We start from the raw sequence: 115,343 nt of genomic DNA, 5'->3' as shown, positions 1-115,343 counted from the left end.
CGTCAGCGACACGTCGTCGACGGCGGTGGTGGAGGTGCGGCGATCGGTGCGGAAGCTTTTGGTGACCCCCCGCAGCTCGATGACCGCGGTCATCCGTTCTGCGCCTTGACGGCATCCTCGAGGCTGGTGAGCTCCTCGGTCAGCTGCGCGCCGGTCCACTCGGTCTTGAACTGCAGGTTGCCCTGGTTGAGCTCGGTGACCGCGGCCTCGACCTCGGGCGAGTGATACGCCTCGACGAGCTTCGCCCAGCGGGGGTCGTCCTTCTTGTCGCCGCGCGTGACGAAGGCGTTGATGTACGGCGCGAGCTGCGGGTTGTCGAGGTCTTCCTTGAAGATGATGAGCTCGTCGCCGAGCCCGCCCTTCTGGGCCTGCGTGTTGTTGACGATCGCGGCCTGCGCACTGCCGTCTTTGAGGGCGGTCACCGTCTGGTTGGTGTCGACGGGCAGCAGCTTCACCTTCGTCGACTCGATGTCGGCCGGGGTCGAGAGGGCGTTGCCGCCGTCCTTGAGGGTGAGCAGCCCCGCGGTCTGCAGGTTGAGCAGGCCGCGCGCGAGGTTGGTGGCGTTGTTGGGGATCGCGACGGTCGCACCCTCGGGCAGGTCCTTCACATCGGTGTACTGCTCCGAGTACAGCGCGAGGGGGTACACCGCGGTCGCGCCGACCGGCACGAGCGTGCCGTTGTTCTCGACGTTGAACTGCGACAGGTAGATGAGGTGCTGGAACAGGTTCACGTCGAGCTCGCCGTCTTGCACGCCCTGGTTGAGCTGCACGCCGTCGTTGATGGTGCGCACCTCGAGGTCGATGCCCTCGTCGGCGAGCTTCTGCTTCAGCACCGTCCAGTGCGCCTCGTTGCCGTCATCGGCTCCGAGCACGATGCGCGAGGAGTCGTCTCCGGATGCCGCTCCCCCGGCGCAACCGGTCAGGGTCAGCATGAGGGCGGCGGCGGAAGCACTGAGGATCGTGGCCAGGCGTGCGGTGCGTCGTGAAGTCATGCGTCCACGTCAGCACACGGCATCCGGGATGCGAACTCGAGGTGTTACGGCCGGTAACGGGCTGTCACGCGGGGTAATCGATTGGGCGGATGCCGGTGCATCGGGGATGATCGCCGGTCGCGCTCCCGTGCGGAGGACCGCTCCGGGAGCGGGACTCGCCCCGCGCGCGGGAAGCCGGGGCCCCGGGGCGGCGACGCACAATGGACCTCATGATCGATCCCCGGCGCCTCGAAATTCTCCGCGCTTTCGCCACCGGTGGGACGATGGCCGCCGCGGCGGACACGCTCTTCCTGTCGACGTCGGCGGTGAGCCAGCAGTTGCGGATCCTCGAGGACGAAGCCGGCATCGCTCTGCTCGACCGGCGCGGTCGACGCGCGACCCTGACCGAAGCCGGAGCCGTCCTCGTGCGCTTCGCCGAGCAGATGGCGGCCCTCGCCGAAGATGCGCAGACGACGATGAAGAGGCTGGCGGGGACGGTCGAGGGCGAGGTCCGGCTGAGCGCACCACCGAGCTTCGCGAGCACCGTGCTGCCGTATGCCGTGCGGGACATGCAGCGGGACTACCCCGCCCTTCGCGTCGGCATCCGCGATCTCGAGCCCTTCGAGGGGCTCCGCGGGTTGCGCGACGGCTCCATCGATCTCGCCGTGATCGACGACATGCACCCGTACGACCTGACGGAGATCGACACGGTCGTCGTCGGGGTCGATCAGATCGTGCTGTGCACCCCCGTCGACAGCGTCGTCCCGCCCGGACCGGTCGATGCCGGCATGCTCGCGGACGCGCGCTGGATCCTGGACGGCAGCCACGAGGTGTTCGACGACTTCGCGGTCGGCCTCTGCCGCGACGCGGGGTTCGAGCCGAACATCGTCGCGCGCTGTCGGAACGTCGCGGTGACCCTGTCTCTCGTCGAGGCCGGCGTCGGTGTCGCCGTGCTCAGCGAGATGCACACGCGCGATCGGGTGAGCCCGCACCGGGTCAGACGGTTCGAGCCCCCTCAGACCCGCACCATCCTTCTCGCTCGGCGCCGGTCCAGTCGGGCGTCGCATCTGATCGACGTCGTTCAGGCCCTCGTCGGCGACCGGGGGACGGCGTTTCTGGCCCCGTCATCGTGAAGCAGCGCTTCACAGCCTGGGTGCGATCCGCCCCTTCTTCGGTGCTTCGTGCCGACGTAGCGTGAATGCGGTTCGACGGAAGGTCGAACCCCACAGAAGGACGAACCCATGACGCGCGCCGCAGCTCCCCTCCTCGATGATCCGGATGCCATGATCTCGCGTCTCGCGAGCCTCGAGCCGGTCACGTGGATGAATCCGCGGACGGCGCCGGCACGCGAGGCGCTCGCCGACGTGGGGCTGGGCGTCGGCGACATCGACGAGGCCGCGGACCGGTTGCACCGGTTCAGCCCGTACCTGGCGGAGACCTTCGCCGACACCGCGGCGTCGGCAGGCGTCATCGAGTCGCCGCTCACGGAAGCGCCCCGACTCGCGCGCGCTCTGGGCGAGCGGGCCGGTCGCCCGTTTCCCGGTCGGCTCTTGCTGAAGCGCGATTCCCACCTGCCGATCAGCGGGTCGGTGAAGGCGCGGGGCGGCATCTACGAAGTGCTCGCGCACGCCGAGGACCTCGCGCGGGCCGCGGGTCTTCTCTCGCTCGACGACGACTACCGGCGCATGGGCTCCCCCGAGGTGCGCACCCTCCTGAGCACGCACACCGTGGTCGTCGGTTCCACGGGGAATCTCGGCCTGTCCATCGGCATCATGAGTGCCGCCCTCGGATTCCGCGTGACGGTGCACATGTCGTCCGACGCACGGCAGTGGAAGAAGGACCGCCTGCGCGGACACGGCGTCGAGGTCGTCGAACACGACGGCGATTACTCCCGCGCGGTGGCGGCGGGCCGCCGTCAGGCGGAGGGGAACCCCACGACCTACTTCGTCGACGACGAGAACTCCCGGCGCCTGTTCCTGGGCTACGCCGTCGCCGGCAGGCGCCTCGCCGCGCAGCTGCGCGCCATGGACGTCCGCCCGGGAGCGACCGAGCCGCTGGTGGTGTACCTCCCGTGCGGGGTCGGCGGCGCGCCGGGCGGATCGCCTTCGGACTCAAGACCGTCTACGGCGATGACGTGCACGCCGTCTTCGCCGAACCGACCCACTCGCCGGCCATGCTCTTGGGCATGGCGACCGGCCGACATGACGAGATCAGCGTGCGCGAACTCGGGATCGACAACGTCACCGCGGCGGACGGCCTCGCGGTGGGGCGTCCTTCCGGCTTCGTCGGCCGGAGGATGGCTCGACTGGTCACGGGGCTGTACACACTGACGGATGCCGACATGCTGCGCGGCGTCGCTCAGTTGCGCGACACGGAGGATCTCGCCGTCGAACCGTCGGCCGCGGCGGGGCTCGACGGGGCGCTGCGGCTCTCGGCTACGCCTGAGGCGACGCGGCCGCACCTGTCCGATGCGCAGCTGCACAACGCCACCCACGTCGCCTGGCTCACCGGGGGGAGCATGGTTCCCCGCGATGAACTCGACGGATACGCCGCGGCGGGCCGCGGCCTGCTCTGACGACCGGGGACTCACAGCGAAGGCGTAGCCTGGACAGCGATGTCACGGGATGAGAACGCGCGTAAGAAACTGTCCCGGAACAGCCCTCAGGGTCTGGTCGTCGCCGTCCTGGCCCTCGCGGGCCTGTGTTCGTCGTTCATGTTCACCCTCGTGGTGCCCATCCAGTCGCAGCTGCCGCAGCTGCTGAACGCCTCGCGTGATGACACCGCCTGGGTCGTGACCTCGACGCTGCTCGCCGCCGCCGTCATCACCCCCATCGCGGGCCGCCTCGGCGACATGTACGGCAAGCGCCGCATCGTGCTGGTGCTGCTGATCGTGATGATGCTCGGCTCGGTCGTGGCGGCACTGTCGACGGGGATCATCGGCATGATCATCGGCCGCGCGCTGCAGGGCGCCGTGGTCGGAGTCGTCCCACTGGGCATCTCGATCATGCGCGACGTGCTGCACGAGAACCGCGTCGACAGCGCGATCGCCCTGATGAGCGCGACACTCGGTGTCGGTGGCGCTCTGGGCCTGCCGATCAGCGCACTCGTGGCCGAGAACACCGACTGGCACTGGCTGTTCTGGATCGCGGGCGCCCTCGGCGCGATCGTGTTCGTGCTGATCCTCTGGATCGTCCCCGTCAGCGTGCTGCGCACCGCCGGACGCTTCGACTACCTCGGCGCCACAGGACTCGCGATCGGCCTGATCGGCGTGCTCCTCGCCGTCTCGCGCGGCAACTCGTGGGGCTGGACCTCGCCGTTGACGCTCGGCCTCGCCATCGGCGGCATCCTCGTCCTGCTCGTGTGGGGCTGGTACGAGCTGCGCGTCGAGAATCCGCTGCTCGACCTTCGCGTCGCAGCCCGCCGCCCCGTGCTGCTCACCAACCTGGCATCCGTCGCCATGGGTTTCGCCCTCTTCACCTCGAACGTCGCGTATCCGCAGATGCTCGAGCTGCCCGTCGCCACCGGCGTCGGCCTCGGCCTGTCGCTGCTGGCAGCGAGCCTCGTGGTCATGCCCTCGGGCCTGGTGATGATGGTGCTCTCGCCGATCTCGGGCACCCTGGCCCGCACGATCGGACCCCGCGTGCTGCTCATCGCGGGCTCGATCTCGCTGATCCTCGCCTACGGCTTCAGCCTGATCTTCTCGACCGAGGTCTGGCACTTCGTCGTGGCGAACATCCTCATCGGTTTCGGTATCGGGTTCGGCTACGCCGCCATGCCCATGCTCATCATGCGCGCCGTTCCGCCGAGCGAGACCGGCGCCTCGAACGGCCTCAACGCCCTGGCGCGCTCCCTCGGTACGAGCACGGCCGCGGCGATCGTCGGCGTCGTGCTGGCGACCCTCTCGACCGGGTCGGGCGAGACGCGCGTGCCGACCGCGCAGGCGTTCCAGGTGTCGTTCCTGATGGGCATCGGCGCGGCGGCGGTCGCGCTCGTGCTGGCCCTGCTCATCCCCGCGCGGTCGACGCCGGTCGAGAAGCGGCCGTCGCTGCCCTGAGGCGCAGCCGGGTCGGGCGTCACGCCGAGGGAGAGAGAGCCCGTGAGGTCGACCCGCGCGCGATGAGCTCGGGCTCGACGACGATGCGCTGATGGAGGTGATGCTCGCCTCCGCCGGAGATCTCGTCGAGCAGGAGCGTCATCGCCTCCTCGCCCAGGCGTTGCCCGCGCATCGCGATCGTCGTGAGCGTGACGGGTGTCGATGCGGCCGCCGTGTTGTGGTCGCATCCCATCACGGCGATGTCGTTCGGAACGTCGATACCGCTGCCGACCATCCCCTCGATGAACCCGGCCGCGAGCGTGTCCGTCACACCGATGACTCCGTCAGGGCGGGTGCCCGGGCCGCGCGCGGCGACCCGTCGACCGACCTCGGCACCGCTGCGCTCCGTGAGGTCGGGCATGCGGACCTCCTCGAAGCGCACGTCGGTACCGCGCTCGCGCAGGGCGCGGCGAACGCCCGCTCGGCGGTGCTGCACCGGCTGCAACGAGTCGTCATCGCCGCTGACGAACATGATGCGACGGCACCCTTGCTCCATCAGGTGGTTCGCGGCGAGGTAACCGGCCTGCTCGTTGTCCACGATGACGCTGCAGACGTCCGCGGAGTCGGCGTCGTAGTTGATCAGCACGACAGGGCAGCCTCGCGAGCGCACCTTGCGAATCTGCGCCGCTGAATCCTGCAGCGGCGCGAGAAGGAGTCCGGCCACCCGCGCCTCGTCGAAGAAGTCGACGTTCTCGCCTTGCAGCGTGAAATCGTCTTGACTGCCGGCCAGCAGCAGGTTGCGCCGCGCGTTGCGGGCCACGTTCTGCGCTCCGAGAGCCACGTCGACGAACATCGAGTTGGCGAGGTCGATCACGACGAGACCGATGCTGCGCGAGCGCCCCGCGGCCAGAGAGCTGGCGTTCGCGTCACGGACGAAACCGAGCTCGCTGATGGAGGCCAGCACGCGTTCTCGCGTGCGCTCACTCACCTTGTCGGGGTGGTTGAGCACGTGCGAGACGGTCCCCATCGACACCCCGGCGTGGTGGGCGACATCGCGCAGCTTCGCCGGTGCGCCGACCTCACGCGGCATGGTGACGCCCACGCTCGTGCGTGCGGATCAGCGCGGCTGAGGTCATCCCTTGATGGCTCCCGAGGTCATGCCCGCCACGATCTGCCGGTTGAAGAAGATGAACATCACGAGCGGCGGGATCGTGATGAGGAGTACGTCCATGAATAGCAGATTCCATTGGTTCAGACCCTGCGACTGGTAGTTGTACAGCGTCAGCTGCACGGTGGCGTTCGCATCGCCCGGCAGGAAGTACAGAGCGTAGGTGAAGTCGTTGAACACCGTGACGGCCTGCACGACGATCACGGTGACGATCACCGAACGCAGCAACGGGAAGATCACACGGAAGAACAACCGCACGGGGCCGGCGCCGTCGAGAAGAGCCGCCTCGTCGAGCTCACGGGGAATGGTCGCGACGAAGGCGCGGAAGAGCAGGATGCAGAACGACAGGCCGAACGCCACGTGAACGGCGATCAGTCCGCCCAGGGTCCGGTACAGGCCGGTTCCCTGCAGCACCCAGATCGTGGGAACGACGGCCGGCGGGATGATGAGTCCGGCCAGGACGAGCCCGTTGATGAGCCCGTTCCAGCGCGACGCCCGCCGCTGCAGCACGTAGCCCACCATCGCGGCGAGCACGACCATGATCGCCACGGCCGCGACGGTCAGGATGGTGCTGTTGATGAAGGCGCGCCACAGCACGCCGTTGTTCGTCTGGATGACCGTGAGGAAGTTCTCGACGAACGCGATCTGCGTCGGCCAGGTGAACTCGAGCCGCGACGCCTCCTGCTGCGTCTTGCCCGCGGTCACGAAGATGAAGGCGAAGGGGACGAGGAAGACGATGGCGGCCAGGACGATCGAGATCGTGCCGAGCCAGACGCCCTTCGTCCGGCGGGTTCGGGTGCTCACGCCTGGTTGTCCTTTCGGTTGAGCCACCACGACAGCGGGAAGACGATCGCCGCGACCACGATGAACAGCACGACGTTCCCGGCGGTGGAGAGCCCGAAGAAGCCGGCTTGATATTGCTTGTAGATGACCGAGGCGATGACGTCGCTGGTGAAGCCCGGGCCGCCCCGCGTCATGGCCCAGATCAGGTCGAACGAGCGCAGACCGCCGATGAGCGACAGGATCACGACCGTGACGGTGGCCGGGCGGGCCAGCGGCAGGATGACATTCCAGAAGTTCTGCCACGCCGAGGCCCCATCGACCTTCGCCGCCTCGAAGTACTCCTGGGGAATGGCCACGATGCCGGCGATGTAGATGAGGGTCGCGAGCCCCACGCCCTTCCACACGTCGACGAGGGCGACGGAGATCAGGGCGAGGTTCGGGTCGGTGAGCCAGCCGGGTCCGGCGATGCCGAACACCCCGAGCACCCCGTTGATGAGTCCGTCGAAGGGGTCCATCAGGACCTTGAAGGTGACGCCGATACCGATGGTGCTGACGAGCACGGGGAAGAAGACGACGGAGCGGAGGAAGCCGCGGGCGATGATCTGCGAGGTCAGCAGCACGGCGAGCAGCAGGCCGAGGACGACCTTCAGGCCCGAGGTCACGAAGGCGTAGATGAAGGTGTTGACGAAGCCGCGAACGAGCGCGGGCTCGCGGAAGAACTGGACGAAGTTGTCGAAGCCGATGAACTCGACATCGAACAGCGTCCATCGCGTGAGGGAGAAGTACAGCGACGCGCCCGTCGGCACGAGGAAGAGGACCAGGAAGAACACACCCGCGGGCAGATGGAACCACAGGGGGTAGGACTTGTCGGTGCCCCGGCGGGGGCGGGATCTTCCCCTCCGGCCCTCGCGGGCGGCGGGTGGGGTCTTGTGCGCGATGGCCATGTTGCTCCTCATGTCAGCGGGGCCGGTACCGATCGCACCGGCCCCGCTGCGATGTCGAGTTATTTCCAGTCGAGCCCGAGCTGCTGGGCCTGCTTCTTGACGTCCTCGTCGTACAGCGCGGCGCCATCCTGCGCCGGACGGATGCCGGAGCCGACCTCGACGGTGATCTGCTCGAGGGACGGTCCCTTGATGGGCGAGAGGAACTCCAGGGCGAGGGCGGTGTCGCCGTCGTCGAAGTAGGGCTGCATGTCCTTCACGAGCGAAGCCGCGTTCGCGGGGAGGTCGCAGCCATCGACCACGAACGGTCCGCCGAGCGTGATCGACGAGGCCTGAACCTGGCAGGCCTCGGGGGTGGCGAGCCACGAGAGGAACTTCTTCGTGCTGTCGAGCTGCGCACCCTCGGTCGTCTTGGGCACGTACACGCCGTTGGGCATCCAGACCGTCAGACCATTCGCATCTGCGCTGGTGCCCGGGATCGGGAACACACCGATCGAGGCGTCGGCGTCGGGGAAGTTCGCACCGACCGCCTGCGCGACGTTGCTGGTCAGCATCGGGTACTGGGCGGCGGTGCCCTCGGCGAGCATGCGGACGCCGTCGTCGTAGGTCGCCGAGGCGAAGTCCTGGTTGAGGTAGCCGGCGTCGTGGACGTCCTGCAGGTGCTGGAAGCCCTCCACGGCGGGCTCGTCGGCGAACTTGGCCTCACCGGCGGTGTACTGGTCGGCCCACTGGGGGTCGGCGGTCGACACGTTGTAGAAGTCGCCCAGCACGAAGAGCTGCGAGGTCCAGGTGTCACCGTAGGTCTGGACGACCGGAGTGATACCGGCGGCCTTGATGACCGCGTTGTTCGCCATGAACTCGTCCCACGTCTTGGGAACCGTCAGTCCGAGCTTGGCGTAGACGTCCTTGTTGTAGACCATGGCGCCCGCGAAGGAGGCTCCGACCGGAACGCCGTAGAGGCCGTTGTCGGTCGACGCCGCCTCGACGAAGTTGGCGTTCAGAGACGATGCCCACGGCTGGTCGCTGAGCGAGGTGAGGGTCTGATCCGGGGTCAGCGCCTTGAGCAGCGACCCGGAGTTGTACCAGAACATGTCGTTCATGTCGCCCGTCGACAGGCGCGTCTTGATCAGGTTGTCGCCCTCGCTGCCCGAGGGGTGCGTCTCGACGTTGATCGTGACATCCGGTTCCGCCTGCTTGTAGGCCGCGACGAGACCGTCCCACAGGGCGACCGACGAAGGGTCGCTGTCGATGTAGATGGACAGCTCCTTGCCGTCGCCCGAGCCACTGCTTCCCGGCGTGCTGCATCCGGCGAGCGTGACAGCCGCGACGGCGGCGATGCCGACCAAGGCCCATCGGCTGCGCGTGGTGTTGTTCACGATTTACCTCCTTGTAAATGCCCGTTCGTCGTCGATGACCGCGAGAAGCCGGGTTGAAGCGGTTCACTTCGTCACACACCGTAGACACATCCGGGACGGGTGTCAACGACGAGGAACGTCACGGATGGATAACGACGCAACGCCGCGGCGATCGAACCCAGGTGGCGACGGCGCAGGCACAGTCGCGCCGCCGGCGGCATGCTTGACGCTCCGAGCGACACTCCGTAAAGTCGAGCGCGCATCTGAAGCGGTTCAGATTGCAAATACGCGTGCCCGGGCCCGGGCGCGGCGCGGCGAAGCTGCCGTGACCGAAGGGAACCCCATTGACCAGCTCGACTCCCGCCCTCGATCGGCTGTCGCCCTCGCTCGGCGATGCCCTGATCGCCGCATCCCTCGCCGCGGGCCCCGACCCGTTCTCCGTCGGCGAACCGCGCGCGGGAGCCGTCGCGTGGATCTACGCCCCCGGCGAATACGAAGCGGGCGCCCTGGCGCGCGTCGTGAGTGAGGGCCACGCCGTGAACAGGCACGTCGACTACGCCCTGAATTTCGCCGCCCCGCGGGGGGCGGGCCGCTTCCACGGGGTCGTCCGCGCGCACGTCGACACTCTCGAGCTCGGATCGACCGGCGAGGTCTCCGTCGTCGTCGATGGCGCGACCATCGAGGCAGGAGCGACGACCACCGTCCGCGAGCTCGCGGTCGGTTCGGTGATCGGCATCCGGGTCTCCGCCCCCGCGGGTACACCCGCCGCGATCTTCGCCGACGCGACCACGCTCGCATCGATCGAGTGGCACGCAGCCCTGGGAGACGAGCAGTCGTCGCCTGCGAGGGCACGGGCGGGGGGTGCCACGCCGCCGCATCTGGACGGCGAGCCGGAGCAGACGATCCACCTGTCGGATGCGGGTGGCGGGGTGTTCGTCGCCCCCGCTCCCGTCCTCGGTGTCGTCCAGCTCCGCGGCGTCGAGGGCAGCCCCGTTCTCTCGGTCGGAGAGTCTCTCGACGAAGCCCTCGCCGACCCGGCTTTCGGCGAGAGCGACACGAGCCTCGTCGCGGACGGGGAGGGCGCCTTCGAAAGCCGTCACAAGCTCGGCCTCCGCTACGTCCGGGTCGCGGGAGCCACGGTCGACTCCGTCTCGGTGCGCGCCTCCGTCCGGCCCGCGTCGCGACGGGGCGCCTTCGTGACGAGCGATCCCGAGCTGACACGCATCTGGTCCTCGAGCGCGTACACGCTCCGGTTGTGCCTGCAGACGTTCCTCGTGGACGGCATCAAGCGAGACCGGATGCCGTGGATCGGAGACCACGCACTCGGCATCCTCACGAACGCCTTCGCCTTCGCCGACGCCGACATCATCCGCGACACGCTGACCGCTCTCGGACGCCCCCGTCACGGATACATCAACGGGATCGCCGACTACTCCCTGTGGTGGGTGATCTCCCAGGGCCTGTATCAGCGCTATTTCGACGACCTCGAGTATCTCGTTCGCGAGGCCGACGGCATCCATTCCTTCCTCGACGACCTCGCGCGTCACGCCACGGACGGCGGCGTCTTCCGGCCGGCCGATCTTCCCGACGCGTTCGAGCAGTCGGGCCCCGGCGGGCTCTTCCTGGATTGGGGCGTGCAACTGCATCGCGACCGCGACGCGACCGCCATTCAGATGCTCTGGTATTGGGCACTGCGAAGCGGGGCGGCCGTCCTGACGAAGGCCGCTCACGCCGGCGCCGATCACTGGCGACGGAAAGCGGACGAACTCGCCGACACTCTTCGCGACCGAGCATGGAGTGCGAGTGGGGGGCACTGGCGCGAGTACCTCGACTCCGACGGCGCCCCGACCGCCTACCCGAACTTCCTCGCGACCCTCGCCGGTCTCACTGCTCCCGTCGACTCCCCGCAGCACGCACCGGCCACGACGATGGTCGATGCCATCGCTTCGGCAGCCACGGGAACGCCGTTCATGCGGGCGTTCGCCCTTCTCAGCCTCGGAGCGCTCGGCGACGGCGACCACGCCGTGTCGGAGATCCGCCGGCTCTGGGGGCGCATGCTCGACGCGGGGGCGACGACCTTCTGGGAGGAGTTCGGCGAGACGGGCGCGTCACCCTATGAAATGTACCGGCGGCCGTTCGGCAAGAGCCTGTGTCACGCGTGGTCTGCGGGCCCGCTCGCCGTGCTGCCCGAGTTGGTGCTGGGCATCGCGCCGCAAACCGACGGGTGGAGCGAATTCCACGTCTCCCCTCGACTGGGCGAGCTCGAGTGGGCCGGGTGCGTGGTACCCACTCCCCACGGCGACATCGTCGTCCTCGCCGACCGCGATGAGACGACGGTCGACGTGCCCGCCGGCACGACGGCTCTCATCGCGGGGACGGCCTACGAAGGGCCGCGCACGGTCACCGTCCGTCTGTGAGACGGTGACCGCTCCCGCCGTCTCAGACCGACAGCGGGACGACCTCAACGAACGAGCCGCCCGACTGGATCGGTCGAGACGAACCATCCGGCAGGGTGACGACGCCGTCGACTCCGGTCGGCACGGCGAGGCGGTATTCGACCCCCTCGTCCGTGTGACGCCATGTGCCCTCGATACGCCCGTACGGCGAGTCGAAGGCGACCGAGGCGTGAGTGAGGGCTCCGCCGGGCCGCGGGGCCCATTCGATGCGGCGGTACCCGGGCGCGGTGGCGGTCAATCCACCGATGACCCGATGCATCCAGTCCGCGACCGATCCCAGGGCGAAGTGGTTGAAGCTCGTCATCTCGCCGGGATTGATCGAGCCGTCGGGCAGCATCGAGTCCCACCGCTCCCAGATGGTCGTTCCCCCCATCCGGACCGTGTAGAGCCACGAGGGGCACTCCGTCTCCAGCAGCAACGCGTAGGCGACGTCGAGGTGGCCCGTGTCGGTCAAGGCGTCCGAGATGAGAGGGGTGCCGACGAAGCCGGTCGCGATGGTGTTGCCGGCCTCGCGCACGAGGTGGGCGAGCCGCTCTCCGGCCGATGTGCGCTCGCCCGGCTCGAGCAGGTCGAAGCGGATGGCGAGCGCGTAGGCGGTCTGCGCGTCGGAGGTCAGCCGACCGTCCGGCTGGACGTACTCGCCCCGGAACGCGGCTCGCGCCTCGGCGGCGATGCGGGCGTAGCGCGTCGCGTCGTCGACGCGGCCCACGACCTGCGCCGTCTCCGCCAGACGTCGAGTCGACCATGCGAAGTACGCCGACGCGACGAGGTAACGGTCGGTCCGGGCGTCCGCGGGGTCGTCCGGCGGCGCGGCCGGATCGAGCCAGTCACCGAGCTGCTGCGCGTCGTGCCACAGCCGACTCTCACCGGCCTGGTCGATCATGCGCTCGACCCAACGGCGCGCACTGTCGTACTGCCGCTCGAGCACACCGCGATCCGCGAAGCGTTCGTAGAGGGTCCACGGCGTCAGAACGGCGACGTCACCCCAGACGGCACCCGTCTTCGCCGGCGTCCACATGGGCCCGCCGGGGATCTCCGGCACGAACCACGGCACGGTCCCATCCGGGTGCTGCTCGACGGCGACATCGGTGAGCCAATTCGAGAGGAACCCCGCCGAATCGAAGAGGAACGACGCGGTCGGGGCGAAGACCTGCACGTCGCCGGTCCAGCCGAGCCGCTCGTCGCGCTGCGGACAGTCGGTCGGGATGCTGACGAAGTTGCCCTTCATGCCCCAGACGACGTTCTCGTGCAGCCGGTTCACGTCGACGTTCGACGTCTCGAGGTGCCCGGTGCGGCGCATGTCGCTGTGGATCACCCGCGCCACGACCTCGCGCTCGTCGAGGTCCGTCAGTCCCGACACTGTCGCGTAGCGGAATCCGTGCACGGTGAAGCGGGGTTCCCACACCGTCTCGGTGCCATCCAGGATCACCGTGTCGTGCGCGGCCGCCAGGCGGAGGGGGCGGATGCCGAGTGCTCCGTGTTCCAAGACCTCCGCGTGACGGAGTTCGATGGCACTGCCTGCGGCTCCGCGCACACGCAGGCGCAGGCGACCGACGAGGTTCTGTCCGAAGTCGATGAGGTGAACCGATTCGCTGAGGCGTGTCACCGCGCGGGGGGCCACCTCTTCGACGCAGCGGACGGGCGGGTGCGCCGCCGCGACGAGCGTGGCCGGGTCTCGACGGTGGACCGCCACCGGCGACCATCCGTCCTCGGACCCCCCGGGGGTCGACCATCCAGCCTGTTCGTCTCGCAGGTAGTGCGTTTCGCCGTCGTACAGACCGGAGGCGTGGATGGGGCTGAGCCGCGCATCCCAGCTCTCGTCTGTGGCGATGATCGCCGAGGTGCCGTCGGCGAAGTGCACCTCGAGCTGCGCGATCAGGGACTGGTCTGTGCCGTACAGGTCACGGTAGCCCCCGCCGAAGCCCAGTCGCCCGCGGTACCAGCCGTCGGCGAGCCACGACCCGATGACGTTGCCACCCTCGCGCACGAGGTCGGTCACGTCGAAGGTCCAGTACACGAGACGCTCGTCGTACGACGTCCACCCGGGGGAGAGCTCGTGATCGCCCACGCGCCGCCCGTTGATCTCCACTTCGTAGAGACCGTGAGCGGTGACGTAGAGACGTGCCCGCACGGGAGCCTGAGGCAGATCGAACGCCCGGCGCACCTGCGCCGGTCGACGCTCGGTGCCCGGCTCCTCGGGCCATCCCGCGCCCACGGGGTGCGCCGCCCAGTCTTCGGGTGCGAGCAGACCGGCCTCGACCTCGGCCGGGTCGCTCCACGGCGACCACGTGCCGTCCGCACCGCCGACGCGGACACTCACCGACGCCCGCTCGCGGGAGGAGAGGGGCTCGAAGGGCCAGTCGACGAGCACCTGTGCGTCGCCGCGGCCCGTCGCGACCGTCGTCTCGGTCCCGCGCTCGACCTTCAGCTCCCACCCGGTCTGGACCCACCCCGCGGGGGCGTCGGTTCGCCACGAGAGCCGGGGCGCGGGCGTCCCGACGCCGAGGGCGGAATCGAGATGTTCGAATCGGGGAGGAGATACCTGCACGTCGCGCCTGTCCGTCGTTGGTTGAAGCGCTTCAGACACTACGGGCAACGCCTGTCGAGCGCAACCACCCCCGCGCCCCGGCTCTCCCGGCTCCACACCGATCGGCCCCGCGGTCCGACGACACGGCTGAGCGGTCGCGCGGGAACGTCACCGCACGCCCCCGCTGCCGGCCTCAGAGCTCGACGGTGGTGAACATGCGCAGCTGCCCCCTGATGATCTCGACCAGATCGATCTCGTCGGGGGTGCGCAGCCACTCGGCAATGGCGCCGTTGCGCAGCGACGCGGCGTGAACCGCGGCGATCGACGGCGTCAGCGGATCCGCGCGGTAGAGCCCTCGCTCCTGCAGGTCGGTGAAGGCGGCGGTCAGCGTCTCACGCACGCGTTGCTGCATGAGACGCATGAACCCGTGCGCCGGGTGCGAGGGGACGAGCGACTCGGCGGTGACCACGGCGAGGAATCGCAGTGACGTCGGCTCGCGAACGTCGCGCTCCGCCGCCGCGATCAGAGCGCGCATGACGATCACCCCGTCATTCGACGCGAAATCGAATTCGAGCGCCGTCGAGTCGAAGAGGCGGTCGAGTGCCGCCTCGAGCAGTCCCGGCTTGTCGGGGAAGTGGTGCAACAGGCCCGTGTGCGACAGACCCGCCCGGGCGGCGACATCGCGCAGCGAGGTTCCGTTGTACCCGACCTCCGAGAACGCCTGGACGGCCGCGTCCAGGATCGCGCGTCGCCGCTGCTCGGTGGCTGCGGCCTGCAGACCCACTCTGCGACGCACCCTCACATCGTCCGTCAACGGCATCCGGACCCCCTCTTTGCCTCCACGCTACCAGCAGGTCGCGGAACACAAACCATGTGTACGCCACGCGTTTAACACGTGGTCGGTGATTGAGTTACAGTTGGTCGAGTTTTTCACCCCCACCCGATCCTGGAGTCACCCGCCATGTTTGCCGTCAGAAGAAAGAAGCGGTTGGTCGCACTGGCGACCGCCGTGACCATCGGAGCCTCGGCTCTGCTCGCCGCGCCCGCTCATGCGGCCCAGAGCACGACACCGTGGACGGACACCTCCCTGTCCGCCCAGGAGCGAGCTCAAGCGCTCGTGGCGGTGCTGACTCTCGACGAGAAGATCGAGCTGCTCGTGCAGACCGGTGGTAATGGCATCCCGAAGTACGGCATTCCGGCCATCAAGGGCAAGGACGCCTCGAACGGCCTCTCCAACCCCGGCGGCAGCACCGCCCTTCCGGTGGGGCTCGCCCTGGCCTCGACTTTCGACACTCCGCTCGCGCAGCAGTACGGAGCGGTCACCGGTCGAGAGACCCGCGAGGCGGGATTCAACTCGGCCGCCACTCCGACCGTCGACCTCGCTCGCACCCCGTGGGGCGGGCGCAACTGGGAGGGCTTCGGCGAAGACCCGCTCCTGACCGGCACCATCGGCGCGGCAGCGACCGCCGGCATCCAGTCCCAGGGCATTCCCGCCGAGGTCAAGCACTACAACGTCTACAACGAGGAAAGCCGTCGCGCGCACGTCAACGCGGTCATCGACGAGCGCACCCTGCAGGAGATCCACACCCGCCCGTGGGAGTCGGTGATCCGCGACTCGAACGCCGCATCGGTGATGTGCTCGTTCAACAAGATCAACGGCGAGTACGCGTGCGGCAACAACACGCTCCTGAACACCGTCCTCAAGAATCAGCTGGGGTTCCAGGGCTTCGTGCAGACCGACTTCAACGCCGCGCACAGCGTCCTCGACTACAACGCCGGAATGGACACCTCCGGCGAGACCCTGGATTTCTCGCGCGGAAACCTCAAGCAAGCCGTGATCGACGGGCGCGTTCCCGAGGCTCGTGTGACGGATGCCGCTCGGCGCGTGCTCTGGACGATGTTCCAGTACGGCATCTACGACAATCCTCCCCCCGCCGCCGGTCCGATCTCGTCGGCGACGCTCAGCCAGGGCGACAAGGTCGCCACGGTCGCCGGCCAGGAGGGCACCGTTCTGCTGAAGAACGACTCCGCTCTGCCGTTGAACTCGTCCAAGCTCTCATCGATCGCCGTCATCGGTGCCGGCGCCGACGAGTACATCGACGGCGGTGGCTCGGCCTCGGTCACCACCCCGACCGGCCTGACGACCATGCTCGAAGGCATCACCGCCCGCGCGGGCTCCAAGGTCGCGGTGAGGTACGCGGCAGGAACCGATGAGGTGGGCCTGGCCGACACGCTCCCCGGACCCGCCCCCGTGCCGTCGTCCGTTCTGTCCGCGGTCACCGCGACCTATCGCTCCGGCATCGATGCCCCCGCCGGCGGCGTGCTCCTCAGCCGCACCGAGAAGCAGATCAACCTGCGCACCGGTCTGTCCGCGGACACCGGCAACAACACCTCCCAGGTGCCTGGCGTCGGCTTCCCGACGGCGCTGATGCCCATCACGGCCGACTGGACCACGACTCTCACCCCTCCGGCCACGGGCACGTACAAGCTCGCGCTGACCAACCTCGGAACGGCGAAGCTCTTCATCGACGGCCAGCTCGTGCTCACCAACCCGGGCGCAGAGGTCTCGACGCAGACGGTCGACGTGCCCCTCGTGCTCGGCAAGCCGGTCGATGTGCGCGTGACGTACACGACCGACGCGGTCAACCAGTTCGACGGTTCGCTCAACGACCAGCCGGGCGCCATGCTCCGGCTCGGGTGGGTACCGCCGCAGGGTGCGGTCGCCCCGGCGATGCGCGAAGCGGCGGACCTCGCCAAGTCGTCGGACGTCGCCATCGTGGTCGTGCGCGACTACACCGGCGAGGCCGGCGACCGCGGCAACCTCACGCTGCCGCAGAACCAGGACGAGCTCATCCGCCAGGTCGCCGCGGCCAACAAGCGCACGATCGTGGTGCTGGCCACCAGCGGCGCCGTCACGATGCCGTGGATCGACTCCGTTCCCGGCGTGGTCGAGGCCTGGTACGGCGGACAGACGCAGGGTGACTCGATCGCATCGATCCTCTTCGGTGATGTGAACCCGTCAGGCAAACTGCCGGTGACCTTCCCGACCACCGACGAGCAGGCGCTGGCGTCGGGCATCAGCAACCCGTTCGACATCGTCGACCAGCTGAACCCGTCCGTCGAGTACAGCAACGGCATCGACGTCGGCTACCGCGGCTTCTTCGCCAAGGGCCTCGACCCGCAGTTCGGCTTCGGCCACGGGTTGTCGTACACGAGCTTCGAGTACTCGAAGCTCAAGCTGAAAGACGTCAAGCCCGCGGGCGTGGCCGCCGTCGCCACCACCGCCACGGTTCGCGTCAAGAACACCGGATCCGTCGCCGGCACCGAGGTCGTGCAGCTGTACGTCGGCAGCCTGCCGACGCAGGTCCACACGGCCAAGCGGACCCTCGCCGGGTTCGCGCGCGTGACCCTCGCGCCGGGCGAGTCGAAGAACGTCGACGTACCGGTGAGCCTGCGCTCGCTGCAGTACTGGGATGTCGACGGCGACCGTTGGGTGCTCCCCTCCGGGAACATCTCGACGTACGTCGGCAGCTCGTCCGACGACATCCGCGCCGAAGGCACGCTCACCGTCCGCGAGGACAAGAAGGCGCCCTCCGTGTCCGTCACGGTGGACCCGAAGCAGGCGGGTGGCAAGAACAGCTGGGGGACGACCCCGACGACCCTCACCTTCGCCGCGTCGGACGACGTCGACACCGCACCGGTGGTCGAAGCCAGCGTCGACGGAGGCCCCTTCCAGAAGGTGACCGCACCGCTGCTCATCGACACCGACGGCGCCCATCGCATCGAGGCTCGTGCTCGGGATGCCGCGGGCAACCTGTCGAAGACGATCACGCAGACGGTCAACCTCGACCGCGCCGCTCCGACGGTGAGCGCGCGACTCAACGGCCGCCAGGTGACCGTCGCGGCGGAGGACGCGGCATCCGGAGTCGCCCGTGTGGAGTACCGCATCGTCTCGGCCGGCGCGCCCGCGTCGACGTCGGGATGGAAGAACGCCAACGCCTCCATCCAGCTGAACCCCAAAGAGCAGGACGGCATCCGCTCGGGTGCGCTGAAGCTCGAATACCGCGCGACCGACAAAGCCGGCAACGTCAGCGCCGTCGGCACGCTCACCACGTGACCCGATCCGGGTGGCCCGTCCGCAGCATCACCGCGGGCGGGCCACCCGGTGCACGGTTCGGGCAACGAGAGGACATCATGCATCGAACGCTCAGATCATCGCTGTGCGCGATCGCGGTCGCCACGCTCATCCCCCTGAGCGCGTGCACCTCCGACGCCGCCCCGGCGGGGACGCACTCCGCTTCGCCCTCCGCCACCACGGTGAATGCGCCGGCCGTCACCCCGCCCAACGGGACGGCGTTCACCGACATCTACGGCTCGACGATCCACGCCCACGGCGGCGGAGTCCTGCTGCACAACGGGGTCTACTACTGGGCCGGGGAGAATCGCGGGGTCGACGACAAGTTCCGGGCAGTGTCGCTGTACCGCTCCGATGACCTCGTGCACTGGACCTTCGTCTCCGACATCCTCACCCAGCACTCCGACCCCGAACTCGCTGTCGCGACGATCGAGCGCCCGAAGCTCATGTACAACGCCGCGACCGACACGTTCGTCCTCTGGATGCACTGGGAGAACGGCACGGACTATTCGCAGGCCCGCGTGGCCGTCGCGACGTCGCCGCGCATCGACGAGCCCTTCACCTACCAGCGGAGCTTCCGCCCACTCGATTTCGAGAGCCGTGATCTCTCCGTCTTCACCGACGCCGACGGAACGGGCTACCTCGTCTCCGCCACAGCGGCCAACGCCGACCTGCAGATCTACCGGATGGATGCCACGTACACGGGAGTCGATTCCGTCGTCGCTCGACTGTGGCCCGGCGCTTTCCGCGAGGCGCCCGCGATGTTCGTGAGAGACGGGACCTACTTCCTCCTCACCAGCGGCGCCACCGGCTGGACGCCCAATCAGGCGAAGTACGCCACCGCCACGAGCCCCGACGGTCCGTGGAGCGATCTTCGCGACGTCGGCAACGACACGGCCTTCGGGTCGCAGGCCGCCTTCGTCCTCCCGGTGCAGGGGTCATCGGGCACCGACTACCTCTACCTCGGCGACCGCTGGGCGGGCGCGTGGGGTGGACTCGTGAACCAGTCGACCTACGTGTGGCTCGACATCGAGTTCCCGCGCAGCGATGAGATGACTCTCGTGCTGTCGGAGGCGCTGCGGATAGACGCTCGACGGGGGACCATCATCCCGACCGATGCGGGTGGGCGACGATGACCGACGCGCTCGCCCCACTCTCGCCCGCGCTCGAGAGACGACGGCGGCACCGTACGTGCGACCGTCACTTCGGAGCGGTCCCACCCCGCTCCGCGAACGACCTCGCGGCCTCAGAGCGAGCCTCGACGTACCGCTCTGAACGACGTCGGAAGCTGCGGACCTTCCCCCTCCTCACCGTCGCAGACGCGACGGATGTGGTCGGCGAAGGCGTCGACGAACGAGCTGAGGTCGGGTTCCACGGTCGTCAATGCGGGGGTGGTGAACGCGCCGAACGGGAGGTCGTCGACGCCGATCACGCCGACTCGGGAGGGCACCTCGATTCCCAGGTCGCGAGCGGCGGCGAGGATGCGGAAGGCGACCTCGTCGTTGAAGGCGCAGATGACGTCGACGTCCGGGTGCTGGTCGAGGAAGGCCCCCAGGCTCGCCCGCGCCTCGTCACGCGTGGACCCGAGCAGAAGGGTCTGCACCGCGGGAAGACGGCCGGCGGCGGCCACGCCGCTCACCTTCTCTCGTCGGAGAGCGACGCTTCGCTCCAGAGCCGGTTCGTCGAGCGCCGCATAAGCGAGACGCGTGCGCCCGGCCCCGACGGCCAATTCCGCCTGGGCCGCGGCTGCCGCCGCGGTGAAGCGGTCGAGATCGGGGAACGCGGGCAGGACCGGAACCGGATAATCGGCCGTCGCACGCGCAAAATCCGGCTCGCCCGGTGCGGCCGACGAGAGAACCACGACCGGCGCCAGATCGATCGACGGATCCCGTCCCACCTCGCCGTCGATCTGCCACACCAAGTGCAGGCCGCGGCTCTCGAGGGCCGCCCCCAGGGCCGTGACGAGATCCGTCGCCACCCGGTCGGTCGCGTGCTCGAGCCCGTGGGTCAGCAGGAGCACGACGGAACTCTGGCCGCGTCGCAGCATGCGCGCCGGACCGAAGGGCACGTAACGGAGCTTGTCGACGGCGTCGAGCACGCGCTGTCGCGTGGGGTCGGGGATGCGGTGGTTCGCGTCTTCGTTCAGCACGTAATAGACGGTGGCCCGCGACACACCCGCCTCGACGGCGACATCGCGGTCGGTCACACGGCGACGCTCGCCGCTCTCGCCCGGTGCGCTCGACATCACCGCCCCACCGTACTCCGATCGCACCCCGCCGGGGGACGAATCGGAAGAGGATCGACATGGTTGTTGACACGAGCCACAAGATGCTCGTAGCCTCACCTCGACCGGAACAGTGGTGTTCCGGCGCAACCAGGAGGACACATGCGTAAGAAGGTCGCCGCCGCAGCAGTCGTTGCGACGCTCGCGCTCATCGCAACAGGCTGCAGCGGCACCGCGGGCCAGGCGGAGAGCGATGGTCCAGCGCAGATCTCGTTCCTGACCGGGTCGGGTCCGGATCAGGGCAGCAACTACACGATGCAGAAGCTCGTCGATGACTACGGTCAGGGAGCCACGCTCGAGATGGAGCAACTCGACGCGAGCATGGATCAGCGCATCCAGCTGTTGGCCTCGCAGGACAAGCTGCCCACGTTCTTCCAGGTCGGCACGCCGTCCCAGATCGAAGATCTCTACAACAACGGGTACATCGCAGACCTGGAGCCGGTGCTCAAAGAGCTGGGCGTCTACGACGACCTGAGCCCCTTCTCGGTGAGCATCATCAAGGGCCTGTACGGAGGCCACCTCGTCGGCCTCCCCCTCGAGGTCGCCGTCGAAGGCTTCTGGTACAACAAGGCGCTCTTCGCCGAGGAGGGCATCGAAGCCCCCCAGACCTGGGATGACCTGACGGCCGCCGCCGAGAAGCTCAACGCCGCAGGCGTGCAGCCGTTCGCCACCGCCGGGGCGGCCGGCTGGCCGGTGACGCGCCTCGTCGCCGGATACATCGAGCGCTCCGTCGGGCCCGACGCCCTCTCCGCGGTCGCGGACGGAAGCGCGAAGTTCACCGACCCCGCCTACGTCAAGGGCGCCGACGTCATCTCGCAGTGGGCGTCCAAGGGGTACTTCGGCGAGGCGCCGGGGGCCCTCGACATCCAGACGGCGGAAGACCTGTTCCTCCAGGGGAAGGCCGGTATCTACTACCAGGGCTCCTGGGCCACCTCCAGCTTCGACGACGCTGAGAAGAACAAGATCGGAGCGGACAACATCGGCTGGTTCCCCATCCCCGCGGTCTCGGGAGGAAAGGGCGACGTGGGACAGACCCCCGCGAACGTCGGACTGCCGATGGCCGTCAACGCCAAGACCCTGACCCCGCAGGTCAAGGACTTCCTGAAGTACCTCGTCGAGAACTACGGAACCGTCGCGCTGAAGGACAAGGGCATCATCAGCGGGTTCGCCACCGACGCGAAGGCATCGTCGCCGCTGGTCGCCGAGACGGCTGATCGCATCGCAGGCCTCGACCAGTTCATCCCGTGGTTCGAAGCGCTCCAGTCGCCGGAAGGAACCTCGGCCTCGCAGTCGGGTGCCACGGCGCTGATCTCCGGAAGCCTCACCCCCGAGGCCTTCATGCAGCAGGTCCAGGCGGCTCAGTAACCGCATCGCACGCACCGAGGGCCCGGGGCGGATTCGCCCCGGGCCCTCGCCGACTCCTCAGGAGATCGACATGAACAGAGTGCTCAGTGATCGCCGCGCGATCCTCATCTTCATCGCCCCCGCGCTCGCGCTGTACACGCTCGTGATGGTCGTCCCCATCGTCTGGTCGACCGGGTACACGTTGGTCGACGGCAACCCGATCTCGGGATTCGAGTGGGTCGGCTTCGACAACTACGCAACGATCCTGCAAGACCCGGCCTTCTGGCAGGCGACGGGATTCAGCCTGCGCTACGCCGCGCTCGCGACCGTCCTCCAGGTCGGGGCGGGGTTCGGCCTGTCGTTGCTCTACGTGTTCGTACTCCGCCGGGCCTCGGCCCTCGTCCGAACACTGGTGTTCTTCCCGATCGTGCTCCCGACCGCGGCCGTCGCGCAGCTCTTCGTCAAGCTGTTCGAGATCGTGCCGCAGCGCGGGCCGGTGAACTCGTTCGCCGAGGCCTTCGGCTTCGGCGCGGTCGACTGGCTGGGCCAGCCCGACACGGCGTTCCTCATCATCGTCGCGATGGACGTCTGGCGTTCCATGGGTTTCTACGCCGTCCTCCTGTACGCGGGCCTCGTGGCCATTCCCGACGACGTCATCGAGGCGGCCCGCCTCGATGGGGCCAAACGCTGGTCACTCGTCCGCTACATCGTGCTTCCGTCGATCCTTCCGGTCCTGCTGTCGACCGTGATCTTCAGCATCAACGGGACCATCAAGGTCTTCGACTCGGTCTTCGCCCTGACCGGCGGCGGCCCCAACGGCGCCACGACGCCACTGACGCTCCTCATGTTCAAGACCTCGTTCGCCTTCGGCAAGTACGGAGAAGGAAGCACCATCGCCATGCTGCTCACCATCATGTGTCTGATCGTCACGGTGGCGATCTTCCGCGGAGCCCGACGGGACGTGACGGCATGACCGCGCTCACAGCCGCCGGCCCGGGTGTCCGCCGACCTGTCACCGTCGGCCGCGTCCTCGGCGTGATCGGCATCGTCCTTCTCATCCTGATCGAGGTGGTGCCGCTGATCTGGCTGTTCCTCTCGTCGCTGAAGGCGCCTGTCGAGTTCTCGTCGAAGCCGATGTGGGCTCTGCCCGACGGCCTGTTCCTGCAGAACTACGTCGAGGCGTGGACGCGCGGCAACATGGCGCGGTACATCCTCAACAGCGCGCTCGCGACCTTCCCCGCCATCGTCATCCTCATCGTCACCGGACTGGCGGCGGGCTTCGCGCTCGAGGTGCTCAAGTGGCGCGGGCGAGGCGGGGTGCTGCTGCTGTTCCTCGCCGGACTCATGGTCCCCCTCCAGATGATCCTCCTGCCGCTGTTCGCGATCTACGTGAAGGTGGGCCTGCTCAACAGTCCGCTCGCCCTCGTGCTCACCTACGCTGCCACCGGGTTGCCGCTGACGGTCTTCATGATGGCCGGCTACTACCGGTCACTCCCCCGGGAGATCATCGAGTCGGCCATCATCGACGGGGCGAGCATCTACCGGGTGTTCTTCAGCATCTCCCTGCCGATGCTGCGCAACGCGATCCTCACGATCGCCGTCGTGCAGTTCTTCTTCTTCTGGAACGACCTGCTCTTCGCCCTCACCTTCACCACCGACAACGACTCCCGCACGATCCAAGCCGGGCTGTTGAACTTCGTCGGCACCTTCGGGCAGACCGAATGGGGGCCGACCTTCGCGTCGATCTGCATCTCGATCGTGCCCACGCTGGCCATCTATCTGCTGCTCAATCAGCGCGTGATGAGCGGACTGGCCGACGGTGCGGTGAAGGGATGACGCGGGGGTGACGTCGCCCTCTACCGAGCGGGCTCGGCCCGTGCGGTGAAGGGATGACGCGGGGGTGACAGCCTGCTACCGAGCGGGCCCGACCGTGGAGCTCCGCTCGACGACGCGGGCCTGCTCCGGCAGCCGGGCTTCGACCGTGGTCGTCTCGCCGCGAGCCAGAGCCACCACCTGAGAGGTCAGGTCGGACACGAACGCAGCCGTGTCCGACCTGACGCTGGTGAGGGTGGGCGTCGTCCACTCCCCGAGCGGATCGCCATCGACTCCGATGACGGACATCTCCGCGGGCACGGCGAGGCCGAGGTCGTCGGCGGCAGCCAGCAACGCGAAGGCCACCTGGTCGTTGTAGGCGCACACAGCCGTCACGGGAGACGTCACGGGATCCGTCCGAGTCCTGAGCGAGCGAAGGACGGCGACCGCGCTCTCGCGGGAGTCGTCGACGCGCAGGATGACGGGGGCCGGAAGACCGAGTTCGCTCGCGCGTCGCTCGACCGCCTGCTGGCGGAACTCGGCTGTCAGATCGAACGCCGGCGCAGCGGGGCGCACGAAGGCCAGCCGCTGGTGACCCAGGCCGGCCAGGTGATCGACCTGGGCGCGCGCGGATGCGGCGAGAAAGCCCCCCAGCCCGGGGAAGGCGGGGAGTACCGGAACGGCGAACCGGCGACGCAGGTCTGCGAACGCCGCCTCCTCTTCGGTGGGCGCGACGAGGACCACCGCGGGGGCGAGATCCGTCGCGGCACGTCCGACGCTCGGCAGGCCGAGCTGCCAGACGAGATGGAGATCCGCCTCGGCCAGAAGCTGCCCGAGGCGTGTGACGATGTCGCCGCCGATGGTGTCGCGGGCCGACTCCAGGCCGGGCGACACCATCAGCACGAGACGACTGCGCGCGCCGCGGAGCAGACGCGCCGCCGCCGAGGGCTTGTACCCGAGGGAGTCGGCGGCGGCGAGCACGCGCTGGCGCGTATGTTCGGGGATCCGGCGGAAGTCTCCGTTCAGCACGTAACTGACGGTGGTGCGGGACAAACCAGCGGCGCGCGCCACATCGCTCGATGTGACGCGTCGCCCGTCTGTTTCCACGGTGCCATCCTGCCGTGGATCACTCGAATTCGTCGAGGCTCCACTCCTCGCGCCAGTCGATGTACGCCATCTCTCCCTCGAAGCGGATGGGCAGCCACACGTAGTCCGCCTGCGAGGTGTCGATCGTGGCGAACTCCTCGATGGGGGTCACGTGACCCTCGTTCTCGGGGGCGAAATGCGCTTCGAACGCCGCGAGGGCCCGCGAGCTGTCATCGGTGTAGTGCGGCACCCACCGATCGCCGAGCGTGATGTAGAGGTCTTTCTTGCCCGGGACCTTGAAGATCGACGAGATCTGCGTGTGGAACGACGTGCGGCTCTCGTCGGTGGGGTGCGGGTCGCCGAGCACGCGGAACGGCCCGTGGTAGGTGTCTGCGACGGCGACCTCGGACGGGTTGGGGTAGTACCCCGTCGTGCCGGAGGTGATGAGGTAGTGACGGCCGTCGCGCCGGAAATACGACGGCGCTTCACGGACGAACGGCGGCTGGCGACGCGGGAAATGGGTGGAGTAGTACCCCGTGACGTCGGTGTAGTCGTCGGTCAGATCGGCGCAGATCATCTCGAAGTGCACGCGCCCGAAGTAGTAGTAGCCCTTGCCGTCTTCGGGGTCCTGCACCAGATCGAAGTCGCCCGCGTGCATTCCGAGGGGCCGCAACCAGCTGTTGACGATGGTGTACGGCCCGAGGATCGAGTCGGCCTCGAGCACGGTGGAGCGCTGCTCCGACTGGTGCTTGGTCATGACCTTGATCCAGCACACGAACTTGCCCGTGCGGCTGTTGTACATGATGTGCGGTCGGTCGAGGAACTGCTCGGGGTGGAGCGGGGACGTCGGATCGTTCTCGTCCGGAGGGATGATCAGCCCCCGGTCCTCCCAGTTGTAGAGATCGGTCGACGAATAGCAGCGCACGCCCCAGTGCCAGATTCCGCTACCGGGCGTGGAGTGCTCTTTGTTCTCGCCGTACCAGTAGTAGACGCCGTCCACGTGGATGATCGAGCCGCCGTGGGCCTGGATGCGATTACCGTTCGTGTCCGTCCACGTCTCGCCCGGGCGGAAGGACGTGCGGAGGGAGAGAGTCGATGCGTCGGGCATTGTGCTCATTTCAGGTCGATGAAGACAGCGTCGCTGCTGTCGGTGACACGAGCCACCATAGCGACTCGAGAGGACGGCGACAAGAACGACATCAGACTGTCCGCGGCACGCGGAAGCGGTCGGGGCCGACGATCTCGCGACCGAGGATGCGGGCGGTCATTCCCGCGGGGATGGAGCCGCTCACTTCGGATCGATCGGCGAAGACCTCGAGCTCTCCGAGAGGTGTCGGCACCCGCGCAGCGGCCCAGTCGAGACCGGCGAGATCGGGATCGATCGTGACGGATCTCCATCCGGGCGCGCTCGGACGCAGGCCGACCAGGATCTCCGGAAGCAACGCGGCAGGCCCCGATGCCCACGCGTGGCACAGGCTCTTCGCGAACGGCCGACCGTACATGGCCCACGGCTCGGGTCCGTCGAATTCCTCCCACATGGTGCCGGGCCCTCGGTCGAGCATCCGCGACCATCGCTCCCCCACCTCCACGACGGCCTCCCGAGCGAGACCGCTGCGTGCCAGTGCCAGAAGCGCGAACGCGCGCATGAAAGGGGTGCCCACCTCGCCGTCGAGGACCGCCGCGCGCACGGCATCCGTCGGATGCTCGTCGAGGCCCGAGAGCACGGCGAAGAGGTTCGGATGCGCGGTCGCGAGGCCATCCGCTTCGCCGACGACGGTGCGCCAGCGCTGAGCGGCGGCATCCCACGCGCGCTCACGAAGAGTGCGCTCCAGGTTGTCCTTCAGGCCTCGCCACGATGGCGCGGAGGGGTGATGCGCCGACTCCAGCAGCGACACCGCGGATGCCAGCGCCCAGAACCACAAGATCTGCAGGGCCCCGCTCGGACCGGAATCGGGAACGGCGAAGCCCCAGTCGATGAAGACGGACCCCTCGCCGGATCCGACGAAGCCGTCCGCCTGCGGGGGCGGAGCAAAGAGCCCATCGCCATCGGCGGCGGCCGCGAGTCGCGCGACGAACCCGTCGATGTGATCCGCATACTCGCTCGCAAAGCCGTCGTCGCCGAAATACAGGACGTACTGCCACGCGTTGACGAGCCACCAGAGCGAGTAATCGCTGATCCCGTTGACGTATCCGTGCGTCGGTCGACCGAGCGCGACGAGCCCGTCGCGAACGATGGCGCCGTCACCGAACGCGAAGGCGTTGGACGTCGTGTTCAGCGCCTGGTCGCCGGACCACGGCATCCGGTCTCTCTTCAATCCGTCGACGACGAGGCCCTGCATGCACAGGTGCAGGGTGAGCGCGCTGGCGTGCCAGATGTCGGTGAGTGCGGGGTCGGAACACGCGAAGCTTCCGGCGCCGGGGTGCGGCCGGGACCGCGCCCGAATGCGCACGGCACGCGCCTCCGATCCGGAGACGCGCACGTGGCGCCCACTCACCTCGTGGACCGTCTGCCAGCGGCCCTCTCCCGTCGCCTCGAGCTCGAAGCGCAGCTCCTGAGGTGCCGGGCTGTCGAGCTCCTCCAGCGACTCGCCCAGGACGAGAGTCGGCCGGGATGCGGCCTCGATCTCGACGACGCCGAGCACCATCGAGGGAAAGCGCCACAGATCCTCCGCCACGTGCGCCGCCTCGACGGGCACGGTCGGCTCACCAGCCATGTCGGCGGGGGTGAGACCGCCGGGCCGGCCGTCGGGCGCCACCCATCGATTCCCGTCGACGGACACCTCCCACGACGCCCCGTGCCGAGCGTCGACGCCGACCGTCGCCGCGCCGCCGCCCTGAGGGGCGACCTCGATGCCCACGGTCACGGCGCCGGCCGCGGAAACCTCCACCCATCCTGACCCGAGATCGACGATGCGGGTGCCGGGCCGCGCGGAAACCCCACCTGAGGGGGCGAACACGCGCTGCGGGCCCGCGGATGTGCACCGCAGATGGATCACGGGGCGTGGCGTGGCGTAGTTCTCGACGAACTCGACGAACCGGCTCGCCGCCCTCCCCTCGCGGACGAGTCGCCCGATCACGGACGCCGGGTAGTCCCCGGGGGCGTAGAGCCACGTCAGCTCGTCGGCGGCTCGCGGGGTGGTCAACCACGGCCAGGCCGCCAGCGCGGGGTCGAGGGGTCGTTCAGGAGAGAGAGTGTTCACGGTGGTCACGAGCCCTTCATACTGCAAATTGGTGACACGAGCCATCATTTCTGTTAGCTTCCTGAATCACATCCCCCGTCGACGCAAAGGAGCGTTCTCCATGGGTCATCTTCGGCGCGCAGCTGCCGCCCTCACCGCGACTGCGGTCATCGTCGGTGCACTCTGCGCCACCACCCCTGTCACCCCGGCCGACGCCGTCACCGGCGCCGGCGGCAAGGTGTCGGTCACCTACACGGCGTACAACGAGAACGAGGGCTCGTACCGTCTCGACGCCCAGCCGGACCGCACGCTCCTGCCTCTGGCGAACGACTCCACACCCACCGTGATCGTCGACCCCTCCGTCCGCTATCAGACGTACGAGGGCTTCGGCGGGACGCTCGAAGACACCACCGTCTATCACCTCATGCGCCTCAGCCCCGCGAACAGAGAGGCGGCACTCCAGGCGATCTTCAGCGAAGCGAACGGCGACAACTTCTCGCTGATGCGCACGACCATCGGCTGCGCCGACTTCTGCCGAACGGCCAAGACCACGGGCTTCTGGACGTACGACGACAACGGCGGCGTCGCCGACCCCACCCTCGCCAACTTCTCGATCCAGCACGACATCGACGACGGCAAGATCACGGTCATGCGCGACATCCTGCGCATCAATCCCGAAGCGCGCTTCTTCGCGTCGATGTGGTCGCCGCCGGCGTGGATGAAAACGAGCAACAGTCTGCTCGCGCCCGACAACAAGAACTGCACGGAGTTGCCGGCGAACTCTCACACCGTGAAGCACGGAGCGGCAACCGGCTCCTCGGTGGACTACTACCCGGTGCTCGCGCAGTACTACGTGAAGTACATCCAGGCCTACGCGGCGCAGGGCATTCCGATCTCGGTCGTCTCGCTGCAGAACGAGCCCGACATCGCACGCACCTACCCGACCAACTGCTTCACCCCTGCGCAGGAGGCGGAGTTCGCCGTCACCCTGCGAGCCGCCTTCGACGCCGCGGGCCTGACCACCCGCATCTGGGGCCTCGACGACAACCAGCACGTGGCGTTCGGCGTCGTCGACGGCATCACCACCAACTCGGCCGCTCGCGCCGCGGTCGATGGGTTCGGTTTCCACAACTACGACGGCTGGCCCATGTGGACTCCACAGGCCGTGCAGGCGCAGAACCCCGACAAGACCGTGCACCTCACCGAGATCACGCAGGGCGCCAACAAGCTCATCGAATACTTCCGCGCGGGACTCAGCTCGTACAACGCGTGGGGAACGATGTTCGCCTTCACCACCGTCAACGGGACCCTGTACAACGCCGCGCCGTCATGGTGGTCCGACATCGCCGTCAACATGTCGGACCCCGACGCGGACACGCCCCCGATGATCACGCCGAAGGCCGGCGACCCGACCTCCTACGACCTGAACATGTACTACTACATCTTCGGCTCGTTCTCGCGGTACCTCCACCAGGGCGCCCAGCGCGTCGATTCGCCCGGGCGGATCGGCAACCTCTACAACGTGGCGTTCCGCAACCCCGACGGAACACTCGTGGTGGTCGTCGTGAACCGTCCCGACACCCGCTACATCACGATGCAGGAGAACACTCCGGCTCAGGCCGTGCGCATCGCGACCCCGGACGGCGGATTCACCGACACGATTCCGGGAGACACGATCGCCACCTACGTGATCACCCCGACCACGGGCGACAGCATCGGTCGCGCCGGATGGAGCGCCTCCGCCACCCAGACCGACGGGTCGTACTCCGCCTCGCAGGCCGTCGATGGTCAGACGACGACGCGCTGGTCGTCGGGCACCAACCAGGCGGCGGGACAGTCGTTCACCCTCGATCTGGGCGCGTCGCGAACCTTCGACCAGCTCTCGCTGAACCAGATCGAGAAGTCCGGCGACTACCCCGCGGCGTACGCGGTGCAGACCTCGACCGACGGAACGACGTGGTCCGGCACCGTGGCGAGCGGTACGGGAACGCCGTCGATGACGAACATCGCCTTCTCGTCGCAGACGGCGCGCTACGTGCGCGTCTCCCTCACGGCGGCGGCCGCGCGACCGTGGTCGATCGGTGAGATCGGCGTCTACAACAGCCGCGTCGGCCTCGTTCCGCTCGCAGGTGCGACCGCGGCGGCATCCTCGACCGGATCGGGTTCGCCGTCGAACGTGCTCGACGGGTCTTCGAGCACGGGCTGGCGCTCGAGCGGCTCGCAGACCGCCGGTCAGACCTTCACGGTCGATCTCGGTTCCGCGCGCAGCTTCAACGCCCTCGAGGTGGATGCCGGTGCCGACAGCGGCGATTACCCGAGGGTGTACTCCGTCCAGACCTCGTCCGACGGGTCGACGTGGAGCGCGCCGGTCGCGAAGGGCAACGGACAATCCCGCGAGGGATTCATCTCGCTCGGCGCTCAGACCGCCCGCTACGTGCGGATCTCGCTGACCGCCTCGTGGAGCGCGAACCCCTGGTCGATCCGCGAGTTGCGGCTGTGGAACCTCGACGCCTACCGACTCGACCGCTCCGGGTGGAGCGCGAGCGCCAGCGCGACGCAGTCCGGCAACCCGGCCTCGAACGTCCTCGACGGCAACGCCACCACCCGATGGAGCTCGGGAGTGGCACAGGCCGACGGACAGTCGTTCACGATCGACATGCATCGCAACGCGTGGATCAACGGACTCCGCCTGAACAGTGCGGGCTTCACCGGCGATTACGGTCGCGCGACGAGGATCGAGACGAGCCTCGACGGGACGAACTGGCGCGTCGTCGCCGACGTGGAAGGGCTGGGGCAGGATGCCACCGTCCTGTGGCCGACCGCCGAAGCCCGCTACGTACGCGCGATTCAGACCCTGAGCGCCCCGTCGAACTACTGGTCGATCGCCGAGGTGGACGTGCTGGGCCCGCGCCCGAATGCGCCCGCGCTGACGGCGATGCCGCGGACGGGCTGGACGGCGACGACCGTACCCGCCGGAGCGGGTGCCGCATCGAACGGGATCGACGGCCTCCTTTCCACGAGGTGGACGAACGCCGCCGCCCCGAACGGCACGGAGCAGTACCAGGTCGACATGGGGGCGACCTCGACCATCCGCGGCGTACAGGTCACGGCGGGAGGGCCCCTCGAGGCGGCCGCCGACTACCCGCGCGGCTATGAGGTCTGGGTTTCGACGGGCGGCGCCTGGACCCGCGTCGCCCAGGGCAGCGGCTACGGCCCCGTCGTGCGCGCGACATTCCCGGCCGTCGCGGCGCGGTACGTGCTGTTCAAGCAGACCGGCACCAGCAGCACCTCGTGGTGGTCGGTCGGGGAGTTCTCCGTGCTCCAGTGAGGTCTCATCGGCGGCGACTCCGCCGATGAGGGCGATCCGCGAAGGTGACCTGCCGCACGACACCCGTGCGGCAGGTCACCTTCGGCGTGTGCCCCCGCGCCTGCACGCGTCAGCTCGAGCGCGTCTGATCGAAACGTGAAGAGGGGGAGGTGCCGCGTCGGCGCCTCCCCCTCTTCACGTTTCCGTCGTCAGTCGAGCAGCAGCGCCGGCTCCTCGAGCACGGATGCCACGTCCGCGATGAACCGCGAGATGCCGTCGCCGTCGACCACCCGGTGATCGAACGAGCCCGAGACCGTGGTCACCCAGCGGGGGCGCACCTCGCCGTCGACGACCCACGGCTTCTGGCGGATCGCGCCGAGCGCGATGATCCCGGCCTCACCCGGGTTGATGATCGGGGTGCCGGCATCCACTCCGAACACGCCGATGTTCGTGATGGTGAACGTGCCGCCGGTCTGGTCGGCGGGGCTGGTCTTGCCCTCGCGCGCGGTGAGGGTGAGGTGCTCGAGCGCCTTGGCCAATTCGCGCGTGTTCACCGACTGCGCGTCCTTGATGTTCGGCACGAGCAGGCCGCGGGGCGTCGCCGCGGCGATGCCGAGGTTGACGTAGTGGCGCACCGAGATCTGCGCGCCGTCTTCGGTGTCGACCCACGCGGCGTTGATCATCGGGGTGCGGCGCAGGGCCCAGATCACGGCGCGCGCCATGATCAGCAGCGGCGAGATCTTCACGTCGGCGAAGTCGGGCGAGGCCTTGAGCCGCTTGACGAGCTCCATCGTGCGCGACGCGTCGACGTCGACCCACACCGACACGTGCGGCGCCGAGTACGCGCTCGAGGTCATCGCGTTGGCGGTCGCCTTGCGCACGCCGCGGACGGGGATCGACTCCTCGCGGGCGTCGGAGACGGGGGCGGATGCCGCGGCGGCGGGCGCCGCAGGAGCCGAGACCGGAATCGTCTCCTCGCGCACGGCACCCCACGCGGGGGTCTCGATGTTGCGGAAGACGCTGGCCTGCTCGGCGTGCTTCACGACGTCGTCGCGGGTCACCTCGCCGGCGGGTCCGCTGGGCGTCACGGCGGAGAGGTCGACGCCGAGGTCGCGCGCGAGCTTGCGGATCGGGGGCTTGGCGACCACGCCGACGGATGCCTTCACGGGGCGCTCCGCGGACGGTCCCTGAGCCTGTCGAAGGGTCCGACGCCGCGACGACACCGCGCCGCCCGTTCCGTAGCCGACGAGCACGGCGCCGCCGGGGTCGCTGGGCTCGGGGACGCTCACCGGCTCTGCGGGGGCCGGGGTGCCGGCATCCGCCGAACCGATCGTGATGATGGGGGCGCCGACCTCGACGGTGGAACCCTCGGATGCCAGCAGCTCGCCGACCGTGCCCGAGTAGGGCGACGGCAGCTCGACGAGCGACTTGGCCGTCTCGATCTCGACGATCACGTCGTTGACGGCGACCGTGTCACCCGGCGCGACGCGCCACTGCACGATCTCGGCCTCGGTGAGGCCTTCTCCGACGTCGGGGAGAACGAAGGTCTGCTCGGTCACGGTGGTGTCCTTTGCTCGCGAGACGTCATTTCGCTGACGAAACGGTGACAGCCTGTCGCGGATTCGTCAGCGAGTTGCAGTCTCGCGGTTCATGGCGGGGAGAGGAAGAGCGGGTCAGTAGGCCAGAGACCGGTCGACGGCCTCGAGGATGCGGTCGGCGTCGGGCAGGTAGGTGCCCTCGAGCTTCGCGGGAGGGAAGGGCACGTCGAATCCCGACACCCGCAGCACGGGCGCCTCGAGCGCGAAGAAGGCCTTCTCCATGACGGTCGCGGCGATCTCAGAGCCGAGCGAGGTGAAGCCCGGCGCCTCCTGCGCGTGGACCATGCGACCGGTGCGGCGCACCGAGTCGAGCAGCGGGCCGTAGTCGACGGGCGAGAGCGAACGCAAGTCGATGACCTCGCAGCTTGTCCCCTCGCTCTCGGCGAGAGCGGCGGCCTGCAGCAGCGTTGTCACCATCGCCCCGTGGCCGACGAGCGTGACGTCGGTGCCGCGGCGGACGATGCGGCTCGCGTGCAGCGGCAGCGCGGGGGCCTCGAGGTCGACCTCGCCCTTCTGCCAGTACTTGGCCTTGGGCTCGAGGAAGACGATCGGGTCGGGCGATTCGATCGCCTGCTGGATCATCCAGTAGGCGTCGTTCGCGTTCGAGGGGCTGACCACCCGGAGCCCGGCCGTGTGCGTGAAGTACGCCTCGGGGCTCTCCTGGTGATGCTCGACCGCGCCGATGTGTCCGCCGTAGGGGATGCGGATGACGACGGGCATGCGCACCGCGCCCTCGTGGCGGTTCGTGATCTTCGCGAGCTGCGAGGTGATCTGGTCGAAGGCGGGGAAGACGAAACCGTCGAACTGGATCTCGAGCACCGGCTTGAAGCCGCCCATCGCGAGACCGATCGCCGTGCCGACGATCCCCGATTCCGCGAGCGGGGAGTCGATGACCCGGCGCGGACCGAAGTCCTTCTGCAGGCCCTCGGTCACGCGGAAGACGCCGCCGAGCGGGCCGATGTCCTCACCCATGAGCAGCACGCGGTCGTCGGTCTCGAGTGCGCGACGGAGTCCGGCGTTCAGCGCGCGGCTGATCGGCAGATTGTCGGTCACTGCGCGCCCCCTTCCATCGAGGCTTCGTAGTCGTCGAGCCAGCGCTGCTCCTCGGCGATCAGAGCGTGAGCCTCGGAGTAGACGCTCTCGAACATGTGCACGCGCGGGATGCCGCCGAGCTCGTTCGTGCGCACGCGCACGTCGTCGGCGAGGGCCGCGCCCTCGGCATCCGCGTCGTCGAAGAACTGCTGCGGGGCGCCGCGTCCTTCGAGGTAGGCGCGCATGCGGGCGATCGGGTCGCGCTGCGCCCACGCCTTCTCTTCGTCAGAGGTGCGGTACTTGGTGGGGTCGTCGCTCGTGGTGTGCGCGCCCATGCGGTAGGTCATCGCCTCGATCGAGCGGGGACCGCCACCGGCGCGCGCCTCGTCGAGGGCGAGCTTCGACACGGCGTAGCTCGCGAGCACGTCGTTGCCGTCGACCTGCAGGCTCGGGATGCCGTAGCCCTCACCGCGCTTGTACAGCGGCGAGCGCGACTGCGTCGCGACCGGCACCGAGATGGCCCACTGGTTGTTCTGCAGGAAGAACACCTCAGGGGTCTGGAAGCTCGCGGCGAAGACCATGGCCTCGTGCACGTCGCCCTGGCTCGAGGCGCCGTCGCCGTAATAGACGATCACGGCCTCGTCGCGCTCGGGGTCTCCGCTGCCGCTCTTGCCGTCGAACACCAGGCCCATGGCCAGGCCCGTGGCGTGCAGCGTCTGCGCACCGAGCACGAGCGTGTAGATGTGCGTGTTGCCGTTCTTGGGGTCTGTCGGGTCCCACCCGCCGTGGGTGAGTCCGCGCATGAGGCGGATGATGTCGAGCGGGTCGACGCCGCGGATGCGGGTGACGACGTGCTCGCGGTACGAGGGGAAGACGTGGTCCTGCGCGCGGGCCGCACGAGCGGAGCCGACCTGCGCTGCCTCTTGCCCGAAGGACGGCGGCCACAGGGCGAGCTGCCCCTGGCGCTGCAGGTTGGTGGCCTGCACGTCGAACGCGCGGATCGAGACCATGTCGCGGTAGAAGGTCTCGAGTTCGGCGTCGGTCAGGGCGTCGATGAGCGGCAGGTAGCGCTCGGCGGCGGGCGTGGGCGCCAGCGTGCCGTCGGCTGCCAGAACGCGCACGAGAGCGGGGTCGTCGAGCGGGGTCATGAACCCACGCTAACGCGCGACCTATGCGCGAGACCGCATGAGGTGCACAACGGATGCCGTGATTCGGCGTGGAGGTCGGACAAACAGGTGCCCCGCTCGGCCGCGCGAGGTGGCTTCGCCGCACGAGGCGGCTGAGCCCGTCGAAGCCACCGGGGCCTGCGACGGGCTCACGGCGAAGGTGGCTGAGCCCGTCGAAGCCACCGGGCCACCGCGGGTCCCGGACCCTTCGACACGCTCAGGGACCTGGGCTGCAAGGTGGCTGAGCCCGTCGAAGCCACCGGGGCCTGCGACGGGCTCACGGCAGAGGTGGCTGAGCCCGTCGAAGCCACCGGGCCACCGCGGGTCCCGGACCCTTCGACACGCTCAGGGACCTCGGCCGCGAGGTCAGCGCGGAGCTGTCGCGGCGGCGACCTCGACCACGCGGTCGAGCGACTCCTCTTCGCCGATGGAGATGCGGATGCCGTCTCCCGCGAACGGACGCACGATCAGGCCCGCCTCTTCGAACGCCGCGGCGACCTCGAGCGTGCGCTCACCCGCGGCGAGCCAGACGAAGTTGCCCTGCGCGTCGGGCACGTCCCACCCGGTCTCGCGCAGGCGGTCGACGAGACGGTCGCGACGCTCGGCGATGACCGAGACGCGGTGCAGCAGCTCGCTCTCGGCGTCGAGGCTCGCGAGCGCCGCCGCTTCGCCCGCCGCGGTGACCGACAGCGGAATGGCAGTGCTGCGGGCCGCGTCGAGCACGCGCGTGTGACCGATCGCGTAGCCGACGCGCAGGCCCGCCAGCCCGTAGGCCTTCGAGAACGTGCGGAGCACCACGATGTTGGGCCGGGCGAGCACCGCGCGCACGCGGCCGCCCTCGACCGAGGCCGCGTCGGTGACGAACTCGGCGTACGCCTCGTCGAGCACGATCAGCACGTCGCGCGGCACCTCGTCGACGAACGCGGCGAACTCGTCGTAGCCGACGGACGGGCCCGTGGGGTTGTTGGGGCTGCACACGATCACCAGGCGCGTGCGGTCGGTGATCGCGGCGGCCATCGCGGGCAGATCGTGGCGTGCGTCGGCGGTCAGCGGCACCTGCACGCTCGTCGCGCCCGAGACCGCGACGAGCGAGGGGTAGGCCTCGAACGAGCGCCAGGCGTAGACGACCTCGTCGCCGGGGCCCGAGGTGGCCAGCAGCAGCTGGGCGAGGATCGAGACGCTGCCGGCGGCGACGTGCACCTCGTCGGGCGAGACGCCGTACCGCGCGGCGAGACGCTCGCGCAGGCGCGAGGCCGTGGCATCCGGATACCGGTTGAAGGCCCCCGTGGCCCGCACCGCGTCGAGCACGCCGGGGAGCGGCTCGAAGGGGTTCTCGTTGCTCGACAGCTTGAACGCGTCGGGGCTCGCCTGGCGGCCCTGCCGGTACGCGGGCAGCGCGGCGATCTCGGGACGGATGCGGGGCAGAACCGACTCTTCACTCACACCCGCGAGCCTAACCGCGAGGGGGCCGCCGATGTCAGGGGTGCGTGCCACGATGGGGCCATGCGCTTCGTCGTCCGCGTCGCCGTCAACGCCTTCGCCATCTGGATCGTCACGCTGCTGCCCGCCCTGCAGGTGCGCCTCATCCCGTTCGCCCCGGGCGAATGGCTGCAGGTGCTGCTCACCCTGCTGCTGGTCGGGCTCATCTTCGCCCTCGTCAACACCATCGTCGGCACCGTGGTGAAGATCGTCGCGTTCCCGCTCTACATCCTCACGCTCGGGCTGATCTCGCTCGTCATCAACGGCTTCCTGCTGTGGCTGACGGCGATCATCACCGAGAACTGGGACTGGGGGCTGCGCACCGGCGAGTTCTGGCTCACGGTCGTGGCGGCGCTTCTGATCGGCATCATCAACGCGCTGCTCGGCGGCCTGTTGCGGCCGCGGAGCGAAGAGCGCGACCGCCGCTGATGCGGTCGGTTCCGCGTCAGCCAGGTTCCTGAGCCTGTCGAAGGGACCGGAACCCGCTCGTGGCCGGAGGCTTCGACGGGCTCAGCCTCCTCCGCCCCAATCGACGCGTGCGGTCGCGCCGCATCCCCGCCATGATGGAGCGATGACTGCGAATCCCGACGCGCCCTTCCGCGTCGTGTTCGTCTGCAGCGGCAACATCTGCCGCTCCCCCATGGCAGAGGTCGTCTTCCGTCGGATCGCGAATGCCACGGGCCTCGGCTCCCACGTGGTCTCCAGCTCCGCGGGCACCGGCGACTGGCACGTGGGCGAGCGCGCCGACCATCGCACGCTCGCCGCCCTCGACCGCCTCGGATATGACGGATCCGCGCACCGCGCGCGCCAGTTCCAGTACTCCGACTTCGAGCGCAACGACCTCGTCGTCGCTCTCGACCGCAGTCACGAGCGCGTGCTGCGCGGGTGGGCGCGCGACGACGACGACGCCGACAAGATCGCTCTGCTGCAGTCGTTCCTGCCCGACGCCGAAACACTCGACGTGCCCGATCCCTACTACGCCGGGCCGCCGATGTTCGACGAGGTGCTCGGTATGATCGAACGCGCCAGCAGGGCCCTGTTCCGGCAGCTCGAGCCCGCCATCCGTTCCGCGAGCTGACCGCTCGCGCGACCACCGGGAGACCCGTGTCCTCTCTGCCCCCGCAGCCCCTCAGCCCGCTCGACGGCCGGTACTTCGCCACCGTCGCAGAACTCGGCGACTACCTGTCGGAGGCCGGACTCAACCGCGCCCGCGTCGAGGTCGAGGTCGAGTGGCTGCTCGCCCTGACCGACCGCTCGCTGTTCGGCACCTCGCCCGTCTCCGATGCCGACCGCGCGCGCCTGCGTGCCCTCTACGAGGAGTTCGGCGCCGACGAGATCGCGTGGCTGAAAGAGAAAGAGGCCGTCACCCGCCACGACGTCAAGGCCGTCGAGTACCTCGTGCGCGACCGCCTCGACACGCTGGGCCTCACCGCCCTCGCCGAGCTGACCCACTTCGCGTGCACGAGCGAAGACATCAACTCCACCGCCTACGCCCTCACCGTGCAGCGCGCGGTCGAGCGCGTGTGGCTGCCGAAGCTTCGATCGGTCACCGCCGCCCTCGCCGAGCTCGCGAAGCAGCACCGCGACGCCGCGATGCTCTCGCGCACGCACGGGCAGCCCGCCACGCCCACGACCATGGGCAAAGAGATCGGCGTGTTCGCGTGGCGCCTCGAGCGCGTCATCCGCCAGCTCGACGCCGGGGAGTACCTCGCCAAGTTCTCGGGTGCCACCGGCACCTGGTCGGCGCACGTCGCGGCCGAGCCCGATGTCGACTGGCCCGAGCTGACGCGCGAGTTCATCGAGTCGCTGGGCCTGGGCTTCAACCCGGTCACCACGCAGATCGAGTCGCACGACTGGCAGGTCGAGCTCTACGACCGCGCGCGTCACGCGGGCGGCATCCTGCACAACCTCGCCACCGACATCTGGACCTACATCTCGCTCGGCTACTTCACCCAGATCCCCGTCGCGGGAGCCACCGGTTCGTCGACGATGCCGCACAAGATCAACCCGATCCGCTTCGAGAACGCCGAGGCGAACCTCGAGATCGCCGGCGGGTTGTTCGGCACCCTGGCATCCACCCTCGTCACCAGCCGCATGCAGCGCGACCTCACCGACTCGACGACCCAGCGCAACATCGGCGTCGCCTTCGGACACTCGCTGCTCGCGCTCGACAACCTGCAGCGGGGCCTGACCGAGATCTCGCTCGCCGAAGACGTGCTGCTGGCCGACCTCGACGTGAACTGGGAAGTGCTCGCCGAGGCGATCCAGACCGTCGTGCGCGCCGAGATCGCCGCGGGTCGCTCGCAGATCACCGACCCCTACGCCCTGCTGAAGGACCTCACGCGCGGACGCCGCGTGGGCGGCCCCGAGCTCGCGGAGTTCGTGCGCGGCCTCGACATCGGCGACGCCGCGAAGGAGCGCCTGCTCGCGCTGACCCCCGCCGCCTACGCGGGCCTTGCGTCGCAGGTGGTCGACGCGCTGTAAGCGGCCCCCTCCCTGCCGGGCGCCATGCCCTGTTGAGTGTCCAAGACACGCCGCACGCTCGGGCCCCGACGCGGCGTGTCGTGGACGCTCAACCGGTGACGGCGACCCGGCGCCCTCCCTCCCACTGAGTGTCCGAAACACCCGGACGATTTCGCCGGGCGTCCGGGTGTTTCGGACGCTCAACGGGTATGGGCGCGAGAGCCTGTCGAGTGTCCAAGACACGCCGCACGCTCGCGCCCGCCGCGGCGTGTCGTGGACACTCAACGGGGGTCGGTGCCCGCGGATGCCACGGGCACGACGCGGCAGAATGGATGCCGTGCGCGCGATGATCATGGACGCCCTGGCCGAACCCCTCGAGGTGCGGGAGGTCGAGGCCCCCACGGCGCCCGACGGCGGCGTCGTGGTCGAGGTGTACGCGACGGGTCTGTGCAAGAGCGACTGGCACGCCTGGGTCGGGCACGACGACGTCTCGCTCCCCCACGTTCCGGGACACGAGCTGGCCGGGCTGATCGTCGAGGTCGGTCCGGGCGTCCAGCGCTGGAGCGTCGGCGACCGCGTGACCGTGCCGTTCGTGATGGGCTGCGGGGCGTGCGAGTGGTGTCTGAGCGGCAACGCGCAGGTGTGCCCCGACCAGCAGCAGCCCGGCTTCACGCAGTGGGGCAGCTTCGCCGAGCGCGTCGTGCTGCGCGCGGCCGACACCAACGTGGTGCGCATCCCGGACGACGTCTCGTTCGAGGCCGCCGCGGCTCTCGGCTGCCGCTTCGCCACGGCGTACCGCGCCCTCACCGGCCGCGCACGCGTTCAGGCCGGCGAATGGATCACGGTGGTCGGTGCCGGCGGCGTCGGCCTCTGCGCCGTGATGATCGGCGTCGCACTCGGCGCGCGCGTCATCGCGGTCGACCGCACATCCGCGGCCCTCGAGGCCGCCACGCGCCTGGGCGCCGAGCACGTGCTGGTGGCAGACGGCGCCGACATCCCCGCCGCCGTGCACGAGATCACGGGCGGCGGGAGCCACGTTTCGGTCGACGCGGTCGGCAGCGCCCAGACCGCGCGCGACGCCGTGCTGAGCCTGCGCCGCCGCGGCCGTCACGTGCAGATCGGCCTGCTGCCCACCGACGACGGAATGACCCGGATGCCGATGGCCCGCGTCATCGCCTGGGAGCTCGACCTGCTCGGCAGCCATGGCATGGCCGCCGCGGACTATCCCGAGATGCTGTCGCTCATCGAGAGCGGCGCCCTGCGCCCGCAGGAGCTCATCGAACGCGTCGTCGGACTCGGCGAAGCGGCCGACCTGCTGCCCACGATGGACTCGGCGTCGCCCGCGGGCATGACGATGATCGACCCGCGCCGCGCGTAGCGGCGGTCGGGGTCAGGCCTTCGGCGCCTCGGGGGTGCCGTCGGTCGTCGCGGTGGGCTTCGCCGGGGCCTCGGGCGTGGTGGAGGCGCCGGGTGCCGCGGCATCCGGAGCGTCCTTCGGAAGCAGCAGCGGACGATCGACCGTCGCGGTCACCTTCGAGGGGTCGACGGCGAGCAGCAGCAGCGCGAGCGAGACGAGCGTGATGATGAACGTCGCGCCGGCGGCGACGAGGCCGACGACGAGGGCGCGCTGGATCTCGTCGGCGGGACGCGTCTGGAAGAAGCCCATCGACATCAGCGTGACGAAACCCGCGAACAGCGCCGCGATGAAGGCGAGGCCGAGAAGCTGAACGGGCTTCATCAGGTCGCGACGGGTGGTGGGCTTGTCGGCGGGCTTGTCGGTCACGACGCTGCCTCCTCGGGGGATGCGGCCGGAACGGGTTCGGGGCGACGCGGCGAGAAGCCGGCGATCGCGAGGAACACGGCGACGACCGCCGCGTACCCGCCGAAGAGTCCTACGGCGATGGTGATGCCGGTCAGGGTGAACGACCCCGCGCCGGCGATGCTGTAGTCGAGTGCGTACTGCTGGAACGGCAGCAGAAGCGCCGCCCCCAGCACGAGGGTCACGATGCCGATGAGCACGCCGTCGCGCACGCCCGCGGTGCGGCCCGCCTTGCGGTCGCGGATCGCACCGATCAGTTCGATCAGCCCGGACAGCAGCGCCCAGGCGACCACGACACCGAAGAACAGGCCCGTCGACCGCCACGTGGTGACGCTGGCCACGAGGCCCGCGAGCACCGACACGACAGCGAGGAGCACGGGGGTGACGCGTTGCCCGGCCGGCGAGACGAGCCAGGCCGAAAGCCCGAAGACCAGGCCGGTCGCGAGCGCGAAGCCCGAGAAGACGCTCAGGCCGAGCGGCGCGGAGTGGTCTCCCGAGAACGTGATCATCGCCGCCGCGAGCGCCGCGAAAAGGGCGCGCGCCAATTGCACGTGTCGCGCGTCGAACGCGCGAGCGGAAGAAGGAGTGGTCACGGAGGGCCCCGAAGAGACGGTGTCGATGCCGCCCAGTCTATTCCTCGGCACCTGTGGCGATTGTGTGGACGCTCGACGTCGAGATGCCTCGCCCCGGTCCTGCTAGCGTGCGGGGGTGAATCCGGATGCCACCGCCCCTCGCCGCATCAGAGTCTCGGCCGCGGTGATCACCGACGCCGACGGCCGTCTTCTGGTCGTGCGCAAGGCCGGCACCACGGCGTTCATGCAGCCCGGAGGCAAGCCCGAAGCGGGCGAAACGCCGGCCGAGACCCTCGCGCGCGAACTCGCCGAAGAGGTGGGACTGCGGGTGAGCCCCGACGCCCTCGAGGCGCTCGGAGAGTTCTCCGCCAGCGCCGCGAACGAGCCGGGCTTCGAGGTGGTCGCCGACGTGTTCCGGGTGGACATCGGCGATCAGGAGCCGGTTCCGGATGCCGAGATCGCCGAGCTCCGCTGGGTCACCGCCGCCACGGCATCCGGGATAGAGATCGCCCCGCTCGCCCGCGAGTTCTTCCTGCCGGCGTGATGCGTGGCGGAGCCGGGAGCAGTTGAGCCCATCGCGGCTCCCGGACCCTTCGACGAGCTCAGGGACCTCGCGCTCACACGGAGCTTCGGGGCCTGAGCCTCGCGCTCACCAGGAGCTCTTGCTGTAGTCCTTCAGGAAGATGCCGAACAAATCTTCGCCGGCCTCGCCGCGCACGATCGGGTCGTACACGCGGGCCGCACCGTCGACGAGGTCGAGCGGAGCGTGGAAGCCCTCCTCGGCCAGGCGCACCTTGGTGAAGTGCGGGCGCTCGTCGGTGATCCAGCCGGTGTCGACGGCGGTCATCAGGATGCCGTCGGTCTCGAACATCTCGCGGGCGCTCGTGCGCGTCAGCATGTTCAGCGCGGCCTTGGCCATGTTGGTGTGGGGGTGGCCGGGGCCCTTGTATCCGCGGCCGAACACGCCCTCCATCGCCGAGACGTTGACGATGTACTTCCGCTTCGCCGCGGATGCCGCCATCGCCGGCCGCAGGCGGCTGACGAGCAGGAACGGCGCGGTCATGTTGGCCAACTGCACCTCGAGCATCTCGAGGGGCTCGACCTGGTCGACGTGCTGCGTCCAGCTGTTGATGCGGTCTTCATCGGGGATGAGGCCGCCCGCGTCGATCGCGGTTCCGGTGAGCAGGCGCTCGAGCGAGGAGGATCCCGCGGCCATGGCCTCGGCGGTCAGTTCGTCGGCGGTGCGCGCGGCCGAGGCGAGGATCGGGTGCGCCGACACCGACTGCGCCAGCGCCAACGGGTGCGCATCGTTGGTGTGGCCGAAGGTGAGCAGCTCGGGCAGGGGGCCGTCGGGCAGCGGCGCGAGCTCGGCGTCGACGAGCGGCTTGTAGGCGCCGGGCGAGCGGCGCACGGTCTGCGCCGCGTTGTTGATGAGGATGTCGAGGGGACCGTCGGCCTCCACCGACTCGGCGAGTCCGATCACCTGGGCGGGGTCGCGCAGGTCGATGCCGACGACCTTGAGGCGGTGCAGCCAGTCGGCGCTGTCGGGCAGCGACGAGAAGCGGCGCACCGCGTCGCGCGGGAAGCGCGTGGTGATCGTGGTGTGGGCGCCGTCGCGCAGCAGCCGCAGCGCGATGTACATGCCGATCTTGGCGCGGCCGCCGGTGAGCAGAGCGCGCTTACCGGTGAGGTCGGTACGCGCGTCGCGCTTCTCGTGGCTCATCGCCGCGCAGTCGGGGCAGAGCTGGTGGTAGAACGCGTCGACGAGCGTGTAGTCCTGCTTGCAGATGTAGCAGGCGCGGGCCTTGATCAGCTCGCCCGCGAACGGCATCTCTGTGCGGGCCTGCAGCGGGATGCCGCGGGTCTCGTCGTCGATGCGGTCGGCGGCGCCGGTCGCGGTGGCGGCGACGACGGCACGGTCGGCATCCGCGATGCGCTGGCGCTTCTCTTTGCGTGACTGGCGCTTCACGTCTTTGTAGAGCTTGCCGGTCTGGCGGCGCAGCGCGATGTAGGCGGGGTCTTCGGGGTCGAGCGACGAGGCGGCGTCGATGACGCGCAGGGCGATCTCGAGCTCGTCGGGGTCGATCGCGGTCGACTGCGACGTCGCGGGCGACGTGTCGCGGTCGGGGTTCAGCGGTGTTTCGGGCACAGGGAAGTGTACCGAGGCCTTGCTGAACGGGCCATGGACCCGGGTGCGACCAGGTCGCCCGGCCGCCCGCCCGTCACCAGAACAGGAGAAGTCACGAGAACAGGGCGATCCGTCGCGGATCGGCCTGTTCTCGTCGCGCGTCCTGTTCTCGTGACCGCCGCCGCCGTGGCGTCAGCGCTGCCCGCCCTCGACCCAGCGCGTGTGCGCCTTCAGCGCGTGCAGCACCGCGAGGCGCACCACGACGTACAGGGCAGCGCCGATCACGACGAGGCCGAGGCCCCACCAGAGCAGAAGGACGAGTGCGTGGGCGCCGTACATGCCGCGAGCCTAACGAACGGCCTCCGCCGCTCCAACCGAGGGGGCGTTCGCCCGCCGCGCCGGGTCGTACCGCAGCAGCCAGCGCTGCGCGGGGATCTCGACCCACTTGTGCATCGCGAACGCGAGCCCCAGCGCGATGCCGAACGCGGCGAGCGCGAGCGTCACGGCCTGGCGCCAGGGCAGTTCGGGGTGCCCGTCGGGCCACGCCGACGACACCGACGCGATCACCAGCAGGTGCACGAGGTAGAAGGCGAACGACACGCGGCCGAGCTCCTGCCACAGCGGGCGGGCGAGGAAGGTCGAGCGTCCCCGGGCGTCCGCGACGGCGAGCGAGGCGACCAGCAGGGCGTAGAAGCCGACGGTCGCGGCGAGCCCCGGGTGAACGTCGGTGCCGGGCACGGCGGGGGCCTCCGACAGGGCGTAGCCGACGACGGCCAGCGGCACGGTGTAGCGCAGCCGCAGCGGCATCCAGGCCCCGCTCTTCACGAGCAGCGCGAGGGTGACGCCGAGCACGAACTCGGGCAGGCGGAGCAGGGGGGTGGATGCCGACGACATCGGTACCGGCGACAGGGCCGCGATCTGCGGCGCCAGGGCGACGAGCGCGAGGGCCACGCCGACCGTGACGGCCTTGGCGCGGTTCGTCAGGCGCACGAGGGGGCGGATGAGGAACGGGAAGCTGAGGTAGAAGAACGCCTCGCACACCAGCGACCAGCTCGCGGGGTTGCCGGCCTGCCACCAGTCGGGCACCCAGCCGTTGACCAGCAGCAGGTTGGACGCGAGCGGGGCGGCGCCGTCGGTGCGGATCTCGGGCACGAGGGTCGCCGCGGCGATCAGCGCGAGCACGACGCCGACGACGTGCAGGGGGTAGATGCGGGCGAAGCGGTGCCACCAGAACGATCCGGCGCTCTGCTGCGGCTTGAACCCCCACGCCAGCACGAAGCCCGAGAGGATGAAGAAGAGCGTCACCCCGGTCTTGCCGGCCTCGAACACGAAGGCCCACACCGTTCCCGCGGGTCCGCCGAAGTACTCGACCGCCATGAGGTGGTGCCCGAAGATGAGCATCGCCGTCGCCCAGCGGAGCCCCGTCAGCGACGGGAGGTTCCGCACGTGGGCGAAGGGGGCGGATGCCGCGACCCGAGCGGTCGACACGGGAGCCGTCATGGTGCTGATGGTCGTCGCCTCCGTGTCGTCTCTCGCGCCGACGATCGACGACCCGTGCGGGGCGCACGAGTCCACGCCGACCCGGGAGAAGTTACTCGTCGAGTGTCAAGAAATGCCTGAAAGGTCCGGGGCTTGACGTCGTCGACTTCCCTTCTCGTGGACGGGGATCGGGCTCCATCGGTAGCCTGACGATTCCGCGCCGATCCGCGCGGCACCGGGGGGGAAAAGGACATGGCCACGCGTTCGACCTCCCCGATTCCGGCCGTGAAGCTCGCCCGCCGCGCGCGGGTCTTCGCGTTCGTGCTGGCGCCGATCTTCGCCGTCGTCGCCGTCATGTACCTGTGGATCGGTCAGGACCAGCGCCCCGCACTGACGACGCGTTCGACCACCCCGGAGCGGCGCTGACGGGGATCGCTCCCCGCCACCGCCGCATCCGCTCTACTCGGTGACCTCCGCGCGATCCACGTGGAACGTCTCGGCGCGCCCGTCGGGGGCGGTCACCGTGACCTCGGCCTGCCCGGAGCCGCCGGGGAACACCCGCAGCGTCAGCCCGTCGAGGTAGTCGTAGTCGGGGCGGTCCTCCCGCGCACCCCAGGGGATCACCGCTCCGGGCCGCACGTACAGCGGCAGCGAGTCGAATCCGTGCCGCTCGGTGCGCCACCCGCCGCCGACCACCCGCTCACCGGTCAGCAGGTGGGTCCACTCCCCCGCCGGCAGGTAGAACGAGACGTCTCCGGATGCGGAGAACACCGGCGCCACGAGTAGGTCGGGCCCGAGCATGTACTGGCGGTCGAGGTGCGCGGTGCCGGGATCGTCGGGGAACTCCATCAGCATCGGACGCATCAGCGGCGTCCCGCTGACCGTGGCTTCGCGCGCGGCGGCATAGAGGTACGGCATGAGCCGCAGCTTCAGCCGCGAGAACTGCCGCGTGACCTCGACCGCCTCGTCGTCGAACGCCCACGGCACGCGGTACGAGTCGGAGCCGTGGAAGCGGCTGTGCGACGACAGCATGCCGTAGGCGATCCACCGCTTGAACACCGCCGCGTCGGGCGTGCCCTCGAAGCCGCCGATGTCGTGGCTCCAGAACGCGAACCCGCTCCACGCGAGCGAGAGCCCTCCGCGCAGCGTCTCGGCCATCGACGCGAAGGTCGAGGAGTTGTCACCGCCCCAGTGCACGGGCATGGTCTGCCCGCCCGCGGTCGCCGAGCGGGCGAATAGCACGGCCTCACCCACGCCGCGCTCGGCGACGAGCACCTCGTGCACGGCCTGGTTGTACAGCTGCGCGTAGAGGTTGTGCATGCGCTCGGGGTCGGTGCCGTCGTGCCAGACGACGTTGGTGGGGATGCGCTCGCCGAAGTCGGTCTTGAAGCAGTCGACGCCCTGAGCGATCAGGCGGCGCAGGTACGACTGGTACCAGCGCACGGCCTCGGGGTTGGTGAAGTCGACGAGCGCCATGCCCGGCACCCACAGGTCCCACTGCCACGGCGACCCGTCGGGCCGGCGCACGAAGTAGCCGCCCGCGACGCCCTCGTCGAACAGCGGCGAGCGCTGGGCGATGTAGGGGTTGATCCACACCGACACGTGCAGGTCGCGCTCGTGCAGGCGCTGGAGCATGGCATCCGGATCGGGGAACACCCGCTCGTCCCACGTGAAGTCGCACCAGGTGAACTCGCGCATCCAGAAGCAGTCGAAGTGGAACACCGACAGCGGCAGGTCGCGCTCGGCCATTCCCTCGATGAACGACGTGACGGTCTGCTCGTCGTAGTCGGTGGTGAACGAGGTGGTCAGCCACGTGCCGAACGACCACGCGGGCACCACCGGCGGGCGGCCGGTGAGCGCGGTGTAACGCGAGACGACGTCTTTCGGGGTGGGGCCGGCGATGACGAAGTACTCCAGCACCTCGCCCGAGACCGAGAACTGCACGCGCTCGACGTTCTCGGATGCGACCTCGAACGATACGTGGCCGGGGTCGTTCACGAGCACGCCGTAGCCGCCGGATGAGACGTAGAACGGCACGCTCTTGTAGGCCTGCTCGCTCGAGGTACCGCCGTCGGCGTTCCAGATGTCGACGGTCTGCCCGTTCTTCACCACCGGACCGAAGCGCTCGCCCAGGCCGTAGACGGTCTCGCCCACGCCGAGTTCGAGCTGCTCGTGCAGGTAGTGACGGGCCGCGGGCACGCCCGTGTCGGCGCCGGCGTTGCCGATCACGCCGGTCTCGACGTCGGCTCCCTCGGCGAGGCTCACGCGTCCGAGCGAACGGATGCCGCTTCCCGTGACGCGCTGGCCGTCGACCTCGAACGACAGGTCCCACGGTGCTCCGGTGCTGACGCGGGCGACCAGGCCACCGGTGGTGAGCGTGGCCCCGGAGTCGTCGATCGCGAGGACGCCGGCATCCGCCACCGCCCCCGGCAGGGCGAATCCGCGGGGGCTGCCGGCTCCGTCGTGATGGGCGACGCGCACCCGCACGACCCCCTCGAGCGGAGACGACAGCGTCACCGTGAGCACCGCGCGGTTGAGCACGTCTCCGCGCTTGGCGATCACCCGCGTCGGCGCGAGCACGGTGAGGCCCGGGCCGTCGGGGGTGTCGGTCCGCTCGATGTCGTAGGCCTCGGCCGCGTAGTCGACGGAGACGCCCGGCCGCATGAGCCAGAAACCATCGGTGAACTTCATTACTTGACTGCTCCTGCCGTGATGCCGCGTGTCAGCGTGCGCTGGAAGATGAGGAAGAAGATGAGCGTGGGGATGATGCCCAGGAGGGCCGACGCGCTGATCGTGGTGACGTCCATGAGCCGGTCGCCCTGCAGCACGCTGATCGCCACGGGAACCGTCTGGTTGTCGTTCGAGGCGAGGAAGGTCAGCGGGATGAGGAACTCGTTCCACGTCCAGATGAAGAAGAAGATCACCAGCACCGACAGGGTCGGTCGGCTGATTGGGAAGACCACGCGCCACAGGATCTGCCAGCGGCTCGCGCCGTCGATCGCCGCGGCCTCGAGGATCTCGCGGGGGAACGTGCCGTACACCGACGACAGCAGGTAGGTGCCGAACGCGGCCTGGATCACCGTGAACACGATGATCACCGACAGCAGGTTGTCGTAGAGGCCGATCGATTTGAACATGTAGTACAGCGGGTACAGCAGGGCCTCCTGCGGCAGCAGGTTGGCCATGAGGAACAGCAGCACGATGCCCGTGCGCCCGCGGACGCGGCCGATGCCGATCGCGAAGGCGTTGAGCATCGAGATGCCCACGGCCAGCACCGCCACGACGCCCGAGATGAGCACCGAGTTGAGCACCTTGCGGGGGAAGTCGACGCGGTTCCAGAAGTCGACGATGCCGCCGAAGTCGAGAGCGCTCGGCAGGGCCAGCGGACCCGAGGTGGCGTAGTCGACCGGCGACTTGAACGAGTTGACGAGCACGAGGTAGAACGGCGCGAGCACGAGCAGCGCGCCGACCACGACGAGCGCGAGCAGCAGCCAGTCGACGCCGCGACGACGGGTCATGCCCCCGCGGGCTCCGCGCCGGCGGGGCGGGCGACCGCCGGTGGTGATGACGGCGGTGGTGGTGAGGGTGGATGCCGCGGTCACAGTCCGGCCCTTTCCTTGCGTTCGAGCGAGTTCTGCACGCGCACGAAGACGATCGAGACGATGACGACGAGGATCGTCAGCACCGTCGCGATGGTCGCGCCGTAGCCGACGTTGCGCTTGGTGAAGAACTCCAGATAGGCGTAATAGGCCGGCACGATCGTGGAACCGGCGGGGCCGCCCTGCGTGATGACGTAGACCGGGCCGAAGACCTTCAGGGCGGCGATCGTGCACGTGAGGGTGACCACGAAGATCTCGGGGCGGATGATGCTGACCGTGATCGCGGTGAAGCGCTGGAACCAGTTGGCGCCGTCGAGCTCGGCGGCCTCGTACAGCTCGGGGTCGACGCGCTGCAGGGCGGCCATGAACACCACGACCGGGTAGCCGATCTGCACCCACACCAGCACGACCATCAGCACGATGAGCGCCGAGGGCATCTGGCCGAGCCAGTCGTACGAGGGCAGTCCGAGACCGGCGAGGATCTGGTTGAGCGCCCCCGTCTCTCCCGGGCGGACGATCCAGCCGATCACGATGCCGGCCACCGCGATCGGCAGGATCTGCGGCAGGTAGTAGGTGGCGCGCAGGAAGCTGCCGACCTTGCCGCCGAACTTGCGGCCGACGACGTCGAACAGCAGGGCGGCCACGGCCAGGCCGACCACGGTGGGCACGACCACCATGGCCACGACCATCCACACCGAGTTGACGAACGAGGTCCAGAAGTCCTCGTCGGCGAGCAGCTTGGTCCAGTTGTCGAGGCCGATGAACTCGGGGGCGCCGACACCGCGCCACTTGGTGAAGGTGAGCAGCACGTTCCACACCAGCGGCACGATCACGATGACCAGCAGCAGCACGAAGCCGGGCAGCAGGTAGAGCCAGTAGCCGCCGGTGCCCCCGCGGCGCTGCGGGATGGCCGGCTGGTCAGGTGGAAGGGCCACCCGCTCCGGACGGGTCAGAAGAGCCATGTGCGATCTCCAGATCGGATGGACGGGGCGGCCCCGGGGCCGCCCCGTCGCGGGGTCAGCGGAAGTCCGCCGTGCCCTCGTCGTACTTCTTGCCGAGGTTGGCGTCGGTGGTCGCGGCATCCTGGCTGCCGGTCACGAGTCCCTGCAGCTCCTGCACGAGCACGTCGTAGAAGCCGGGCGCGGGCCAGTCGGGGTAGAACGACAGCCCGTCGTCGGCGAGCACGCCGTTGAAGGTGTCGATGAGCTGCTTGCTCTTGGCATCCGTGATGTCGGCGGTGTCGGCCGCGACCGGCACTCCGCCGGAGTTGCCGATGATGGCCTGGATCTCGGGGCTCATCGTGACGTCGATGAACTCGTACGCGAGGTCTTTGTTCTTCGAGCGCTCGGGCACGACCCACAGGTTGCCCGACGAGCCGGGCGACAGCTTCGATCCGGGGAACGCCGCGAGCGACCAGTCGAAACCGGCTTCCTCGGCGAAGCGGCCGTACCACCACGAGCCCGAAACGAAGATGGGCGAGGTGCCGTTGATGAATGACACACCCGCGTCTTCGGCCTTGACCGACGAGACGTCCTTGGCGATGTAGCCCTTGGACACGTAGTCGGAGAGCGTCTTCGAGGCGTAGTCGACCTCGGAGCCGTTCCAGTCGACGGGGTTCTTGTACAGCTGGTAGTCGTCGACCCACGAGCGGTCGGCCTTGCTCAGCGCGAGCTGGTACCAGAGCTGGCCGAGCGGGTACTCGGCGCCGGCCTCGGCGAGCGGGGTGACGCCCTTCGCGACGAACGCGTCGAGCACCTTCACGAACTCGTCGTAGGTGGTCGGCACCTCCAAGCCCGCGGCCTTGAAGGCGTCGAGGTTGTAGTAGACGCCGACGAACTCGCCGTAGTTCGGCACGCCGTACCAGGTGTCGCCGCCCATGACGCCGTCGGAGGAGTACTTCGCCGTGGTCTGGAGCGAGGGGGCGAGCTTCGCGTCCCACCCGTACTGCGTGACGGCGTCGCTGATGTCGGCGATCAGGCCGGTGCTGGCGAGGAAGCCGGCCGTCGCGTTGCCCTTGTTGAACTCCATGAGGTCGGGGGCGGCGTCGGTGTCGAGCACCTGGCTGGCGGTCTTCTGGATCTGCTCGAAGGACTTCTCCTCGATCTTCACCGTCGCCCCGGTCTTCTCTTCGAAGATCGGCACGGCGGCGTTCCAGGCCTTCGCCATGGCGCTGTCGTCTCCCTCGTAGTGCCAGAGGGTGAGGGTCTTGCCTTCTCCGTCGGTGGAGCCGGCGTCGCCTCCTCCGCCGCCGCTGCACGCGGCGAGGGTGAGGGCGGCGACGGCGATCGAGCCGACGGCCGCGAGGGCTCGGGTCGCGCGTCGGCGGGAGGGGGTGCGTGCCATCGTCGGCACTCCTTTCACTGTGTCCGCTGGGTCATCGGTGTCCGCTAGCGGTGGCGGTGTCGCGCCCGGGTCGGAGCGCGGTCGAAACAGGGTCGAAGCGCTTCGATTATGGGCGGCGAAAGAGCGATATGCGGTTGTGGGTGTGGGTTACGGAAGCGGACGAACGGCCACGGAGCCGCGGTCCAGATAGGTCGGAGAGATGAGGTGCAGGCCGGATGCCACGGGGCGACCGGCGACCAGCTCGATCGCCAGGTCGACGGCGCGCTCGCACGAGCTCTGCGGCACGAGCGGGATCGAGTCGATGGGCGTGGGAAGGGAGTCGGTGTCGAAGCTGCTGCCGACCGACACGATCGAGACGTCGTCGGGCATGCGCCGGCCGAGGGCCTCGAGCTCGACGAGCACGACCTGCGCCACCTCTTCGGGGGCGTGCAGCACGATGCCGGTGACCCCGTCGTCGACGAACCGGCGCACCGCCTGCCGGACGAGGGCGCGGTCCGTCACGATCTCGCCGGATGCCACGGCGGTGGCCGTCGCTCCCCGCTCGGCCGCCCGTGTCACGACGGTATCGCGCACGCGGGGCGGGAAGTTCGACTTCTCGTACGCCCGCCGCGAGCCGCCGATCAGGCCGATGCGCTCGTGGCCGGCGTCGACCAGACGGTCGACCGCCTGGGTCGCCGCGCTCTCGAAGTCGAGGTCGACGCACACGAGGTCGCCGTGGTCGTCGGGGATGCCGACGAACACCGTCGGCGTCGCGCTCGCGCGGGCGATGGCCACACGCGGGTCGTCGGGGGCCACGTCGAGCACCAGCACCGCGTCGACCAGGCCGCTCGCGGCGACGCGCTTCATGCCGGCCGAGGCGTCTTCGTCGGTGAGCAGCAGCATGTCGTACTCGCGGCGGCGCGCGGCCACGGTCATCGCGTGCATGAACGCCATGTGGCTGGGCGCGTGGCTGTCGGCGCGCAGCGGCTCCGACAGGGCGAAGATGTTCGTCTGGCTGCCCGCGAGCATGCGGGCGCCGGCGTTGGGGCTGTAGCCCAGTTCGCGCACCGCGAGCTCGATGCGCTGACGCGTCGCCGCCGACACCGGACGCTTGCCGCTCAGGGCGTACGAGACGGTGCTGATCGATACGCCCGCGACGCGGGCGACCTCATCGATCTTGGCCATGGCGACTCCTTCGTCGTTGTCGAAGCGCATCCGGGAAGCGCTTCGACGATCACGGTAAGCCACGGCGCGTCGAGAGCGCAAGAGGTAAGTTGGCCGCGGCAACAATTCGTCGACGGGGCACCGATGCCGCTGGTGGGGGCGTTGACCGGGGCCGGCTGGCGTCCCGCCTGGCGCCTACTCCGCGACCGGCAGCGCGCGCTGCGCCACGAGACGCCGGGCCTCGACGGCAGCCTCGGCGAAGTCGGCATCCGGATCATCCATCACGATCTTGGTCGCCCGGGCGTGTGCACTGACCACGTCGTACGGCGACGCCGCGGCGCGCTCGACGACCGGCTCGGCCCGGAAACCGATCGCCGCGAACGCGCGGCTCAGGCTGCGCTGGGTGTCGTGGTCGCCGCGGCCGAACTGGGTCGAGAGCTCGTCGGCGAGGGCCTCGTGCGCGTCGTCGGGAACGAGTCCGGATGCCGTGCGCCAGGCCGCCCGCGCCACCTCGGGGTGCCGATCGCGCAGCACGGCGGGGGTGATGGCCGCATAGGCCGCGGGGTCGCCGATCTTCGACAGCGTATGCAGCGACTGGCTCCGCGCCTGCGGGGTCTCGGAGGTCACCTCGGGGAGCAGAGCCTCCACGACCCGCGCAGGGTCATGGCGGGTGAGCGCCCACGTGAGCATGTCGCGCACGAAGAAGTCCGACTCCACGGCGCAGCGGGCGACGAGCACGGCGATGTAGCTGTCGTCGGGCCGGGTGCCGGCGGCGAGCGCGGTCTGCAGCCGGGCCGACGGGTCGGACAGTGCGAGGGCGGCGCGCAGGCGGTCGGCAGGCGTGGAGTCGGTCATTGTGGGCCCCCTTCGCATCCAGCGTTTCACGAGCGGGGACGATCGGGGCCGCCTGCCAGGGGTTGATCCGCCTCCGGTCGGGCCTTTAAGGTCGGGGGCGCGGTACTCGCCCCACTCTTTTCCCCCGGAAGAAGCGCAATGACGGACGACACGGAACGCCTGTACGAACTCCGCGACGGCATCGACGCCGACGCCCAACGCTTCGAAGCCGGAGCCGCCGCGGCGACCGCGCAGTCGGCCGGCGATGATTCGGGGAGCATCGAGGTCGAGGTCGTCGCCGACACGCCGACGATCACCGTGACCGACGGCTGGCGACGCTCCTACGAGCCGAACGCGCTCGGCCCCGCGATCATGCAGGTGCTGACCACTCTCGCGACCCGCCGGCTCGAGCAGTTCGCCGACGCCGCCGAGCAGGCCACTCCGCGCAACCGCCCCACCCCGCCGCTGGGGGACACCCCGGTCGGCCAGGCGCAGATCGAGCTCGAGCGCGCGGGCGACGACCTCGACGGCACAGCGATGCTCAACCGCTTGACGGCGATGCTCGACACGATGGTCGGCGGAATCGACGAGACCGTGCAGACCATCGCCGCGCGCAGCTCGGCCCCGCACTCCGGCACCAGCGTCCCCGAGCACGTGCGCGCGACCATGCGCGGGCGCACGCTGGTGGACCTCACGCTCGACGAGCGGTGGCTCGAGTACGCCGGGCCGAGCGAGATCTCGCGCGAGGTCAACGAGGCCATCTCCGCCGCCTCCGCGCAGGCCACCTCACTGCTGCCGACCAACCCCTTCCAGGGCACGCCGCTGGCGGGCATCGGACGCATGCTCGACGACCCGTCGGCGCTCGGCCGTTACCTGGCGGGCCACGACGACCCCTTCATCACCGATCCGCGAGGAGCGTGACCGTCTTGAATGACCAGATCAACGTCGCCTACGAGGCGCTCGGGTCGGATGCGACCCGGTGGGACTCCATCGCCACGAGCATCAACGGCGCTCACACCAAGGTGGCCGGCATCGACATCTACCGCGGCGCGTTCTCGTTCGCGGGCCTCGACGCGGGTGACGTGTACCTCGAAGCGCACGCGAAGGTGCTGACGCTGCTGGCGGATGCCGAGACGCAGGCCACCGGTACGGCGAACGCGCTGCGCGCCATCAAGAACGACTTCGAGACGAACGAGACCCAGACCCAGAGCGATCTCGCGGGCATCTGGGAAGAGAAGTAAGGGGAGAACGATGGATGCCGCTGCCGACATCAGCCAGCAGATCAACGACCTGCTCCGTCGCATGGAAGACGGAGTGCAGCGCCTCACCGACGCGGTGAACCGCGTGCTCTCGCACGTACCCGAGGTGTTCTCGTGGGTGGTGGACCGCGTGCAGACGCTGTGGAACCAATTCCTGGAGAAGATGCAGGAGTTCTGGAACTGGTTCACCGACAAGCTCTCGTACGTCGGCAACCCGTTCATGCTCGACGGGGCCGCGGGTGGCTGGCGCGAAGTGGGCGGCGTGATGATGAACCAGACGCGCGAGATCGACGACAGCGACCTGCGGGTCGACGACACCTGGGCGGGCTCGGGTGCCGACCAGTATCGACAGTCGATGCCGTCGCAGCGCGACGCCATGAAGTCGATCGACACCGACTACGCGAGCAACATCGCCGCGGCGTTGGTGACGATGCGCAACGCCATCGCGATCTTCTGGGGAGCCGTGGGCTTCGCGATCATCGCCGCCATCGCCGGTGTCGCTCTCGCCACCGGCGAGGCCATCTCGATCCTGGGTCTGCCGGCCGTTCCCCCCACCGCGATCGGTGCGATCGTGACGGGACTCGTCGCCATCGGGGCGGCCACCGTGAACCTGTACGCCCAGACGGCGAGCGCGCGCGACACCATGCAGAAGTCGTTCTCGGGAGTGCAGACGTGGCCCGAGATCGTCACGGGCTGAGCGTGTCGGCAGCCGGGGCCGCGCCCGTCGACCGCTCCGGCCGGGCGCGCGTGTTCGCGTACATCGTCATGCCAATCGTGGCGCTCCTGGGTATCGGTTTCCTGGTGCTCGGGGCCTCGACGGCGGTGTTCCTCGTCGCGGGCGCGACGCTCGTCGTCCTCGCGATCCTGGGGCTCATCGCGGCCCGGGGCGCGCGAGCGGGGCGGCTCGGGGCCCTCGTCGTCGCGGCCGTCGGAATCGTGGTCACGCTGATCGTGGGGGCGTCGACCACGTCGGCGACCGGTGACACCGAGCTGATGAGCGCGGCGGCTCTCGCCTTCTCGATCGCCGCTGCCGCCCTTGCGGTGTTCTTGATCGGTCAGGCCGCGGCAACCCGTCGAGGCTGAGGGGGCGGATGCCGCCGGCGCGGCGATCGCGCGCGTGCGGGGGCGGCTGAGCTCGTCGAAGCCACCGGACCCTGCGAGGGTCCCGGTCCCTTCGACAGGCTCAGGGACCTGGGGCAGGCTCAGGGACCTGGGGCAGGCTCAGGGACCTGGGGCAGGCTCAGGGACCTGGAGCAGGCTCAGGGACCTGGAGCAGGCTCAGGGACCGGGGGCAGGCTCAGGGACCTGGGGCAGGCTCAGGGACCGGGGAACGGCCCCGTCGGTCAGTGCGACGCGAGCCGCAGCGCCGTACGCGCCGACTCCGCGCCGAACGCGGCGTCGAGAAACAGGCGCGAGGCGCCGAGGATGCCGCCGACCCGCGGGTGGCGTGGAACGGCGACCTCGAGGTTCTCGGTGGCCATCGGCAGGCAGTCGGCCCACAGCTTCGACTTGATCGCGGCGATGAACACGTCGGACGCACTGAGCGAGCCGCCGACCACGAGCCGGTCGGGGGTGAAGAAGTTGACGATCGTGGCGAGCACGCCGCCGGTCATGCTCCCGGCCTCGCGCAGCAGGCCCGTGGCGAGCGCGTCGCCGGTGCGGGCGAGGTCGATCACGGTCTCGACGTCCGACACGTCGCGCCCCGCGTCCTGCGCGGCGCGGGTGAGGGCCGAGCCGCTGGCGACGGCGTCGAGGCAGCCGACGCGACCGCACGAGCACGGCACGGGGGCGGCCCCCGGCACGGTGACGTGGCTGATGTCGCCGGCGGCGCCGCTGCGGCCGGTGTAGAGCTGTCCGTCGGCGATCACGCCCGAACCGATGCCCGTGCCCGCCTTGATGAAGACCTGGTTGCGGGCGTCGGGGTCTCCCCCGACGAGCTCGCCGACGGCCATGCAGTTGGCGTCGTTGCCGGCGATCGCGGGAACACCGAGGGTGGCGGCGAGAAGCGCCGCGACGTCGGCGTCGTGCCACCCGGGCATGCGCGAGGGGGCGACGAGTCGGCCGGTCTCGGCCGACACCGGGCCGGGCAGGGCGATCGCGGCGCCCGTCAGCGGGGGCGTGCCCTTCGCCTGCACCAGCGCGGCGAGTTCGTCGGCGACGCGGCGGAGCACGGCATCCGGACCCTCCGCCAGATCCAGGACGAGGTGGCGGTGCGCGAGGGCGGTGCCGGCGTAGTCGACGAGGCCGATCGTGCTGCGCTCGACGCCGAGGTCGATGCTGCCGACCGTGCCGAGTCCGCCGCGAACGGCCAGGCGGCGGGGGCGACGGCCGCCCCTCGAGTCGTCGGAGCCGTCTTCGACGACGACGCCCGCGGCGATGAGCGGGTCGATGCGCGCGGTCACGGTCGAGGGCGAGAGGCCGGTGTGCGCGGCGAGCTCGGCGCGCGAGCGGGCCGCTCCCGTGCGCAGGGGGGTCAGCACCGCGAGGGTCTGCGGGCTGAACGACGGCAGGGCGACGGGATGAGGCTGCACACCCCCACCTTAGTCCAAAGTTGGAGTATCTGTGTCGAATTATCTCTGTAACATGGCCTCGTTAGTTTGATTTCACCAACGACGCGGAAATCACCTCCCCGCGTCGGCTGTACCGACATCGCGGCGAGTCCGCGGGAAGGATCCACGCCCGTGTCGACGCCCGCGTCCCCCGCAGCCCCCGTCTCCGCACCCCTCGTCGCGGTCCGCGAGGTGCAGAAGCACTTCGGCGACCACCACGTGCTCAAAGACATCGACCTCGACATCGCCCGCGGCGAGGTCGTCGTCATCGTCGGCCCCTCGGGCTCGGGCAAGTCCACGCTGTGCCGCTGCCTCAACCGCCTCGAGACCATCACCTCGGGCACCATCACCATCGACGGCGTCCCGCTGCCGAGCGAGGGTCGGGCCCTCGCGAACCTCCGCGCCGAGGTGGGAATGGTGTTCCAGTCGTTCAACCTCTTCGCGCACCGCACCGTGCTCGACAACGTCGCACTCGCCCCGCGCATCGTGTCGAAGGTGTCGCAGAAGAAGGCCCGCGACGAGGGTCTCGCCCTGCTCGAGCGCGTCGGCATCGCCGACAAGGCCGACCGGTTCCCCGGCGAGCTCAGCGGCGGTCAGCAGCAGCGCGCCGCGATCGCCCGCGCGCTGGCGATGAAGCCCAAGCTCATGCTGTTCGATGAGCCGACCTCGGCCCTCGACCCCGAGATGGTCAGCGAGGTGCTCGACGTGATCACCTCGCTCGCCGAAGAGGGCATGACGATGGTCGTCGTCACGCACGAGATGGGCTTCGCCCGCCGCGCCGCCGACCGCGTCATCTTCATGGACGAGGGCCGCATCGTCGAAGACACCACCCCCGAGCGCTTCTTCACCCACGCCGAGAGCGATCGCGCTCGGGCGTTCCTGTCGAAGATCCTCGCCCACTGACATCCTCCCCACCCCCGACGCGGCTCGTTCCGCACGCACCAGCAAACGAAAGGCAGTACCCGTGATCTCCTCTCGCTCGATCCTTCGCCGAGGCCTCGTCCTCTTGGCGTCCGCGGCCACGGTCGCATCCCTTGCCGCGTGCTCGTCCGGCACCGCAGCCGTCCCCGGTTCCGACCCGAGCGCCTCGGCCAACGCCAGCAGCCTCGACGAGGTCTACGCCAACGCGCCCGTCGCCGACGCCGCCGCCCTCATCCCCGACTCGACCATGGCGAAGATCAAGGAGCGCGGAAAGCTCATCGTCGCCGAGGCTCTCGACGCTCCGCTGCTCTCGCAGCAGGACCCGACCAACCCCGACGACGTCGAGGGCTTCGACGCCGACCTGGCCAAGATGCTCGCGATCTACATCCTCGGAAAGCCCAGCGTCGAGATCGTGCCGCCGGCCTCCGAGACCCGCGAGGCCCTCCTCGCCAACGGCACCGTCGACGTCGTGTTCAACACCTACACGATCACCGAGCAGCGCGCCGAGCAGGTCGACTTCGCCGGCCCCTACCTCGAGTCGGGTCTGGCCGTCGCCGTGCGCAGCGACAACACCGACATCAACGGCATCGACGACCTCGGCGGCAAGACCGTCATCGTCGGCGCGAACACCCCCGCGGTCACGGCCGTGCCCGAGAAGCAGCCGACCGCGAACATCGTGAGCTTCGCCACCGACCCGCAGGCCCTGCAGGCCCTCACCCAGGGCCGCGGCGACGCGTACGTGCAGGACTTCACGCTGCTGGCCAGCCACGCGATCGACGACAAGAGCATCAAGGTCGTCGGCCAGCCCTTCACCACCGAGGCCTACGGCATCGGCCTGAAGAAGGACGACGCGCAGTTCAAGTCGTTCATCAACGACTGGCTGACCAAGATCCAGGACGACGGCTCGTGGGCCAAGATCTGGGAGGCCACGCTCGGCGAGGCCGTCGAGTCGAACGCTCCGACTCCCCCCGCGATCGGCAGCGTCCCCGGCTCCTGAGCCGTTGACCGACCGGCGCTCGTCCCGCACATGGCGGGCGCCGGTCTCCTTCTCGTTCATCCGCTGACCCGAGGACCCCATGGACTTCTTCGCCTCCAGCGCCGGGCCGATCGCGCAAGCGCTCGGAACGACGATCCTGCTCGCCGTGTCGGCGGGTGTCGGGTCGATCGTGCTCGGCACGCTCGTCACCGCGGCGCGCATCAGCCCCGTGCCGGTGCTGCGCTGGGCGGCGTTCGCCTACGTGCAGTTCTTCGTCAACGTCCCGCTGCTGGTGCTGCTCGTGCTCGCCGTGTTCGCGTTGCCGGATGCCGGGTTCTTGCTGCCCCTGACGCCGACGGCGATCATCGTGCTCACGCTGTACGAAGCGGCGTACGTCGCCGAGGCCGTGCGCAGCGGCGTGAACACCGTGAGCCGGGGCGAGATCGAGGCCAGCCGGGCGCTGGGCTTCTCGCTCGGTCAGACCCTGCGCGTGCTGGTGATCCCCCAGTCGCTCCGCGCGGCGATCCAGCCGATCGGCAACGTCATGATCGCCCTCACCATGAACACCGCCCTCGCCGCGGCCGTCGGCGTGGTCGAGCTGACGAGCGCCGCGAACAAGCTCAATCTCGTGCAGGCCCAACCCATCCTGATCTTCACCGCGGCGGGTCTGATCTACATGGTGCTCGCCCTCGCGATCGGGCTCTCCGCCGGCCGTCTCGAGAAGAAGTTGAGGATCCGCCGATGACCGCCACCCTCTCGCTCTACGACGAGCCCGGGCCCCGCGCCCGGCGCCGCATCCTGCTCTGGTCGATCGTCAGCGCCGTCGTCATCGTGGGCCTGATCGTGCTCGCGCTGATGCAGTTCGCCTCGAAGGGCCAGCTCGACGGCGACCGCTGGGCGCCCTTCCTCGACATCGCGATCTGGGAGTACCTCGGCGTCGGCCTGCTCGGCACGCTGCAGGCCGCGGCCCTGACGGCGGTGCTCGGCTTCGTGCTGGGTCTGCTGCTCGCGCTCGGCCGCCTCAGTCGCGTCGGCTGGGTCAGCTGGTTCTGCACCGCCTATATCGAGATCGCCCGCACGGTCCCCGTGCTGCTGCTGATCTACCTCATGCTCTTCGGCCTGCCTCAGCTCGGGCTCAACTTCCCGGTGCTGTGGAAGCTCGTCATCCCGCTGACCCTGGCCAACTCGGCCGCGTTCGCCGAGATCATCCGCGCCGGGGTGCTCGCCCTCCCCCGCGGCCAGGCCGAGGCCGGTCTCAGCCTCGGCATGACCCGCTGGCAGGTCGACCGCAAGGTCGTGCTGCCGCAGGCGCTGCGTTTCGTCGCCCCCTCGCTGGTCGTGCAGCTGGTGAGCCTGTTGAAGGACACTTCGCTCGGCTACATCGTCGCCTTCACCGAGCTGCTCTACCGCGGCCAGGTGCTGTCGACCTTCAACGGCCTGCTCATCCAGACGTTCGTGGTCGTCACCGCGATCTTCCTGGCCCTCAACGGCAGCCTGTCGGGTCTCGCGGCCCGCCTGCAGAAGCGCCCCGGTCGCCGCAGTCTCGCGGCTCCCGCCAAGGTCGCCCCCGCGGGGCTCACCACGCCGAACGCTCCCGTCGACCGCTGATCCGCCCGTTTCCACCCCGGCACCGAAAGAACTCCCCGTGACTTCCCTTCCCCCCGTTCCCGCTCCGTTGGCCGACCTGGCCGTCGTCATCCGCTCGGGTGTCGTCGAGAGCCGTCACCTCGGCTCGATCGCGGCCCTGGCCGCCGACGGCTCCGTCGCCTGGCAGACCGGCAGCGGCGAGCAGATCCTGCCCCGCTCCACGGTCAAGCCGGTTCAGGCGCTCGCGTGCCTGATCGCCGGGGCCGACATCGACGGCGCCGAGCTCGCGATCGCCGCGGGCAGCCACACCGGCGAAGACGTGCACGTCGAGGTGGTGCGCGAGATGCTCACGCGCGCGGGTCTCGACGACGCAGCGCTCGGCTGCCCGGTCGACTGGCCCGAAGACGAGCCGACGCGCGAGCGTCTGATCCGCGACGGCGAGCAGCGCTCCCGCGTGCGCATGAACTGCTCGGGCAAGCACGCCGCGATGCTGCTGGCCTGCGCGGTCAACGGGTGGGACACCGCGACCTACCTCGACCCCGCCCACCCCCTGCAGCAGCTGGTGCGCGCGACGCTCGAGCGCCTGTCGGGCGAGCCGGTCGCGCACGACGCGGTCGACGGCTGCGGCGCTCCCCTGTTCAGCGTCTCGCCGCTCGGGATCGCCCGCATCTTCCGCGCCCTGGTCACGGCCGAGCCCGGCACGCCGGAGCGGAAGGTGGCGGATGCCATGCGCGCCCACCCCCGCTTCGTCGGTGGCGATCATCACGCCAACACCGACGCGATGCTGCGGGTTCCGGGTCTGCTGTCGAAGGGCGGCGCCGAGGGCGTCATCGGCATGGCGACCGCCGACGGGGCGGCCGTGTCGATGAAGATCCTCGACGGAAACCCGCGTGCCACCACCCTCGTCGCCCTCACGGTGCTCGAGGCGCTCGGCGCCGACATCTCGAACGCGGGCGACCTGGTCGACCTGCCGATCCTCGGCGGCGGTGTCCCGGTCGGCTCGATCCAGGTGGGCGGCGACGTGCGCGCGTGGCTCGACGCCCCCGCCGCGAGCGCCGCACCGTGATCATGGCCGCCGAGTCGGCATCCGTCATCGAGAACACCCCGGCCGGGGCCCGCGCCCTCGTCGAGATCTGCGTCGACGACCTCGCCGGAGTCCTCGCCGCCGAGCGGGCGGGGGCCGATCGCGTCGAACTCTGCGCCGATCTGCTCGAGGGCGGAACGACGCCCAGCCTGGGAATGATCCAGGCGGTGCTCGCCTCGGTGCAGCGCGTGGGCGTGCAGATCATGGTGCGCTCGCGCGGCGGCGACTTCGTCTACTCGGCCGACGAGCTGCGCGTGATGGCTGCCGATGCCGCCGCCATCGCGGCTCTCGCCCGCGAGAGCAGCGTGCCGGTGGGCATCGTGTTCGGCGCCCTCACCGCCGACCGTCGCATCGACGAGCAGGCGCTCGATGCGATCCGCGCGGCCGCCGGCGACGTGCCGATCACCTTCCACAAGGCCTTCGACGACACCGCCGACCTGTTCGAGGCGTACGAGACGCTCGCCCACCACGGCGTCGTGCGCGTGCTGACCTCGGGTGGGGCGGCGACCGCGCGCGAGGGCGCCGACGTGCTGACGGCCCTGCGCGCCCGGTCGGAGGGGTCGCGGATGCCGACGGTGCTCGCCGGCGGCTCGGTCCGGGCCCACAACGTCGCGGCGCTGCTCGACAGCACGGGCGCCCGCGAGGTGCACCTGCGCGCGCAGGTCGCGACCGACCGCGGATTCCTCGAGACCGACGAGTCGCTGATCCGCGACACCGTCCGCGCCGTGGCCGACCGCTCGCGCGCGACGCTCCCCGCCGCGATCGCCGTCGACATCGGCGGCACCTCGGCCAAGGGCGCGCTGGTCGACGCCGACGGGCGGGTGCTGCACAGCTCGTCCGTCGCGACCGGCTCGGGCGCCGAGACCGTCTCGCGCATCGCCGACCTGCTGCGCGATCTCGTCGCCGCTGCTTCGGCCGAGGGCCGCGCGGTCGTGGGGGCGGGCGTCGTGAGCCCCGGCCTGATCGACAGCGCCACCGGCACGGTGCACTACGCCTCGAGCCTCGGCTGGAAAGACGTTCCCCTCGCGCAGATCCTGTCCGACGCGGTCGGCATCCCCGTCGCCGTCGACCACGACGTGCGCGCGGCGGGAGCGGCCGAGTCGGCGTTCGGCGCCGCCGCCGGCTCGCGCGACGTCGTGTTCGCCGCGATCGGCACGGGGGTCGCTACCGCGATCACCTCCGACGGCCGCGCCCTCGAGGGAGCCATCGCGGGGGCGGGCGAACTGGGCCACATCCCGGTCGTCCCCGGCGGCGAGCTCTGCACGTGCGGCCAGCGCGGATGCCTCGAGGTCTACTTCTCGGGAGCCGGCCTCGCCCGGCGCTACGCCGCGGCGAGCGCCGAGGTCGGCGACGAGATGCTCGTCGAGACTCCGGATGCCGCGGCCATCATCGCCCGCATCGACACCGACCCGATCGCCGCGCGCGTGTGGGCCGAGGGCCTGGACGCCCTCGCGACGGGCTTGGCGACCCTCACGCTGCTCGTCGATCCCGAGGTGATCGTGCTCGGTGGGGGCGTCGCGCAGGCCGGGGCCGCGTTCGTCGAGCCCCTGCGCGAGCGCCTCGCGGCCGCCCTCGTGTGGCGTCCGGTCCCGCGTCTCGAGACCGCCGCCCTCGGCACCCACGCCGGTCGCATCGGGGCCGCCATGCTCGCGTTCGATGCCGCGCAGCGCGCCGAGGTCACCCGTTCGTGGGTCGCGCCTGTCATCCTGGCTGAGCCCGCGGCATCCGGAACCGCCCCGACCGCAGAGGAGGCACGCGCGTGACCGAGATCGCGATCGTGAAGACGCAAGCCGAGGCCGGCCGAATCGCCGCCGACCTCATCGTCGCCGCGCTGGCGAAGCGCGACGAGCCGACGCTGGGCCTCGCGACCGGCTCGACCCCGCTGCCGGTCTGGTCGGCGCTGGCCGAGCGCTCGCTCGATCTGTCGGCGGTGCGCGGCTTCGCCCTCGACGAGTACGTGGGCCTGCCCGCCGGACACCCCGAGATCTATCGCGCCGTGGTCGATCGCGACATCGTCGCGCCCCTCGGCCTCGACCCTCAGCGCGTGCGCGTGCCCGGCGATGACGAAGGTCCGCTGGCCGAAGCCGGCGAGCGCTACGAGGCCGCGATCGCCGACGCCGGCGGGATCGACCTGCAGATCCTCGGCATCGGCCGCACCGGGCACATCGGCTTCAACGAGCCGGGCTCCTCGCTCGCCTCGCGCACGCGTCTCAAGGCGCTCACACCCGCGACCCGGGCCGACAACGCGCGGTTCTTCCCGGGCATCGGCGACGTTCCCACGCACTGCCTCACGCAGGGGATCGGCACGATCCTCGACGCGCGGGTGCTCGTGCTGCTCGCCTTCGGCGAGACGAAGGCCCCCGCCGTCGCCGCGGCGGTCGAGGGTCCGCTGACCTCGTCGTGCCCGGCATCCGCCATCCAGCTGCACCGCCGGGCCGTGGTCATCGTCGACGAGGCCGCAGCCGCCCGGCTCGAACACCGCGACTACTACCGCTTCGCCTGGGATCACCGCGAGATCGCGACGGCATGACCGCCGACCTGCTGCTCACCGGTGCCCGGGTGGTCGACGCCCGGCGCGACCTGCCGGGTGCGTGGGTGCAGGTGCGCGACGGGCTGATCGCCGCGGTGGGCTCGGGGCCGGCCCCGCACGCCGACGAACACATCGACCTCGACGGGACGACGCTCACCCCCGGCCTGATCGACCTGCACGTGCACGGCGGCGGCGGGCACGCCTTCGACGACGGGGCGGATGCCATCGCGGCCGGCGTCGCCGCTCACCGTGGCCACGGCACCACGGCCACGCTCGTGAGCCTCGTGTCCTCCCCCCTCGACGTCCTGCGCCGTCAGCTCGACGGGGTCGAGGTCGCGCGCCGGTCCGATCCCGGTATCCTCGGCGCCCACCTCGAGGGCCCCTGCCTCTCGCCCGCGCGGCGCGGAGCGCACGATCCCGCGGCCCTCGCGCTGCCCGGCGAGCGCTTCGTCGACCTCGTGCTCTCCGCCGAGCCCGGCCTGATCCGCCAGGTCACGCTCGCACCCGAACTGCCCGGGGCGCTCGACGCGATCCCGCTCTTCGCGGAGCGCGGCATCCGCGTCGCCCTCGGGCACACCGAGGCCGACTACGCCCTCACGCGCGACGCGATCGCCCGCGGGGCGACCCTGCTCACGCACGCCCTCAACGCCATGCCCGCGATCGGACACCGCCTGCCCGGGCCCGTGCCCGCGGCGCTTGCCGACGAGCGCGTCACGCTCGAGCTGATCCTCGACGGGGTGCACGTGCATCCCGCCGTCGCCCGCATGCTGCTGACCGCGGCGCCGCAGCGGGTGGCGTTGATCACGGATGCCATGGCCGCCGCCGCCCACGTCGACGGCGACTACCGCCTGGGAGACCTCGACGTCCGGGTGGCCGAGGGCCGCGCGCTGCTCGACGACGGCGTCACGATCGCCGGCTCCACCCTCACCCTCGATCGCGCGGTCCGCACGGCCATCGTCGACCTGGGACTCAGCGCCTCGGATGCCGTGGGCGCGGCGACGGCGGTTCCGGCCGCGGCGTTGGGCGAGGTGACCCGCGGACTTCTCGAGCCCGGCATGCGCGCCGACCTCGTCGCGTGGACCGCCGACTGGACGCCGCAGCGGGTGTGGCTCAGCGCTTCGTGACGCGCCGCTCGAGCAGCTTCTTGGCGACGTCCATGAAGTTGGGGGCGTACTTGGCCCACTCCTGGTCAAGCTTGCGCACGTCGATCTTGCCGGTGTGCAGCAGTTCGCAGATCTTGAGCCAGCTCTCGCCCGTCGCCGCCGTCAGGGCACCGGCGACCGCGGCGTTCACGACGATTCCCGCGCCGGGGATGAGCTTGAGGAAGCTCGTCGCCAGCGCACGGCCCGCCACCTGCACGCCGAACTGCGCGAGCGCTCCGGCCGACAGCATCGTCTTGATCTCGAGGTCGTAGATCGCGGCGATGCGGCCCATCATCGTGAGCTGAATCGGCGCCAGAGTGATCGCATCAGAGACGGGAAGCGGAACCGTCGCCGCTCCCGCGGCCGCTGCGGACGCCGCGGCGATGATCGGCCGCGCCATCTCCCTCTTCCACGGGAGGTTGAGGCGCTGTGCGATGCGAAAGGCGTCCTTGTCGCGTTCGGGCGCGAGTTCGAGCGTCTCCGCGACAAGGTCACCGAGGCCGTGCCCCTTTCCCTTCCCGTTCTTGTCGCGGGTGGAGGTGAGGATGACCTGCCGGTAGGGGATGCGCAGCCGCTCGCCGGTGTTCGGATCGACCGGGTCGTTGAGCCAGTCGACGAACGCCTCGAGGTCCTTCGCGACGCCCTGATGACCGGTGATCGGGTTCTTGATCCAGTCGACCTTCGTCAGCACCAGAATGACCGGAAGGCCCCGCGCATCGAGCTCGCGGATCATCGCGATGTCGGCCGGGGTCAGCCTGTCGTCGGCGGCCCGCACGCAGTACCAGACGACCGAGATCTGGTGGTCGCCGGGGTGAGCGGCGATGGCGTCGAGGTGATTGCGCAGCTGCTGGTCGGGCGGGACCGGCGAGCCGATCTCGAACCCCTCGACGTCCCAGATGCCGAGCGAGTCGTCGCTGTAGAAGTGCACGCCGCGGGTGACCGGCAGGCCGCGCCCGACCTTCGCCCAGTCGCGCCCGAACACGGCGTTGACCAGCGACGACTTGCCCACGCCCGACGCTCCGACGATCGCGAGGTTGAACCGCCCGTACCGCGACTTGGCCGCGGAGCTCGCCTCGATGAACGCCTTGTCGTCGAGGTCGGGTGTGTCGGCCTTCTTCTTCGCCATGGTCTGGCCCTACCCCCGATGACTCGCGTCGCGACCCGCGATTGCGGATGGGTCGAATCTACGGCGCGGGGCGGCGCGAGGGACTTTCGGGGGTGCCCCTTGTGCGGGGAGCGGATGCCGTGGGAGGAGGTTCGGGGAAGGGAGGACGGTTGCCGGGATTGCGGTCGTCCGCTGCCCGAAGTCCCTCCGCTCGCTCGGCGGATCAGTCCCCTCCCCCGCGCGGCGGGGAGCTGCCGCTCCCAGTCCGCGGGCAGGTGCTCCGCCGGGCCGGGGCTGCCGGGACCCGAGGCCCTTCGAAGACTCCGAAGCGCGTTCGTGTTGGGCTCACGCAGATTCAGCCGAGACGGGCAACTCGTAGATCGTCTCGCGCCCGTCCTCTTCATCCCATTGCTCCCCGACGGGGGTGAATCCGTACATGGTCACAAGCGCGATCGATGGGGTGTTGTCGGGCCGGACGCTAGCGCGGACGGTCTCTACGTCTGGGTGGCTTCGCGCTGCCGCCAGAAGAATCTCTATGGAGCGTTTGGCGTAGCCGCGTCGCCGCCAGGCGGGGTCTACACGGTAGCCGATCTCGACCGTGCCAGCCGTGTCGGGCGCACCGTGGAATCCCGCCACACCAACGGGCATCGTGATCTCGGGGTCGCGGATGAGGCGCGTCACCCACGGGATGTCGAGCGGATTGCCGATTGTCTGCGCGCTCCGAAAGCGCCAAAGGCTCATGCAATCGGGACCCATGAGATAGGGGGACACGAATTGGGCCGAAATGGAGTGCGCCTCGCCGCGCGCGAGTGCGTGCAGGACGCCGCTGGGCACGACGTCGAGCTGGATCTGCGACTCCCTCGGATTCGGGTGGAACCAAGGGAGCACGGTCATCGTCATGTTCCCAACCTGGCACGAGCGGCCGTGAAATCGTCCTGCGCGTCGAATGATCCCTCGGCCGCGCTCACATCAGTCGGGTGTCCTCGCGGCTGTTGCGGCCCACGAGGACCCGCGCTTCACCCCGCCGCCACGGTCTCCCGCGAGTACGTCGCCGCCCGCGCGACCTGCTCGGCCGTCGGCACGACCCCCGTGTACGCGACGAACTGTCGCGCCGCCTGCAGCGCGATGACGGCGTCGCCACCGATCACCTCGGCCCCGGCTTCGCGAGCCGCCGCCAGCAGCGGGGTCTCGGTCGGGAAGGCAACGACATCCATCACCACAGGAGCCGCGCGGATGTGCTCGAGCGGGAAGGCGAGGGCGTCGGCGTGCGGCCCGTTCATGCCGAGGGGCGTCGCGTTGATGAGCGTCGCCTCTGCGGGAGCCGGCAGGTCGGATGCCGCGGCGAACCCGTACTGACGGGCGAGAGCGGCCCCGGTGTCGGCGTTGCGCGAGAGAACCGTGACCTGGTCGGCACCGCGAGCGTGCAGCACCGCGGCGATGGCCTTCGCCATGCCGCCCGAGCCGTGCAGGATCACGGGCCGGGTGAGGTCGACGTTGTGGTCGGCGATGAGCTCGTCGATTGCGAGGTAGTCGGTGTTCGACGCGGTCAGCACCCCGTCGTCGTTCACGATCGTGTTGACGCTGCCGATCGCCGCGGCCGACGGCTCGAGGGTGTCGACGAGCGGAATGACGGTCTCTTTGTGGGGCATCGAGACGGAGCATCCCCGGATGCCGAGTGCCCGCACCCCCGCGATGGTGCCGGCGATGTCGGTCGTGCGGAACGCCTTGTAGACGAAGTTCAGCCCGAGCTCGGCGTAGAGGTAGTTGTGGAAGCGCGTGCCGATGCTGGTGGGGCGGGCCGACACGGAGATGCAGACGGTCGTCTGCGCGTCGATGCGGTGCGGTGCGAGGTTCGTCTCGGTCATCGGCTTCTGCCTTCCAGTGCTCGGGCTCGTGCGTCCATCTTCTTAGGGGCGTGAGTCACGGCTGCCGCCGCATCCCCGCCCACCCGTCCCCATCCCGCGTGAACACGATCCGGTCGTGCAGCCGCGACGGCCGCCCCTGCCAGAACTCGATCTCGCGCGGCTCGACCCGATACCCGCCCCAGTGCGGCGGTCGCGGCACGACCGCGTCGTCGCCGAAGCGCGCCGACACCTCTGCCATCTGCTCCTCGAGAGCGGCACGGGATGCCACCGGCTGCGACTGGTGGCTCGCCCACGCCGACAGCTGCGATCCGCGCGGCCGCGAGGCGAAGTACGCGTCGTCGCGCTCGGGCGGCAGCGGCGTCGCGGTGCCGAGCACGATCACCTGACGCTGCAGCGCGTACCAGGGGAACACGATCGACACCGCCGGATTCCCCGCCAGCGCCTGCCCCTTCCGCGAGTCCCGGTTGGTGAAGAACCACAGCGCGCCGTCGTCGTCGACCCCGCGCAGCAGCACGGTGCGCGAGGTGGGACGCCCTTCGCCGTCGACGGTCGACACGACCATCGCGTTCGGTTCCGGCAGGTCCGCGGCATCCGTCAACCACTGCTGCAGCAGCGCGAGGGGCGACGCCGACAGGGCATCGTCGTCGAGCTCGGCGAGCGCGTAGTCGAGGCGGTGGGCGAGCGGGTTCTCGGTCATCGCGGTCCTCCGGTGGGTGGTTGGGCCACCAGCGTATGGTGGTGCGCGGGCCCGAGGGGCGTCGAACCGCGAAGATATATCGCCCGCGATAACCCCCCGGTAGACTGTGCCCGTGGACATCCGGGCGGGGCGCCAGTCGGCGGGTATGAGCCAGGCCGAGCTCGCCCGCGCTTCGCGGGTGCCGCAGCCGAACATCTCCGCCTACGAGAACGGCCGCCGACAGCCCAGTCCCGAGGTCGTCGAGCGCATCCACAAGGCCCTCGCCGGCACCCTCAACGAGCGGCTCTTCCGGCACCGCGACGAGATCCACCGCCTCGTCGACGAGTTCCACGCCGCGTCTCCGCGCGTCTTCGGCTCCATCGCTCGGGGCGAGGCGACCACGTCGTCCGACGTCGATGTGCTCGTCGATTTCACGCCCGAAGCCGGTCTTCTCGACGAGATCGGCCTGCGTCTCGCCCTCACCGACCTTCTGCACGTCGAGGTCGACGTCGTGGCATCCGACACGCTGCGAGGAGAGTTCGGCGAGAGAGTCCTGCGCGAGGCGATCCCGCTGTGACAGCAGACGATCGAAAAGCGCGCGACGCCGCCACGCGAGTCATCGCAGTGTGCGAGGTGATCGCGCAGATCGTCGCCCGGGGCGAGCAGCACTTCCTCGACGACATCCAGACGCAGTGGGCCGCCGAGATGGGTTTGATCCGCATCGGTGAGGCCGTCGCGAAGATCCCCGCCTCCGTGCGCGAACGCTTCGACGGGCAGCCGTGGCGGCAGATCATCGACATGCGCACCTTCGTCGGCCGGCGGGACGACGACCTCGACCCGCGTCGCGTGTGGCGCACCCTCACGCGCGATGTCCCACGCCTGCGCGACTATCTGTCCGACGTGATGCTGCCCGCCCTCTAGAGACCGTTCGCGCACACCCCACGACCGCTCGCGCCGTCCTGCCCGCGCTGTTTCTGATCCCGGATGCCGCTGTGCGAGCCTGATCGCATGAAGCGCGCCGCGAAGATCACCCTCGCCGTCTCGGCGGTCGCTGTTGCGGGCATCTGCGCGCTCGCGATCTGGAGCTTCCCCCGATCCGATGCGCCGCCCCTCATCGATCAGGCGGCAGCCCCGCCCTCCGCAGCGCCGACCCCCACGGCGACCCCGCCGGTCACCGAGCTCCCCGCCTGGGCACAGGAGTCCCGCCCGTGGATCATCTACCCCGAGGGCTTCCGCTGCCAGGGCACCGAGGGGTGTCCCAACGACTTCCGCGCACTGATCGGCGAGCCCGGCGACGTTTTGCCGGACGGCGTGGAGTACTACGACCCCGCGAAACACGACTACAACCCCGACGATCCGACCCGGTTCGTCGTGATGCCGAGGCCGGCCGACGGCGTCGACCTCGGCCGTCGCTCCGGAGCCCAGGGCTTCGCGGTGGTCTCCGGCGCCGACACCACCCGCGTGTCGGCGTACATGGTGTGGTCCGGCGACTCGCTCGGCGCCATCGGCGAGCGCTTCGCAGTCGACCCCGCACGGCTGACGAAGAACGGCGAGCCGGTCATCCCCGGCGAGACGCAGATCGACCCGGGCGATCTTCTGGTCTTCCCGTGAACCGGCGGATCCCGGAATAGACCCGCACCCACGACCGTTGCGAACTCTCGGCCTATAAACGAACGAGAGGACCCCCTTCGTGAGCCTTTTCAGCCCCACCACCGTCGGCAGTGTCGGCGTGCGCAACCGTGTGTCGCTCGCCCCGATGACCCGCCTGCGCTCCGGCGCCGATGGCGTTCCCGGACCCATCGTGGCGAAGTACTACGCGCAGCGCGCCGGCATCGGTCTGCTCGTGACCGAGGGTGTGTTCCCCAGCGCTGAGTCGCGGGCGTACCCGGGTCAGCCGGGCATCGTGACCGAGGAGCAGGCTGCGGGCTGGGCGAAGGTGGCCGACGCCGTGCACGCCGAGGGCGGCGTCGTCTTCATGCAGCTGATGAACGGTGGACGCGTCACCCACACCGACATCACCGGAACCGACCGCATCGTCGCTCCCTCCGCCATCGCGATCGAGGGCGACACGCGCCTGGGCGTCGGCACGAAGGTCGCCTACCCCGTGCCGCACGCGCTCGAGACCGAAGAGCTCGCCACCGTCCGCGACGAGTTCGTGAAGGCTGCCCGTCGTGCGGTGGATGCCGGCCTTGACGGCGTCGAGCTGCACTCCGCCAACGGATACCTCCTCCACGAATTCCTCTCCCCCGCCTCGAACCAGCGCACTGACGGATACGGCGGATCGCCCGAGACCCGCGCCCGCTTCGTCATCGAGGTCGCCCGCGCCGTCGTCGCCGAGGTGGGGGCCGATCGCGTCGGCATCCGCATCTCGCCCGCCCACAACATCCAGGACGTGTGGGAGAAGGACGAAGCCGAGACCCGCGCGACCTACGAGGCGCTCGTGTCGGGCCTGGCTCCCCTGGGCCTTGCGTACCTGAGCGTGCTGCACGCCGACCCCGCGAGCGACCTGATCCAGGACCTCCGCCGCACCTTCGGCGGCACGTTCATCGTCAACTCCGGGTTCTCGCGCATGACCACGCGTGACGAGGCCGTCACCGCCGTCGATGAGAACATCGCCGACCTGGTCGCCGTCGGTCGCCCCGCGATCGCGAACCCCGACCTCGTCACCCGCTGGCAGAAGAACGCCGACGAGAACGAGGTCGATCAGGCCTCCGTCTACGGCGGCGGCGAGACCGGATACACCGACTACCCGTTCCTCCAGGACTGACCTCCGGATGCCAGGGCCTCGCGCGAGCAGTTCGCGCGGGGCCCTTTCTTATGCGAGGGGACGGTAACGCTGCACGACCGCACCCGAACGGAACGCGCGCTGCTCGACGAGCTCGAGGTGGATCTGATCCCGGATGCCGTCGAGCAGGCGTGGTCCGTGCCCTGCAACGACCGGATGTACGACGAACGTGAACTCGTCGATGAGCCCGTGCGCCGCGAGCGTCGCGGGGAGCTTGACTCCGCCGAGCGCGATGCCTCGCCCCGGCTGTTCCTTGAGTCGTCGGACGGCGTCGACGACGTCGCCCCGGATGAGTTCGGCGTTCCAGTCGACGGCGTCGAGGGTTCCGGATGCCACGACCTTCCGCATCGGATCCATCACCTCCGAGAACGCGACCTCGCTGTCGTCCATCCAGTCGGGCCAATCCCCCGACTCCGGCCGGCGCCACGCGCCCTCCATCAGCTCGTAGGTGATGCGACCGTAGAGCAGGGTGTCGGAGCGGCGGAGCTCGTCGGTCCAGAACGCCATGGACTCGGCGTCCGGCGGGAGGCCGGCCTCGTGGTGGCAGCAGCCGTCGAGGGTGGTGTTGATCGCGTAGCGGAGGGGTTGGGTCATGGCGACAATCTTCTCCGGTCACAGAAGGCCGACCATCGAACCATCGCTTCCCACGCAACAATGGGGATGATCGGGATTACGACAGGTCCGCAAGACCTCCGAGTCAGCAGCGGGCGGAGGTCGCGGCCCAGAACGAACCCACCGGAGCGTAGAGGGCAGTCCTCGAGGCCGAGGAAGCCCAGCGACTGCACGAGCACTGTTGACGCCAGATTCGATCCTTGCATCAGCGAGAATCTCAGACCGCTTCAGAGCCAACACGAACGTGAGGCGCTTCTATACTGCCCTCGGGCATTGCTCGCATTGCGAGCAGCAATTTTGCACTAAGCGCCGGCGGGGCGCGCAACGACGTTCGGCCCATCCGCGCGTCATCGAGCCACTTGGGCGAAGACCTCCTCAATGACATAGTCGATGAAGTCATTCTCCAGCTTCGAACCAAGCTCGAATGCGGGCTCGATCTGTCCTCTCGTCGGATCGTCGGAGGATTCGTCGGCGAGGGCGGGCGAATCCTCTCCCGCGACCACGTGCAAACCAATCGGCAACGTAAGCACCGCCAGACTGGCAAAGGTGAGCTCAGCCATGCGCCCCATCGAATCCCGGGCAGCGGGATCGAGGGCTTCAAATGCGACGCGACCGCGTACGGGAATTGCGCTCTCGATCCTCTTCAAGTGAGTCTTGGCAGCGAACAGAGCCACCGTCAGGATCTCAGTAATTCGTGATGCGCGCGCGATAAACTTGCTCACGGCCAACTCAGCCTGCTCGAGCTCCTGTTGGGCTGAGTCGAGTCTTCGCTGCGCCTCCTCCTGCTTACTAAGCACTCGACCACCGCTCACGAGTGCGTTGACCGCGAAGGTGACTGGAAGCACCGCTATCGCAGCGGCGAAGTTCTTACCCGCAGTGGCACCGATCGCCGGAGCGGCGAGCGTGACGATCTCGGCCAAGGTCGACCATGTCGGCGGCACTTCCGACAACCCCATGATCACGAAGCCGGTTGACGCGGCAGCTATTCCGGACATCTGCGCGGCAGCACCGTCCCCCTGAAGGACTCGGGCGCTCAATAGCGCATGCACGCTCGCTCCCGTCTTACGCTGAGCAGTACGAAGCGACGCTGCGAAGTCCGGATTTGACTCGTGGTCCTCGACATTATCGTGAACGATCGCATCCAAAGGAATCGCGTCAATTTGCGAAAGCGCGGACGAAAGAGGTAGCAGCACGTTCGCGTCAAAAGCATTCACGAGCTCGCGCAGCTTCTTTGCTGTGATGTCCACATCAATCCTTACTTGTTGCGCGCGGCTCCGAAGGTCGCGTGCGCGCTCGTCGTTTCGCTTCGCGAGCTTCATGGCATCGACGATCTTGGGACCACTTGACTTGCGCCGATCTAATCGACTGGCCGCATGCGTCAGATCTGCGAGGTCGAGCCCCAGCACGTGCGCAATGGTCGGGAGACGGCTCTCATCAGGCAGGCGTTCGCCTGACTCGATCTTCGCAATCATGACCGCACTGTAGTTGGTGGCGTCGGCGACCTCTTGCCGCGACAACCCCTGTTCAGCGCGCCCTCGAGCTATCAACTCGCCCAACGAAACTTCGACCACTGGTTCCTCCAAAGCGCCGCTTGTGATACACGTATCTATACTAGATTAAACGTCTTGTACAGAGTATAGGAGGCCCGCAGTGTGCGATTTCGAAGATGGTCAGTCCGTCGACAATCCCCCACCCGTAGGTGCGGACGAGCAAACTACGGCGAACCCCGAACCGAGCGCCGTAGACGACCCCTGCATGCCGTCTCGCTCAGCATCCACCGGCCCAGATGAACCTCAAGTCGCTCGTCGCCGACTCTCGCCAGTGAAGGTCATTACCGGCGCAGCGGTCGTGGGTGGTGGCGTGGCGGTACTGCTGTACCGTTCCCCTGAACTGCGTCGGGTGGTTTCGGACATCGGCCGAGACGCAGAGGTGAGAGCGTCGATCACGGCCTCTTGCGACGTGATCCGCAAGAAGTGGATCTCCTTCGGCGGGCCGAGTGCGCTGACCAATGCGTTGCTTGGCGCGCCTTAAGCCGCCTCAGGATGCCGCCCGCGAGCGGGCGAAGTTCGCGCTCGCCGGTCCGTCAGCGACACTCGCCCGTGTTAGCGCGAGCGGTGCACTGATATCTGCCCGCGGACAAGCGAGTTCCGGGCACTTCGTCGACCTGAGAGAATTGCCCGAACGTGAGCTACGCGAGGGGGTAGGAGATGAAGCACGTGGCCCCACCCGGGACGCTCGCGTCCACCTATCTTCCCGATCTTCAAGATCTTTCTGCCGATCAGCGGGCCACGTTCCGGATTGGCCTTATGGCAAGGCTCACAGTGGCGATGGAGCGCACAGCTCGGGACGTGCACGGTTGGCTTCAGGGCCGCGACGATCCTGCAGAACTGGAAGACGGAGCACGGCAGTTTGCGATGCTGCTGAAACAAATCAAGGCGAACTTGCGCCCCGCTGACGAGGACTTTGCGATGGCGGCCAAAGAGGCCCTCGACCAGGTCTATGCCGCCTACGAAGAACGAAACAGGTATGTTCACGACCTTCTCCACGAAACGGACCTAGGTCAGTGGTCACGCGAGTCTCTTGAATTCCATACGCCCCTCCACAGCACGGCCGTAGACGAGGAAGCACTCGTAGATGCAGTGCTGGCCATTGTTCGAGCCAATTGGCGCCTGATCGCGCTCGCCTCGCTCGTGTCTCGAACCCACCAAGACCGGGATGACCCCGGAATCACAGGAAGTCCCGCAGATCCCCACGGGTGGAGAGCGATCCTCGAAAATCGATTCGTTCTAACCCCGGGCGGCGGTGCCTCGACCACCCCGGATGCATACCGCGCATGAGGGATTTCTCCCGCTGTTGCGATGAGCGCGGGAGCCGCGGGTCGTAACGAAGCGCGACTCCGCGTCATCGTCGGCGTCCCGGCAGGAATCAATTCCCACGGCCTTCGACACCGGAAAAACGCCACTGAAGCGATCCGTCTTTACTTGGTGCGTCTAGCCGCGTCAGTCGCTGACGTCTGTTGGGGACTCCGCTTCCCGAAACGACCGCGTCGACGCCACACCCCGCCCGAACGCCTGCCCCTGCAGAATTGCACCCAGGTCGACACCCGTCGCCGACTTCACGCTATCGAACGTCGCGGCCAGACTCGCAGCCTGCTCGCGAGCAATGTGCGTGCCCGCGGTGTCACCGCCGACGAGTGTGACGTTGCCAACGTTCTGATACCCCTTCGCGAACTCCGCCATCAGCGCGGGCAGCTGCCCGATGAGCTCGCGCCCCAGGATGGCCTCCTGGTTCTCGCGAAGGGCCTCCGCCTCGGCCTGAATGGCTGCGGCACTCGCCTCACCCTTCGCCCGGATCGCCTCTGCCTCAGCGTTTGCTTGAGCGCGCAGAGCTTCAGCTTCGGCGCTGGACTTCGCGCGCAGAGCCTCGGCCTCCGCCTCAGCACGCGCGCGCACCGCGGCGGCCTCCGCCGCAGCTGACGCCTGCCGAGCCTCGGCCTGTCGCTGCACCGCATAGGCCTCAGCATCCGATTCCTGCTGCGCCACCTGACGGTCGGTCTCGGCCTTCTTCTGGCGTCCGTACGCCTCAGCGTCCGCCTCCGTCTGCCTGCGATATTTCTCCGCGTCGGCGACGCGCTTGACGTCGGCGTCGAGCTCGGCCTGGCGGTTCTCGGCGCGCTGCACGAGCACGGCCTGTTCACGCTCGGCGCGAGCGAGGTTCTCGGCCTGCTCTGCCTCCGCGTTGGCGCGACCGACCTCCGACTTCGATGCCGCCGTGTTCTTGTCGAACGCCGTCTGCTCGATGAGGTTTGCTTCCTCCGTCGACAGCTGCCGCGCTTTAACCTCGCGGGCCGCTTCGATGCGAGCGACCTCTGCCTCACGCTTTACGCGCTCGACCTCCTGCGCACCAAGCGCCTCGATATAGCCGTTGCGGTCGGTTACGCCCTGAATGGCGAAGGAGTCGAGAACAAGCCCCTGCGCAAGCAGGTCGCCCTTGATGCCCTCCGCGATCTCGTCGCCGAGCTTCTGGCGGTCTTGCATGACCTCTTCGACGTTCAGCTTTGCGACAACACCGCGCAGGGCGCCTTCGAGCTGCTCGGTAGTGAAGACGTCGATCGCCTGGTCTTGCGAGGCGAAGCGCTCCGCGGCGGCACGAACCTGATCCGGCAGCGATCCGATCTTCACGAGTGCGACGCCGGCCAGGTGGATGGTCACGCCGTTCTTCGTCTGCGCGACCGGCTCCATCTTGATCTGCCGCGAACGCAGCGAAATGCGATCCGAACGCTGCGTCAGCTTGTTCACAAAAGCACCACCACCGGTGATGACCGTCATATTCGACGTCAGACCGTCTTCTCCGCGCTGCTTCTTGCCGACGATGACGATTGCCTCGTCCGCCTGCGGCACCTGATACCAGGCACGGAAGATGAAGAACCCGATCAGCAGGACCAGCAGCACCGCCCCGACGGCGACGACGACACCGATGATCCAGAGAATGTCATTATTCACGGCAATGCCCCCCGGCCCCGCTCCGTGCGGGTTCTGCAGTCACGCTATCGGGTGTCGGTACCGCTGCACCGTAGCCCCCGAGCCGAACTCGCGCCGCTCGATGAGTTCGAGCGTGAGGTCGACGCCGTCGAGCAACCGCGGCCCGCGCCCCGCCACCAGGGGATGCACCACGAACGTGTACTCATCGATGAGCCCCGCCGCGGCGAGCGCCGCCGGCAGCCGCACGCCGCCCACCGAGATGCCCCGCCCCGGCCGCTCCTTCAACCGCCGCACCGCGTCGACCACGTCGCCGTCGAGAAGCTCAGCGTTCCAATCGACTTCGTCGAGAGTCGCGGATGCCACCAGCTTCCGCATCGGATCCATGACCTCCGAGAAGGCCACCTCACTGGCATCCATCCAGTCCGGCCACTCCCCCGACGCGGGCCTGCGCCACGCGCCCTGCATCAGCTCATACGTCACGCGCCCATAGAGGAGCGTGTCGGAGCGGCGCAGCTCGTCGGTCCAGAACGCCATCGACTCTTCGTCGGGTGGGAGGCCCTCCTCGTGCGAGCAGCAGCCGTCGAGGGTGACGTTGATGGCGTAGCGGAGGGGTTGGGTCATGCCGCTAGCTTCCTCGCCCTGACTTCTTCGCGGAAGAGCCTGCCGCGGCGAATCGCTCCGCCTGCACCGCAAAAGCCTCCGCCAGTTCGGGCGGTCCGACGACCTCCATCGCCACCTCGAACCGACCGAAGGATGCCGCCAGAGCACCCCACGACCACGATCCGGCTTCGAGGGTGCAGCGGCCCTCATCGACCGCCGTGACCGTTCCATCACCAGCGAAGGGCCGGACGCGATGCGCGGGCGCGTGGAGGACGACGGTTCCACGGCATGGCCACTCGTTGGCATCCGATCCCTTGAAACGCCCCGAGACGAAGGCGTCGACCTCGCCACCGGGCACGACCCGCGGCACGAAGGGGGCGCCGTGCGGCACGCGCGGGCGGACCCGCTCGGCGGCGAAGAGTCGCCAGTCGTCGCGGTCGAGATCCCACCCGAGCAGGTACCACCGGCCGTACGAGGTGACGAGGTGATGCGGCTCGACGCGTCTCGACTGGGGGTCACCCTCGCCCCTCGGCAGGTAATCGAACCGCAGCGTCAACCGGTCGCGCACCGCCTGCGCCAGCGTCAGCAGAACGTCGAGCGGCACGGCCGCCACCGGCGCCTCGCCCGGACGCCCGACCGTCGTGACCTCGACCGCGTCGAGCCGATGCCGAAGCCGCGACGGAAGCACCTGGCGCATGGTCGCAAGAGCCCGGACCGCGGCCTCGCCGATCCCGGTACCGAGCGCCGGCGCCGCCCGCAGAGCGATCGCGACCGCGAGCGCCTGATCGTCGTCGAAGAGGAGGGGCGGCATGTCGTTGCCGGCTTCGAGCCGGTATCCGCCATCGGGGCCCCTCGTCGACTCGATGCGGTAACCCATCTCGCGGAGCCGATCGATGTCGCGCCGCACCGTGCGATCGCTGATCCTGAGCCGCGACGCCAGCACCGATCCCGGCCAGTCGCGCCGGGCCTGCAGCAGCGACAGCAGAGTGAGCAATCGCGACGTCGTGGCCATGTCACCCACGGTAGGTCACGTCTAGGACAGAAACAGACCTATATGGGTACGACTGTCGTTCCACGAGCCGATTTGGGCCGAGAAACCGAGGAGCAGACATGTCCGTGCAGACCACCACCCACCTGAACTTCCGAGGCGACGCCCGCGAGGCGCTCACGTTCTACCAGTCCGTCTTCGGCGACCACCTCGTGATCAACACGTACGCCGACTTCGGGATGCCGGCCGAGATCCCCGGATCAGACAAGGTCGTCTTCGGCCTGGTCGCCTCCGAGGACGGCTTCCGCGTGATGGGTTACGACATTCCGGGGCTCACCGAGGGCGGCCTCGCGGGCGGCGGCGCGACGCGCCGCGAGAACGGCACGACGGTCACCGAGCAAGCGGTGTTCGTGTCGATCAGCTCGCCGACGTTCGAGGAGTTGCAGGGTCACTGGGACGCTCTGGCGGTGGATGCCACGGTCGTCGAGCCGCTGGCGGCTTCGGCGTGGAGTGCGGGGTTCGGGATGTTGACGGATCGGTTTGAGGTGACGTGGAGTGTGTCCGTCGCCGCGGGATAGTGGCGCGGGCACCATATGAGGCCGGCCCGGGTTGCGATCGCGCGAATCCGGGCCGCACCTTACCTGAGCGTGGTCGATGCTCAGTGCACGCCAGCTTCACGACGCGAGGGATACCTCGCGCGCGAAGAACGTGCGGGTGTTGCAAGCGGTGCATCTCGATCGTTCGATTCGCCGAGAGCCTGGAGGGACTCAAACACGACTACGCATAACGATCAATCCGACCTACACCGGCGGAACCGCGGAATCTTGGGGTTGCGGGGTTAGGCAACATGGTGCAACCTCCTGAACCGCGTCGCGACGAATGGTTGCGGGCATGATGCGGGGAAAGCTCGTTGAGAGATCAAGGTTCTTAGCCTCCCTTGAGGCGCTCTGCGAGCAGCCAGATCGGCGCTTGAGGCAGCCACGACCAAATGAGCACATTTCTCAGGACATCACGCAAGACGGCGCAGATAGCGAGCATCACGCTCTCAGGGGAGATTCGACGCCGCCGACCCGCAGTGGGCTCCGAACGGCAGCGCCGGCGCGCTGCTCAGCGTCGCATCGACGACGCCTCCGGGGAGCGTCGGCGCCTGGCGGGACGCCGTAAGGCCCTACGGCCTACCCGGGTTGCAGGGGCCCACCGCCGGCACCCGCCTGAGCTCCCGAATGCGCACTTCTTGCGTCAGGACCGGGTCGCGGGCTCGACTCATGTAGCGGGTCGCGCTGCTCTGGCTGATATGAATGGGGTAGGCGAGGAGCTTGAGTGGGGGATGGCTGATTGCTGTCGCGACACCATAGACCGAGATCGATGGGCTGCGCAGTCTGGCCCGCGCGCAACCCCACCTACGAGATCGCGCGATGGAGTGAGGGCTCCTTCGCATAGCTCACTCGCTCGACGTCGGCGACAGTCAATCCCGAACCGCGGTCAAGTGTCACGCGGACAAGCGAATGCGCGCGAGCGCTTGGAGCAAGTTCTAGAGCCAGGTAGTCAAACAGTTCCGGCTGATGCACGGCTATCACGACCTGACGCCCATGAACGAATGCGAGCTGGCGGACAATAGTGGCGAAGTTGGCGACGTGGATGTCATCCATTGACTGCACAGGATCATCAAAGATGATCCAGGGGAGCTCGGGCGGCGCAGACAGGTGCAGCGCCATGAACAAGGCCAATGCTGCTGAGTTCGTGTTGCCGTAGCTAAGCATCGCGCCGGGGCTGCCCGAAATCCTTCCGTCGGGTAGTTCCGTTTCGAGTCTCACGTCAACCGAGCGACTCGCGGCGGTCTGCTTAACGAATCGCGGCGTGAACCGCTCCGAGGGCGCGAAACGCGTGAAGAGCTGTGCCCACAAGGCGTTGAGCGACTGATCGAACACTTCGTTGATGAGCTGCGAGCGCGTCATTTCAGCATGTTGTAGCACGTCTCGGGCACTCATCATGCGAGAGTCCGCGGTCGACATTTGCGCTTGAAGCCGGGATATTGCCGCGTCGGCGTCTCGCACTTCCTTCTCTGATCGCTCCGCGTCTCGCTGCGCGTCCTCAATCGCTTCGCGCGCTTCGCGCTCGCGACGTCGCTGGATATCCGCAAAGCGAAGTCGCTGGATACGCTCGCCGATTTCTTCCTTGAGCACAGCGATGGAATCTTCGAACGAGGAGTCCGGGAAGGAGAGCCCGAGCGCACTCCTGACGTCGGCGATGCGGTCCGCGATGACCGCCCGCTCGGCTTGCCAGGCGAGGATCTCGGCGGCTCTCGCTTGAGCCGATTGGACGATTTGAAGAAGACGTGAACCTTCGTTGACCGAATCTGCCATGGCGTTGAGCCGTCGGATCGCTTCATCAAGTGGGCCGATTACGTCTTGTGCGGGCACGCTCTTCAGCAGCACCACTTGTCGCACCGCTGTGAGCCTCTCGGCGCGCAGGCTCGCCAGCTCGCGCTCGAGGTGTACGACCTCACGGGCGCCGGCGCTGAGCCGACCGAGCTTCGAATTGAGATGCTCCGAAAGAGATCCAGGGCCTTGGAAGTGCTGATCGCAGAGCGGGCACCGCTCTGACTCCAGGACCGGGATCGCCAAGTTGAGTATCTCGATTAGCGTGCGGATGTCATCTGAGACCCCCGTCAACTGCACGCGTTTTTCGCCGCTTGCGATGGCGTGATCGATATCCGCGATGCGCCGATCTAGCAGGCTAATCTGCTCATACTTGGCGTCGTTTGAAGCTATTGCCTCGGCACGGTCGTTTGCAGCTGCAATCGCATGCGTCACGGTTTGCTCGTATACATCGGCGAGCTGAGCGGCTTCCGCCGCTGGGAGAGCGAGGAACTCGTGGCGGATCGCGTTGAGTTCCGCCAGTAGGGCGGCACCAGATCCCGCTTCCCACGCTTCGAGAGCGGTCCGAGCCTCTAAGTCGCGCGCAAGATCTTGGGCCGTCTCCGCTGATTCGTTGAAGAGGGAACTGCGGACAAGATTGCCGACCGCGTCTACCTTGGCCTGAAACTGCTCCAACTCAGACAGTTCGGCACGACTGGTTTCGACTCCGCGACCACGATCAATCGCCGTGCGCAGTAACTCATCGATCGCATAGTCGGTCGAAGTCTCACCTAGCAGATCTCGCAGCCGAGCAGCGGCTTCTGCGAGCATGGTGAGCGCCTTCTCGTGTTGGATCTGGAGCTCACGACGCCGTGTCTGCAACGCGTCGACACGGTCTTTGGCCCGAGCCCAAGATGGCACCGCCTTGCGGCTTCGTCGCAGATCGCCGGAGGCGTGTAGCCCGTCAATAAGTGCATCGAGCTCGTCGAGCCCCACGAGGGACTTGACGAATCGCACAAGCGCCGTATCAACCTGCTTACCCGTTTCGGTGTAGGACTCCAGTAATCGTCCGAGCGCTGTCTGTGGCAGGAAGCTGCGCTCGAGAAAGTACGTTTGCTCGGGTTTAGTCAACGCCGCGCGTCCGGATACTGTGTCACCATTCAGCTCGAATGAGCCCACCCGGGTGCCATCGTCCCGGTCCTCCAGTGCTAGACGGACGTGCCCGAGCGGAAAATCATGGTTTCGAAGCAGCGATCGCGCGTCTCCAGTCTGCTCGTCCAAGAATCCGACGCTTCCCGTGGCCCCCAATTCGATCGCACTGAGCAAGCTGGTCTTGCCGGCGCCGTTCGCACCGTGGATGAGGGTGATAGACCCGTCGAGGGGAATGACGCATCGGCCCGCGATACTTCGGAAGTTCTCAACGACAAGTTCCTGCAGGCGCAACTCAGTCATGCGTCTCCCGATAGCTTGCGAAAGATTCGTCAATCCATGCTTTGTAGCGGTCGCTGACGACCGACGCGCCTGCGTTGGCCGCATGCACAAGCCTCAGCAGTTCTGCCGAATGCCGCTTGCGGCCGACAGCAGCCGCCACCTGGGCGCTGCCGTCGAGCTGTGCCACGGCCGTCGCCGGCAGTTGCAGCGGCAGAAGTGGCCCCAGCATTCGGGGCGTCGGGAGGGATCCGTCAACTACTAGCACCCGCGCCAGCTCCATGAATTCGCCCATGCCTGTGTGAGACGCCCGGTTGCCGACAAGGACGACCGTTACGGTACGGCGAGAACTGGCCGCATCCAGAGCTCGCACCAACCGCTGCACTAGCCAGAACAGTCGCAGCGTAGCTTCCCGCGTATCGGGTCGGTCGGCAATCAGGGATATATCGAGACTTTCAGGCGGCCCCTCCCAGAGGCCGTTCACCTCCAAGGTGATGTCGCCGACGGTAATCGGTGCGACGACTTCCGTATAGCCGTTCCCTCGAAGGAGCGAAGCGACTTCCGCCCGGAGCGCGTCCCTGGACGTTGTTCTCGTCACAGCTTCGCTCCCGCCTCGAACCGGGCCATGAGTTCATCGACATCGCTAACTGAGTCAGAAAGTGCGCTCCAAGAAAGATCATGACGCGAACGAGTGATGCGTCCTCGCCCGATCCTGCCGCCGGGCGATCGCGGAAGGGCTGACGGACCCTTCTGCATCTGCAGTAGAACCATCTCACCGTCCCCTTCGACCCAGTCGTTGCTCTCCATCGCGGCTATGGCCTCCGCGGCACTTCGAACGACGATCACGGTGGTCGTCGTTCCGCCGGAGCGGCCACTGATGCTGATCCGGCTACCTTTCGACTCGTTCGATAGTGATAGGCGCCAGCGTCCCGCCCGCTCACCAAGCCCCAATAGGCCGAGCGCGATCGCTAGTAGATCGAGGCCCATCGCCACAACTCCAGGATCAGTTGAAAGCTGATTCCTGGTGGCACGAGCGAACGGGAGATACTTGGCGTCCCCAGACGTGAGTGGGCCGAGATACGTCCGAATCAGGTCTGAGTAGCCACCCCGCAAAAACTCTGCCAGTGCGCTCTCGTCCCGCCCATAGCGGGCCACGATCCGCACGATGAGCCGGCGAATTCCCGGGCGGAGGGACGCGAGGACCGCGCCATTCAGGGGGTGGTGCCGCTCCATCGCCGCGATCATCTTCGCAGCCAGTACTTCCAGCAGGACCGCCGCGACGACGGGGCCAGCGTACGCACCGAGCGCGGAGCGACGAATGACGTTGGTTCGTTCGCGCCCAAATTCCTCGCCATACGCCACCTCGAGCACGTCTCGCTGACTTGCTGCGATAGCAGGCTCCGCGAAGAGATATGCGGGGTGAGTTGGGTCCCACCGCCACGGACTCCTACTCGCGGCACCCCGAAATATGGCGAGCAGGTCGCTATCTTGCACCGAAAGTCCCAGTATCAGGGAACGCTTGCGTGTCGTCAGATCACGGAGGTGATCCTTCATATGCGCGAACTCCGGATCGCCGTGCAGCTTGCTGATCTGCGCATTCGTGGCGATGATCTTCCCGCGGTATCGATCCGGTTGCGCAAGTGCGAGTACGGCACATCCGTGAAACTTCGCAATCTCGGCGTGGCCGTGAGCGTCTCGCGGATCGTCGACGTCGACGTAGACGTCAATCAGACTCTCTGACGAAGAGATATCTGACAACGCCTTCTCAACCAGCCCGTCCCAGTTTCCGGAGGCGAACTGAGTGGCGCAGCCTTCAGAGATCAGCATTGCGAGTAGTACATGTGTGGGACCGGGCTCCAGATCGGGATCGCCGTAGAGCTCCGGCAGACCGGCGCCATCGATCAGGAGGTAGTCCGTTGGTCTCCCCTCAACCCCGACGCCGAGCACACGGCTGTATTTGTCGCGCAAGGACTCGAGGTCGCCCGGTTCCCAGCCCAACGGGTCCTCGTCGTACCGCGCCCGCTCGGCGGGTATGTTGTCTCCGAGAATCTCCAGAAGAGCGGCCCGATGCTGCGCCGCGTCACCTTCACCCGACCCAGCTCGCTGACGCAGAAACAAGAGCACTCGCCTGAGCAGCTGTACGAGATCGGGCACTTGATCGCGGGAGATACCTGACCCCAACCAAAAGAGGCGCCGGCCATCCGCGACGTCGTCGATCAGTTGCTCGTTCTCCGAACGAAGAAGTCTCCAAGCTTCCCGCACCCATTCCCCCCACACGGATTCGACGACCCGCGGCTGTCGCGCGAGTATCGCTGAGCACATCCTGGCACGGCGAGGGGCGCGACCGCTGGCTGTATCTCCCACGACGGTTGCTTGATCTGATTACCCCGACGTGACGGGAATGTCCGGGCAGAGTGGAGCTGCCACCGTACCCGCGCTGCCTCAGGCGGTCCGCTGAACCACCCGACCATCAGCCGACTGAACAACCTGCCTGGGTGCTACAAGGCTGTCCGGGCAGGTTGGTCAGTCGGCTAATGGGTGGGTGTCCGCCGATCGCGGTGTGGGGCCTGTGGTGATTGTAGGAGTGCATCCAGGTCGGTAGCGCGTTGCGGCGGGCTGATCCGGAGTTGTAGTGCCGGGCGCAGGCTCAGCCGTCAGCGAGGGTGCGGCGGAAATGTTCGATCTTCCCGTTCGCCTGAGGACCGTAGGGGCGGGTGCGCTTCGGGCTGATGTGCAGTTCGGCGCAAGCATCGCGCCAGGCGAAAGATCGGTAGGCAGCGTCCCAATCGCCGGTCGCCCACGGGCATACCAAGTTCGACCAGGCCCGAGGTTGTCTCCAGACTAGGGCGTCGCACACGACGAGGGAACTCACATTGCGAAGGGCGCGTGTCTGCCCAACTTTGCAACTGGTCGCGGTCGATACATCTAGGTCGACTCATTGGATTTCACGTTCTCCGACAGTCCGCGAACTTACGTTGGCATTCTGCCAAAGTGCGTTGCCCGCGTCGAAGACTCACCGGTCCGCCACTCGACAGTGTCGAGTAGCCCCTGCGGGGAAGGGTAGGAAACGTCGCCATGCGGTCATTGGTTCGTTGGTCCATCGCGGCGAGGAGGATCGCACGCCTATCGGTGAGCGCACGGATGCCCACCCCTCAGTGAAGGCAAACCCCGGGCCGCGCATCCGTCCGCGCCACGACAATCGCGACGTTGTGCAGCCGCATGCCGAGCGCGCGGAAATCAACGCCTCGCGCTTACCGTTCCAAACCGCAGCGCATGGCTCTGCAGGACGCTAGACAATCGTGACTACCCAAACACTTCTCTGCGATGTAGGTGGCTGAAGCAAAGCTTCTACGAGGGGCGTGGCCCACCGGGTACATGCGCGTACGGTAGTTCTAAATCCCCGTTGAGAACTCACGCGCTCGCCGACTCGCTTGGCTTCGCCGATTCGTCGATCTGCCGCAGTCGCGCGATCAGATCGGATATTTGCGCGTCGCTGAACAATGCATCGGGCCCCTCAGGGGCTATGCCATCGAAGGGATCCTCATACAACCGCCGCGGATCCAGATACCCAGCGATCGTGAGCTGCTGCACGACCAGGTCGACGAACGCATGCTGGCGATGGGTGAAACCGGGTGTGGAGACGAAGTCGGCGAGCTGTTGCTCGACGGCCGAGCGATCCATACCGACGATTGACCGCACTAGTCGGCCGAGGCCGCCAGCCCCCTTCGCTTCCTCATTCAACAAGCCTGCGTCGAGGCCACCCGCTGATGTCAGCGCTTCCTCCAGCTGCTCGAGGTCAACCGCGGTGAGGGGGCGTCCGGTGCGCAGCTTATGTAGGGCAACATCCGACCGGCCGGTGAGAAAGCCGAAGAGCTTCTCACGGAACGCACGACGGTTGAGACCCGGCACCACGCGTGTGAGGACGACGTCGCGGACAGGGGCGAGGGTGTCCTCGAAGTCGGAGTACACGATCGCCATGCTCTCGCGGCCGATGAGGCGCACGAGGTCTCGGAGGTTCACGCGCACGCGCTCGAGCATGACGGCGTCGACGTGTTCCCACCACGACGCATCAGCGACGGCATTCAGCAGCGCTGCCTGCGCGGCCACCGCCGGGATACCGCGCTGATCGCCCAGCGCACGCGCGATGTCGACGATGCGGGCGGCGACGCCGACCGGCACCGGCTCGCGATTCGCAAGGCTCACCTGCGCGGTGAGGACGAGCGCGTCGAATCGTTTGGCGGCTTCGTCGGTGTCCTGTTCGGCAGCTGAGGGCAAGCCAGCGAGCTCCGCAGCGGCATCCACATCGGCGTCCCTGAAGCTGTCCCACGCATGCGAACTGCTGAAGCGCTCGACGGCGCGCAGCCGCCGGCGCACGAGGAAGTTGTCATGGTTCATGCCCGCGACCGCGGAATGCAGACGCGCCGCGAGCACATCACGCAGACCTGCGGCATCCGGGTCGTCGGTGCCGTGCAGCGCAGCGAGCAGGCGCGTGCGCAGTACAAACGAGCGCTCCGCCAGCGACACCGAACGAGGTGCCGCTGCCTCAGTGAGCTGCTCGTTGAAGTAGTCGATGTTGCCGCACACGTCGAAGATCACGAAGTCGCGCTTGTCGTCGCCGGGTCCGTACAGGTCCGGGCGGAGACGTGTGCCGCGTCCGACCATCTGCCAAAACTTGGTGTGCGAGTTGACGGGCTTGAAGAACACCAGATGCACGACGTCGGGCACGTCGATGCCGGTATCGAGCATGTCGACCGAGATTGCGATGTGCGGCGACTTCGCGGGAGTGGAAAACGCGTCGATGAGCGTCTGCGCGTAGGGGCCGGATGCGTACGTGATCACGCGGGCGAACTCGCCACGCGTCTCGGGAAAATTCACATCCCACCGCGACTCGATGAACTCGGCATGCCGCTGGTTCTTCGCGAAGATGATTGTCTTGCCGAGCACGTCGCCGCCGCCGACGCGGCGCCCCTCCGTAACGAGCACGTCGAGCACCTTATCGACGGTGTCTTCGTTGAACAGCCAGCGGTTCATCGCGGCGGCGTCGATCGCATCGGGGATCTCGCCGTCCTGCCACTCGAGCTCATCCCACCGCTCGCGTTCTCCGGGGCTCAGGTCCGCGTAGCGGATGCCGCGGGTCATGAACCCGAGATCGATCGGTCGCGCCACGGGAGGAACGAGATACCCGCCCGCGATCGCGTCGTCGAGCTCGAAAACGTCGGTCGGCACACCATCGTCGAGGTCGAACATCCGGTAGGTGTTGTGATCGACGTCGGCGCGCGGTGTTGCGGTGAGGCCGACGACGAGCGCGTCGAAATACGAGAAGATCTCGCCGTACCTGTTGTAGATCGACCGGTGCGCCTCGTCAACGACGATGAGGTCGAAGTAGCCCGGTCCGAAGCGGCGGAGCGCGTCTTCACCGGAGTCGATCAGGCCCATCACGGTCTGATAGGTCGAGACGAAGACCCGCCCGTCGCTGTCGCGGTCGGTCACGAGGTTGACAGGGGCGCTATCGGGCAGATGGGTCTTGAACGCGGCGACGGCCTGGGTCACCAGCGCTGTGCGGTCGGCGAGAAACAGCACGCGCTTGATCCAGTTCGCACGCTGCAGCACATCGACGAGGGCGATGACGGTGCGGGTCTTGCCGGTGCCCGTAGCCATCACAAGCAGCGCGCGGCGGCGCTGGTGCTCGAACGCCTCGGTCACCGCGCGGATCGCACGTAGCTGATACGGCCTCTCGACGATCGTGTGATCGACGGATGCCGTCGCGAGCGGCTTAAGCGACGTCCGGCGCTGGATCGCCAGCACGAGCTGGTCTTTCGTCATGTACCCGGCGACCGAGCGGGGCGGGTACCGGCGGTCGTCCCACAGCCACGTCTCGAAGCCGTTCGTGTAGTAGATCAGGGGCCGCTGACCGAAGTCGCGCTCGAGGGCGTCCGCGTACACCTCGGCCTGCAGCCGGCCCTCTTTCGCGCTCTTCGTGGTGCGCTTGGCCTCGACGACGCCGAGTGGCTTGCCGTCGTCGCCCCACAGCACGTAGTCGACTCGACCTTCACCCGACGCGGTGGGGATCCCGGTGACGGGCCACTCTCGATCGCGGGTGTTGGTGAGCAGCCACCCCGCTTCGGCGAGCTGCAGATCGATGAGGTCGCGGCGCGTCTCGGCCTCCGTCGCGACGGTCGGATCAGGGATACCATGCGCGGCATTCACGACGTCGTTCGCGGCCTTCGTCGCGGCAACCCCGGCCTGTAGTCGCGCGAGTTCCTCCTGCAATGCGGCGCTGCGCTCGCGCTCGTTCGCGAGCGCCCGGCGCGCCTGGTCAAAGTACTCCTGCGCGCGTTCGAGCTCGGCGCGGGTGCGCTGGATCACGGCGGCCGGAGCCGGCGGAACCCGGGCCAAGTCGAAGGGTGGAGCTCCGACGGCGTTCGGATCGCCGTAGCCGTGATCGAGCCACCGGCAGATCGTGTGCAGCTGCTCGAGGGACCCGCGGGCGCGGCCGAGCGGCATCGCCTCTTCTTTGTGGACCGCGTCGTTCCCGATCGTCCGCACGATGCGAAGGCTGCCAGTCACGTTCTGGCCGACCAACGCCTTGAAGGCGGCCTGGGCCGTCAGATTCGCGAAGGAGTCATCGTACGGGCGCGGCAGGGCCTCGGCGGCGTAGATCCATTCGGTGAACATCTCGCCAGCGCGCCGGGCGTAGGTCGCGGACGCGCGCGGGTCGCTACGCAGGTACGACTCAGCGCGGGATGCGGCCTCCCAGACTTTCGGCCAGCGATCCCGGACGAAGTCGAAGTTCCCCAACGCGCGGCTCCCTGCGGCAGGCACGGCCCCCACCTTTCGCCATGCTAGCGAACGGTGCCGACTTTGCCTCCAGATCGAAGCTCAATCCCGAAGCTGGTCCGCGTCGGCGTGCTCGTCATGGTCGTCGAGCACAGAATCCGATCGCCGGCTACTCGTCGGCGAAGAAGTCCTCGTCGACTTTGAGGATTTCGATCGTTTGGGCTACTTGCACGCCCACCTTGTGCCTGAGCATGAGCGCGGTAAGCCGTTCGCCGTCGACGAGGGCAATCTCCTGCGGCACGCGCTCCGCGGCATCAACTGCTTCAGCGGTGAACCGGCTCGTCGTGAAGAACACTCCGACGTTCGCACCCCGTGTGGCAAGAGCTCCCACGAATTCTTGGACCTTCGGGCGACCGATTGTCGCCTCGGCGTAGCGCTTCGCCTGCACGTAGATCTTGCTCAGCCCGAGCTCGTCGCGGTCGATCACTCCGTCAAGACCCCCGTCGCCCGAGCCCCGCAAGGGAGACATCGTTCCATCGCGGCCATAGCCCATCTTCACCAGCAGCGAACGGACGACGCGCTCGAAGTCATACGGGTCGCTCTCTCTCAGCCGCTGCAGAAGCGTCGACTTTGTGTCGCTCTCGATGAGTTGGATTCCCGAGCTGATGAGCTCATCTGGGTCGGCGTCCTCAACTGTCGCGGGGGATGGATCGACGGTGATCGTCTTCCGTCCGCGCGCGGGGGTGTACTCGCTGTAAGCCGGAATCGCGTAGACAACGGGCTCTGGGATCGCCCCCTCGTGCTCACGGAGCAGTCCGCGTCCGGTTTCGGTGATGCGGAAATGCGCTCGCGACGGCGACTCGATCGCCTTCGCTCGGCGAAGCGCAGACGTTGCCCACCCGATTCGGTTCAGCGCTCGAGGCTGACCAGAGCTGAGCGTCTCTGCGATCTCATCCTCCGAAAGACCTGCACGGGCGATGACGGCCCGCTCCATGTCACGTTTCTGCCATGTCTGACCATCGGCGAGTACCTCCAGAAGTGGGCGAAAGAACTCGTACCACCGCGGCATCGTTGAGATCGGCTCGCGGGCCGTGGTGTCGGTCATAGTTGTCCTCGGAAAGCCCGGTGTTGGAGGGACGCGAAGAGGGTCGCGAATGCGTCGACCCGACGTGCAGATGTCATTCTGAGAGCTTCGGCCTCATCGAGTCGCTGCGTGAAGGTCGCGATAGCGGGTTTCGACGGTATCCTCACCGGGAAGTCTCGCAGCTGACTCGAGTTGATCGTCGCGATCCCCGTCGTCTGCTTGGCCGCACGCAGGAAGTACCGCTTCCCGTAGTCACTGCCGATCTCCCAGCTCAGCCACGTCATGTCGACGGAAGTGTCGATCGCTCGGACTCGGAACACGTGATTCTGATGAATGCTGACGGGAAGCTCCGACCTCCACACAACACCGCGGCCAAGCTTGTCTGGATCACCGCCTTCGGTAAGAAGCAGGTCATTCGTGACAAGCCGATACCGCTGGATCTCTGCTTCGCTGGCGTCGATCGTCTTCACGTTCGACAGGTCAAGACGCTTGTCCTGCACGTTGGCGACGGTCATGTACGGCACCTCGACAAGCCCCGTCGGCCGCGGCCTACGGCCTTTTGTTATACCCGAGCCAACCGTGGCGATCTCCGAAAGCGGCACCACATGCTCGTCAACGAGCGTCAACTCGAGTTCGCGAAACGCAGACTCAGCGAGTGACGCGCTTGCCGTGGTGAGCTTTATAGCCGTCGATTGGAGGGCGTCGGCCTCGTCGAGAATCGCGGCGATCCGGCGCTGCTCGGGGAGGGGTGGGAGCCGGACCGGCCAGCGAGCTAGGTCCGTCTTCCGCAATGACGGGACGGAGGTGGTGCTGGCAATCTGGCCCAAGTCGATCTGCTGGAGAAATCTGAACAGGAACCTCGGGTCTACGTCACTCCCCGGGACAGCCGCCATCACATTGTTGTCGATGAGCACGGGCACGCCGTTGAAGGCACGAGCGTTAAGCCGGAGCGACTCCCCGATCTTCGCGAACAGGGTACTAAGCGCCGGGATCGGACGCGTGCGCAGGGCGACGAGGTCGGCTTCATCGACATAATTTCGCGCGGTCGATAAATTCCCGCCGTTCGAGCGTGAAGCTTCTCCGATATCGCCTACCTTGGCGAACGGATACTGACCTGCCGTGCGGCCTTGGAAAGCGAGAGGGAATGCCGCTCCCGCCCGCAGATCAGCGACCTCCCCTAGCGGAACGGTCTGCCAGGTCACGCGAGCATCTCCCTCAGGCGCTTCAGGCCCTCCTGGATGTCGACCTCGAGCAAATCGATCTCCTCCAGGATCTCAAGGGGGGAGCGGTGCTCGACCTCCTCGATCTCGATCTCCTTGTACCGATTGAGCGAGAGGTCGTAGCCGTTGTCGACGATCTCCTGCTTTGGCACGACGAAGCTCTGATCGGTCCGGGTGCGGGCGGTCTCGGCATCCCGTGCCTGCCAACGGGCGAGTACGTCGGGCAGGTCGTTTGCCTCGATCGGCGTCCGCTTATCGTCGAGCGTCATGCCGTCGGCGCGCACGTCGTAGAACCAGACGCGGTCGGTCCCCCCGGACGAGGTCTTCGTGAACAGCAAGATCGCGGTGGACACCCCCGTGTAGGGCTTGAAGGTTCCCGACGGCAGCTTGATGACGGCATCCAGCTTGTGCTCGTCGACGAGCATCCTGCGCACGGCCTTGTGCGCGTTCGAGGAGCCAAAGAGCACACCCTCGGGCACGATCACGGCCGCGCGACCGCCGTTGCGCAGCATCCGGATCATGAGAACGAGGAAGAGGAGTTCGGTCTTGCGTGTCTTCACGACCTTCTGCAGGTCCTTCGCGACCGTTTCGTCGTCAAGCGACCCAGCGAACGGGGGATTGGCGAGCACGAGCGTGTATTGGTCGAGCCCCGGGTGGCCCTCCGATAGAGAATCGGCGCGTTCGATCGTCGGGTTCTCGACGCCGTGCAACAGCATGTTCATGCTCGCGATGCGCGCCATCGAGGCGTCCGAGTCGTAGCCGGTGAACATCGGACCGTTGAAGTGGGCGCGGGTGGCGGCATCCGTCCAAATCTCGGGGTGGTGCGCGCGCAAGTACTCCTCGGCGGTAATGAGGAACCCGGCCGTACCCACCGCGGGATCGATAATGAGGTCGTCCGGGCGCGGCTGCTGCAGGTCGACCATGAGCTGAATGATGTGCCGGGCAGTGCGGAACTGCCCGTTCGTGCCGCTCGTCGAGAGCTTGAGCAGCATGTACTCGTAGATGTCGCCCTTGGTGTCGCGGTCTTCCATGGGAATCTCGGCGAGCAGGTCGACGACCTTCGTCAGCAGCGCCGGCGTGGGGATTGTGAATCGCGCGTCGCGCATGTTGCGCGCATAGCTCGAGCCCTGAGCACCGAGCCGGCGCAGCCACGGGAAGACGTGCTCGGAGACAACATCGAACATTTCGACGGGCGAGTAGTTCGTGAACACGCTCCACCGGAGGTCGCGGAACGGCCTGCGCCCCGGCAGGTCGCTGTCGTAACCGTCCGGAAAGATCGGGCTTTCAATCGGGTCGCCGAAGCGCGCAGCCTTCTGCTCGGCCTTGGTGTGCAACTCGTCGAGCCGCTTGATGAAGAGTAGGTACGTGATCTGCTCAATCACCTCGACCGGATTGGCGATGCCGCCCGACCAAAACGCATCCCAGACCTTGTCGACCTGACCCTTCAGTGGACCTGTAACCACAGACTCTCCCGACTCGCGTACAACCCTCTTACGCTAACCGAGTCGATGAGCAACAGTAGCTCGGGTCCGACGGGGTACTGATGCGGTCTTGGGCGGCGACCCCGGTCGCACCTGGACTCGCCGGCATCGAGCCGCACGTCGTCTTCGCGGAACCCTCGTCGCCGCACCGCGGGACAATTTGCCGCCACACGATTCGCGCTCGCATCACGCCGGGCACATTACGCAACATGCAACGACAGCAGCCACCCCGCACGAAGGACAACCCACATGCGTCGTCGGAACCTGAACGGGGACGGTCAGAAGCCCGTCGCTTCGGTGGACGTGCTCGACATGAACGCCGTCGAGAACGAGCAGCAGCTCGCAGCGGACGCTCCATAAGCGGCGCTAGGTCGGCCTCCTGCGGGCGACGAGACCGTGTGGTTTATCTCAAACAGGCGCATATGCCATCGGCTCGCAGAGCCCAAGCTCAGGACGTTCTTGTATTTGAGAGATGACGACCGATGTAGCCGATGTAGATCTTCCCGGTGGACTTTACATCGTCCAAGTAGTACATGCGCGGAGCAAATTGGTCTCGATGAGTGGGCTTGAAGTGCGCCTGCATCAGAATTCGCCCCGTCGGGTCCACACTGGCCGGCACGGGCAGTTCACGCTCGCTTCGCCATTTGTTGTTCTGTAGAACCGATTCGCTTTCACGTGCCGCATGCCGCTGCGGAGAACACTTGAATCCGTCGACGTCGTCCTGTTCGAGGTACATATACACGCTTCCATCGAATACGCCACCCTCACGGAGAGCCGCGTATTCAGCGAGAACGCGCACGTAGTCCCACAAGTCATTCGCGTACTTGCCGTAATGGTCCCGCTTCCTGACCTCAGCGACAGCGGCAGGGTCGCCAGTGAACTCCACGTACTGCAATGCCGTGTGAGCATCCTCACCCGGAGTTATGCGCGCGATCAATTCCTCGACGTCAGCCGGCGGAGCCCAAAGCTCGGCTTCAGCATCGATAGGGGGCGTAAACTCGTGAAGTTCACGCAATCGCGCCTTGAGCAGCTGGTTCTCACGATTGAATACTCGAACCTCGTCTGCCGAAAGTGCAATTTCAAATCCGAGTTCGTCAAGCTGCGCTCGCAGATCAGTCAACTCAGTCAGCAAACGATCGTTCTCGGCTTCAACTTCAGAGATGTAGTCCTGGGCTACGCGAGCATCCGCGATATTCGCAGCGATGAAGGTGTCGAGTTCCTCAACTTCGAGTTCGGTGACTTCCGCGCGCCCAAGCCACCGGGCCAGCACGCGCTTGAGGATCGCCAAGACGGGTGTCCGCGTACCTGTGGTTGCCTCCGAGGGACCGCTCTCGGACGGCGCGCCAGCGGCGCTCGAGTCGGGGAGTATCCGCTGTTCGCCTGCGGACTCGATCGCAACCTGTTCAGCGATTCTCTGCCGTCGGCCGGCTCGATCGAGCAACTCGATGGTTCGACGGGCATCTGCCGGGAGCGCGCGTTCCAGAAGACGCAGTCGCGGCCCGCGGGCATGCACTGCGGGTAGCTTGCCGATGACGGTTCGACCCCTAATCGCCCGGGCGAGTGTGGATGGGCCGAGGAAGCGGTGCGCCCGACCGTCGAGCGGATCGTCGAGCTGGACGTCCGGGCCAAAGGTTCGTACGCGGCCGGCCGGCGCTTCGTGCGACGCCGGCAAGTGTTGGTTGAGAACAGGGACAGCGTCCGCAGCGATCACAAATGTCGCAGCGACTCCGAGGCTATTGCGCGTCAGTTTCTCGATGATCTCGGACCACGCAACATCTACCTCCGTGCCCGGCGAAGAAGCGACAATTACGGACCCGATGCGAGTTTTGTCCGTGATTGCGTCCAGGACGGAACGAACGTCCTCAGATCTGACGAACTGCGGCCGGCTAGTCAGGAGAGTCGATCCATCCAGTGGCTCGAGCTCATCGAGGAGGTCACGCACAATGCGTGGGGTACCAACTACGTCCAAAGCAGCGTCGTCGGTGACCCCGTCCAGTGCGCCTTCAACGACGAGAAGCCCCCGCTTTGCGCCAGTCTCTCGTGCGGCGTAGATGGAGATAATGAATGTCCCGGTGAGGTTAGCGTCGACCAACCGGTAAAGCCTGCGTCCAACGCTCTCATCCGCGTCGTGGATACCTGTGACGAGGATTGAGTATCGATCATCGAAGTCACGGCTGGTGGCGCCGTCCCAGTCGTCGAGTCGACCGACACCACCAAGCTTCTCGCCGAGCCACCCGCGCACGTGGCGCTCGGCGACTTCGATCGCATCGACATGCGGTCTTACTCGGAAAACCGTCCGGTATCCCACCCCCCAAGTCGATTCCGTCAGACGCTCGGCCGCGTTATCCGCAATTGCCTTCTCGGCCATTCTCTGCCCCACCCCCATGGCGTCGCTCGCGGACGGCAACTCGTCGACGAATTTCTGCGACGTGGGACATACTGCCCTAAATCATGGCGAGAGGTGCATAACGGCGCTGACACGGGCCCCACCCCCGGGCATCGCCCCCTGCACGCTGAGGTCCCTAGACGCCGCCGCTACTCGCCAGCCCCCAACCCCAACAACCTCTCCAGCCCCTCCTCCGTAACGATCGGAATCCCCCACGCCCGCGCCTGCCGCGCCTTCCCCGACATCGAATCGGGGTCGGCGGCCACGAGCACTTTGGCCTTCTTCACCATGCTGTCCTTTGGAATCAGACCGCGCTCGGTGAGGATGTCGAACCACGCCGCTCGATCTCGGCGCGTTTCGCCGGTGATGACGACGGTGTCACCGGGCGACAGGCGAAAGCCGGTGCTGAGGGTCGGGACCGCGGCATCCGGTTTCGAAGCGGCGCCGGCGATGGTCTCCGCGTCGATCTCGAGCAAAGTACCGATCTTCTGGATGTCAGCCCACTCGTCAGCGGTGAGCTGGTCGTCCGCCCAGGCCGCCGAAACCAAGCCGTCGAAGTAGGCGCGATGGATGCGCCGAACCGCGGTGCTCGACAGGTTCAGCTCAGCGGCGAAACGGATGAGGTCATCGGTCTCCGTGGCGGACATGTATCGATCGAGGAGGACGCGATCGAGCAGAGCGAGGTAATCCAGATTCAAGGAGCCGTCGTCGACGGCGGCGTCAGTCGCGACGTCCACGTGCAACCGCTCGAGAACCGACCGCGGCGCCGTATCGGAGTCCGTGCGCGCCAACCAGGCCGCCGTGTCGAACGGCTCGTCCGGCCACTCACCCGGGGTGGCGAGCCACCCATCCCACCAGGCGGGATCCTGACCCGCGCCGATGTAGGCGCGAAGAAGCGCCGCCGCAGCGAGCGCATCGGCGGAGGCGCGATGAGCGTTCTCCATCGCATATCCGATGGCAGCACTGCAGTCGGCGAGACTCCGATTGCCCGGCAGGAATGTGCCCGCGAGCTGCATCGTGCACATCCAGTACGCGAAATCGGGACACGCCAGACCGGCCTGCTCCATCGAGTGAGCCAAGAACCGTGCATCGAAACTGGCGTTGTGCGCAACAGGTACCCGCCCGCGCAAGAGCGAGGCGATGGACGGCGCGAGCGCACCGAATTCCGGAGCTCGCGCGGCCGCAGCGGCGCTGATGCCGTGGATACGCTGCGCACCCATGTCCCGCATCGGATTGACGAGTGTCTCCCAGACTCCCTCGACGACACCGGTGGGCGACACGTGCACGATCGCTACCTCGACGATGCGATCGTGTTTCTGCGGAAACAGACCTGTCGTTTCCAGATCGACGACTGCGAATCCTCGCCCCATAATGCGCTCCTCACGGTGATCGACGTCACTCTAGCCGTCGGCTGAACGCGATCATCGCCGCTCAGAAACGGGCGACATAGGCTCCCGACGGCGCAAGCTCGACCCGTCGCGTGGCCACCGCCACCGTCAGAGCCTCGGCAAGTCGCTCGGAGATCTGCGTCGTCATCCGCTTTCCACCGAACAGCCGCAAAGCTTCTCGTTTGATCTCGTCCTCGCGCACCCCACCGCCGAGCTCAGCGACAACGGCCATCGCGTTCGCGATCTCCTCCAGAGCGACGGACTCGAGCGGTCGGCTCTCCCCCGGGCTACTCGTGCGAACGTCTCGCCACGTCGACACATCCACGTCCGCCGGCCAGACGAACTGCTCATCGCCTCGGCGAGTAGAAGCATCCGGGATCAGCCGAAGGATCGCTGCGGCCCGTGCGCCCGACACACGTGACAGTCCGAAGGCTTCCGCCACCACTCGCGCCAAGCGTGCCCGCGAGATCGGCCCCTCGGCGGCGATGGCATCCACGATGGCGGAGCGAACCCGCCCGGAAGCAGATGGGCTCGGAAGAGCGTCGAGCACAGAGACTCCCCCAGACAGGGGGATCGTCCAGGGCACGAAGGGGCGGACGTGCGGATGCGTCACACTGACGGCATCCTCGTCGTCCTGTCCTGCCGGCACTGCCCCGCGCTGAGGCTCAAGCGGCTCCTCCGCCGGAAGCGCGTCGAGATTCTCGACCCGCTCCACCGGCGCGTCTGAAGCAGACCGCTTCCCGGCCTTGGCGGCCTCCACAGCCGCGACGAGTCGGTCGGCCGTGGCATCCGGATCATCCAGCCATTCCGGCAGCCACACCCTTTCGACCCCCGGCCACCGCATCAACCTGCCGAGGACATCAACGGGCAGGCCATCGCGGTCGGCCACCGTGCGGCGCGCGCGCCAGCCCTCACCGTCGAGCAGGACGGCGATGAGCGGCTGGGCGGGGTCGGACGCGGATGCGAGCGTGAGATCGATACGGAAGTCCGAGAGCCCGACGTCCGTCTTCACGACGAGTCCACGCTCGGTCAGGACCGCGGCGATCTCATCTCGGTGCCGATCGATCACGGGCACGCGGGACGTGGAGTCATCGGTCGGCGCGACTCCGCGGGCGGCGAGCTCGAGGTAGGACTTCAGGTCCTTGAGTCCACGAGCCGAGGTCTGCTCGGCACGAAGCTCAGCGGGATCGAAGCTCGCGTACAGCACGACCTGTCGTCGCGCACGGGTGACCGCGACGTTCAGCCGCCGCTCTCCCCCTGCACGCGAGAGCGGCCCGAAGTTCAGCGGCAGCATTCCGCGGTCGTTCTTGCTGAAGGCGACGGAGAACAGGATGGTGTCGCGCTCGTCGCCCTGCACGCTTTCGAGGTTCTTCACGAACAATCCATCGCGCTCGTCGAGCGCGCGACCGATGCGTTCATCGGACGCGTCACGCAGCATGTTGTCGATGAGGTCACGCTGCTGAACGTTGAACGTGATGATGCCGATCGACGGCGCCGCGTCGCCGGCGGCCGCGAACCGACGGCCCACCTCGTCGACGATCGCCTGCGCTTCGATGAGGTTCGTTCGAAGAACTCCACGCCCACCCGAACGCTCGAACCGACCGTCGACGCGCACGAGAGAAAGACCGTAGTCGGGCTTCGTTGCGGCGAGCGCGCCGGGTGCAGACGCCGTGGAGTCGCGCAGCGGCGCCGGAAACGACGACAGACGGCTCTCGTAGTACTGGTGGTTGCTGAAGGCGATGAGCGCTTCGTCTTGGCTGCGGTAATGCCACGAGAGCCACTTGCTCGGAACGCGCGCTTGGGTGCACTCCGTGAGGATGGACTCCTCATCGGCGACGACGCCCGCATCCGCCTCAGCCTCATCGACGTCGGCCGTCACCTCGGCGAAGGTCGACGGAGGCATCTGCTTGGAGTCTCCGACGACCACGACAGAGCGCGCTCGTCCCATCGCCCCCACGGCATCCGCGACGCGAATCTGCGAAGCCTCGTCGAACACCACGATGTCGAACATCCCGGCTCGAGCGGGGAAGAACCGAGCGACGGATTCCGGGCTCATGAGCATGCACGGCGTGATCTGGGTGATCAGCTCGCCGTACTTGTCCATGAGCGTCCGCACGCTGTCCCCACCGCGCTGCCGCGAGAGCTGACGTTTGAGCGCACCCATGTCGCCGCCGTCGAACTTCGGGTCGAACCGCCGCTGGGAGAGGATGTCAGCCGGCAGAGCCCGCGGAAGCTCGCCGCGGATGGCCGCCGAGCTCGCGGCGAACCGTTCGATCGTCCGGTTGTGCGCCGCGGGATCGAAGTCGCTGAGGGCGGTGGCGTCTTCACGTTCACCGAGGGACGCCGCCGCGACGCCCTTGTCGAAGGCGAGCGCGGCGTCGTCGGCACGGATGCGCCCGGCCAGAATCGCCTCCCGCGCCTCGTGCATCCCGTGGCGCCGCAGGGGTTCCACGTGCCGGAGCAGGTCGATCCAGCGGCCGAGCGTGACCGGATCGGTCGTCGCCAGGTTGCGCGCCGTCCGCGTGCGTTCCCAGGTCGACGCGATTCCGTCATCCCCAGCCCAGATGGCGAGCTGGTCAGGCGACGCGCCACCTCCCGCAGCAGCGACGACCGCGCGCCACGCCGCGGCGAGCGCCGCGTACCGCTCGGCCGCCCCCGCGTCCGGGGCCGTCGTCTCGTACATGCGGCGCAGGTCCGAGCGGAGATCTCCGGCGGTCGAGGCATCGGATGCGAGCGTCATCGAAAGCCAACCCGCCCACCGGAGGGCGGCCACGACCTGGTCCGCCGAGCCCGGCATGTGGGGATTGACGTCGGGGGCCGCAAGCACGACGGGCAGACGCTGCAGCTCGCTACGCAGTTCGTCGACCTGTGCGGCCGTCTCGGCCATGGCACCGGTCAGAGTCGAGAGAGACCGCACATCGACCGCGGTCTGCTCGACGCGCAGGTCCGTAGCGAACTGGGCGAGTACCGCACGCCGACGCTTCCTGCGACCGAAGAACGAGGACGCGTCGGCGGCCAGTGCGGCGGCGTGGATGTCGCGAACGCTGCGTGAGAGTACCCGCGCATCGACCTGCGAGAGCCACGAGGGGGGCTGCGCGGCCGCGTTTGACAGACGCCGAGCGACGTCGTCAATCACTGCGGGCTGCACCCGGTCGAGGGCGTTGAGAGCATGGCGCGGTGCGCGAGCGACACCCGCCCACGCTTCCAGCTGCTGCGGGGCGCGCACGCGAGACAGCAGTTCGCTCGGACCGACGGCCGCGAGCGCGTCGTCGAAGGTGCGGGCCGCACTGTGCAGAGAGGCCGCGTCGATGGACGGATCGTCGACGAACCCCCACGGATGCAGAGCCGCCGGGCGGGCTAGATCGCTGACGGCGGGCAGCTCCCTCAGCGTTGCGCGCAGATCGTCGATGTGATCGCCTGACGCAACCAGGGAATGCGGCACATCCAAGGGCGGGATGTCCGCGGCGGATGCCAACATCTGCGATCGAGCCGAGTACAGGGACAGACCCGCCGCGTTCGGTTCGTGCACCCGCTGCGCGTAGCGCGACAGCGCGCCACGGCTGGACTCCGCCGCCTCCCGCTGCGCGGACAACGCCGCCCGGTCAGGCCGGGCGGTGGCGTCGAGCGCTACCCTGAGCTGCTCGCGCACGGCATTCGGCCTCGCACCCTTGTCGTGCAGGTCGAGCGAGAAGGCGCCGAGTCCGACGGCATCCAATCGGTCTCTCACGACCTCCAGCGCCGCACGCTTCTCCGCCACGAAGAGCACGCGCTTGCCGGATGCCAACGACCGAGCCAGCAGGTTCGTGATGGTCTGCGATTTGCCGGTGCCCGGGGGGCCTTCGAGCACGAACGTGCGGCCTTCAACGGCTTCGACGACGGCCTCGAGCTGCGAAGAGTCCGCGGAGACGGGAACCTGCGCCGAGAGCGCATCGAGATCGACGTCGACCGGCGCCGGGACCGCATCGATGTACGCCTCATTCGGCGAACTGATCAGGTGGGTGACGAGCGAGTTTGTCGCGAGCTCTTCCCAGTTGTCGTCGAGATCCTTCCACAGCCGGAACTTCGCGAACTGCAGAATGCCGAGGTGAACGGTGTCCTCGACGATGAACGGTCGCTTGGCGTCCACCATCGCCTGGCGCACCGCATCGAACGCCGCGCCGAGGTCAATCCCCGCGGCATCCGTCGCCGGATTCGCAAGCCCGGGCACCTCGATGCCGAAGCTCACCTTCAACTTCTCGAGGAGGCAGTAGTTCGGCGTGGACGCACCCGCCTCATCGAGGACGAGACGGAAGGACTGCCCACGCGACACACTCTCCAGGGTCACCGGCACGAGAACGAGCGGCGACTGCAGCTGCCGGTCGTTGAACTCCCATCGCAGGGTGCCGAACGCGAGATACAGGTTGTTCGCGCCGGTCTCTTCGGTGACGGTCTTGGCTTTCGCGGCCAGAGCGCGCAGCCTCGTCGTATACGCCGCTTGCGTGACGTCGGTGAGGTGCGCCTGCCTCTTGTCGGCCAGGAGCGCCTCTCGTTCGGCCTCGTCGCGGTCGCGACCGAAGCGGATGCCACGCTCCCGCGCGATCTCGGGAACGTCGTCGGACGCGAGAATCGTGACGCTTGCTCCTCCGTTGATCATGTCCTCGAGCCGACCGAGTGCCGCGCCTGGCACCGCGAGTTGGTATCCGGCGCTACTCGTGAAGTTGATGAGGCGGTTGCGCAGACTCAGGTCGAGCAGAGCGTTCTTCCACTGCGCCACCCGCGGCGGAGCCACTGGGCGGCCCTGCGCATCGTGCTGGTCAGCGATGAACGGTGCCAGCACACGGTCCAGCGGTCGATACTCGACGACGGTCACCTCGCCATCAGGACCCACCGTGCGGCTGGGGAGCGGAAGAATCCCGTTCTCGCGGGCTGCGCGCACGTCGGTGATGCCGAGGATTTCGTCGCGGCGCGCTTCGAGATACGCCTGGGGCGTGGCACGGGCGCGGTCGAACGTGGCGGATGCCGTGCCACCGGTCACCTGCGTCGTCTCCAGCAACGAAATCCGGCCGAGCTTGGCGAGGTTGACCGCTTCTTCGATATCGGTGGTCGCGGGCAGACCGAGGCTGCCATCCTCACGCCAGTAACCCAGGAAGATGTGGCCGTCTACCGCCCACAGCGTCGAGTTCATCCCAACCTGCTCGAGCAACGCGGCGATCGTCAGCGTCGTGTCGAGACACGTTCCGAGCCGTCCCTCGAGCACCTCCTGCGGCGTGCGGACCTTCTGACCGCGCAGGCCCCAACTCGCCGGCGGTTCTGCATAGCGGATGTCGAGTTCGCGCGTGGCGTCCCAGATGGCCGCGACCATGGCATCCACCCTCGCCGGATTGTCGCTCTGGTAACCGTCGAGCTGTGTGCGGCCGGTCGACTGCCCCAGCAGATCCGAGGCACGCTGCAGGACGGGCGTCAATGCGGTCGCCTGCGGCTGAGCGAAGGATGCGAGGAGCTCGAGGCCGAGATGCAGCTCCCTCGCGATCCACTGGTTCGCAGCCAGCACGGTGACCGGATGCCGATGATCGGCGATCACCGCGCCGTCCGGTCCGCGCAGAGTGACAGTGATGAAGCCCGGCTGCTCCGTATCGACCTGGAGCATCGGAGCGGGATCGAGGGACAGCAGGTCGAGCCCAGCGAGTGTCTTCAGACCGGGCGCAAGGTCGAGAATCACGACTTTGGGTGACCCCAGGGAACCATTGGCCGTGGCGGCCTCGATCTCGAGAGACGCTCCACGAAGCTCGGGCCCGGCGTACGAGACCCGAACCTCCTGCACGGGCACGATGCGCGCGTGCGCCATGGCGTAGCTGAGCTCGGTGACCGCGTCGAGAGAAAGACGCGCGCTCGGCGTCGGAGCAGGTGGGGTCTCAGACGTGCCCGTCTCCGGCTGCTCGCGGAGTTGCCTGCGGGTGAGCGGCGATGCCGCCTCGTCCGACTCGGTGGATCGTGCGGCGGTGGCCGTCGGCGGGGTCGGCAGAGGGGTCGCAACAGCCGGTGGCGCGGGGAGCCGCACGACCGGTGGCGCGGGAAGCGGCGCACTCGGCGGCGAAGGAAGCGAACGACCTGTCGCCCCACCGCCCAGGGCCGACAGCACCACCGGCTTGCGCGCCGCGATCCGTTGCGCCTCGTCAACCGCGCCGACTTCGCGAAGGAGCAGCTCAGCCGAATCGAGCGCTCGATACGTCTCGGCGAGGCCGAATTCGACCTGGTGTGCGTGTTTGTTGCGCACCTCGCGCATCTCACTCGCCCAGTTCGTCGCCTGTCGCGAGATACGCCCATCAAAGGGGTAGCCGAGGTTGCCCAATTTCTCGGTCATCGCCCGCAACATCAGCCCGACATCATTCGCATGATGGTGCGAGGTGGGTCTGCCTGCGAGCTCGTCTTTGTGAGCGATGACCTGCACCCACGACGGTCCATCGGGGAGACGCTCCGCGAACACCCGCTCGATGAACGGGCGGAGGCCTTCTGCCAGGTCGTCGACGGACTCGCCGATGATCGGACGTGTATCGATAGTCATGACATTCCCCCCGACGCCCGTTCTGACTTGAGCGTGCTCATTCGGAGCCTAGGTCAGAAGACGCGTCGCGATCCGCCGCGCCAGCGACCTACGGTCACATCCCCGGCGCCATATCCGCCAACCGCGAATGTTGCCCGCGGAACGCGGCCATAATCGTGTCCGTGACCAGCTACACATAGTCGATGACGACCATCTTCAGACCCTCGCGCTGCTTCAGGCGACGGCACTTCGCGCGGATCTCGACCAGCGTCATGTTCGAGATGTCGTTGACGAAGAAGGGGTCTGGCCCGTGTCGGCACCCCGGAGTACCGTCTGCGCCATGAAACCGGACGAACTCTTCCTCCACGCCGACGCCGCCCTTCGCGAGGTCATCGACCAGCTCGACCCGGCCGACTTCCCCGCCCCGGTTCCAAAGGAATGGAGCCAGCTCGAGTCGCCCACGCTGCTCGGCATCCTGGGTCGCCATGCCTACGACGAGGCGTGGGTGCCCGACGTGATCGCCGGGCGCGCGGCCGCCGACGGTGATCCGTTCGCCGATGCCGACCTGCTGGGCGACGACCCGATCGCCTCGTACGACGCCCTCAACGACAAGGCCACGGCCGCGGTGGGGGCGGGCGAGGTCGCCGACACCTTCCGCTTCACCTACGGCGACTACCCGGCCGACGAGGGCTTCGCGCACCTCGCGATGTACCGCGCATCGCAGGCGTATTCGATCGCGAAGCACTTCGGCATCCAGTTCCACCTCTCTCCCGAGCTGATCGCCGGCATGAACGAGCACGTCACCCCGCACGCCGACGAATGGCGGCAGTTCGGGGTATTCCCGCCGGCCATCGAGCCACCGGCCGATGCCGACGACGAGACCCGGCTGCTCTGCACGCTGGGGTTCTGGGTTCCGTAACCGGCTTCGAGAAGTCGGGCACGGGGGGTCATCACCCCAGAAGCGCCAACGCGTCCGCCGCAGCGCTCCCCGCCTCGGCGGTGTGAGTGAGCAGGCGCTGGCCGTTGCTGTCAGGCAAGTGCAGCACCTCGTAATGCAGGTCGAGGTCGCCCACCTGCGGGTGGTGCAGCCGCTTCGTTCCGCTCGAGCACAGACGCACATCGTGCTTCGCCCACAAACGCGCGAAGTCCCGGCTGTTCATCGACAGCTCGCCCACGAGCTCGGCGAGCGCTCGATCGTCGGGATACTGACCGGCCACGTACCGCAGCGACGCGACGGCCGACGCAGCCTCCTCGGCCCAGTCTCGGTGCAGCTCGCGCATGTGCCGGTCGAGAAACAGCAGGCGCATCTGGTTCGGACGCGTCGCCGGATCCTGCGGGTCCGTGAACGCCAGATGGCCCGCCACCAGCGCGTGACCGAGACGATTCCAGGCCAGCACGTCGTTGCGCCGCCCGAGAAGCAGCGCCGGCACGGTGGGCATCGACGCCAGCAGAGCCAACGCGCCAGGCACTGCCACCTCCGCGCGGGCCGTGCGGGTGCGGCGCGCCGGAACCGGGCGGGCGAGCTCGTACAAGTGCACCCGCTCGTCGTCGTCGAGGTCGAGAGCGCGCGCGAGCGCCTCGATGATCGCATCGCTGGCGTTGGCCGACTGCCCCTGTTCGAGCCTCGTGTAGTAGTTGACCGAGATCCCGGCGACCTGCGCCAGCTCCTCACGTCGCAGACCCGGCACCCGCCGCGGGCCCCACGAGGTCACACCCGCCGCCGCGGGCGTCACGGCATCGCGACGGCTGCGGAGGAAGTCCCCCAGCTCGCTCGACACCCGACCCTGCCCGCGCGGTGATTGCACCGCTCCAGTCTGACCCACTCCACCCGCCGCGTGCCTGCCCCTGCGAGGGGTACCACCGAGGGGGTCCTGGCTGCGCCGCGCCCTCGTTCGCAGGGTGGATGCCATGAACACCGACTCCCCGGCCACGGCAACCGATACCGAGAGGCCCGACGCTCTCGGCATCCGTCAGCGCCTGGCGCTCTTCGTCCTGCTCACCGCGAGCTTCACTCTCGCGGTGGACTTCTCGATCCTGAACGTGGCGCTCCCCCGCATCGGCCGGGAGGTCGGCTTCGGTCTCGCCGACCTGCAGTGGATCGCGACTTCTTTCGCGGTGTGCGCGGCCGGCTTCACGCTCTTCTTCGGGCGTTGCGCCGACCTGTTCGGCCGCCGCCGCCAGTTCCTCGCCGGCACCGCCCTGCTCGGTGTCGCCTCGCTCGTGGGCGGGCTCGCGAACGAACCGTGGGTGCTCATCGCGGCACGCATCGCGCAGGGCATCGCGACGGCCGCCGTCACCCCGGCCGCGCTGTCACTGCTGACGACGTCGTTCCCCGAGGGACGACTCCGTGACCGCGCCCTCGGGATCAATGGCGCGCTCATGGCCGCGGGGTTCACGACCGGCGCCGTGCTCGGCGGCCTCCTCACCGACCTCGTCAGCTGGCGATGGGCCTTCTTCGTCAACGTCGTCGTGGCCGTGGTCGTCCTGATGATCGCCCCCGCAGTCCTCCGTGAGACCCGGTCAACCGAGAGGCCGAGACTCGATACCGTCGGCGCCCTCACCGTCACCCTCGCGCTCGCGGCAGCGGTCTTCGGACTGACGCAGGCGAGCGAGCACTCGTGGGGCGACGCGCGGAGCTGGGGATCCCTGATATTCGCCGCGGTGATGGTGATCGCATTCGTGGTGACGGAGCGGGTCGTGCGCGACCCCCTCGTCCCTCTCGGCGTCCTGCGGCGTCGAGCGATCGCGTGGGGCAACATCGCCGGGGTCATCGCCTTCGCAACCGAGACCTCAATCGTGTTCCTGCTCACCCTGTACCTGCAGAACGTCCGGGCCTTCAGCCCTCTCCAGGCTGGCCTCGTCTTCGCGGTGCTGGGCGTCGGCACGGTGATCGGCGGCCTCGTCGCACCCCGCATGATCGCGCGCATCGGCGCGACGCGCGCGATCGTGGTGGGCCTTGCCGTGCAGGCCGCGGCGACGATCCCGCTCGCCTTCCTCGACCTGATGTCCGGATGGCTCGTCGTCGTCCTCGTCGGCACCTTCGTCGGTGGCGTCGCGAACCTCGTCGCCATCGTCGGCTTCATGGTCACCGCGACCACTGGTATCTGCGACGAGGAGCAGGGCCTGGCGACCGGACTCGCGACGATGAGTCAGCAGATCGGCATCACCGTCGGCACCCCCGCGATGTCGGCGAGCGCCGCCGGCCTGAGCCTCGGTGTGAGCACCGCCGTGGTGGTGAACGCGGGGTTCTGCGTGGTGGTGTCCGCGGTCGTCGGGCTCGCGCTGCGCGCTCGGTCGAATTCGACCGCACGACGATAACGAGAAGGCGGCGCTCGACGGTTCTAGACCGCGGAGGTCACATCCCCGGCGCCATATCCGCGAACCGCGAGTAGTGACCCTGGAACGCCACCGTGATCGTGTCGGTCGGACCGTTACGGTGCTTCGCGACGATCAGGTCGGCCTCGCCCGCACGCGGTGAGTCCTTCTCATACGCCGCCTCGCGGTGCAGCAGCACCACCATGTCGGCGTCCTGCTCGATCGAGCCCGACTCACGCAGGTCGCTCAATGCGGGCTTCTTGTCGGCGCGCTGCTCGGCACCACGGTTCAGCTGCGATAGCGCGATGACCGGAACCTGCAGCTCCTTCGCCATCAGCTTCAGCGCACGCGAGAACTCACTGACCTCCTGCTGACGCGACTCGACGCGCTTACCGCTGGTGAGCAGCTGCAGGTAGTCGATGACGACCATCTTCAGACCCTCGCGCTGCTTCAGACGGCGACACTTCGCACGGATCTCGACCAGCGTCATGTTGGGGCTGTCGTCGATGTAGAGGGGCGCGTCGTTGATACGACCGCGGGTGGCGGCGACGGTGGTCCAGTCGCGCGAGTCGAGGGTTCCCTTGCGCATGCTCTGCAGCGGGATCTGACCCTCGGCGCTGAGCAGACGCATCGCGATCTCGCTCCGACCCATCTCGAGCGAGAAGAAGATGCAGGGGGCGTTCGACTTGATCGCGGCGGCGCGGGCGAAGTCGAGAGCGAGCGTCGACTTACCCATGGCGGGGCGGGCGGCGAGCACGATCATCTGGCCGGGATGCAGACCATTGGTCAGCTGGTCGAGGCCGGCGAAGCCGGTGGGAATGCCCGTCATCGACCCGTCGCGACCGCGAGCGGCCTCGATCTCTTCGACCGCGGCATCCACCGCCATCGTCAGGGGGATGTAGTCCTCGGCGCTGTCGTCGCCCGACACGTTGTAGATCTCGGCCTGCGCGCTGTTGACGAGCTCGGCCGGGTCGCCCTCGCCGGCGTAGCCCATCTGCACGATGCGCGTGCCGGCCTCGACCAGGCGGCGCAGCAGCGCGCGCTCGGCGACGATCGACGCGTAGTATCCGGCGTTGGCGGCGGTCGGCACGATCGAGGTGAGCGTGTGCAGGTAGTCCGCTCCCCCGGCGCGCTGCAGCTCGCCGGTCTTGATGAGCTCGTCGGTCACGGCGACGACGTCGGTCGGCTCACCGTGCGAGTAGAGCGTGAGGATCGCCTCGAAGATCAGCTCGTGCTTCGGCACGTAGAAGTCCGGACCGCGCAGCGTCTCGATGACATCGGCCACCGCATCCTTCGACAGCAGCATGCCGCCCAGCGCGCTCTGCTCAGCCAGGATGTCGTGCGGCGGCGTGCGCTCGGGACGAGGTGCTTTACCGAGACGTTCTTCGGCGATGTCGGCGATCGACACGGACTCTCCTTCTGCTCTCGGGCTGCCCCGCCGCCCTCCTCGCGCGCGCGAACGGCTTCGGCGGAGAGAGGTGGAACGGCCTCGGGAGCACGAAAACACGAAGTTCCGACATCGGAGCGTGCACGGGTGGTGAGGCGCTGTCCGAGGGGCTGCACCCACGCTAGATACGTGATTCTCCCCACGCAAACAGGCCTGTGGATAACTCTGTGGACAATTTGCGGGAAACGCCGCCATGTCTGTGCACAAGTGCTGTGGAGAACTCGGTGGATGGATGTCAATCTTGCGCCCGATGTGACCTTTGAACAGGTCTTTTTCTTTCCACAGGTCCGCTGGGAAAAACCCGTGTGAAGTGGAAGTTGAAGGTTGTCTGCTAGGGCGTCCACATGTGTACAACCCGGGGGATAACTCGCCGATCGCCTACCGATCGGAGGGGGCCGCTGTCAAATCTTTTTTTCCATCCGGCGTGTCGCCGGACGCACGCCGATCACCGATCGACTACCGGGAATTCACCAGGCCTCTTTCGCTCGGGTGAATCGGGGCGTATCGTCGCGCCCCAGGAATCACCTTGGATTCACCTATGGGGGGCGAATCGTGGATGACACGTTGAAGAGTGGGGTGCCGCGCACACTGCGCATCGCCCTCTTCGGCGTGCTCGCGGCCCTCGCGCTCGCGCTCGTCTCGCTCTTCGTCTCGGCCTCATCCGCCTCGGCAGACGACGGCTCGGGCCTGCTCGGCTCCGTCGGATCGACCGTCAACGACGTCACCGACACCGCCGGCACGGTAGTCGACCACGTCGCGACCACGGTGGCTCCCGCCCCGATCGCCGAGGCGGTCCCCGCGCCCCTCGCGGAGCCCGTGCAGCACGTGGTGTCGGCGGTTCCGGATGCCGTGGCCGACGTGACCGAGACCGTCACCGCGACCGTGAACGACGCCGGCTCCGCCGTGAACGAGGTCGTCGACACCGTCACCGACCCGATCGTCGAGGTGGTCGAGCCGCTCCCCGTCGTCGGAGGAGTCGTCGCTCCCGTGGTCGAGGACATCACCGACACAGTGGGTGGCGTGGTCGATGAGACCGTGCCCGAGGTCATCGGCGAACTGCCCTCGATCGACCCGGTGGTTCCGACCGTCCCCGCACTCCCCTCGACCCCCGGAGCCGGCGTCGAGCCCGGTGGAGAAGCCGTCGTCGAGCCCACCGACACGGCTCCGCAGCCTGCCGAGGCGCCTGTCACGCTCCCCGTGGCCGCTGAGCACGTCTCTGCCGCCCCGGCTCCTGGCATCCGGGCGATCGAGGCTCAGACCGCCGACGTGGCCCTCGCGTTCGACGGGGTCGCGGCTCCGGGGGTCACGGCATCCGTCGCCCTTCCCTCGTCCGATGACAGCGCCCCCGCGCAGCCCAGCCCGCTGATGCTGCCGGGCGCCAGCGCCGGTTCGGCGTCGACGGCCTCCCCCGGCTCCGGAGCGGGGGGAACCACCCCCGCGACCGCCGGTGACGCCGCGACGCAGCCCTCGATCGTTCTTCTCGCGAGCGGAGGCGACGTCGACGACGATCTGCCTTCCGTCCCCGTCTACGACACCGACGTCTCTCCTGACTGAGGCCGGTCTCGCCGTGCTCGACACGGCTGACGACCCCGCGCACACGCGCACCCTCACTCATCTACAGGAGAAACTCTCATGCGCAAGATCTACTCGCGCGTCCTCATGGGCGCGCTCGTCGGAGGCGGCCTGGCCGTCGCCGGATGCGGCATCGCGAATGCCGCGGAAACCTCGGGAGCAGACGGACTGCTCTCGGGCGACCAGGCTGTCATCTCGGTGGACGCACCGGTCACGGTCGGCGGCAACGCCGTCTCGGTGATCGGCGACAGCCACAGCGAGAACGCCGACACCTCTGCACCGGCATCGGCCCCCGCCCCCGAGGCGACCACCGACGGCAGTGACAGCCTGCTCGGCGGCAACCAGGGCCTGGTGTCGATCGACGTTCCCGTGACGGTCGGCGGCAACGCCGTGTCGGTCGTCGGAGACAGCAACACCTCGGATGCCGAGACCTCGGCTCCCGCAGAACCGGCCCCTGCGCCGGCTCCCGTGGCCGACACCACCACCGACGGCGGCGATAGCGTCGGCGGCGGCAACCAGGCCATCCTGCCGGTCGAAATTCCCGTGACCGTCAGCGGAAACGCCGTGTCGGTCGTGGGCGACAGTCACAGCGAAGACGCCACCACCACCGGCGACTCGGGCTCGGGTGCGGGCGCTGGAGAGGTGACCACCGACGGCACCGACAGCGTGCTCGGCGGCAACCAGGTGCTCGTTCCCATCGAGCTGCCCGTCACCGTCGGCGGAAACGCCGTCTCGGGCATCGGTGACAGCCACACCGAAGACGCCACCACCACCGGCGGCTCCACCGTCTCGGGCTCCAACACGGGCGACATCACCACCGACGGCACCGACTCGATCGGCGGCGGCAACCAGGTCATCGCCCCGATCAACCTGCCCATCACCGTCGGCGGCAACGCCGTCTCGGGCATCGGCGACAGCCACAGCGGAGACGCCACCACCACCGGCGGCTCCACCGGCTCGGGCACCGGCGACATCATCACTGACGGCACCGACTCGATCGGCGGAGGCAACCAGGTCATCGCCCCGATCAACCTGCCCATCACCGTCGGCGGCAACGCCGTCTCGGGCATCGGCGACAGCCACACCGAAGACGCCACCACCACCGGCGGCTCCACCGGCTCGGGCTCCGGCACGGGCGACGTCGTCACCGACGGCACCGACTCGATCGGCGGCGGCAACCAGGTCATCGCCCCGATCAACCTGCCCATCACCGTCGGCGGAAACGCCGTCTCGGGCATCGGCGACAGTCACACCGAAGACGCCACCACCACCGGCGGCTCCACCGGCGGCATCGGCGACGTGATCACCGACGGCACCGGCAGCATCGGCGGCGGCAACCAGGTGATCATCCCGATCAACCTGCCCGTCACGATCGGCGGCAACGCCGTCTCGGTCATCGGAGACAGCGACACCGACGGCTCGAACACCGGCACCCCGGGAACCCCCGGAACGCCTGGCACCCCGGGAACCCCCGGCACCCCCGGCACCCCCGGAACGCCCGGCACCCCCGGAACGCCCGGCACCCCCGGCACCCCGGGAACGCCCGGCACCCCCGGCACCCCCGGCACCCCGGGAACGCCCGGAACGCCCGGAACGCCCGGAACGCCCGGAACGCCCGGCACCCCCGGAACCCCCGGCCTGCCCGGCCTGCCCGGCCTCCCCGGTCAGCCCGGAACGCCCGGCACCTCCGGCACCCCCGGAACCCCCGGAAACCCCGGCATCTCCGGCACTCCCACGGTGATCGGCTCCGTCGCCACCTCGGCCTCGGCTCCACTCGCCGCCACGGGCACCGCGAAGGCCGGTTCGTCGCTCGCCATGACCGGATCCGACGGCTCGTCGGCCGCCGGCCTCGGCGTCGCGGGTCTGCTGACTCTGATGCTCGGGGGCGCGCTGCTCGTGCTGCGTCGTCGCCGCGCAACCGTCTGAGTCACGTTCGACGGGCACCGGATGCCAGCTGTTGGGGGTGGCATCCGGTGTCGCGGCGTGCCCGGGCCGGTCTACTCGGCGAGACGCCAGTCGTCGAAGCTGAAGCCCGGTGACACCAGGCAGCTGACGACGACTTCGGTGTCACCGGCCGGCCGCGCGGCCTGCCAGACACCCGCGGGAACCGTGTGCTGCAGCACGTTGCCGGCGGCGAGATCGGGCCCCAGGGTCACGGTCTGCGCCTCACCCGGCGTCTCGCCGTCTCCGCCCAGCGACAGCTCGAGAGAGCCCGGACCGTGCCACAGCCACACCTCATCGCTCGTGACGACGTGCCACGCGCTGCGCTCATCGGGCGTCAGCAGGTAGTGGATGCACGTCGCCGCCGGACGCGCCCCCGCGGGGGTGTCGACGGCGTAGCCGCCCGTCCACATGCGGCGGAACCACCCTCCCTCGGGATGCGCCTCGAGATCGAGCAGGCGAGCGGTGGCGGGGCGGTCGTCGGTCATGCGCGCACTCCGGTCTGTTCGGTGAAAGCGGCGGATGCCCAGCGCACCTCGCCGTCGATGAAGGTCGCCGCGGCGCGTCCGGCTCCGCCGACGACCAGGTGCTCGATGGTGTCATCCACCTCCGACATCGCGGCCGGAGAGGCCGCAGGCCCTGGGATGTCGAAGAAGGCAAGGTCGGCCACGGCGCCCACGGCGAGATATCCGGTGCGAGCGGGGCCGGTGTCGAGGCCCATCGCGTGCGCTCCCCCGAGGGTCGCCGCTCGCAGCAGCAGCGCCGACAGGTCGCGGTTGGCGTACCCCTGCGCCCGCGCGAGACGGTGCAGTTCGGCGATGTCGGCGAGAAGGTCGAGAGAGGGGCTGGATGCCAGAGAGTCGGTCCCCACCGCGATCGCGTTGCCCTCGACGAGATAGGCGGAGATCGGCGGTTCGTCCAACCCGATCACGGCGTTCGACCGCGGGCAGAGCGCCACCGTCGTGCCGCGGGAGCGCAGCGTCGCCCGATCGCGCGCGGTCATGTAGACGCCGTGCGCGATGTGGCAGTCGGGGCCCAGCACGCCGAGCTCGTCGACGAACTCCGTCGCACCGGTGCCGATGCCCTCGTCGCGCAGCGCCATGAAGCTCACCGGCCGCTTCTCCTGCCACGACACCGCCTCGCCGTGCTCGCGCTCGAAGGCCGCCTCGCCCAGGTGAAGGTGCAGACGGCTCCCCCGCTCGCGCACGATGTCGGGGATCTCGAGCAGCGGCTCCACGTCGAGCGAATAGGGCGCGTGCGGCGACAGCCCGGTGCCCGGAGGCGCCGGCAGCGCATCCAGGCGCGCCTCGACCTCCGCGCGTCCACGCTCGGCCCACGCCTCGTTCGTCCAGCTCATCACCTCCCAGTAGGTGATGCCGTGCAGTCGTGCGTCGTGCAGCGCCGACGCGGCCTCGACGTCGGTGACGATGTCGGCGACGGCGGTCGTGCCGGCGGCGATCATGGCGCGGGCTCCCGCCGCGGCATCCGCCCCCCAATCCAGACCCCGCTCGTACACCGGCTGGAACGCATGCGCCCATTCCTCGAAGCCCGCGTAGCGCCCCTGCCCCACCTCGGCCATGCCGGTGTACTGCAGGTGCGAGTGCGCGTTGACGAGGCCGGGGGTGAGCACGCCCGGCCAGTGCACCTCGTCGAAGGCGAGTCCGCGGGTGTGCAGCTCGTGCAGCACCCAGGCGCGGTCGCCCACATGGCGGATGCGCCCCGCAGCCACCGCGATCGCCCCGTCGCGGATCGGCGGGGCGGTGATGGGCAGCACGACGGATGCCGAGAACACCACCACACGCCCGGATCGCTCTTGCACGGCGTCAGCCTAGGCAGGCGGTGTGTCGGCCATGTGTCGTGTGACGCGCGGAGGCGGTTGCGTGGTGGCTGCCCCGCCCACGGTGGCTGAGCCTGTCGAAGCCACGCCCGGGCCCTTCGACAGGATCAGGGACCTCGCGTCCCGCGACGGTCAAGCCCGCGCACGGTGGCTGAGCCTGTCGAAGCCACCCCGGGGCCGGTTTGGGGCGCAGTCTGTCGTTCGGGGCGGACAATTCACGCCCCGAACGCAAAAATCCGCCCCAAACCGGGCAGTGCCGACCCGCGGGGGCCCGGACCCTTCGACAAGCTCAGGGACCTCGCGCCCCGCGACACTCAAGCGCACGCACGGTGGCTGAGCCTGTCGAAGCCACCCCCGGCCCTTCGACAAGCTCAGGGACCTCCCACCGCGAACGCGGAACGGCCCCGCCCTGCCGGAGCAGGAGCGGGGCCGTTCTCGAGAGTGCTGCGAATTACTTCGCGGCGACCACCTGAAGGGTGATCACGGCGGTGACGTCGTCACGCAGGCGAACGGTCGCCTCGTGCTCGCCGACCGACTTGATCGAGGAGGTGATCTGGATCTTGCGCTTGTCGAGCTCGCCCAAACCGGCGGCCTTGACGGCGTCGGCGACATCGGCGGGCTTGACCGAACCGAAGAGGCGACCCTCGTTGCCGGCCTTGACGGCCAGCTTGACGGTGTTCGACTCGAGCGTGTTCTTCAGCGACACGGCCTCTTCGTGGTCGTGGATCGCACGGGTCTCGCGAGCGGCGCGGATCGACGCGACCTGCTTCTCGCCACCACGGCTCCACGACACGGCGAAGCCCTGCGGGATGAGGTAGTTACGGGCGTACCCGTTCTTGACCTCGACAACGTCACCGGCGCTACCGAGCCCGGTGACCTCATTCGTGAGAATCAGCTTTGCCATCGGGTGCTCCTTAGCGGCCGGCGCCGGCGTAGGGCAGAAGAGCCATCTCGCGCGCGTTCTTGATGGCGCGGGCGATCAGGCGCTGCTCCTGCACGGAGACACCGGTGATACGACGGGCGCGGATCTTGCCGCGCTCCGAGATGAACTTGCGGAGGGTGGGGACGTCCTTGTAGTCGATGACGCCGACGCGGATCGCCTTCGCGGGGGCTGCGTTCTTCGCGCCCTTCCGCGGCTTGCGGCGGTCGCCAGTGGCCTTTCCAGCCATGCTTCCTTCTTTCGTGTGGTTCGGATGCCGAGTCGGTCACGCGGACCGGGACGTGGCATCCGGAATTTCAGGGGGTCGTCTCGCTCGAGAGCGGGGCGAAGATCAGAACGGGGTGTCGTCTCCGTAGGAACCAGGAGTGCTCCACGCGTCAGCGCCGCCGTTGTTGCCGCCGCCGTTGTTCGAACCGGGGGTCGACCACGGCTCGTCGTTCGACTGCTGCACCTGCGCGCGCTGACCGCCGCCGCCACCGTTACCGCCACCGGCGGCACGGGTGACCTGAGCGGTCGCGTAGCGGAGCGAGGGGCCGATCTCATCGACTTCGAGTTCGATGGAGGTGCGGTTGTTGCCCTCGCGGTCCTGGTACGAACGCTGCTTGAGGCGACCGGTCGCGATGACACGGCTGCCCTTCGTCAACGAACCGGCGACGTGCTCGGCGAATTCGCGCCACACCGAGGCGCGCAGGAAGAGCGCCTCGCCGTCCTTCCACTCGTTCGCCTGACGGTCGAACGTGCGGGGGGTCGACGCGATGGTGAAGTTCGCGACCGGGAGCCCGTTCTGCGTGTAGCGCAGCTCGGGGTCGGCCGTGAGATTACCCACGACGGTGATGACGGTTTCGCCGGCCATCGTCGTTACTTCGCAGCCTTCTCGGCGGACTCGACCTTGCGGGGAGAGGCGGCCTTGCGGGCGGCCTTCTCCTCGGAGCGCTTGGCCTCGGCGGCGACCTGGGCGATCGCTTCTTCGGCGCGCAGGACCTTGGTGCGCATGATCTGCTCGTTCAGCTTCAGCTGACGGTCGAGCTCGTTCGTGGCCTCGCTGGTCGCGACGAAGTTGACGACGGCGTAGATGCCCTCGTTCTTCTTGCGGATCTCGTAGGCGAGACGACGGCGGCCCCAGATGTCGATCTTGTCGATGGTTCCTCCATCGGCCGTGATGACCTTGAGGAATCCGTCGAGCTTCGGAGCGACCTGGCGCTCGTCGACCTCGGGATCGAAGATGACCATGAGTTCGTACTGGTGCGTCACTAACCCACCTCCTTCGGACTAGAACGGCTGACGGGCATTTCCCGGCAGCAGGAGGGTGTGTTGCACGTCATCACGGGCTCACACGCGCATGGGCGTCGCCGGACAACCTTCGTAGTCTAACGGATGCCGCTGGCAGCGGGGAATCGGTCATCGGTAGCGTGGACGTTCCACCGACGGCGAGGGGGGGCGCATGGCAGGGATCC

Annotated in this window: 94 protein-coding genes and 3 pseudogenes (2 of these 97 cut by a window edge); 40 read left to right on the top strand and 57 right to left on the bottom strand. The window is 68.4% G+C overall.

Features of this window, described 5'->3' with window-relative positions; all coding sequences use genetic code 11:
* Positions 1 to 93 carry the start of a methionine ABC transporter ATP-binding protein gene (locus RWH43_RS06375; protein ID WP_144831242.1) on the bottom strand. 933 nt of this gene lie to the left of the window's left edge, so the window shows 93 of its 1,026 coding nt (coding positions 1-93); the start codon lies at positions 91 to 93; its stop codon lies off the left edge, out of view.
* Positions 90 to 992, bottom strand: a complete 903-nt coding sequence (locus RWH43_RS06370) for a MetQ/NlpA family ABC transporter substrate-binding protein (RefSeq protein ID WP_316000992.1) — start codon at positions 990 to 992, stop codon at positions 90 to 92. Before RWH43_RS06370 ends, RWH43_RS06375 begins: the two co-directional genes overlap by 4 nt.
* Before the next feature lie 209 nt (positions 993 to 1,201).
* Here RWH43_RS06370 and RWH43_RS06365 point away from each other — a divergent pair, with 209 nt between their 5' ends.
* The 3 genes and pseudogenes from RWH43_RS06365 to RWH43_RS06355 all read left to right on the top strand — a co-directional run bounded on the left by RWH43_RS06365 (position 1,202) and on the right by RWH43_RS06355 (position 5,025).
* On the top strand, positions 1,202 to 2,104 hold the full coding sequence (locus RWH43_RS06365) for a LysR family transcriptional regulator (RefSeq protein WP_316000991.1): 903 nt from the start codon (positions 1,202 to 1,204) through the stop codon (positions 2,102 to 2,104).
* 108 nt (positions 2,105 to 2,212) lie between these two features.
* Positions 2,213 to 3,546: pseudogene (gene dsdA / locus RWH43_RS06360) on the top strand (D-serine ammonia-lyase).
* 39 nt (positions 3,547 to 3,585) lie between these two features.
* Positions 3,586 to 5,025, top strand: coding sequence for an MFS transporter (locus RWH43_RS06355; protein ID WP_316000990.1), 1,440 nt, complete (start codon positions 3,586 to 3,588; stop codon positions 5,023 to 5,025).
* A 19-nt stretch (positions 5,026 to 5,044) separates the two neighbouring features.
* On the opposite strand, the gene RWH43_RS06350 is transcribed toward RWH43_RS06355, so the two are convergent.
* From RWH43_RS06350 to RWH43_RS06335, 4 genes are read right to left on the bottom strand one after another with little or no spacing between them, the layout of a single operon-like run.
* Entirely contained in the window at positions 5,045 to 6,094 is a 1,050-nt protein-coding gene (locus tag RWH43_RS06350) for a LacI family DNA-binding transcriptional regulator (protein WP_316000989.1), read from the bottom strand.
* A gap of 42 nt (positions 6,095 to 6,136) precedes the next feature.
* Entirely contained in the window at positions 6,137 to 6,976 is an 840-nt protein-coding gene (locus RWH43_RS06345) for a carbohydrate ABC transporter permease (protein WP_316000988.1), read from the bottom strand.
* Positions 6,973 to 7,899 carry a carbohydrate ABC transporter permease gene (locus RWH43_RS06340; protein WP_316000987.1) on the bottom strand — a complete coding sequence of 309 codons (927 nt, stop codon included), beginning with the start codon at positions 7,897 to 7,899 and terminating at the stop codon, positions 6,973 to 6,975. The genes RWH43_RS06345 and RWH43_RS06340 overlap by 4 nt, the downstream gene beginning before the upstream one ends.
* A 59-nt stretch (positions 7,900 to 7,958) precedes the next feature.
* Entirely contained in the window at positions 7,959 to 9,272 is a 1,314-nt protein-coding gene (locus tag RWH43_RS06335; RefSeq protein ID WP_316000986.1) for an ABC transporter substrate-binding protein, read from the bottom strand.
* A 323-nt stretch (positions 9,273 to 9,595) separates the two neighbouring features.
* On the opposite strand from RWH43_RS06335, the gene RWH43_RS06330 reads away from it, so the two are divergent.
* A complete protein-coding gene (locus tag RWH43_RS06330) occupies positions 9,596 to 11,668 on the top strand; it encodes an alpha-L-rhamnosidase-related protein (protein ID WP_316000985.1) in 2,073 nt (690 codons plus the stop codon).
* A gap of 22 nt (positions 11,669 to 11,690) precedes the next feature.
* Here RWH43_RS06330 and RWH43_RS06325 read toward each other — a convergent pair whose 3' ends face one another.
* Entirely contained in the window at positions 11,691 to 14,255 is a 2,565-nt protein-coding gene (locus RWH43_RS06325) for a family 78 glycoside hydrolase catalytic domain (RefSeq protein ID WP_316000984.1), read from the bottom strand.
* 172 nt (positions 14,256 to 14,427) lie between these two features.
* Complete coding sequence (locus RWH43_RS06320) at positions 14,428 to 15,030, bottom strand: TetR/AcrR family transcriptional regulator (RefSeq protein ID WP_316000983.1); 603 nt, start codon at positions 15,028 to 15,030, stop codon at positions 14,428 to 14,430.
* Between the two features lie 192 nt (positions 15,031 to 15,222).
* On the opposite strand from RWH43_RS06320, the gene RWH43_RS06315 reads away from it, so the two are divergent.
* Together RWH43_RS06315 and RWH43_RS06310 are read left to right on the top strand one after the other, a co-directional pair.
* The gene (locus RWH43_RS06315) at positions 15,223 to 18,351 is read left to right on the top strand and encodes a beta-glucosidase (RefSeq protein ID WP_316000982.1); all 3,129 of its coding nucleotides are present in this window, start codon (positions 15,223 to 15,225) and stop codon (positions 18,349 to 18,351) included.
* Positions 18,352 to 18,428: 77 nt separating this feature from the next.
* Positions 18,429 to 19,505: a family 43 glycosylhydrolase gene (locus RWH43_RS06310; RefSeq protein ID WP_316000981.1), complete on the top strand. Its 1,077-nt coding sequence runs from the start codon at positions 18,429 to 18,431 to the stop codon at positions 19,503 to 19,505.
* Between the two features lie 110 nt (positions 19,506 to 19,615).
* Here the strand turns inward: RWH43_RS06310 and RWH43_RS06305 are convergent, their stop codons facing one another.
* Entirely contained in the window at positions 19,616 to 20,575 is a 960-nt protein-coding gene (locus RWH43_RS06305) for a LacI family DNA-binding transcriptional regulator (RefSeq protein WP_316000980.1), read from the bottom strand.
* 180 nt (positions 20,576 to 20,755) lie between these two features.
* On the opposite strand from RWH43_RS06305, the gene RWH43_RS06300 reads away from it, so the two are divergent.
* From RWH43_RS06300 to RWH43_RS06290, 3 genes are all read left to right on the top strand, one after another.
* Positions 20,756 to 22,018, top strand: a complete 1,263-nt coding sequence (locus tag RWH43_RS06300) for an ABC transporter substrate-binding protein (protein ID WP_316000979.1) — start codon at positions 20,756 to 20,758, stop codon at positions 22,016 to 22,018.
* 70 nt (positions 22,019 to 22,088) lie between these two features.
* Positions 22,089 to 22,970 (top strand): carbohydrate ABC transporter permease, encoded by an 882-nt coding sequence (locus tag RWH43_RS06295; protein ID WP_316000978.1) that lies wholly within the window; start codon positions 22,089 to 22,091, stop codon positions 22,968 to 22,970.
* Positions 22,967 to 23,833, top strand: coding sequence for a carbohydrate ABC transporter permease (locus RWH43_RS06290; protein ID WP_316000977.1), 867 nt, complete (start codon positions 22,967 to 22,969; stop codon positions 23,831 to 23,833). Before RWH43_RS06295 ends, RWH43_RS06290 begins: the two co-directional genes overlap by 4 nt.
* 75 nt (positions 23,834 to 23,908) lie before the next feature.
* On the opposite strand, the gene RWH43_RS06285 is transcribed toward RWH43_RS06290, so the two are convergent.
* The 3 genes from RWH43_RS06285 to RWH43_RS06275 all read right to left on the bottom strand — a co-directional run bounded on the left by RWH43_RS06285 (position 23,909) and on the right by RWH43_RS06275 (position 28,104).
* Positions 23,909 to 24,880: a LacI family DNA-binding transcriptional regulator gene (locus tag RWH43_RS06285; protein ID WP_316001114.1), complete on the bottom strand. Its 972-nt coding sequence runs from the start codon at positions 24,878 to 24,880 to the stop codon at positions 23,909 to 23,911.
* A 55-nt stretch (positions 24,881 to 24,935) separates the two neighbouring features.
* Positions 24,936 to 26,003: a family 43 glycosylhydrolase gene (locus RWH43_RS06280; protein WP_316000976.1), complete on the bottom strand. Its 1,068-nt coding sequence runs from the start codon at positions 26,001 to 26,003 to the stop codon at positions 24,936 to 24,938.
* A 91-nt stretch (positions 26,004 to 26,094) separates the two neighbouring features.
* Entirely contained in the window at positions 26,095 to 28,104 is a 2,010-nt protein-coding gene (locus RWH43_RS06275; protein ID WP_316000975.1) for an alpha-L-rhamnosidase-related protein, read from the bottom strand.
* 91 nt (positions 28,105 to 28,195) lie between these two features.
* Here RWH43_RS06275 and RWH43_RS06270 point away from each other — a divergent pair, with 91 nt between their 5' ends.
* On the top strand, positions 28,196 to 31,402 hold the full coding sequence (locus RWH43_RS06270) for a discoidin domain-containing protein (protein ID WP_316000974.1): 3,207 nt from the start codon (positions 28,196 to 28,198) through the stop codon (positions 31,400 to 31,402).
* 188 nt (positions 31,403 to 31,590) lie between these two features.
* On the opposite strand, the gene RWH43_RS06265 is transcribed toward RWH43_RS06270, so the two are convergent.
* From RWH43_RS06265 to RWH43_RS06250, 4 genes are all read right to left on the bottom strand, one after another.
* A complete protein-coding gene (locus RWH43_RS06265; RefSeq protein ID WP_316000973.1) occupies positions 31,591 to 32,940 on the bottom strand; it encodes a dihydrolipoamide acetyltransferase family protein in 1,350 nt (449 codons plus the stop codon).
* A gap of 114 nt (positions 32,941 to 33,054) precedes the next feature.
* Positions 33,055 to 34,032, bottom strand: coding sequence for an alpha-ketoacid dehydrogenase subunit beta (locus tag RWH43_RS06260; protein WP_316000972.1), 978 nt, complete (start codon positions 34,030 to 34,032; stop codon positions 33,055 to 33,057).
* A complete protein-coding gene (locus RWH43_RS06255) occupies positions 34,029 to 35,159 on the bottom strand; it encodes a thiamine pyrophosphate-dependent enzyme (RefSeq protein WP_316000971.1) in 1,131 nt (376 codons plus the stop codon). Before RWH43_RS06255 ends, RWH43_RS06260 begins: the two co-directional genes overlap by 4 nt.
* Positions 35,160 to 35,543: 384 nt before the next feature.
* Positions 35,544 to 36,620, bottom strand: a complete 1,077-nt coding sequence (locus RWH43_RS06250) for a histidinol-phosphate transaminase (RefSeq protein WP_316000970.1) — start codon at positions 36,618 to 36,620, stop codon at positions 35,544 to 35,546.
* A 60-nt stretch (positions 36,621 to 36,680) separates the two neighbouring features.
* On the opposite strand from RWH43_RS06250, the gene RWH43_RS06245 reads away from it, so the two are divergent.
* The 4 genes from RWH43_RS06245 (at position 36,681) to RWH43_RS06230 (ending at position 40,497) form a co-directional block, all read left to right on the top strand.
* On the top strand, positions 36,681 to 37,085 hold the full coding sequence (locus RWH43_RS06245) for a phage holin family protein (protein WP_316000969.1): 405 nt from the start codon (positions 36,681 to 36,683) through the stop codon (positions 37,083 to 37,085).
* A gap of 142 nt (positions 37,086 to 37,227) precedes the next feature.
* On the top strand, positions 37,228 to 37,734 hold the full coding sequence (locus RWH43_RS06240; RefSeq protein ID WP_316000968.1) for a low molecular weight protein-tyrosine-phosphatase: 507 nt from the start codon (positions 37,228 to 37,230) through the stop codon (positions 37,732 to 37,734).
* Positions 37,735 to 37,760: 26 nt separating this feature from the next.
* The gene (purB, locus tag RWH43_RS06235; RefSeq protein WP_316000967.1) at positions 37,761 to 39,140 is read left to right on the top strand and encodes an adenylosuccinate lyase; all 1,380 of its coding nucleotides are present in this window, start codon (positions 37,761 to 37,763) and stop codon (positions 39,138 to 39,140) included.
* Between the two features lie 316 nt (positions 39,141 to 39,456).
* Positions 39,457 to 40,497 carry a zinc-dependent alcohol dehydrogenase family protein gene (locus RWH43_RS06230; protein WP_316001113.1) on the top strand — a complete coding sequence of 347 codons (1,041 nt, stop codon included), beginning with the start codon at positions 39,457 to 39,459 and terminating at the stop codon, positions 40,495 to 40,497.
* A gap of 12 nt (positions 40,498 to 40,509) precedes the next feature.
* Here the strand turns inward: RWH43_RS06230 and RWH43_RS06225 are convergent, their stop codons facing one another.
* Positions 40,510 to 40,902, bottom strand: coding sequence for an amino acid transporter (locus tag RWH43_RS06225; RefSeq protein ID WP_154097078.1), 393 nt, complete (start codon positions 40,900 to 40,902; stop codon positions 40,510 to 40,512).
* A complete protein-coding gene (locus RWH43_RS06220) occupies positions 40,899 to 41,531 on the bottom strand; it encodes an acyl-CoA synthetase (RefSeq protein WP_187358440.1) in 633 nt (210 codons plus the stop codon). The genes RWH43_RS06225 and RWH43_RS06220 overlap by 4 nt, the downstream gene beginning before the upstream one ends.
* A gap of 115 nt (positions 41,532 to 41,646) precedes the next feature.
* Here RWH43_RS06220 and RWH43_RS06215 point away from each other — a divergent pair, with 115 nt between their 5' ends.
* Entirely contained in the window at positions 41,647 to 42,054 is a 408-nt protein-coding gene (locus RWH43_RS06215; protein ID WP_230703861.1) for an NUDIX hydrolase, read from the top strand.
* Between the two features lie 105 nt (positions 42,055 to 42,159).
* On the opposite strand, the gene RWH43_RS06210 is transcribed toward RWH43_RS06215, so the two are convergent.
* From RWH43_RS06210 to RWH43_RS06200, 3 genes are all read right to left on the bottom strand, one after another.
* On the bottom strand, positions 42,160 to 43,659 hold the full coding sequence (locus RWH43_RS06210; RefSeq protein WP_144831211.1) for an SDR family NAD(P)-dependent oxidoreductase: 1,500 nt from the start codon (positions 43,657 to 43,659) through the stop codon (positions 42,160 to 42,162).
* Positions 43,660 to 43,830: 171 nt separating this feature from the next.
* A complete protein-coding gene (locus RWH43_RS06205) occupies positions 43,831 to 43,977 on the bottom strand; it encodes a hypothetical protein (protein ID WP_187358439.1) in 147 nt (48 codons plus the stop codon).
* Positions 43,978 to 43,986: 9 nt separating this feature from the next.
* Positions 43,987 to 45,138, bottom strand: a complete 1,152-nt coding sequence (locus tag RWH43_RS06200; protein WP_230703862.1) for an acyltransferase family protein — start codon at positions 45,136 to 45,138, stop codon at positions 43,987 to 43,989.
* Between the two features lie 231 nt (positions 45,139 to 45,369).
* Here RWH43_RS06200 and RWH43_RS06195 point away from each other — a divergent pair, with 231 nt between their 5' ends.
* Positions 45,370 to 45,543, top strand: a complete 174-nt coding sequence (locus RWH43_RS06195) for a hypothetical protein (protein ID WP_316000966.1) — start codon at positions 45,370 to 45,372, stop codon at positions 45,541 to 45,543.
* Between the two features lie 33 nt (positions 45,544 to 45,576).
* Here the strand turns inward: RWH43_RS06195 and yicI are convergent, their stop codons facing one another.
* The 6 genes from yicI to RWH43_RS06165 all read right to left on the bottom strand — a co-directional run bounded on the left by yicI (position 45,577) and on the right by RWH43_RS06165 (position 53,057).
* Complete coding sequence (yicI, locus tag RWH43_RS06190) at positions 45,577 to 47,808, bottom strand: alpha-xylosidase (protein WP_316000965.1); 2,232 nt, start codon at positions 47,806 to 47,808, stop codon at positions 45,577 to 45,579.
* A complete protein-coding gene (locus tag RWH43_RS06185) occupies positions 47,808 to 48,719 on the bottom strand; it encodes a carbohydrate ABC transporter permease (protein ID WP_316000964.1) in 912 nt (303 codons plus the stop codon). The genes yicI and RWH43_RS06185 overlap by 1 nt, the downstream gene beginning before the upstream one ends.
* Positions 48,716 to 49,678 (bottom strand): carbohydrate ABC transporter permease, encoded by a 963-nt coding sequence (locus RWH43_RS06180; protein WP_230703865.1) that lies wholly within the window; start codon positions 49,676 to 49,678, stop codon positions 48,716 to 48,718. The genes RWH43_RS06185 and RWH43_RS06180 overlap by 4 nt, the downstream gene beginning before the upstream one ends.
* 55 nt (positions 49,679 to 49,733) lie before the next feature.
* Entirely contained in the window at positions 49,734 to 51,059 is a 1,326-nt protein-coding gene (locus RWH43_RS06175) for an ABC transporter substrate-binding protein (protein WP_316000963.1), read from the bottom strand.
* 147 nt (positions 51,060 to 51,206) lie between these two features.
* Positions 51,207 to 52,223 (bottom strand): LacI family DNA-binding transcriptional regulator, encoded by a 1,017-nt coding sequence (locus tag RWH43_RS06170; RefSeq protein WP_316000962.1) that lies wholly within the window; start codon positions 52,221 to 52,223, stop codon positions 51,207 to 51,209.
* A 174-nt stretch (positions 52,224 to 52,397) separates the two neighbouring features.
* Positions 52,398 to 53,057, bottom strand: a complete 660-nt coding sequence (locus tag RWH43_RS06165; protein WP_316000961.1) for a HEAT repeat domain-containing protein — start codon at positions 53,055 to 53,057, stop codon at positions 52,398 to 52,400.
* Between the two features lie 138 nt (positions 53,058 to 53,195).
* Between RWH43_RS06165 and RWH43_RS06160 the strand changes: the two genes are divergently transcribed.
* Genes RWH43_RS06160 through RWH43_RS06145 form a run of 4 tightly spaced genes read left to right on the top strand, consistent with a single transcriptional unit; the run spans position 53,196 to position 55,378 of the window.
* The gene (locus RWH43_RS06160) at positions 53,196 to 53,957 is read left to right on the top strand and encodes a hypothetical protein (RefSeq protein ID WP_144831189.1); all 762 of its coding nucleotides are present in this window, start codon (positions 53,196 to 53,198) and stop codon (positions 53,955 to 53,957) included.
* Positions 53,954 to 54,277: a hypothetical protein gene (locus tag RWH43_RS06155; protein WP_316000960.1), complete on the top strand. Its 324-nt coding sequence runs from the start codon at positions 53,954 to 53,956 to the stop codon at positions 54,275 to 54,277. Before RWH43_RS06160 ends, RWH43_RS06155 begins: the two co-directional genes overlap by 4 nt.
* Positions 54,278 to 54,287: 10 nt before the next feature.
* Positions 54,288 to 54,992 (top strand): hypothetical protein, encoded by a 705-nt coding sequence (locus RWH43_RS06150; RefSeq protein WP_144831183.1) that lies wholly within the window; start codon positions 54,288 to 54,290, stop codon positions 54,990 to 54,992.
* Positions 54,968 to 55,378 carry a hypothetical protein gene (locus tag RWH43_RS06145; protein ID WP_316000959.1) on the top strand — a complete coding sequence of 137 codons (411 nt, stop codon included), beginning with the start codon at positions 54,968 to 54,970 and terminating at the stop codon, positions 55,376 to 55,378. Before RWH43_RS06150 ends, RWH43_RS06145 begins: the two co-directional genes overlap by 25 nt.
* Positions 55,379 to 55,638: 260 nt before the next feature.
* Here the strand turns inward: RWH43_RS06145 and RWH43_RS06140 are convergent, their stop codons facing one another.
* Positions 55,639 to 56,826, bottom strand: a complete 1,188-nt coding sequence (locus RWH43_RS06140; RefSeq protein WP_154097069.1) for an ROK family transcriptional regulator — start codon at positions 56,824 to 56,826, stop codon at positions 55,639 to 55,641.
* A 150-nt stretch (positions 56,827 to 56,976) separates the two neighbouring features.
* On the opposite strand from RWH43_RS06140, the gene RWH43_RS06135 reads away from it, so the two are divergent.
* The 8 genes from RWH43_RS06135 to nagA all read left to right on the top strand — a co-directional run bounded on the left by RWH43_RS06135 (position 56,977) and on the right by nagA (position 65,066).
* The gene (locus RWH43_RS06135) at positions 56,977 to 57,747 is read left to right on the top strand and encodes an amino acid ABC transporter ATP-binding protein (RefSeq protein ID WP_316000958.1); all 771 of its coding nucleotides are present in this window, start codon (positions 56,977 to 56,979) and stop codon (positions 57,745 to 57,747) included.
* Positions 57,748 to 57,808: 61 nt separating this feature from the next.
* Positions 57,809 to 58,762 (top strand): glutamate ABC transporter substrate-binding protein, encoded by a 954-nt coding sequence (locus RWH43_RS06130; protein ID WP_316000957.1) that lies wholly within the window; start codon positions 57,809 to 57,811, stop codon positions 58,760 to 58,762.
* Between the two features lie 79 nt (positions 58,763 to 58,841).
* Positions 58,842 to 59,486, top strand: a complete 645-nt coding sequence (locus tag RWH43_RS06125; RefSeq protein ID WP_144831171.1) for an amino acid ABC transporter permease — start codon at positions 58,842 to 58,844, stop codon at positions 59,484 to 59,486.
* The gene (locus tag RWH43_RS06120) at positions 59,483 to 60,349 is read left to right on the top strand and encodes an amino acid ABC transporter permease (RefSeq protein ID WP_144831168.1); all 867 of its coding nucleotides are present in this window, start codon (positions 59,483 to 59,485) and stop codon (positions 60,347 to 60,349) included. The genes RWH43_RS06125 and RWH43_RS06120 overlap by 4 nt, the downstream gene beginning before the upstream one ends.
* A 37-nt stretch (positions 60,350 to 60,386) precedes the next feature.
* Positions 60,387 to 61,394, top strand: coding sequence for an asparaginase (locus RWH43_RS06115; protein WP_316000956.1), 1,008 nt, complete (start codon positions 60,387 to 60,389; stop codon positions 61,392 to 61,394).
* Positions 61,358 to 63,175, top strand: coding sequence for a copper homeostasis protein CutC (locus RWH43_RS06110; RefSeq protein WP_316000955.1), 1,818 nt, complete (start codon positions 61,358 to 61,360; stop codon positions 63,173 to 63,175). The genes RWH43_RS06115 and RWH43_RS06110 overlap by 37 nt, the downstream gene beginning before the upstream one ends.
* Positions 63,172 to 63,942: a glucosamine-6-phosphate deaminase gene (locus RWH43_RS06105; protein ID WP_316000954.1), complete on the top strand. Its 771-nt coding sequence runs from the start codon at positions 63,172 to 63,174 to the stop codon at positions 63,940 to 63,942. Before RWH43_RS06110 ends, RWH43_RS06105 begins: the two co-directional genes overlap by 4 nt.
* Positions 63,939 to 65,066, top strand: coding sequence for an N-acetylglucosamine-6-phosphate deacetylase (gene nagA / locus RWH43_RS06100; protein WP_316000953.1), 1,128 nt, complete (start codon positions 63,939 to 63,941; stop codon positions 65,064 to 65,066). The genes RWH43_RS06105 and nagA overlap by 4 nt, the downstream gene beginning before the upstream one ends.
* Here nagA and RWH43_RS06095 read toward each other — a convergent pair.
* From RWH43_RS06095 to pdxH, 4 genes are all read right to left on the bottom strand, one after another.
* A complete protein-coding gene (locus tag RWH43_RS06095) occupies positions 65,053 to 66,210 on the bottom strand; it encodes a GTPase family protein (protein WP_316000952.1) in 1,158 nt (385 codons plus the stop codon). The genes nagA and RWH43_RS06095 overlap by 14 nt on opposite strands.
* Positions 66,211 to 66,534: 324 nt before the next feature.
* The gene (locus tag RWH43_RS06090) at positions 66,535 to 67,089 is read right to left on the bottom strand and encodes a GNAT family N-acetyltransferase (RefSeq protein ID WP_316000951.1); all 555 of its coding nucleotides are present in this window, start codon (positions 67,087 to 67,089) and stop codon (positions 66,535 to 66,537) included.
* A gap of 116 nt (positions 67,090 to 67,205) precedes the next feature.
* Positions 67,206 to 68,054, bottom strand: a complete 849-nt coding sequence (locus tag RWH43_RS06085) for a shikimate 5-dehydrogenase (protein WP_316000950.1) — start codon at positions 68,052 to 68,054, stop codon at positions 67,206 to 67,208.
* A 55-nt stretch (positions 68,055 to 68,109) separates the two neighbouring features.
* Entirely contained in the window at positions 68,110 to 68,751 is a 642-nt protein-coding gene (pdxH, locus tag RWH43_RS06080) for a pyridoxamine 5'-phosphate oxidase (protein ID WP_316000949.1), read from the bottom strand.
* A 112-nt stretch (positions 68,752 to 68,863) separates the two neighbouring features.
* Here pdxH and RWH43_RS06075 point away from each other — a divergent pair, with 112 nt between their 5' ends.
* From RWH43_RS06075 to RWH43_RS06060, 4 genes are all read left to right on the top strand, one after another.
* On the top strand, positions 68,864 to 69,307 hold the full coding sequence (locus RWH43_RS06075) for a helix-turn-helix domain-containing protein (protein ID WP_316000948.1): 444 nt from the start codon (positions 68,864 to 68,866) through the stop codon (positions 69,305 to 69,307).
* A complete protein-coding gene (locus tag RWH43_RS06070; protein WP_316000947.1) occupies positions 69,304 to 69,651 on the top strand; it encodes a HepT-like ribonuclease domain-containing protein in 348 nt (115 codons plus the stop codon). Before RWH43_RS06075 ends, RWH43_RS06070 begins: the two co-directional genes overlap by 4 nt.
* Before the next feature lie 87 nt (positions 69,652 to 69,738).
* Positions 69,739 to 70,341 (top strand): hypothetical protein, encoded by a 603-nt coding sequence (locus tag RWH43_RS06065; RefSeq protein ID WP_316000946.1) that lies wholly within the window; start codon positions 69,739 to 69,741, stop codon positions 70,339 to 70,341.
* Positions 70,342 to 70,420: 79 nt separating this feature from the next.
* Complete coding sequence (locus RWH43_RS06060; RefSeq protein ID WP_316000945.1) at positions 70,421 to 71,497, top strand: alkene reductase; 1,077 nt, start codon at positions 70,421 to 70,423, stop codon at positions 71,495 to 71,497.
* A 48-nt stretch (positions 71,498 to 71,545) separates the two neighbouring features.
* Here the strand turns inward: RWH43_RS06060 and RWH43_RS06055 are convergent, their stop codons facing one another.
* Positions 71,546 to 72,109, bottom strand: a complete 564-nt coding sequence (locus RWH43_RS06055; RefSeq protein ID WP_316000944.1) for a dihydrofolate reductase family protein — start codon at positions 72,107 to 72,109, stop codon at positions 71,546 to 71,548.
* Positions 72,110 to 72,474: 365 nt separating this feature from the next.
* On the bottom strand, positions 72,475 to 73,698 hold the full coding sequence (locus tag RWH43_RS06050; RefSeq protein WP_316000943.1) for a helix-turn-helix domain-containing protein: 1,224 nt from the start codon (positions 73,696 to 73,698) through the stop codon (positions 72,475 to 72,477).
* Positions 73,699 to 73,948: 250 nt separating this feature from the next.
* Between RWH43_RS06050 and RWH43_RS06045 the strand changes: the two genes are divergently transcribed.
* Positions 73,949 to 74,158: a hypothetical protein gene (locus tag RWH43_RS06045; RefSeq protein ID WP_316000942.1), complete on the top strand. Its 210-nt coding sequence runs from the start codon at positions 73,949 to 73,951 to the stop codon at positions 74,156 to 74,158.
* Between the two features lie 176 nt (positions 74,159 to 74,334).
* Positions 74,335 to 74,964, top strand: coding sequence for a hypothetical protein (locus RWH43_RS06040; RefSeq protein ID WP_316000941.1), 630 nt, complete (start codon positions 74,335 to 74,337; stop codon positions 74,962 to 74,964).
* Between the two features lie 162 nt (positions 74,965 to 75,126).
* Here RWH43_RS06040 and RWH43_RS06035 read toward each other — a convergent pair whose 3' ends face one another.
* Genes RWH43_RS06035 through RWH43_RS06025 form a run of 3 tightly spaced genes read right to left on the bottom strand, consistent with a single transcriptional unit; the run spans position 75,127 to position 78,220 of the window.
* Complete coding sequence (locus RWH43_RS06035; protein ID WP_316000940.1) at positions 75,127 to 76,629, bottom strand: SPFH domain-containing protein; 1,503 nt, start codon at positions 76,627 to 76,629, stop codon at positions 75,127 to 75,129.
* Between the two features lie 39 nt (positions 76,630 to 76,668).
* Entirely contained in the window at positions 76,669 to 77,229 is a 561-nt protein-coding gene (locus RWH43_RS06030) for a dihydrofolate reductase family protein (protein WP_316000939.1), read from the bottom strand.
* 4 nt (positions 77,230 to 77,233) lie between these two features.
* The gene (locus tag RWH43_RS06025; RefSeq protein ID WP_316000938.1) at positions 77,234 to 78,220 is read right to left on the bottom strand and encodes a helix-turn-helix transcriptional regulator; all 987 of its coding nucleotides are present in this window, start codon (positions 78,218 to 78,220) and stop codon (positions 77,234 to 77,236) included.
* A gap of 98 nt (positions 78,221 to 78,318) precedes the next feature.
* On the opposite strand from RWH43_RS06025, the gene RWH43_RS06020 reads away from it, so the two are divergent.
* Positions 78,319 to 78,774 carry a VOC family protein gene (locus tag RWH43_RS06020; RefSeq protein WP_316000937.1) on the top strand — a complete coding sequence of 152 codons (456 nt, stop codon included), beginning with the start codon at positions 78,319 to 78,321 and terminating at the stop codon, positions 78,772 to 78,774.
* Between the two features lie 822 nt (positions 78,775 to 79,596).
* Here RWH43_RS06020 and RWH43_RS06015 read toward each other — a convergent pair.
* From RWH43_RS06015 to RWH43_RS17725, 12 genes and pseudogenes are all read right to left on the bottom strand, one after another.
* Entirely contained in the window at positions 79,597 to 82,005 is a 2,409-nt protein-coding gene (locus RWH43_RS06015) for an AAA family ATPase (RefSeq protein ID WP_316000936.1), read from the bottom strand.
* Positions 81,998 to 82,579: a hypothetical protein gene (locus RWH43_RS06010; RefSeq protein ID WP_316000935.1), complete on the bottom strand. Its 582-nt coding sequence runs from the start codon at positions 82,577 to 82,579 to the stop codon at positions 81,998 to 82,000. The genes RWH43_RS06015 and RWH43_RS06010 overlap by 8 nt, the downstream gene beginning before the upstream one ends.
* On the bottom strand, positions 82,576 to 84,135 hold the full coding sequence (locus RWH43_RS06005) for an SIR2 family protein (protein ID WP_316000934.1): 1,560 nt from the start codon (positions 84,133 to 84,135) through the stop codon (positions 82,576 to 82,578). The genes RWH43_RS06010 and RWH43_RS06005 overlap by 4 nt, the downstream gene beginning before the upstream one ends.
* Positions 84,136 to 84,451: 316 nt before the next feature.
* A pseudogene (locus tag RWH43_RS06000) lies at positions 84,452 to 84,769 on the bottom strand (integrase core domain-containing protein); the annotation flags it as partial.
* 623 nt (positions 84,770 to 85,392) lie between these two features.
* The gene (locus RWH43_RS05995) at positions 85,393 to 88,803 is read right to left on the bottom strand and encodes a DEAD/DEAH box helicase family protein (protein WP_316000933.1); all 3,411 of its coding nucleotides are present in this window, start codon (positions 88,801 to 88,803) and stop codon (positions 85,393 to 85,395) included.
* Positions 88,804 to 88,927: 124 nt separating this feature from the next.
* The gene (locus RWH43_RS05990; protein ID WP_316000932.1) at positions 88,928 to 89,863 is read right to left on the bottom strand and encodes a restriction endonuclease; all 936 of its coding nucleotides are present in this window, start codon (positions 89,861 to 89,863) and stop codon (positions 88,928 to 88,930) included.
* Positions 89,860 to 91,044 carry a restriction endonuclease subunit S gene (locus tag RWH43_RS05985; RefSeq protein ID WP_316000931.1) on the bottom strand — a complete coding sequence of 395 codons (1,185 nt, stop codon included), beginning with the start codon at positions 91,042 to 91,044 and terminating at the stop codon, positions 89,860 to 89,862. Before RWH43_RS05985 ends, RWH43_RS05990 begins: the two co-directional genes overlap by 4 nt.
* Entirely contained in the window at positions 91,041 to 92,525 is a 1,485-nt protein-coding gene (locus RWH43_RS05980; protein ID WP_316000930.1) for a type I restriction-modification system subunit M, read from the bottom strand. The genes RWH43_RS05985 and RWH43_RS05980 overlap by 4 nt, the downstream gene beginning before the upstream one ends.
* A 466-nt stretch (positions 92,526 to 92,991) precedes the next feature.
* On the bottom strand, positions 92,992 to 94,911 hold the full coding sequence (locus RWH43_RS05975; protein ID WP_316000929.1) for a hypothetical protein: 1,920 nt from the start codon (positions 94,909 to 94,911) through the stop codon (positions 92,992 to 92,994).
* A gap of 167 nt (positions 94,912 to 95,078) precedes the next feature.
* Complete coding sequence (locus RWH43_RS05970; RefSeq protein ID WP_316000928.1) at positions 95,079 to 96,299, bottom strand: exonuclease domain-containing protein; 1,221 nt, start codon at positions 96,297 to 96,299, stop codon at positions 95,079 to 95,081.
* A gap of 61 nt (positions 96,300 to 96,360) precedes the next feature.
* A complete protein-coding gene (proA, locus tag RWH43_RS05965; protein WP_316000927.1) occupies positions 96,361 to 102,858 on the bottom strand; it encodes an anti-phage protein ProA in 6,498 nt (2,165 codons plus the stop codon).
* Positions 102,859 to 103,030: 172 nt separating this feature from the next.
* Positions 103,031 to 103,204: pseudogene (locus RWH43_RS17725) on the bottom strand (DnaB-like helicase C-terminal domain-containing protein); the annotation flags it as partial.
* Here RWH43_RS17725 and RWH43_RS05960 point away from each other — a divergent pair.
* Complete coding sequence (locus RWH43_RS05960; protein WP_316000926.1) at positions 103,178 to 103,756, top strand: DinB family protein; 579 nt, start codon at positions 103,178 to 103,180, stop codon at positions 103,754 to 103,756. The pseudogene RWH43_RS17725 and the gene RWH43_RS05960 sit on opposite strands and share 27 nt — an antisense overlap.
* A gap of 31 nt (positions 103,757 to 103,787) precedes the next feature.
* On the opposite strand, the gene RWH43_RS05955 is transcribed toward RWH43_RS05960, so the two are convergent.
* Positions 103,788 to 104,549 (bottom strand): helix-turn-helix domain-containing protein, encoded by a 762-nt coding sequence (locus RWH43_RS05955; protein WP_437127381.1) that lies wholly within the window; start codon positions 104,547 to 104,549, stop codon positions 103,788 to 103,790.
* A gap of 196 nt (positions 104,550 to 104,745) precedes the next feature.
* Here RWH43_RS05955 and RWH43_RS05950 point away from each other — a divergent pair, with 196 nt between their 5' ends.
* Positions 104,746 to 106,155: an MFS transporter gene (locus RWH43_RS05950; RefSeq protein ID WP_316000925.1), complete on the top strand. Its 1,410-nt coding sequence runs from the start codon at positions 104,746 to 104,748 to the stop codon at positions 106,153 to 106,155.
* A 37-nt stretch (positions 106,156 to 106,192) separates the two neighbouring features.
* Here RWH43_RS05950 and dnaB read toward each other — a convergent pair whose 3' ends face one another.
* On the bottom strand, positions 106,193 to 107,560 hold the full coding sequence (gene dnaB / locus RWH43_RS05945) for a replicative DNA helicase (protein WP_316000924.1): 1,368 nt from the start codon (positions 107,558 to 107,560) through the stop codon (positions 106,193 to 106,195).
* 615 nt (positions 107,561 to 108,175) lie between these two features.
* On the opposite strand from dnaB, the gene RWH43_RS05940 reads away from it, so the two are divergent.
* Together RWH43_RS05940 and RWH43_RS05935 are read left to right on the top strand one after the other, a co-directional pair.
* Positions 108,176 to 109,153, top strand: coding sequence for a hypothetical protein (locus tag RWH43_RS05940; protein ID WP_316000923.1), 978 nt, complete (start codon positions 108,176 to 108,178; stop codon positions 109,151 to 109,153).
* 78 nt (positions 109,154 to 109,231) lie between these two features.
* The gene (locus RWH43_RS05935) at positions 109,232 to 111,097 is read left to right on the top strand and encodes a beta strand repeat-containing protein (RefSeq protein WP_316000922.1); all 1,866 of its coding nucleotides are present in this window, start codon (positions 109,232 to 109,234) and stop codon (positions 111,095 to 111,097) included.
* A 71-nt stretch (positions 111,098 to 111,168) separates the two neighbouring features.
* Here RWH43_RS05935 and RWH43_RS05930 read toward each other — a convergent pair whose 3' ends face one another.
* The 6 genes from RWH43_RS05930 to rpsF all read right to left on the bottom strand — a co-directional run bounded on the left by RWH43_RS05930 (position 111,169) and on the right by rpsF (position 115,140).
* A complete protein-coding gene (locus tag RWH43_RS05930; RefSeq protein WP_316000921.1) occupies positions 111,169 to 111,600 on the bottom strand; it encodes a cupin domain-containing protein in 432 nt (143 codons plus the stop codon).
* On the bottom strand, positions 111,597 to 112,931 hold the full coding sequence (locus RWH43_RS05925; RefSeq protein WP_316000920.1) for an amidohydrolase family protein: 1,335 nt from the start codon (positions 112,929 to 112,931) through the stop codon (positions 111,597 to 111,599). The genes RWH43_RS05930 and RWH43_RS05925 overlap by 4 nt, the downstream gene beginning before the upstream one ends.
* A 469-nt stretch (positions 112,932 to 113,400) precedes the next feature.
* Entirely contained in the window at positions 113,401 to 113,853 is a 453-nt protein-coding gene (rplI, locus tag RWH43_RS05920) for a 50S ribosomal protein L9 (protein ID WP_056224965.1), read from the bottom strand.
* A 10-nt stretch (positions 113,854 to 113,863) separates the two neighbouring features.
* Positions 113,864 to 114,118, bottom strand: a complete 255-nt coding sequence (rpsR, locus tag RWH43_RS05915) for a 30S ribosomal protein S18 (protein ID WP_055832386.1) — start codon at positions 114,116 to 114,118, stop codon at positions 113,864 to 113,866.
* A 102-nt stretch (positions 114,119 to 114,220) separates the two neighbouring features.
* Positions 114,221 to 114,742: a single-stranded DNA-binding protein gene (locus tag RWH43_RS05910; RefSeq protein ID WP_074694534.1), complete on the bottom strand. Its 522-nt coding sequence runs from the start codon at positions 114,740 to 114,742 to the stop codon at positions 114,221 to 114,223.
* Positions 114,743 to 114,747: 5 nt separating this feature from the next.
* Positions 114,748 to 115,140, bottom strand: a complete 393-nt coding sequence (rpsF, locus tag RWH43_RS05905; RefSeq protein ID WP_316000919.1) for a 30S ribosomal protein S6 — start codon at positions 115,138 to 115,140, stop codon at positions 114,748 to 114,750.
* Positions 115,141 to 115,330: 190 nt separating this feature from the next.
* Between rpsF and RWH43_RS05900 the strand changes: the two genes are divergently transcribed.
* Positions 115,331 to 115,343, top strand: partial view of a hypothetical protein gene (locus RWH43_RS05900; RefSeq protein WP_316000918.1) — the start only. 1,166 nt of this gene lie beyond the right edge of the window; only the first 13 of its 1,179 coding nucleotides appear in the window; it begins with the start codon at positions 115,331 to 115,333; the stop codon falls past the right edge of the window.

Origin of the sequence: Microbacterium algihabitans (assembly GCF_032464975.1) — a bacterium.
GTDB classification, from domain to species: Bacteria; Actinomycetota; Actinomycetes; order Actinomycetales; family Microbacteriaceae; genus Microbacterium; species Microbacterium algihabitans.
The sequence above is the reverse complement of the archived record's forward strand: the minus strand, read 5'-3'. Positions and strand labels throughout refer to the sequence as shown.

Coding starts and splice junctions, on each gene's coding strand:
- RWH43_RS06355 (WP_316000990.1), top strand. CDS start 3,586: ATGTCACGGGATGAGAACGCGCGTAAGAAACTGTCCCGGAACAGCCCT.
- RWH43_RS06370 (WP_316000992.1), bottom strand. CDS start 992: ATGACTTCACGACGCACCGCACGCCTGGCCACGATCCTCAGTGCTTCC.
- RWH43_RS06200 (WP_230703862.1), bottom strand. CDS start 45,138: ATGACGGCTCCCGTGTCGACCGCTCGGGTCGCGGCATCCGCCCCCTTC.
- RWH43_RS06195 (WP_316000966.1), top strand. CDS start 45,370: ATGGCCACGCGTTCGACCTCCCCGATTCCGGCCGTGAAGCTCGCCCGC.
- rpsR (WP_055832386.1), bottom strand. CDS start 114,118: ATGGCTGGAAAGGCCACTGGCGACCGCCGCAAGCCGCGGAAGGGCGCG.
- rplI (WP_056224965.1), bottom strand. CDS start 113,853: ATGGCAAAGCTGATTCTCACGAATGAGGTCACCGGGCTCGGTAGCGCC.
- RWH43_RS06280 (WP_316000976.1), bottom strand. CDS start 26,003: ATGCCCGACGCATCGACTCTCTCCCTCCGCACGTCCTTCCGCCCGGGC.
- RWH43_RS06170 (WP_316000962.1), bottom strand. CDS start 52,223: ATGGCCAAGATCGATGAGGTCGCCCGCGTCGCGGGCGTATCGATCAGC.
- RWH43_RS06120 (WP_144831168.1), top strand. CDS start 59,483: ATGACCGCCACCCTCTCGCTCTACGACGAGCCCGGGCCCCGCGCCCGG.
- RWH43_RS06085 (WP_316000950.1), bottom strand. CDS start 68,054: ATGACCGAGACGAACCTCGCACCGCACCGCATCGACGCGCAGACGACC.
- RWH43_RS06245 (WP_316000969.1), top strand. CDS start 36,681: ATGCGCTTCGTCGTCCGCGTCGCCGTCAACGCCTTCGCCATCTGGATC.
- RWH43_RS05950 (WP_316000925.1), top strand. CDS start 104,746: ATGAACACCGACTCCCCGGCCACGGCAACCGATACCGAGAGGCCCGAC.
- RWH43_RS06065 (WP_316000946.1), top strand. CDS start 69,739: ATGAAGCGCGCCGCGAAGATCACCCTCGCCGTCTCGGCGGTCGCTGTT.
- RWH43_RS05930 (WP_316000921.1), bottom strand. CDS start 111,600: ATGACCGACGACCGCCCCGCCACCGCTCGCCTGCTCGATCTCGAGGCG.
- RWH43_RS05975 (WP_316000929.1), bottom strand. CDS start 94,911: ATGGCCGAGAAGGCAATTGCGGATAACGCGGCCGAGCGTCTGACGGAA.
- RWH43_RS06095 (WP_316000952.1), bottom strand. CDS start 66,210: ATGGCGAAGAAGAAGGCCGACACACCCGACCTCGACGACAAGGCGTTC.
- RWH43_RS06160 (WP_144831189.1), top strand. CDS start 53,196: ATGACGGACGACACGGAACGCCTGTACGAACTCCGCGACGGCATCGAC.
- RWH43_RS06175 (WP_316000963.1), bottom strand. CDS start 51,059: ATGGCACGCACCCCCTCCCGCCGACGCGCGACCCGAGCCCTCGCGGCC.
- RWH43_RS06295 (WP_316000978.1), top strand. CDS start 22,089: ATGAACAGAGTGCTCAGTGATCGCCGCGCGATCCTCATCTTCATCGCC.
- RWH43_RS06015 (WP_316000936.1), bottom strand. CDS start 82,005: ATGACTGAGTTGCGCCTGCAGGAACTTGTCGTTGAGAACTTCCGAAGT.
- RWH43_RS06055 (WP_316000944.1), bottom strand. CDS start 72,109: ATGACCCAACCCCTCCGCTACGCGATCAACACCACCCTCGACGGCTGC.
- RWH43_RS06350 (WP_316000989.1), bottom strand. CDS start 6,094: ATGCCGCGTGAGGTCGGCGCACCGGCGAAGCTGCGCGATGTCGCCCAC.
- RWH43_RS06270 (WP_316000974.1), top strand. CDS start 28,196: ATGGGTCATCTTCGGCGCGCAGCTGCCGCCCTCACCGCGACTGCGGTC.
- RWH43_RS05910 (WP_074694534.1), bottom strand. CDS start 114,742: ATGGCCGGCGAAACCGTCATCACCGTCGTGGGTAATCTCACGGCCGAC.
- RWH43_RS06255 (WP_316000971.1), bottom strand. CDS start 35,159: ATGACCCCGCTCGACGACCCCGCTCTCGTGCGCGTTCTGGCAGCCGAC.
- RWH43_RS06125 (WP_144831171.1), top strand. CDS start 58,842: ATGGACTTCTTCGCCTCCAGCGCCGGGCCGATCGCGCAAGCGCTCGGA.
- RWH43_RS05970 (WP_316000928.1), bottom strand. CDS start 96,299: ATGGGGCGAGGATTCGCAGTCGTCGATCTGGAAACGACAGGTCTGTTT.
- pdxH (WP_316000949.1), bottom strand. CDS start 68,751: ATGACCGAGAACCCGCTCGCCCACCGCCTCGACTACGCGCTCGCCGAG.
- RWH43_RS05990 (WP_316000932.1), bottom strand. CDS start 89,863: ATGACCGACACCACGGCCCGCGAGCCGATCTCAACGATGCCGCGGTGG.
- RWH43_RS06025 (WP_316000938.1), bottom strand. CDS start 78,220: ATGGCCACGACGTCGCGATTGCTCACTCTGCTGTCGCTGCTGCAGGCC.
- nagA (WP_316000953.1), top strand. CDS start 63,939: ATGACCGCCGACCTGCTGCTCACCGGTGCCCGGGTGGTCGACGCCCGG.
- RWH43_RS06340 (WP_316000987.1), bottom strand. CDS start 7,899: ATGGCCATCGCGCACAAGACCCCACCCGCCGCCCGCGAGGGCCGGAGG.
- RWH43_RS06300 (WP_316000979.1), top strand. CDS start 20,756: ATGCGTAAGAAGGTCGCCGCCGCAGCAGTCGTTGCGACGCTCGCGCTC.
- RWH43_RS06240 (WP_316000968.1), top strand. CDS start 37,228: ATGACTGCGAATCCCGACGCGCCCTTCCGCGTCGTGTTCGTCTGCAGC.
- RWH43_RS06020 (WP_316000937.1), top strand. CDS start 78,319: ATGTCCGTGCAGACCACCACCCACCTGAACTTCCGAGGCGACGCCCGC.
- RWH43_RS06165 (WP_316000961.1), bottom strand. CDS start 53,057: ATGACCGACTCCACGCCTGCCGACCGCCTGCGCGCCGCCCTCGCACTG.
- RWH43_RS06090 (WP_316000951.1), bottom strand. CDS start 67,089: ATGACGATGACCGTGCTCCCTTGGTTCCACCCGAATCCGAGGGAGTCG.
- yicI (WP_316000965.1), bottom strand. CDS start 47,808: ATGAAGTTCACCGATGGTTTCTGGCTCATGCGGCCGGGCGTCTCCGTC.
- RWH43_RS06040 (WP_316000941.1), top strand. CDS start 74,335: ATGAAGCACGTGGCCCCACCCGGGACGCTCGCGTCCACCTATCTTCCC.
- RWH43_RS05935 (WP_316000922.1), top strand. CDS start 109,232: ATGCGCAAGATCTACTCGCGCGTCCTCATGGGCGCGCTCGTCGGAGGC.
- RWH43_RS06150 (WP_144831183.1), top strand. CDS start 54,288: ATGGATGCCGCTGCCGACATCAGCCAGCAGATCAACGACCTGCTCCGT.
- RWH43_RS05960 (WP_316000926.1), top strand. CDS start 103,178: ATGAAACCGGACGAACTCTTCCTCCACGCCGACGCCGCCCTTCGCGAG.
- RWH43_RS06310 (WP_316000981.1), top strand. CDS start 18,429: ATGCATCGAACGCTCAGATCATCGCTGTGCGCGATCGCGGTCGCCACG.
- RWH43_RS06030 (WP_316000939.1), bottom strand. CDS start 77,229: ATGACCCAACCCCTCCGCTACGCCATCAACGTCACCCTCGACGGCTGC.
- RWH43_RS06290 (WP_316000977.1), top strand. CDS start 22,967: ATGACCGCGCTCACAGCCGCCGGCCCGGGTGTCCGCCGACCTGTCACC.
- RWH43_RS06365 (WP_316000991.1), top strand. CDS start 1,202: ATGATCGATCCCCGGCGCCTCGAAATTCTCCGCGCTTTCGCCACCGGT.
- proA (WP_316000927.1), bottom strand. CDS start 102,858: ATGACTATCGATACACGTCCGATCATCGGCGAGTCCGTCGACGACCTG.
- RWH43_RS06180 (WP_230703865.1), bottom strand. CDS start 49,678: ATGGCTCTTCTGACCCGTCCGGAGCGGGTGGCCCTTCCACCTGACCAG.
- RWH43_RS06205 (WP_187358439.1), bottom strand. CDS start 43,977: ATGTACGGCGCCCACGCACTCGTCCTTCTGCTCTGGTGGGGCCTCGGC.